This is a genomic window from Treponema lecithinolyticum ATCC 700332 (assembly GCA_000468055.1).
In the GTDB taxonomy this organism is placed as follows: Bacteria; Spirochaetota; Spirochaetia; order Treponematales; family Treponemataceae; genus Treponema_C; species Treponema_C lecithinolyticum.
Map to the genome: position 1 here is coordinate 114,037 of KI260554.1, position 115,343 is coordinate 229,379.

The 115,343-nt window shown below is 43.9% G+C and carries 96 protein-coding genes and 3 tRNA genes (2 of these 99 only partly in view); 50 read left to right on the top strand and 49 right to left on the bottom strand.

Annotated elements, in window-relative coordinates:
- Positions 1 to 1,008, bottom strand: the 5' portion of a protein-coding gene (dnaA, locus tag HMPREF9193_RS01185; RefSeq protein WP_021686211.1) for a chromosomal replication initiator protein DnaA. 453 nt of this gene lie to the left of the window's left edge; 1,008 of the gene's 1,461 nt are visible here — the first part of the coding sequence; the start codon lies at positions 1,006 to 1,008; its stop codon lies beyond the left edge, outside the window.
- An 89-nt stretch (positions 1,009 to 1,097) separates the two neighbouring features.
- Here dnaA and gyrB point away from each other — a divergent pair, with 89 nt between their 5' ends.
- Together gyrB and gyrA are read left to right on the top strand one after the other, a co-directional pair.
- Positions 1,098 to 3,014 carry a DNA topoisomerase (ATP-hydrolyzing) subunit B gene (gyrB, locus tag HMPREF9193_RS01190; RefSeq protein ID WP_021686212.1) on the top strand — a complete coding sequence of 639 codons (1,917 nt, stop codon included), beginning with the start codon at positions 1,098 to 1,100 and terminating at the stop codon, positions 3,012 to 3,014.
- A 69-nt stretch (positions 3,015 to 3,083) separates the two neighbouring features.
- On the top strand, positions 3,084 to 5,531 hold the full coding sequence (gyrA, locus tag HMPREF9193_RS01195) for a DNA topoisomerase (ATP-hydrolyzing) subunit A (protein ID WP_021686213.1): 2,448 nt from the start codon (positions 3,084 to 3,086) through the stop codon (positions 5,529 to 5,531).
- Positions 5,532 to 5,694: 163 nt separating this feature from the next.
- On the opposite strand, the gene HMPREF9193_RS11120 is transcribed toward gyrA, so the two are convergent.
- The 4 genes from HMPREF9193_RS11120 to HMPREF9193_RS01215 form a co-directional block, all read right to left on the bottom strand.
- On the bottom strand, positions 5,695 to 5,946 hold the full coding sequence (locus HMPREF9193_RS11120; protein WP_156882431.1) for a hypothetical protein: 252 nt from the start codon (positions 5,944 to 5,946) through the stop codon (positions 5,695 to 5,697).
- A gap of 297 nt (positions 5,947 to 6,243) precedes the next feature.
- The gene (locus HMPREF9193_RS01205) at positions 6,244 to 7,101 is read right to left on the bottom strand and encodes an epoxyqueuosine reductase QueH (protein WP_040847195.1); all 858 of its coding nucleotides are present in this window, start codon (positions 7,099 to 7,101) and stop codon (positions 6,244 to 6,246) included.
- A gap of 7 nt (positions 7,102 to 7,108) precedes the next feature.
- The gene (locus tag HMPREF9193_RS01210) at positions 7,109 to 7,525 is read right to left on the bottom strand and encodes a secondary thiamine-phosphate synthase enzyme YjbQ (protein ID WP_021686217.1); all 417 of its coding nucleotides are present in this window, start codon (positions 7,523 to 7,525) and stop codon (positions 7,109 to 7,111) included.
- 180 nt (positions 7,526 to 7,705) lie between these two features.
- Positions 7,706 to 8,557, bottom strand: coding sequence for a class II fructose-bisphosphate aldolase (locus HMPREF9193_RS01215; protein ID WP_040847197.1), 852 nt, complete (start codon positions 8,555 to 8,557; stop codon positions 7,706 to 7,708).
- A 154-nt stretch (positions 8,558 to 8,711) separates the two neighbouring features.
- Between HMPREF9193_RS01215 and HMPREF9193_RS01220 the strand changes: the two genes are divergently transcribed.
- From HMPREF9193_RS01220 to HMPREF9193_RS01250, 7 genes are all read left to right on the top strand, one after another.
- Positions 8,712 to 10,196, top strand: coding sequence for a rhamnulokinase (locus tag HMPREF9193_RS01220; protein WP_021686219.1), 1,485 nt, complete (start codon positions 8,712 to 8,714; stop codon positions 10,194 to 10,196).
- 44 nt (positions 10,197 to 10,240) lie between these two features.
- A complete protein-coding gene (locus HMPREF9193_RS01225; protein ID WP_040847280.1) occupies positions 10,241 to 10,861 on the top strand; it encodes a class II aldolase/adducin family protein in 621 nt (206 codons plus the stop codon).
- A gap of 59 nt (positions 10,862 to 10,920) precedes the next feature.
- Positions 10,921 to 12,228 (top strand): ABC transporter substrate-binding protein, encoded by a 1,308-nt coding sequence (locus HMPREF9193_RS01230; protein WP_021686221.1) that lies wholly within the window; start codon positions 10,921 to 10,923, stop codon positions 12,226 to 12,228.
- Positions 12,229 to 12,323: 95 nt separating this feature from the next.
- On the top strand, positions 12,324 to 13,226 hold the full coding sequence (locus HMPREF9193_RS01235; protein WP_051305961.1) for a carbohydrate ABC transporter permease: 903 nt from the start codon (positions 12,324 to 12,326) through the stop codon (positions 13,224 to 13,226).
- On the top strand, positions 13,223 to 14,053 hold the full coding sequence (locus HMPREF9193_RS01240; RefSeq protein WP_021686223.1) for a carbohydrate ABC transporter permease: 831 nt from the start codon (positions 13,223 to 13,225) through the stop codon (positions 14,051 to 14,053). Before HMPREF9193_RS01235 ends, HMPREF9193_RS01240 begins: the two co-directional genes overlap by 4 nt.
- Before the next feature lie 3 nt (positions 14,054 to 14,056).
- Positions 14,057 to 15,514: an FGGY-family carbohydrate kinase gene (locus HMPREF9193_RS01245; RefSeq protein ID WP_021686224.1), complete on the top strand. Its 1,458-nt coding sequence runs from the start codon at positions 14,057 to 14,059 to the stop codon at positions 15,512 to 15,514.
- 20 nt (positions 15,515 to 15,534) lie between these two features.
- The gene (locus tag HMPREF9193_RS01250; RefSeq protein WP_021686225.1) at positions 15,535 to 16,770 is read left to right on the top strand and encodes an ROK family protein; all 1,236 of its coding nucleotides are present in this window, start codon (positions 15,535 to 15,537) and stop codon (positions 16,768 to 16,770) included.
- Between the two features lie 33 nt (positions 16,771 to 16,803).
- On the opposite strand, the gene HMPREF9193_RS01255 is transcribed toward HMPREF9193_RS01250, so the two are convergent.
- Both HMPREF9193_RS01255 and HMPREF9193_RS01260 read right to left on the bottom strand, forming a co-directional pair.
- A complete protein-coding gene (locus HMPREF9193_RS01255) occupies positions 16,804 to 18,081 on the bottom strand; it encodes an O-acetylhomoserine aminocarboxypropyltransferase/cysteine synthase family protein (protein WP_021686226.1) in 1,278 nt (425 codons plus the stop codon).
- 51 nt (positions 18,082 to 18,132) lie between these two features.
- Positions 18,133 to 18,756, bottom strand: a complete 624-nt coding sequence (locus HMPREF9193_RS01260) for a histidine phosphatase family protein (RefSeq protein WP_021686227.1) — start codon at positions 18,754 to 18,756, stop codon at positions 18,133 to 18,135.
- A 70-nt stretch (positions 18,757 to 18,826) separates the two neighbouring features.
- Here HMPREF9193_RS01260 and HMPREF9193_RS01265 point away from each other — a divergent pair, with 70 nt between their 5' ends.
- Positions 18,827 to 20,476 carry a potassium/proton antiporter gene (locus HMPREF9193_RS01265; protein WP_021686228.1) on the top strand — a complete coding sequence of 550 codons (1,650 nt, stop codon included), beginning with the start codon at positions 18,827 to 18,829 and terminating at the stop codon, positions 20,474 to 20,476.
- A 3-nt stretch (positions 20,477 to 20,479) separates the two neighbouring features.
- Here the strand turns inward: HMPREF9193_RS01265 and HMPREF9193_RS01270 are convergent, their stop codons facing one another.
- Genes HMPREF9193_RS01270 through HMPREF9193_RS01290 form a run of 5 tightly spaced genes read right to left on the bottom strand, consistent with a single transcriptional unit; the run spans position 20,480 to position 24,782 of the window.
- Complete coding sequence (locus tag HMPREF9193_RS01270) at positions 20,480 to 21,352, bottom strand: YitT family protein (RefSeq protein WP_021686229.1); 873 nt, start codon at positions 21,350 to 21,352, stop codon at positions 20,480 to 20,482.
- A gap of 34 nt (positions 21,353 to 21,386) precedes the next feature.
- Positions 21,387 to 22,454: an alpha/beta fold hydrolase gene (locus HMPREF9193_RS01275; RefSeq protein WP_021686230.1), complete on the bottom strand. Its 1,068-nt coding sequence runs from the start codon at positions 22,452 to 22,454 to the stop codon at positions 21,387 to 21,389.
- A gap of 14 nt (positions 22,455 to 22,468) precedes the next feature.
- Complete coding sequence (locus tag HMPREF9193_RS01280; protein WP_021686231.1) at positions 22,469 to 23,338, bottom strand: TPM domain-containing protein; 870 nt, start codon at positions 23,336 to 23,338, stop codon at positions 22,469 to 22,471.
- On the bottom strand, positions 23,335 to 24,174 hold the full coding sequence (locus HMPREF9193_RS01285) for a TPM domain-containing protein (protein WP_021686232.1): 840 nt from the start codon (positions 24,172 to 24,174) through the stop codon (positions 23,335 to 23,337). The genes HMPREF9193_RS01280 and HMPREF9193_RS01285 overlap by 4 nt, the downstream gene beginning before the upstream one ends.
- Positions 24,174 to 24,782, bottom strand: a complete 609-nt coding sequence (locus tag HMPREF9193_RS01290; RefSeq protein WP_021686233.1) for a LemA family protein — start codon at positions 24,780 to 24,782, stop codon at positions 24,174 to 24,176. Before HMPREF9193_RS01290 ends, HMPREF9193_RS01285 begins: the two co-directional genes overlap by 1 nt.
- Before the next feature lie 84 nt (positions 24,783 to 24,866).
- Here HMPREF9193_RS01290 and HMPREF9193_RS01295 point away from each other — a divergent pair, with 84 nt between their 5' ends.
- Positions 24,867 to 26,189: a GDSL-type esterase/lipase family protein gene (locus HMPREF9193_RS01295; protein WP_021686234.1), complete on the top strand. Its 1,323-nt coding sequence runs from the start codon at positions 24,867 to 24,869 to the stop codon at positions 26,187 to 26,189.
- On the opposite strand, the gene HMPREF9193_RS01300 is transcribed toward HMPREF9193_RS01295, so the two are convergent.
- The gene (locus HMPREF9193_RS01300; protein ID WP_021686235.1) at positions 26,137 to 26,952 is read right to left on the bottom strand and encodes a hypothetical protein; all 816 of its coding nucleotides are present in this window, start codon (positions 26,950 to 26,952) and stop codon (positions 26,137 to 26,139) included. The two genes, HMPREF9193_RS01295 and HMPREF9193_RS01300, sit on opposite strands and share 53 nt — an antisense overlap.
- A gap of 186 nt (positions 26,953 to 27,138) precedes the next feature.
- Here HMPREF9193_RS01300 and HMPREF9193_RS01305 point away from each other — a divergent pair, with 186 nt between their 5' ends.
- Positions 27,139 to 28,344: an SUMF1/EgtB/PvdO family nonheme iron enzyme gene (locus HMPREF9193_RS01305; protein WP_021686236.1), complete on the top strand. Its 1,206-nt coding sequence runs from the start codon at positions 27,139 to 27,141 to the stop codon at positions 28,342 to 28,344.
- A gap of 130 nt (positions 28,345 to 28,474) precedes the next feature.
- Positions 28,475 to 30,247: a flavocytochrome c gene (locus HMPREF9193_RS01310; RefSeq protein WP_021686237.1), complete on the top strand. Its 1,773-nt coding sequence runs from the start codon at positions 28,475 to 28,477 to the stop codon at positions 30,245 to 30,247.
- Positions 30,248 to 30,359: 112 nt separating this feature from the next.
- On the opposite strand, the gene HMPREF9193_RS01315 is transcribed toward HMPREF9193_RS01310, so the two are convergent.
- The 5 genes from HMPREF9193_RS01315 to HMPREF9193_RS11240 form a co-directional block, all read right to left on the bottom strand.
- The gene (locus HMPREF9193_RS01315; RefSeq protein ID WP_021686238.1) at positions 30,360 to 31,220 is read right to left on the bottom strand and encodes a hypothetical protein; all 861 of its coding nucleotides are present in this window, start codon (positions 31,218 to 31,220) and stop codon (positions 30,360 to 30,362) included.
- 3 nt (positions 31,221 to 31,223) lie between these two features.
- Complete coding sequence (locus tag HMPREF9193_RS01320; RefSeq protein WP_040847200.1) at positions 31,224 to 31,658, bottom strand: Panacea domain-containing protein; 435 nt, start codon at positions 31,656 to 31,658, stop codon at positions 31,224 to 31,226.
- 130 nt (positions 31,659 to 31,788) lie between these two features.
- Positions 31,789 to 32,100: a winged helix-turn-helix domain-containing protein gene (locus tag HMPREF9193_RS01325; RefSeq protein WP_021686240.1), complete on the bottom strand. Its 312-nt coding sequence runs from the start codon at positions 32,098 to 32,100 to the stop codon at positions 31,789 to 31,791.
- On the bottom strand, positions 32,090 to 32,695 hold the full coding sequence (locus HMPREF9193_RS01330) for a hypothetical protein (protein WP_040847202.1): 606 nt from the start codon (positions 32,693 to 32,695) through the stop codon (positions 32,090 to 32,092). Before HMPREF9193_RS01330 ends, HMPREF9193_RS01325 begins: the two co-directional genes overlap by 11 nt.
- Before the next feature lie 32 nt (positions 32,696 to 32,727).
- Complete coding sequence (locus HMPREF9193_RS11240) at positions 32,728 to 33,234, bottom strand: hypothetical protein (RefSeq protein WP_040847286.1); 507 nt, start codon at positions 33,232 to 33,234, stop codon at positions 32,728 to 32,730.
- Between the two features lie 225 nt (positions 33,235 to 33,459).
- Here HMPREF9193_RS11240 and HMPREF9193_RS01340 point away from each other — a divergent pair, with 225 nt between their 5' ends.
- Complete coding sequence (locus HMPREF9193_RS01340) at positions 33,460 to 34,437, top strand: permease (protein WP_021686243.1); 978 nt, start codon at positions 33,460 to 33,462, stop codon at positions 34,435 to 34,437.
- Positions 34,434 to 35,282 (top strand): TIGR03943 family putative permease subunit, encoded by an 849-nt coding sequence (locus HMPREF9193_RS01345; protein WP_021686244.1) that lies wholly within the window; start codon positions 34,434 to 34,436, stop codon positions 35,280 to 35,282. The genes HMPREF9193_RS01340 and HMPREF9193_RS01345 overlap by 4 nt, the downstream gene beginning before the upstream one ends.
- An 11-nt stretch (positions 35,283 to 35,293) precedes the next feature.
- On the opposite strand, the gene HMPREF9193_RS01350 is transcribed toward HMPREF9193_RS01345, so the two are convergent.
- From HMPREF9193_RS01350 to prfA, 13 genes are all read right to left on the bottom strand, one after another.
- Complete coding sequence (locus tag HMPREF9193_RS01350; protein WP_021686245.1) at positions 35,294 to 35,980, bottom strand: D-lyxose/D-mannose family sugar isomerase; 687 nt, start codon at positions 35,978 to 35,980, stop codon at positions 35,294 to 35,296.
- Complete coding sequence (locus HMPREF9193_RS01355; protein ID WP_021686246.1) at positions 35,967 to 36,995, bottom strand: carbohydrate kinase family protein; 1,029 nt, start codon at positions 36,993 to 36,995, stop codon at positions 35,967 to 35,969. The genes HMPREF9193_RS01350 and HMPREF9193_RS01355 overlap by 14 nt, the downstream gene beginning before the upstream one ends.
- Positions 36,996 to 37,013: 18 nt before the next feature.
- A complete protein-coding gene (locus HMPREF9193_RS01360) occupies positions 37,014 to 37,910 on the bottom strand; it encodes a class II fructose-bisphosphate aldolase (RefSeq protein WP_021686247.1) in 897 nt (298 codons plus the stop codon).
- A 9-nt stretch (positions 37,911 to 37,919) separates the two neighbouring features.
- Entirely contained in the window at positions 37,920 to 38,906 is a 987-nt protein-coding gene (locus HMPREF9193_RS11130) for an ABC transporter permease (protein ID WP_021686248.1), read from the bottom strand.
- A 3-nt stretch (positions 38,907 to 38,909) separates the two neighbouring features.
- Entirely contained in the window at positions 38,910 to 40,397 is a 1,488-nt protein-coding gene (locus HMPREF9193_RS11135) for a sugar ABC transporter ATP-binding protein (RefSeq protein ID WP_021686249.1), read from the bottom strand.
- A gap of 86 nt (positions 40,398 to 40,483) precedes the next feature.
- Positions 40,484 to 41,434, bottom strand: a complete 951-nt coding sequence (locus tag HMPREF9193_RS01375) for a sugar ABC transporter substrate-binding protein (protein WP_021686250.1) — start codon at positions 41,432 to 41,434, stop codon at positions 40,484 to 40,486.
- Positions 41,435 to 41,523: 89 nt separating this feature from the next.
- Positions 41,524 to 42,849, bottom strand: a complete 1,326-nt coding sequence (locus HMPREF9193_RS01380) for an extracellular solute-binding protein (protein ID WP_051305962.1) — start codon at positions 42,847 to 42,849, stop codon at positions 41,524 to 41,526.
- A gap of 14 nt (positions 42,850 to 42,863) precedes the next feature.
- Positions 42,864 to 43,520 (bottom strand): response regulator transcription factor, encoded by a 657-nt coding sequence (locus HMPREF9193_RS01385; protein WP_021686252.1) that lies wholly within the window; start codon positions 43,518 to 43,520, stop codon positions 42,864 to 42,866.
- Positions 43,513 to 44,808 carry a sensor histidine kinase gene (locus HMPREF9193_RS01390; RefSeq protein ID WP_169720441.1) on the bottom strand — a complete coding sequence of 432 codons (1,296 nt, stop codon included), beginning with the start codon at positions 44,806 to 44,808 and terminating at the stop codon, positions 43,513 to 43,515. The genes HMPREF9193_RS01385 and HMPREF9193_RS01390 overlap by 8 nt, the downstream gene beginning before the upstream one ends.
- 2 nt (positions 44,809 to 44,810) lie before the next feature.
- Positions 44,811 to 45,785: a substrate-binding domain-containing protein gene (locus HMPREF9193_RS01395; protein ID WP_021686254.1), complete on the bottom strand. Its 975-nt coding sequence runs from the start codon at positions 45,783 to 45,785 to the stop codon at positions 44,811 to 44,813.
- Between the two features lies 1 nt (position 45,786).
- The gene (sdaAA, locus tag HMPREF9193_RS01400) at positions 45,787 to 46,686 is read right to left on the bottom strand and encodes an L-serine ammonia-lyase, iron-sulfur-dependent, subunit alpha (RefSeq protein WP_021686255.1); all 900 of its coding nucleotides are present in this window, start codon (positions 46,684 to 46,686) and stop codon (positions 45,787 to 45,789) included.
- Positions 46,687 to 46,693: 7 nt separating this feature from the next.
- A complete protein-coding gene (sdaAB, locus tag HMPREF9193_RS01405) occupies positions 46,694 to 47,356 on the bottom strand; it encodes an L-serine ammonia-lyase, iron-sulfur-dependent subunit beta (protein WP_021686256.1) in 663 nt (220 codons plus the stop codon).
- A 32-nt stretch (positions 47,357 to 47,388) separates the two neighbouring features.
- Positions 47,389 to 48,474: a peptide chain release factor 1 gene (gene prfA, locus HMPREF9193_RS01410; RefSeq protein WP_021686257.1), complete on the bottom strand. Its 1,086-nt coding sequence runs from the start codon at positions 48,472 to 48,474 to the stop codon at positions 47,389 to 47,391.
- Positions 48,475 to 48,607: 133 nt separating this feature from the next.
- On the opposite strand from prfA, the gene HMPREF9193_RS10640 reads away from it, so the two are divergent.
- Genes HMPREF9193_RS10640 through HMPREF9193_RS01425 form a run of 3 tightly spaced genes read left to right on the top strand, consistent with a single transcriptional unit; the run spans position 48,608 to position 52,106 of the window.
- Entirely contained in the window at positions 48,608 to 49,237 is a 630-nt protein-coding gene (locus HMPREF9193_RS10640) for a hypothetical protein (protein WP_051305963.1), read from the top strand.
- Positions 49,234 to 50,664: a Trk system potassium transporter TrkA gene (gene trkA, locus HMPREF9193_RS01420; protein WP_021686259.1), complete on the top strand. Its 1,431-nt coding sequence runs from the start codon at positions 49,234 to 49,236 to the stop codon at positions 50,662 to 50,664. Before HMPREF9193_RS10640 ends, trkA begins: the two co-directional genes overlap by 4 nt.
- Positions 50,661 to 52,106 (top strand): TrkH family potassium uptake protein, encoded by a 1,446-nt coding sequence (locus HMPREF9193_RS01425; protein WP_040847204.1) that lies wholly within the window; start codon positions 50,661 to 50,663, stop codon positions 52,104 to 52,106. The genes trkA and HMPREF9193_RS01425 overlap by 4 nt, the downstream gene beginning before the upstream one ends.
- Positions 52,107 to 52,180: 74 nt before the next feature.
- Here the strand turns inward: HMPREF9193_RS01425 and htpG are convergent, their stop codons facing one another.
- From htpG to HMPREF9193_RS01450, 5 genes are all read right to left on the bottom strand, one after another.
- Entirely contained in the window at positions 52,181 to 54,244 is a 2,064-nt protein-coding gene (htpG, locus tag HMPREF9193_RS01430; protein ID WP_021686261.1) for a molecular chaperone HtpG, read from the bottom strand.
- 113 nt (positions 54,245 to 54,357) lie between these two features.
- Positions 54,358 to 55,131, bottom strand: a complete 774-nt coding sequence (gene udp, locus HMPREF9193_RS01435) for a uridine phosphorylase (protein WP_021686262.1) — start codon at positions 55,129 to 55,131, stop codon at positions 54,358 to 54,360.
- Positions 55,132 to 55,142: 11 nt separating this feature from the next.
- Positions 55,143 to 55,748 carry a P13 family porin gene (locus HMPREF9193_RS01440; RefSeq protein WP_021686263.1) on the bottom strand — a complete coding sequence of 202 codons (606 nt, stop codon included), beginning with the start codon at positions 55,746 to 55,748 and terminating at the stop codon, positions 55,143 to 55,145.
- A 46-nt stretch (positions 55,749 to 55,794) separates the two neighbouring features.
- A complete protein-coding gene (locus tag HMPREF9193_RS01445) occupies positions 55,795 to 56,217 on the bottom strand; it encodes a hypothetical protein (protein ID WP_021686264.1) in 423 nt (140 codons plus the stop codon).
- 165 nt (positions 56,218 to 56,382) lie between these two features.
- Positions 56,383 to 56,697 (bottom strand): TRL domain-containing protein, encoded by a 315-nt coding sequence (locus HMPREF9193_RS01450; protein ID WP_040847205.1) that lies wholly within the window; start codon positions 56,695 to 56,697, stop codon positions 56,383 to 56,385.
- Positions 56,698 to 56,843: 146 nt separating this feature from the next.
- Between HMPREF9193_RS01450 and HMPREF9193_RS01455 the strand changes: the two genes are divergently transcribed.
- Positions 56,844 to 57,782, top strand: a complete 939-nt coding sequence (locus HMPREF9193_RS01455) for an NYN domain-containing protein (protein WP_021686267.1) — start codon at positions 56,844 to 56,846, stop codon at positions 57,780 to 57,782.
- A 54-nt stretch (positions 57,783 to 57,836) separates the two neighbouring features.
- On the opposite strand, the gene uvrC is transcribed toward HMPREF9193_RS01455, so the two are convergent.
- The gene (uvrC, locus tag HMPREF9193_RS01460) at positions 57,837 to 59,789 is read right to left on the bottom strand and encodes an excinuclease ABC subunit UvrC (protein WP_021686268.1); all 1,953 of its coding nucleotides are present in this window, start codon (positions 59,787 to 59,789) and stop codon (positions 57,837 to 57,839) included.
- Between the two features lie 26 nt (positions 59,790 to 59,815).
- On the opposite strand from uvrC, the gene HMPREF9193_RS01465 reads away from it, so the two are divergent.
- Both HMPREF9193_RS01465 and HMPREF9193_RS01470 read left to right on the top strand, forming a co-directional pair.
- Entirely contained in the window at positions 59,816 to 61,345 is a 1,530-nt protein-coding gene (locus tag HMPREF9193_RS01465; RefSeq protein ID WP_156882432.1) for a fibronectin type III domain-containing protein, read from the top strand.
- Positions 61,345 to 64,122 carry a tetratricopeptide repeat protein gene (locus HMPREF9193_RS01470; RefSeq protein ID WP_021686270.1) on the top strand — a complete coding sequence of 926 codons (2,778 nt, stop codon included), beginning with the start codon at positions 61,345 to 61,347 and terminating at the stop codon, positions 64,120 to 64,122. The genes HMPREF9193_RS01465 and HMPREF9193_RS01470 overlap by 1 nt, the downstream gene beginning before the upstream one ends.
- A gap of 119 nt (positions 64,123 to 64,241) precedes the next feature.
- Here HMPREF9193_RS01470 and murJ read toward each other — a convergent pair whose 3' ends face one another.
- Positions 64,242 to 65,864, bottom strand: coding sequence for a murein biosynthesis integral membrane protein MurJ (gene murJ, locus HMPREF9193_RS01475; protein WP_084604335.1), 1,623 nt, complete (start codon positions 65,862 to 65,864; stop codon positions 64,242 to 64,244).
- A 99-nt stretch (positions 65,865 to 65,963) separates the two neighbouring features.
- Between murJ and HMPREF9193_RS01480 the strand changes: the two genes are divergently transcribed.
- From HMPREF9193_RS01480 to HMPREF9193_RS01520, 9 genes are all read left to right on the top strand, one after another.
- Complete coding sequence (locus HMPREF9193_RS01480) at positions 65,964 to 70,379, top strand: 2-hydroxyacyl-CoA dehydratase (protein ID WP_021686272.1); 4,416 nt, start codon at positions 65,964 to 65,966, stop codon at positions 70,377 to 70,379.
- Positions 70,363 to 71,703, top strand: coding sequence for a DUF8515 domain-containing protein (locus tag HMPREF9193_RS01485; protein ID WP_021686273.1), 1,341 nt, complete (start codon positions 70,363 to 70,365; stop codon positions 71,701 to 71,703). Before HMPREF9193_RS01480 ends, HMPREF9193_RS01485 begins: the two co-directional genes overlap by 17 nt.
- Positions 71,696 to 74,554, top strand: a complete 2,859-nt coding sequence (locus HMPREF9193_RS01490) for a tetratricopeptide repeat protein (RefSeq protein WP_040847207.1) — start codon at positions 71,696 to 71,698, stop codon at positions 74,552 to 74,554. The genes HMPREF9193_RS01485 and HMPREF9193_RS01490 overlap by 8 nt, the downstream gene beginning before the upstream one ends.
- Positions 74,555 to 74,707: 153 nt before the next feature.
- A complete protein-coding gene (locus HMPREF9193_RS01495; RefSeq protein ID WP_156882433.1) occupies positions 74,708 to 76,330 on the top strand; it encodes a TonB-dependent receptor in 1,623 nt (540 codons plus the stop codon).
- 12 nt (positions 76,331 to 76,342) lie between these two features.
- Entirely contained in the window at positions 76,343 to 76,966 is a 624-nt protein-coding gene (locus tag HMPREF9193_RS01500) for a MotA/TolQ/ExbB proton channel family protein (protein WP_021686276.1), read from the top strand.
- Positions 76,956 to 77,381, top strand: a complete 426-nt coding sequence (locus tag HMPREF9193_RS01505; protein ID WP_021686277.1) for an ExbD/TolR family protein — start codon at positions 76,956 to 76,958, stop codon at positions 77,379 to 77,381. Before HMPREF9193_RS01500 ends, HMPREF9193_RS01505 begins: the two co-directional genes overlap by 11 nt.
- Positions 77,368 to 78,588 (top strand): hypothetical protein, encoded by a 1,221-nt coding sequence (locus HMPREF9193_RS01510; protein ID WP_021686278.1) that lies wholly within the window; start codon positions 77,368 to 77,370, stop codon positions 78,586 to 78,588. Before HMPREF9193_RS01505 ends, HMPREF9193_RS01510 begins: the two co-directional genes overlap by 14 nt.
- Positions 78,585 to 79,256: an HAD family hydrolase gene (locus HMPREF9193_RS01515; protein ID WP_021686279.1), complete on the top strand. Its 672-nt coding sequence runs from the start codon at positions 78,585 to 78,587 to the stop codon at positions 79,254 to 79,256. The genes HMPREF9193_RS01510 and HMPREF9193_RS01515 overlap by 4 nt, the downstream gene beginning before the upstream one ends.
- 20 nt (positions 79,257 to 79,276) lie before the next feature.
- Positions 79,277 to 83,200 carry a SpiroCoCo family coiled-coil protein gene (locus HMPREF9193_RS01520; RefSeq protein WP_021686280.1) on the top strand — a complete coding sequence of 1,308 codons (3,924 nt, stop codon included), beginning with the start codon at positions 79,277 to 79,279 and terminating at the stop codon, positions 83,198 to 83,200.
- A gap of 55 nt (positions 83,201 to 83,255) precedes the next feature.
- Here HMPREF9193_RS01520 and recG read toward each other — a convergent pair whose 3' ends face one another.
- Both recG and HMPREF9193_RS01530 read right to left on the bottom strand, forming a co-directional pair.
- A complete protein-coding gene (gene recG, locus HMPREF9193_RS01525; RefSeq protein ID WP_021686281.1) occupies positions 83,256 to 85,412 on the bottom strand; it encodes an ATP-dependent DNA helicase RecG in 2,157 nt (718 codons plus the stop codon).
- Between the two features lie 7 nt (positions 85,413 to 85,419).
- Positions 85,420 to 85,989: a YggT family protein gene (locus HMPREF9193_RS01530; protein ID WP_021686282.1), complete on the bottom strand. Its 570-nt coding sequence runs from the start codon at positions 85,987 to 85,989 to the stop codon at positions 85,420 to 85,422.
- Positions 85,990 to 86,134: 145 nt separating this feature from the next.
- On the opposite strand from HMPREF9193_RS01530, the gene HMPREF9193_RS01535 reads away from it, so the two are divergent.
- Both HMPREF9193_RS01535 and HMPREF9193_RS10985 read left to right on the top strand, forming a co-directional pair.
- Positions 86,135 to 86,208, top strand: a tRNA-Ile gene (locus HMPREF9193_RS01535).
- A 7-nt stretch (positions 86,209 to 86,215) separates the two neighbouring features.
- On the top strand, positions 86,216 to 86,782 hold the full coding sequence (locus tag HMPREF9193_RS10985; RefSeq protein WP_021686283.1) for a hypothetical protein: 567 nt from the start codon (positions 86,216 to 86,218) through the stop codon (positions 86,780 to 86,782).
- A 68-nt stretch (positions 86,783 to 86,850) separates the two neighbouring features.
- On the opposite strand, the gene HMPREF9193_RS01545 is transcribed toward HMPREF9193_RS10985, so the two are convergent.
- Together HMPREF9193_RS01545 and HMPREF9193_RS01550 are read right to left on the bottom strand one after the other, a co-directional pair.
- Positions 86,851 to 87,747: a carbohydrate ABC transporter permease gene (locus tag HMPREF9193_RS01545; protein WP_021686284.1), complete on the bottom strand. Its 897-nt coding sequence runs from the start codon at positions 87,745 to 87,747 to the stop codon at positions 86,851 to 86,853.
- Between the two features lie 12 nt (positions 87,748 to 87,759).
- On the bottom strand, positions 87,760 to 88,662 hold the full coding sequence (locus HMPREF9193_RS01550) for a carbohydrate ABC transporter permease (RefSeq protein WP_021686285.1): 903 nt from the start codon (positions 88,660 to 88,662) through the stop codon (positions 87,760 to 87,762).
- A 182-nt stretch (positions 88,663 to 88,844) separates the two neighbouring features.
- Here HMPREF9193_RS01550 and HMPREF9193_RS01555 point away from each other — a divergent pair.
- Positions 88,845 to 88,917 (top strand) — tRNA-Thr (locus HMPREF9193_RS01555).
- A 106-nt stretch (positions 88,918 to 89,023) separates the two neighbouring features.
- On the opposite strand, the gene HMPREF9193_RS01560 is transcribed toward HMPREF9193_RS01555, so the two are convergent.
- Positions 89,024 to 89,797 carry a class I SAM-dependent methyltransferase gene (locus HMPREF9193_RS01560; protein ID WP_169720443.1) on the bottom strand — a complete coding sequence of 258 codons (774 nt, stop codon included), beginning with the start codon at positions 89,795 to 89,797 and terminating at the stop codon, positions 89,024 to 89,026.
- Between the two features lie 135 nt (positions 89,798 to 89,932).
- Here HMPREF9193_RS01560 and rlmB point away from each other — a divergent pair, with 135 nt between their 5' ends.
- The 13 genes from rlmB to xylA all read left to right on the top strand — a co-directional run bounded on the left by rlmB (position 89,933) and on the right by xylA (position 103,833).
- The gene (gene rlmB, locus HMPREF9193_RS01565) at positions 89,933 to 90,766 is read left to right on the top strand and encodes a 23S rRNA (guanosine(2251)-2'-O)-methyltransferase RlmB (RefSeq protein ID WP_021686287.1); all 834 of its coding nucleotides are present in this window, start codon (positions 89,933 to 89,935) and stop codon (positions 90,764 to 90,766) included.
- Positions 90,767 to 90,776: 10 nt separating this feature from the next.
- Positions 90,777 to 91,640: a PAQR family membrane homeostasis protein TrhA gene (gene trhA / locus HMPREF9193_RS01570; protein WP_021686288.1), complete on the top strand. Its 864-nt coding sequence runs from the start codon at positions 90,777 to 90,779 to the stop codon at positions 91,638 to 91,640.
- A gap of 191 nt (positions 91,641 to 91,831) precedes the next feature.
- Positions 91,832 to 93,148, top strand: coding sequence for an ABC transporter substrate-binding protein (locus HMPREF9193_RS01575; protein WP_021686289.1), 1,317 nt, complete (start codon positions 91,832 to 91,834; stop codon positions 93,146 to 93,148).
- 22 nt (positions 93,149 to 93,170) lie between these two features.
- The gene (locus HMPREF9193_RS10990) at positions 93,171 to 94,058 is read left to right on the top strand and encodes a carbohydrate ABC transporter permease (RefSeq protein ID WP_040847212.1); all 888 of its coding nucleotides are present in this window, start codon (positions 93,171 to 93,173) and stop codon (positions 94,056 to 94,058) included.
- Positions 94,055 to 94,882 (top strand): carbohydrate ABC transporter permease, encoded by an 828-nt coding sequence (locus HMPREF9193_RS01585; protein WP_021686292.1) that lies wholly within the window; start codon positions 94,055 to 94,057, stop codon positions 94,880 to 94,882. The genes HMPREF9193_RS10990 and HMPREF9193_RS01585 overlap by 4 nt, the downstream gene beginning before the upstream one ends.
- Before the next feature lie 10 nt (positions 94,883 to 94,892).
- Positions 94,893 to 95,693, top strand: a complete 801-nt coding sequence (locus HMPREF9193_RS01590; RefSeq protein ID WP_021686293.1) for a PHP domain-containing protein — start codon at positions 94,893 to 94,895, stop codon at positions 95,691 to 95,693.
- A 14-nt stretch (positions 95,694 to 95,707) separates the two neighbouring features.
- Positions 95,708 to 97,051: an ABC transporter substrate-binding protein gene (locus HMPREF9193_RS01595; protein WP_021686294.1), complete on the top strand. Its 1,344-nt coding sequence runs from the start codon at positions 95,708 to 95,710 to the stop codon at positions 97,049 to 97,051.
- Between the two features lie 60 nt (positions 97,052 to 97,111).
- Entirely contained in the window at positions 97,112 to 98,101 is a 990-nt protein-coding gene (locus tag HMPREF9193_RS01600; protein WP_021686295.1) for a carbohydrate ABC transporter permease, read from the top strand.
- A gap of 2 nt (positions 98,102 to 98,103) precedes the next feature.
- Positions 98,104 to 98,946, top strand: coding sequence for a carbohydrate ABC transporter permease (locus tag HMPREF9193_RS01605; protein WP_021686296.1), 843 nt, complete (start codon positions 98,104 to 98,106; stop codon positions 98,944 to 98,946).
- Between the two features lie 21 nt (positions 98,947 to 98,967).
- A complete protein-coding gene (locus tag HMPREF9193_RS10655) occupies positions 98,968 to 99,675 on the top strand; it encodes a FadR/GntR family transcriptional regulator (protein WP_021686297.1) in 708 nt (235 codons plus the stop codon).
- Positions 99,676 to 99,678: 3 nt separating this feature from the next.
- Positions 99,679 to 100,914, top strand: coding sequence for an alpha-L-fucosidase (locus HMPREF9193_RS01615; RefSeq protein WP_021686298.1), 1,236 nt, complete (start codon positions 99,679 to 99,681; stop codon positions 100,912 to 100,914).
- A 28-nt stretch (positions 100,915 to 100,942) separates the two neighbouring features.
- Positions 100,943 to 102,466, top strand: a complete 1,524-nt coding sequence (gene xylB, locus HMPREF9193_RS01620) for a xylulokinase (protein WP_021686299.1) — start codon at positions 100,943 to 100,945, stop codon at positions 102,464 to 102,466.
- Positions 102,467 to 102,492: 26 nt separating this feature from the next.
- Positions 102,493 to 103,833 (top strand): xylose isomerase, encoded by a 1,341-nt coding sequence (gene xylA / locus HMPREF9193_RS01625; RefSeq protein ID WP_021686300.1) that lies wholly within the window; start codon positions 102,493 to 102,495, stop codon positions 103,831 to 103,833.
- Here the strand turns inward: xylA and HMPREF9193_RS01630 are convergent.
- The 3 genes from HMPREF9193_RS01630 to HMPREF9193_RS01640 form a co-directional block, all read right to left on the bottom strand.
- A complete protein-coding gene (locus HMPREF9193_RS01630; RefSeq protein ID WP_051305967.1) occupies positions 103,830 to 104,360 on the bottom strand; it encodes a hypothetical protein in 531 nt (176 codons plus the stop codon). The genes xylA and HMPREF9193_RS01630 overlap by 4 nt on opposite strands.
- 115 nt (positions 104,361 to 104,475) lie before the next feature.
- Positions 104,476 to 105,423, bottom strand: a complete 948-nt coding sequence (locus tag HMPREF9193_RS01635) for an alpha-hydroxy-acid oxidizing protein (protein ID WP_084604336.1) — start codon at positions 105,421 to 105,423, stop codon at positions 104,476 to 104,478.
- A 40-nt stretch (positions 105,424 to 105,463) separates the two neighbouring features.
- The gene (locus HMPREF9193_RS01640) at positions 105,464 to 106,549 is read right to left on the bottom strand and encodes a 6-phosphofructokinase (RefSeq protein ID WP_021686303.1); all 1,086 of its coding nucleotides are present in this window, start codon (positions 106,547 to 106,549) and stop codon (positions 105,464 to 105,466) included.
- A gap of 140 nt (positions 106,550 to 106,689) precedes the next feature.
- On the opposite strand from HMPREF9193_RS01640, the gene HMPREF9193_RS01645 reads away from it, so the two are divergent.
- Both HMPREF9193_RS01645 and HMPREF9193_RS01650 read left to right on the top strand, forming a co-directional pair.
- Positions 106,690 to 108,048, top strand: coding sequence for an ATP-dependent 6-phosphofructokinase (locus HMPREF9193_RS01645; protein ID WP_040847310.1), 1,359 nt, complete (start codon positions 106,690 to 106,692; stop codon positions 108,046 to 108,048).
- A 78-nt stretch (positions 108,049 to 108,126) separates the two neighbouring features.
- The gene (locus tag HMPREF9193_RS01650) at positions 108,127 to 108,528 is read left to right on the top strand and encodes a cytidine deaminase (protein WP_021686305.1); all 402 of its coding nucleotides are present in this window, start codon (positions 108,127 to 108,129) and stop codon (positions 108,526 to 108,528) included.
- Positions 108,529 to 108,582: 54 nt separating this feature from the next.
- On the opposite strand, the gene HMPREF9193_RS01655 is transcribed toward HMPREF9193_RS01650, so the two are convergent.
- Positions 108,583 to 108,654: transfer RNA gene (locus HMPREF9193_RS01655), tRNA-Cys, on the bottom strand.
- A gap of 73 nt (positions 108,655 to 108,727) precedes the next feature.
- Here HMPREF9193_RS01655 and HMPREF9193_RS01660 point away from each other — a divergent pair.
- Together HMPREF9193_RS01660 and HMPREF9193_RS01665 are read left to right on the top strand one after the other, a co-directional pair.
- Positions 108,728 to 110,458, top strand: coding sequence for a glycoside hydrolase family 3 protein (locus HMPREF9193_RS01660; RefSeq protein WP_051305976.1), 1,731 nt, complete (start codon positions 108,728 to 108,730; stop codon positions 110,456 to 110,458).
- A 12-nt stretch (positions 110,459 to 110,470) separates the two neighbouring features.
- Positions 110,471 to 111,508, top strand: coding sequence for a GNAT family N-acetyltransferase (locus HMPREF9193_RS01665; RefSeq protein WP_021686307.1), 1,038 nt, complete (start codon positions 110,471 to 110,473; stop codon positions 111,506 to 111,508).
- Between the two features lie 16 nt (positions 111,509 to 111,524).
- Here HMPREF9193_RS01665 and HMPREF9193_RS01670 read toward each other — a convergent pair whose 3' ends face one another.
- Positions 111,525 to 113,453, bottom strand: coding sequence for a flavocytochrome c (locus tag HMPREF9193_RS01670; protein WP_021686308.1), 1,929 nt, complete (start codon positions 113,451 to 113,453; stop codon positions 111,525 to 111,527).
- Positions 113,454 to 113,464: 11 nt separating this feature from the next.
- On the bottom strand, positions 113,465 to 115,343 hold the 3' portion of the coding sequence (locus HMPREF9193_RS01675; protein ID WP_021686309.1) for a flavocytochrome c. The gene runs 17 nt beyond the window's last position; only the last 1,879 of its 1,896 coding nucleotides appear in the window; its start codon lies off the right edge, out of view; its stop codon occupies positions 113,465 to 113,467.

A 115,343-nucleotide genomic window follows, 5' to 3' on the forward strand; every position in this document is an offset into this window, starting at 1 on the left:
TACTTCTTGCGGAATAAGCGAAGTGATTTTTGAACAAGATTGATCGTGTATGTAAGCTAACTTTTTTTCCAAAATAGCGCGGCGCATTTCGTATTTGGGCGGCTGTAAATCCACGTTTAAACCGCGTTCAAAACGGGAGCGCAACCGCTCGGTTAGATTTTTTAATTCCGATATGGGCCGGTCGCAAGTAAACACAATTTGTTTATAAGAATTGTACAACGCGTCAAACGTATAAAATAATTCTTCTTGAGTGCTTTCTTTATTTTGTAAAAAGTGAATGTCGTCTATAAGCAAAACGTCCGCCGAGCGATATTTGTTTTTAAACTTTTGCGGCGTTTTGTCGTTTAACGATTGAATAAATTCGTTGGTAAAATTTTCAGCCGTTATGTAAATAACTTTTAAACCGCCGCTTTGGTAAACAGCGTTTCCTATAGCTTGTATTAAATGTGTTTTTCCCAAACCGACGCCGCCGTGAATAAGTACCGGGTTATATGCTCTTCCCGGATTTTTTGAAACGGCAACTGCGGCATTGTATGCAAACGAATTGTTTTCGCCCATAACAAAAGTGTCAAAGGTATAATCTTCGCGTAAATCGGTATGCTTTTTTTTTGCCGTGCTTTGTCCACTTTGTTCTCCTTGCGTATTTTGTACGTTTGGCGAGGATGCCGCGTTTTGACTAAAGCGTCCGTTTTCGTTTACTTTGTTTTTGCTTTGTTCCGCAGCCGGTTTTTGCCGCGCTGCAGGTTTTATCGTAAATTCAATATTTATTGATTTTCCCGACAGTTCGTATAATTTGTTTTGTACAGCTGCGGCATATCCTCGCGAAATAAAATTATCCTGCACAAATTTTGACGGCACTGCCAATACAACAACGGAGTCTTTAGAACCTGTGTATTCAAGAGAAGAAAACCACAAGTCGAATTCTTGCGAGCGTTTTTTTGCTTCAAATTCGTTTTGTATTTGTGTAATGCATTCTTGCCAAAATGCCGAATAATCCCAAGTAGACATAGCGCTCTATTATAGCCTGCCTTTACTTTTTTCGGCAATACGACTATAATTAAAATAACAGTTTTTATATGTATTTTTAAGGGTTTTTCATGAGCGCAAGCTATTCAGCGACAAATATTCAAGTTTTAAAAGGTTTGGAAGCAGTCCGCAAACGCCCCGGTATGTATATAGGTTCTACCGGACCGGACGGCTTACATCATTTGGTATATGAAGTTGTAGATAACTCCATAGATGAAGCGATGGCAGGACAGTGCGACCGCATTGTCGTTGTTTTGGAACCGGAAGATGTTGTCCGCGTTGAAGATAACGGACGCGGTATACCCGTAGATATTCACCCGACTGAAGGCATAAGTGCTTTGGAATTGGTTTTAACACGCCTTCATGCAGGCGGTAAATTCGACAAAGGTTCTTATAAAGTTTCAGGCGGTTTGCACGGTGTCGGTGTTTCCTGCGTGAACGCTTTGTCTACGTGGCTTGAAGCGTATGTCGAAAAAGACGGCAAAAAATACTATCAAAAATTTGCAATGGGAAAATCGCTTGCACCGGTAAAAGAAGTCGGAACAACCGACCGGCACGGAACAACCGTCCGCTGGAAAGCAGACCCTACCATTTTTACCGAAACGACAACATACGCTTTTGAAGTGCTTGCCATGCGGCTTCGCGAATTGGCTTTTTTAAATAGCGGCGTAACGATTGTGTTCCGCGACGAGCGCTTAAGCGTTCCGAAAGAAATCGTATATCAATTCGACGGCGGTATACGTCATTTTGTTTCATATTTAAATGAAGGAAAAAGTATTATTCCTGCAGAACCCGTATACATCAGCGGCGTTAAAGACGATGTTTCCATAGAAACCGCCGTTCAATATAACGACGGATATAACGAAAATATTTTATCTTTTGTAAACGACATAAACACAAAAGAGGGCGGAAGCCATTTGGAAGGGTTTAAATCCGCCGTTACAAAAGTAATGAACGAGTTTTTAAAAAACAATGCAAAGCTTTTAAAAAAACTCGACAAAGAAGAAAAATTAACCGGAGAAGATGTACGCGCCGGTCTTACCGCAGTACTGTCGGTAAAAGTTCCCGAACCTCAGTTTGAAGGACAAACAAAAACAAAATTGGGAAACACCGAAGTACGCGGCATGGTCGACTCTTTGGTAAACGAACAGTTAACTTTATTTTTTGAACAAAATCCGAAAACCGTAGATCTTATTTTGGAAAAATGCGTCGGAGAAGCGGCAGCCCGTATTGCAGCGCGTAAAGCAAAAGAAGCGACGCGGCGCAAAAGTTCTTTGGATAGTTTCGGATTGCCGGGAAAACTTGCCGACTGCTCTTTAAAAGATCCTGCAAAATGCGAAGTGTACATAGTTGAGGGAGATTCTGCCGGCGGTTCTGCAAAAAAAGGTCGCGACAGCAAAACGCAAGCGATACTTCCTTTGTGGGGCAAAATGCTTAACGTTGAGCGAACAAGATTGGATAAAGTTGTAAACAACGAAAAATTGCAGCCGGTTATCGCTTCTTTGGGAACGGGTATCGGTACAGACTTTAATATAGAAAAAATACGTTACCATAAAATCATCATTATGGCGGATGCCGACGTCGACGGTTCTCACATCCGTACATTGCTTTTAACATTCTTTTTCCGCTATATGCCCGAACTTATCGAAAAAGGATTTGTATACCTTGCCATGCCGCCTTTGTATAAAATTATGTTTAATAAAAAAGAGTGGTATGTATACGACGATGCCGAACGCGACAAAGTGTTTGCAGAAATCGGACGCGATTCTGAAAAAATCAGCGTGCAGCGGTACAAAGGTTTGGGTGAAATGGACGGAACACAGTTATGGGAAACAACTATGGATCCTGCAAGAAGAAAGATGATGAAAGTAACGCTTCCCGACGCGGTAGAAGCAGACCGTATTTTCAGTACGTTAATGGGCGAAGAAGTTGAACCGCGCAGGAAGTTTATAGAAGAAAACGCCGTTTACGCAAATTTGGATGTGTAGCCGGCTTGCCGGCGCTCTTTGGTGTGCCGGTAAAAAGCGTTTAAATAAATGACAGTTTAAGGAATAAAAATGGAAGAGCAACAAACACCGGAAGGCGGCGTTTTAATCGCCGTACCTATAGAAACGGAAATGAAGCGCGCTTATATCGATTATTCGATGTCGGTTATTGTAAGCCGTGCTTTACCCGATGTTCGCGACGGTTTAAAGCCCGTTCACCGGCGTATTTTGTATTCCATGGAAGAGCGCAACTTACGTCATTCCGGACCGACGCGCAAGTGTGCAAAAATAGTCGGTGATGTACTGGGAAGTTACCACCCGCACGGAGACGCTTCCGTGTACGACGCGCTTGTGCGCTTGGGGCAAGACTTTTCGCTGCGCTATCCGGTTATACATCCGCAAGGAAACTTCGGTACGATCGGCGGCGATCCTGCCGCTGCTTACCGTTATACCGAAGCGAAAATGGCAAAGATTGCCGAAACGATGGTTGAGGACATAAAAAAAGAAACCGTCGATTTTATTCCGAACTTTGATGAGTCCACCGTTGAACCGACCGTTTTGCCGGCAAAATTTCCTTTTTTGCTTGCCAACGGTTCGAGCGGAATCGCCGTCGGTATGGCGACAAATATGCCGCCGCACAATTTGCGTGAAATTGCCGCCGCCGTCGCAGCTTATATAGACAATCCGGATATAACGATAGATGAATTGTCTCAATATATAACCGGACCCGATTTTCCTACCGGCGGCGTTATATACGGCCGTAAAGGTATAAAACAAGCGTTTAAAACCGGTAAGGGCAGGGTAATCGTACGCGGTCGCTTTAACATCGAAACCGATAAAAAAGGCCGCGAAAGCATTGTATTTACCGAAGTTCCCTATCAAGTAAACACTACCGTATTGTGCAGCCGTATCGGCGAACTCGCCCGCGAAAAAGCAATCGACGGCATTGCTGCGGTAAACGATGAAACGTCTGACCGTGCAGGATTGCGCATTGTTATCGAATTAAAACGCGGCGCCATTGCAAAAGTTATATTAAACCAGCTTTTTTCCAAAACGGCTTTGCAATCTTCGTTTAGCGTAAACAATCTTGCGCTGGTAAAAGGGCGACCTGAAGTTTTAACTTTAAAATCGCTTGTCGGCTATTTTGTAGAACACCGCAACGAAGTGGTAACGAGGCGCATTCGATTCGATTTACGCAAAGCCGAAGAGCGAGCTCACATTTTGCGTGCTCTTATCGTTGCCATAGACAATATCGATGAAGTTATAAAAATTATACGTTCATCGCGCGATACGCAAACGGCAAAAGATGCGCTTTCCAAGCGTTTCGGTTTTGACGAGGTTCAATCGCAAGCGATTGTCGACATGCAGCTTAAACGCTTAACAAGTCTTGAAATCGAAACATTAAAAACCGAATTAAAAGAACTGGAACTTTTTATAGAAAAATGCAAAGATCTTCTCGCGCATCCGGAAAAAATTCTTCAGTTGGTAAAAACCGAAACGCTTGAACTTGCCGAAAAATTTGGAGATGAGCGGCGCACCGACATCGTTTCCGACGAAGTGGAAGAAATCAATATAGAAGATCTTATAAAAGAAGAAGATATGGTAATATTGATTTCGCGACTCGGTTATATAAAGAGTGTTCCCGTTACCGCATACAAAAATCAGGGAAAAGGCGGTAAAGGCTCGAACAGTGCCAAGCTGGTTGAGGATGATTACATAAAACAGCTTTTTGTTGCGTCGACGCACGACTATATTGTTTTTATTTCTACAGAGGGAAAAGCGTATTGGATAAAAGTGCACGAAATTCCGGAAGCGGGCAGAAACTCGCGAGGTGTGCATATAAAAAGCCTTTTGGCTATCGGCGGCAACGAAGAAATTGCTACGGTGGTATCGCTTCGTGAGTTCAGCGAAGAAAAACATTTGTTTATGGCTACTGCAAACGGTGTAATTAAAAAAGTTAAAACCAGTGATTTTAAAAACGCCAAAACGCGCGGTATTATTGCAATAAGCCTCGATGCCGGCGATAAAATCGTTTCGGCAATTCTTACCGAAGGAAACGACGATTTGGCGCTTGCTTCCCGACGGGGGAAAGTGCTGCGCATAACCGAAACATCGGTGCGTCCGATGGGGCGATCTTCACGCGGTGTTTCCGGCTTAAAGCTTGCTGTCGGCGACGAATTGACCGCAGCTGTACGCGTAGACGAACGTGCGCGTATGCTTTTGCTTACCGAATCCGGTTACGGTAAACGCGTGCAGTTTGACCAGTTTTCCGTGCATTCGCGCGGAACGCAGGGGCAAATCGGCTACAACATAACTGACAAAACAGGCGAAGTTGTCGGAGTTATTGCCGTCGCCGACAGCGACGAAGTAATGTGTATAACCAGTCAGGGAAAAACGTTAAAACTTGCGGCGTCCGCAATAAGTCAGCAGGGACGCGCAAGCCAAGGCGTATGTATCCTTAAAATCGATTCACCCGACTTTGTTATCGGTGTAGACCGCGTAGAAAAAGAAGAAGAGTAGAGATAAAGAACAGGTGTTCAAAATAAAACACCTGTTTGTTTTTCTAAAACACGGTCTATCAGTTCGGCTTTAATCCTTGGGCGCATCCTGAAAAAGTTTTTTCTTTTCCTTTTGAAACAAAAAAGGTAAAAATGCGCTATTCCGCATTTTCTTATACAGGATTTTATACCGTTACAACCCACACGCTCCAAACCGTCGCTTGTTTAAATGTGAGGTTGTATTCGCTTCCGTCTATAAGCAATTTTAAGGAAAAAGTTTTTGCAAGCGGAAATTCAATCCATATAAACGACTCTTCGGAAATTATACGCCGGATATTGGTTACATGTACGGGTGGGGGGAATATAAAACCTGTTGCGAGCGGGTTTGAACGGAACGAACTTGTAAAAACCTCGGCGCGGACTTCTTTGTTTTGCATAATTCGGACACTGTTTTTGCTTCCGGTTTGTAAGAAAGTTGTATTGAAATATCCGCCGTTCGTATTTACTTTTTTTATATTGGGTGGAATGTTTTGTTTTTTGTGTAAAAAGCGTCGCCTGAAATCTTTTTTCGGGACATTTGTTGTTACGGTATGATTTGCGGAATCAAGGGTGTATATTTTTTGAACGGACAGCATACAGCAGGAAAAACAAAAGAAGCCGGTTATTACACAAAGGCAAATAAAAAGAAAACGATCTTTCATAGCTATCTCCTAAAATGTTTCACGTGAAACATTTTAACGGCTGTGTGCAGATTCGGCCAGCAGCGGACTTTGTTTTTGCTGTGCTGCGCGGTGAGCTTCACTGTTTTGTTTGGAATATATGCAGCCGCAATAATCTTGGCGGTATAAACCGTATTCGGCAGAAATTTCTAGAGAGCGTTTATAACCGTTTTGTTTTTTAAAATCGGCATACAGATAGCGCGGGGCTGTGCGGTTCTGTTCAAATGGCGTGTTGGGTGGATTAGAGGTGTTGAGCGAGGCTTCGGGTGGGGTAGGAACGCCGGGCGACAAAGCGAGGGTGGCGCTTAATTCCTGTTCAAGTGCGGCTCCGATTGCATTGATTTTTTCGCTGTCTTTGTGCGGGCTGATCGAAAGCGTTGTCGTAAAATAATCGAAACCGTTTTCAAGCGCGTATAAAGCCGCTTTTTGCATGCGCAGCCGGTAACAGGCAAAGCAGCGCTCACCGCGCTCGGGTTCGCTTGCCCGTTCAGGGAACTCTTCGATATTGACGGCTGCAAAAAAATCTTTGATGTTGTAATCGGCACGGATAAGTTCGACTGCCGTATCCGGTATATCCGTTTGAAAAAGTTCGTCCGCACTTTCCGTTTTTTGTTGTTTAGCGCGGCGCCGGTTTAGAAAAAGGGCAAGTTCTTCCAGCCGACGAATGTATTCCGTTTGAGGATGGATATTTGGGTTGTAATAAAAAATTGTAATGTCAAAATAGTCGGCGAGGCGTTCCAACACAGCCGAAGAGCAAGGACCGCAGCACGCGTGGAGTAAAAGGCGCGGTTTTTTGTGTACAAAGTCGGGTGAACGTGCGATGTGCTCCAGTTCTAAAGTAAAAAGCGTGTCAAAGTTTTGTTTTGTTGCCACGGGTTTTTTATTCTCCGATTATTTTTACCAACACCCGTTTTTTGCGCTTGCCGTCGAATTCGCCGTAAAAAATCTGTTCCCACGGACCTAAGTGAAGCTTTCCTTCGGTTACGGCGACGACCACTTCGCGCCCCATAATTTGACGCTTCATGTGGGCGTCCGCGTTTGTTTCACCGACATTGTGCCGATAAGACGAAACCGGTTCGTGCGGTGCAAGCTTTTCAAGCCATACGTCAAAGTCGTGATGAAGACCGCTTTCGTCATCGTTTATAAAAACGCTTGCGGTAATGTGCATGGCGTTTGCCAAAACCAATCCTTCACGTATGCCGGATTCGGCAAGTAACTGTTCAACCGTCGGTGTAATATTGATAAATTCGCGTTCCTTTGAGGTATTAAACCACAGTTCTTTTGTAAAGCTTTTCATGCGCACAGTATACTGTGCAAAGGCGTAAAACAGCAAGAGACCTATCCGTACTTATCACATACATACAAAAACACTGTAAGGATGGTATAGCGCTTAGCAAAAAATCATCCGCCACCGATTACGACAAAACCTGTTAAGTTGTCATTTTACAAAATTGCAAAATATTTTCTTTAGCAGAATTTAAACGCAGGCATATGTGCGTAGTAAATCGATTTTTTGCTTTGCCGTTGCTTTTACATACTCCCTTGCCTGTCCCATTACAACCCTGAGCGGTGCGCTTTTTCCGTGTTCTTGAAAAGCGTTTAAAATACCGTCGTTGTATGCTTGCATTAAATCGGTTCCGATGTTGATTTTTGCAACACCCAGTTTACATAATCGGATTATATCTTCGTCGGGGGTGTTTGAACCGCCGTGTACAACGATCGGAATATCAAGCGTTTTTACCAATTCTTCCGCCAACGAAAAGTTTATGCTCGGTTTTGACGAATATACACCGTGTGCAGTTCCTATGGATACAGCTAAAGCGTCTACGCCGGTTTTTTGAATAAAAATCTTTGCTTGAGCAGGATCTGTAAATCCGGAAGTTCGAACGGAATCCGGTTCGGAAGCGTCAAAGATTGTTCCTAATTCGGCTTCAACGGAAACGCCTCTTTCATGAGCATAATCGACAACTTCTTTTGTTGTTTGTATATTTTTTTCAAAACTGTCTTCAGACAAATCTATCATTACGCCGGTAAAACCCGCTTCAATACATTTTTTTGCTTGCATAAAAGATCTTCCGTGGTCCAAACTTACGCACACGGGAACAGACGCTTTTAAGGCAGCCGTTTTTGAATTGGCTATCATAAAATCGGCGCCGGCATATTCCAAGTCTGCATGATACAACTGCGCTATAAGCGGCGAATTTTTTTCATCGGCAGCACAAACAACCGCTTGTATTGTTTCCATATTCGAAACATTAAAAGCCGGAACCGCATATCCGTGTTTTCGGGCGTGTTCAAGCATAGCGTTAAATGAAACCAAATTTCCCATAAAAACCTCCATAAAAATCAAGTTTTCTATAAAAACTATACCACCACATAGGCAATAATTCAAGTTAATTTTTTCTTTTTCGATAAAATTTTTATTGACATATCCCTATAATGCTGTATACTGTGTACATAACGGACGTGTTTTAGAGGATTTTATGGAAAAACACCTTTGCTGCGTAGATATGGGCGCAACAAATATTAAAATCGGTCTATATTCCTTTAACGGAAAACAAATTTTACTTGATAATAGTGTCGTTTTCGATAATAAGCCTGTTTATGTACACCCTTGTTTATATTGGAATTTTTTTTCTTTGTATGATTCCGTAGTAACCGGATTACAGAAATTTTCGCACATACACATGAGCCTATGTTCGATAGGAATTGATTCTTGGGGAGCAAGTTTCGGCTTTTTAAACAAAAAAGGACAATTAGCCGAACCATTGTTTCATTACCGCGATTTACGGACAAAAGATATTTTATCCTATATGGAACATATTTACAGCAAAAAAAATGTTTTTTACAAAACGGGATGTCAGCCGGCACGGACATACAGTTTACCCCAGTTGGTTTCGATTGTAAAAGCAAAAGATGATATAATCCAATACGCTTCCGAAATTTTATTTTTGCCCGATTTGGTTTCGTATTTTTTATGTGGAGCAAAAACAACGGAATTAAGTTTTGCGGGAACAACGGCGTTGCTCGATATTAAAAACGGCAAGTGGAGTACGGATGTTTTAAATAAATTCAAAATACCGCAAAATTTGCTGACAAAAATTGTCCGTGCGGGAACCGTAAAAGGAACGTTATTGCCGGCACTTGCCGACTATTATAATTTGGATTGCAATGTTCCGGTTGTTTCCGTATGTTCCCATGATACCGCTTCCGCCGTTACTTCCATTGCGAACTTTGACGAACAAAGCATTTATATCAGTTTTGGAACAAATATAAATATGGGTGTTGAAACCGACACGCCGTGCGTATCCGACGAAGCGTTTGACTTCGGCTTAAAAAACACAGGCGGGTTTGCCGCTAAAAACTTGCTGTACAAAGATTTTTCTGCCGGATGGTTTATTACAAAACTTCAAAAAGATATTGAAAAAACAACCGGGGCATTTTCTTTTGATAAAATTAACAGCAGCGTGCAAAAACTGCATAATAAAAATTATATAGATGTAGAAGATCAAAATTTGAACAACGATACGGCAGATATAAAATCAAAAATAAACGCGTATTTGCAAAAAACAAATCAGCCGAACACGTTGAACGATAACGCCGAATATATGAGTTGTATTTATGAAAGTATAGTTTTAAAAATAAAACAAACGGTAAACGCTTTTCAGCAATTGTTCAACAATAAATTTACTAAACTGTATTTAATAAGCGGTGGTTCAAACAATTCGTTATTAGCGCAATTAATATGCAATGCTACCGGAATGCCCGTATATGCCGGAAACCCGAATGCTTCGTCGCTGGGAAATGCGCTGGTGCAGTTGTATGCTTTAAAAGAACTCGGTTCCCTTTCGGACATAAGACAATTGAGTTCGGCTTCTTGCAAAATGAAAGAGTTATATCCGAATGCTTCCGAAAAAGAAAAATGGGATGAAAAACTTAAACTGTGTATGCAAAAAAATATTTTATAGTTGCCGAAAATAAAAAGACTAAAAAAACAGAAGGAGATTTTTTTATGGATACTTTAGCAATCAAAGAAATACTTGAGGTTTGTAAACGCTTGGATAGCAGAGGTTTGGTAAACGCCTACGAGGGGAATGTGTCGATTAAACGGGACGGGTATATATATATTACGCCTTCCGGACAAAACAAAGCATTTTTAACGGAAGAAAAAATAGTTGTTCTTGAAGAAACTACTATGAAACAAGTAAGCGGCGTCGGAAAGCCTTCTTCCGAATTGATTTTACACACTGGCTCGTATCAAGCCCGCCCCGATATTTGTGCGGTAGTTCATGCACACCCGACAATGCTTACCGCCTTTGCCTTGTGCGGAAAAAGCGTCGAAACAAAAGCCTACCCTGAAATGATAGGAAATTTTAAAATAATTCCCTGTGCTCCGTACGGACGCCCCGGTTGTAGTGAAATTTTTGATAAAGCGCGCGAATATATTTTAAAACATGATATTGTGCTGCTCGGTAACCACGGGGTTGTTGCCGTGGGTAAAACGGTTATGGACGCAATGAATAAAGTGGAAGCTGCCGAAGCTATAGCAAAAGTTTTGTACTATGCCGAACGGATGGGAACTCCTGTAAAAAATTTGGAAGATTCGGAAGTGCAAATGTTTTTAGACAAATAGAGCTTTATTTTCCTCGGTACGGGGAATAACATATCGGGTTTTGCCATAAGGAGGCTGAAATGAAAAAAAGGTTAAAGTTGATTGCATTTGCTGTGATTTTTTTTGCTCTTATAACGGGCTGCAGTAAAAAAGGAAAAGCTGACAACGCTATGATGAGTAGAGGGGAAAACAATGTAAGTATTTGGACATGGACACCGATACCCCGGACTATCAATAAAATGATCAGCGCATTTGAAAATGATAATACGCTCATTAAAATCTCGTATACGAATTATAATTACAACCCCGAATATTTGGCGGCTTTGGCAGCCGGCGCCGGGTCAAATACCTTAGGCGATATTTTAGGCTTACAGCCCGGTTCTTTAACACAGCAGTATAAGGATTATTTGATAGACTTAAGCTCTTATGCAAAAGCCGAGTGGGGCGAAAACTGGATGGAAAAGTTTTATAAAATAGACGCCGACCAAATCAAACTCGGAAATGCCGCCGGTGATGACAGTGTATACATTTTACCCGTTGAGTCTCAAATTATAAATATTATTTACAACAAAAAGATTTTTGACGAATTGGGCTTGTCCGTTCCTACTACGTGGCAGCAGTTAAAAGATGTGTCAAAAAAACTTACGCAAGGCGGCTATGCGCCTCTGTATTTCGGCGGTGCTGACGGATGGCAGCATGTCAACTTATTTTTAATGCTGGCATATCAGTACGGCGATTTTGTAACAAAGGCACAAAACGGAAGCGCAAAATGGACAGATCCTGTTTTCGAAAAAACAATGGAAGCATTTAAAGATATGTTTGATTCGGGAATTATCCAAGTAGGTGCGTTGTCGAATAACGCGTACCCGGACGGAGTAAATTTATTTACTGCCGGAAAAGTCGGCATGATGGCGCTCGGTTCGTGGTGGTGGCAAGAATATACCGCTCCGGAGCCTGTGGATAACGTAAAAAACTGGGTGTACGACAGCTTTTATCTTCCGCCTTATACGGACGGCGGTAAAGCTTCACCGCCTATCGGGGGAATGGACTTCGGTTACGGAATCAGTAAATCGTGCAAAAACCCCGAAGCTGCATGGAAAGTGTTGTCTTCTTTTATCGGCGGAAAAGCAAACCAAGAAGCGATCAACGATTTAAACAATCTTCCCGCGTTTAAGGGCATAGAGCCCCAGGGTGCAATACCTGCAAACTTGAAAACTCAAATAAATGCCTATGCTTCAAAACTGGACGTAGCGGTAAACCAGCGCATTGCTTCTCCGGAAATCGAAATTGCTTTACAAAATGCATGTCAGGGTGTTGCTTCCGGTCAGCTGACTATAAAAAAAGCACTGTCCGATTTGCAAGCGGCGCAGGATAAAGTGCTGCAATAAAAAATAAAACTTTGAGGCTGTCTTAAAATATCCTACCGTGTTTTTTACGGCAGCCTCAATTTTCTCTTGCGCTTTTTATTACACGGAGAAAGACTGTGAAAAAACCAGACCTTATAAAAACAACAATATCGTGTTATTTGTTTATAGTTCCGGCAGCCGTTTTTTTTATTGTTTTTATTGCGTATCCGGTATGCTTTATTATATATGGAAGTTTTTTCAGCTGGTCTTCTTTAGCCAATATGAAATTTATCGGTATCGGAAACTATATCGATTTATTTAAAGACGGTATTTTTTTTACGGCAGCGCGCAATGCCTTATATTGGATTTTAATTACCGTTTTTATACAAATGGTATTGGGTTTTTCTTTAGCATATATAATTGAAGAAAAATTGTTTTGTAATAAACCGTTTTTTAGAACGCTTTTTTTTATACCGGTTGTTACGTCTGTTGTTGCAATCGCGATAGTGTTTAAAAATATGTTTTCCCCGTATCAAGGTCTTATAACAAATGCTTTGTATAAAATAGGTTTTAAAGGTCCTTTTAATTGGCTGGGAGATTATAAAACCGCTATTTTTGCCGTAATAGGGGTAAATATTTGGGAATGGACGGGCTGGTCAATGCTGTTGTATGTTGCCGGTCTTTCTCAAATTTCTACGGATATACGAGAGGCGGTGGAAATAGACGGTGTAAGCGAAATAAAAAAAATATTTGTAATATACGTGCCGCTTTTAGCATCCGTTCATAAAACGCTTATTATGCTCGGAATTATCGGTTCGCTGCAAACCTTTGCCCTTGTATATACGATGACAAGCGGCGGGCCGAATTCCGCTTCGGAAATGCCCGGCACATATATATTTAAAGCCGGCTTTCGCATGCAAAAAATGGGATATGCGTCTGCCGTTTCCGTTGTAGTTCTTTTAACGGCGTTGTTATTAACCATACGGCAAGTGGTGTCTTTCGGTTCCGGTAATGTAAAAAGCAAGAGGAGCGCGGTATGACTTTAAAGGTGATGAAAAAAAGACAAATCATTTGGACGACCGTGCTTTTAATTATAGGTTTTTTATGGATGTGTCCGCTTATTTTTATGATAAGTATGTCGTTGCGAAAACCGGAAAAAGCTTTTGAGCCGGTTCTTTTTTTGCTTCCCCTTGTTTTACAAAATTTTAAATTGGTTTTTCGACAAAATAATTTATTGCCGAACTTTATTTCAAGTTTTATTATAACAAGCTTTTCGGTTTTTTTGGTTACTTTAACGGCGGCAATGGCTGCTTTCGGTTTAACGCGCAAACAAGTAGCCGGTAAAACAATTATTTATAATACGCTTATGCTTACGTTAATGGTTCCCATAAGCGCGTTGGTTATTCCGCTTACCCAAATAAACAGCGCTTTAGGCTGGATAAACACGTATCAAGGATTGATATTTCCGTATACGGCGCTGGGCATTCCTTTCGGCTTAGTTATTATAAAAGCGTTTTTAGAAAACGTGCCGTCCGACTTGGAAGATGCTGCCATTGTAGACGGCTGCGGGGTGTGGCGTTTGTTTTTTTTAGTTATACTTCCGGTTATCCGCTCCGGTTTAATTGTTGTTATGATTTGGCAGTTTTTAACCTCTTGGAACGAGTTTTTTTTAGCTTTGGTTACGATGAGCGAAGCCGCTATGAAAACCCTCACTTTAATTCCAATGCAGTACCAAGGATTTTATTTTAGTCAGCCGGGCGCGCTGTTTGCAATTCTTGTCGTTATCTGTACCCCGATGATTTTATTTTATATTGCAGTACAAAAATATTTTGTCCGCGGAATGCTTTCCGGAGCCATAAAAGGGTAGGCTGTGTTTATAGGTATAGATTTGGGGACAACAACCGTAAAAGCGTCTTGTTTTGACGGAACGGGAAAGCTCGTGTGTGTAAAAAAACGACAAAATATAATTTATGTTCCGCAAGCCGGCTGGGCGGAATTGGACCCGTATTTGCTTTGGAAAAACGTGCGAGAACTTTTGTGTGAAATAACCTCATGTGTAAAAGAAAAAATTCTTGCCGTAAGTTTTTCAAGTCAGGGCGAAGGCGTTGTGCCCTTGGATTCGCACTTTGTTCCGGTCGGAAATATTATTTTGTCTTACGACCGGCGTGCAAAAGCCGAAACACAAAGTTTGCGCAACCGTATTGGAGATGAACAAGTCTATGAAATTACAGGGCAAATCGTATCGTCCGTGCATACCGCTCCCAAAATCGCGTGGATTTTAAATAATCAACAGCGGTATAAAACACCGCCCGTTTTTTTTACGTGCGTCAGCGATTATATTATTTCGTGTTTCGGCTTACCGCCGTCTTCCGATTATTCTCTTGCCGCCCGGACAATGATGTTTGACGTACAAAAACTGGCGTGGTCGGATGAGATTTTAAAAATAATAGGAATAACAAAAACCCAATTGCCGCAGGTTTTTAAAGCGGGAACGCTACTGGGAAAACCGGACAAAAAGATTTGCAAGCAAACAGGATTGCCGCAAGATGTGTGCATTGTTCAAGGCGGACACGATCAGCCGTGCAACAAATACGGTTGTGCCGTTTTAGGAGAAGGGGAAGCCGCTTATTCGTTGGGAACAACGGAAACGTTGATTTGCGAAACGTCTTCATTTATGCCCGAATTGAGGAAAATCGGTCTTCCGTCTTATCCGTATGTTGCAAACAATAAATTTATTACCTTACCCGGAAATTTTACAGGCGGGAATATCATACAATGGTTTTGTTCACGATTTGCGCAAAATAAGTCTTATCAATCCGTTGTCGCTGAAATGGCGCAAGAGCCGACCAAGTTGTTGGTTTTACCGCATTTTACTTCGACCGGATCCCCTTATAACGACGATTCAAGTGCAGGGGCGGTAATCGGCTTAAATATACACACAACAAAAGGCGAGTTTTTCCGTTCTTTGGTAGAAGGCGTTACGTATGAGATTTTGCTGAATATACGGCTGTTACGCAAAAAAAGAATAAAGATAACAAAACTGGTGGCTATGGGCGGCGTAAGTCAATTCGGCACGATTATGCAGTTAAAAAGCGATGTACTCGGTTTACCGATAGAAGTTTGTCCTGTGCAGGAAACCGCATGCCGGGGTGCTGCTATGCTTGCCGCCTCGGCTCTTGATGCAGGTTTTGTTGAATCTTTTTTTAATTGTATTAAAAAGGAAAAAAGATTGTCTTTTATTCCTAAAAAAGAGTATACTCTGTTATACGATAAAAACTTCAACGCTTATAAAAAACTGTATAAAGCCGTGAAGCATGTTATTTCTTGATATAATAAGGATATGCTATTATGTCCGACGATCAAAATACGGCAGATTCGATTGTAAAAAGCCGAAAAACATTTAAGCGCAATAAAATTCTCAGCATTATAAAAAACAGCGAAAACCTTTCCCGCTTCGATTTAAAAAAAATCACCAATTACAGCATGACCACAATTCTCGGTCTTATCGATGAATTAATAGAAGAAAAGTTTCTTTGCGAAAAAGAATCCGACGACACTCGCGTGGGAAGAAAACCTTTGTGGCTGAAAATAAATCCCGATGCCGGTTATTTTATCGGAATTGAATTCAATTCGTTTAAACTTGATTGCGTGTTGATGAATTTTGACGAGCAAATTGTTTTTAGCGATAAAGTCGAATTTCCTAAAAATATTTGTGCCGAACAAGTGCTCGAAAGTATTTTTACCGTTTTAAATAAAATAAAAACGCGTTTTGCACACAATAAAATATTTGCCATTGGTATAGGTGTTCCCGGTTATTATAATTCACACACGGGCGAAGTTGTTGAATACGTGTATATTCAAGACTGGAAACACATACCTTTAAAAAATTTGATAGAAGAGCGGTACAATATCAAATGTTATATAAAAAGTAATGTTTCCGTTATGGCAGTCGGTTATAAACGCAAGTACAGCGTGGCTCATCCGGACTTACAGGATTTTTTATTCGTTTCAATCCGTAACGGCATCCGGGTAATTCCTGTTATAAATAACGAAATTTTTTTAAGCAATGAAGGCTATGCCGGACAACTCGGTCATCTTAAAATACCCAACAGCAACCGCCTTTGTTCGTGTGGAAAACACGGGTGCCTTAATTCGGAAATATCCGATGTGGGAATAAAAGTAAAACTGATAGAAGCGGTTTCTTTGGGAAAAATGCGCCAACTTTTTAACCGTGTTGAAAACGACTACAACCGCTTAACGGTAGAAAATCTGGTTTTAGCCATACAAGAAGGCGACGGTGAATCGATTGAATTTATGAAATCGCTTGCCGAATGTTTGGGTTCTGCTCTGGGTGTTGTTGTGGATATTTTAGCACCCGCGTATATTGTGCTGTACGGAAGTCTTGCGCAAGCGGGCGATGTTTTTATAGAAACCGTATATAACGCTCTATGCGAAAATTCCATAGCGGAAAATTCCAAACAATTGAAAATTTTAGCGCCGCAGCTTGATGAAAATATGGGAGCGTACGGCGCCGCATGGCTTGCTTTTGAAAAAGAATTTCCTTACATAAAAGAGCAAGTATAAGCGTTTGTAAGTGTTTAAGCAGGCCGGTTTGTGTTACACTTTTTCAAGTGCGCAGTCGATGTCTTTAAGAATGTCGTCGATGTGTTCAAGACCGCACGAAAAACGTACCAAGCCGCCGTCTATTCCCGCCGCTTTAAGCTGTTCGTCGGTCAGCTGGCGGTGTGTTGCCGAAGCGGGGTGTAAAACGCTGGTGCGTATATCCGCAACGTGAACGACATTTGAAGCAAGTTTTAGCGCGTCCATAAAACGTACTGCTGCAGCTCTACCGCCTTTTACGGTTACGCTAATAACTCCGCTTGCACCCAGCGGAAGGTATTTTTGAGCTTGACTGTAGTATGCGTCTCCGGGAAGTCCGGGGTAGCGTACCGATTCGATTTTTTTGGATGATTTAAAAAACTGTGCGACGCGCAAAGCGTTTTCGCAATAGCGCGGCATACGCACCGGCAGCGTTTCCAAGCCCAAGTTAAGTAAAAATGCAGTGTGCGCTGCCGGAAAACAGCCGAAGTCCCTCATAAGCTGCATACGAGCTTTAATAATGTATGCCGCTGTGCCGAAATCTTTTGTATAAACGACGCCATGGTAGCTTGAATCGGGTTCAACAAAGTCTTTGAATTTTCCGCTCGTTTCGTAAGCGGCTTTCCAATCGAATTTACCCGAATCGATTATAACGCCGCCGACTTGAACGGCGTGTCCGTCCAAGTATTTGGTTGTGGAGTGCACAACAATGTCGGCGCCCCATTCGATAGGGCGGCACAAAAACGGAGTTGCAAAGGTATTGTCGATAATCAAAGGGACATTGTTTGTATGCGCGATGTTCGCAAGTTTTTCTATATCACATACGGCGAGCGCGGGGTTTGCGATAGTTTCACAAAAAACAGCTTTGGTATTCGGCTTAAAAGCTTTTTGTATGGTTTGCCCGTCGCTGTCGGCATTTATCCAAATACATTCGATTCCCAGTTTTTTTAATGTAACGCCGAATAAATTAACCGTTCCGCCGTACACGGCTGCGGTTGAAATAAAACTGTCGCCCGCGCTGCATACATTTAAAATCGAAAGAAGCGTTGCCGCTTGTCCGCTTGAAGTAAGCAGTGCGCCGATGCCGTTTTCCAAAGCTGCAAGTTTTTTTTCTACCGCATCGCATGTGGGGTTTGAAATGCGCGAATACATAAATTCGGTCGGCATATCGAACAATTGAGCAATGTGTTCGGTAGAATCAAAGCGAAAAGTTGTGCTTTGTACAATGGGTAAAACTTGCGGTTCTCCATTTTTGGGAGTGTAGCCCGAATGTAAGCATTGTGTTTCTATATGCATAGCGTTCTCCTTACGCTTTACCGATTTACTGCAAGCGGTGCCAGCGTTTGTTTATAAGTCGAATTCAAGAAGCTGGCAGTTTTTAATTTTTAAATTCATAAAATCTTCAATGCTCATACTTTTAAAATACGTTGACATTATGGCGCTGATTAAACCGTGGCACACAAATAAAACGTTTTTTTCCGGTTTTCCCGACGCACTGACCGTACTGTTTGCAGTGCTCTTCTGAACTGCCGTATCGGAAAGAGCGGCTCGGTCGGCGTGAATATATTTTTTTGCAATTTCTTCTATAAAAGAATAAGAGCGCGCGGCTGCCGAAGTTAAAGATTCTCCGCCCGGAAATTTCATAAACGGACTGTTGCGTATTTTTAAAAACTCGTCGCTTTTCCAATTTTTTCCTTCAAAGCTGCCGAAATTAACTTCTTGAATCCGCTTTTCCACAACGGCTTGTATATGTAAAGCTTGTTCAATATAGCTTGCCGTTTCCCGTGCGCGTTTAAGCGGAGACACATATATAGCGCCGATATTATTTTTATCTTTGTCGCGTTCAAGCTGTTGCGCAAGAAGCTGTGCTTGCTGTCTGCCGTTTTCGGTTAACAGCGCTTCGCTTATGCCGCACACTTTTTCTTGCACGTTCCAGTCCGTTTCGCCGTGCCGTGTTATAAACAGTTTCATTTTTTTAGTATATCAAAAAAACTATTTTTTTGATATACTGATATTTACGTACCGTATTGTAGGAGAGTGTATGGCACTTTTTTTGCTGACTGTTTCTGCTGTTATTTTTTTATGTGTGCTGCTTAACAAAGTTTCGGCAAAAATCGGAATGCCCATGCTGCTTGCTTTTATTTTATTGGGTATGGTGTTCGGTGCGGACGGGATTTTTAAAATCAATTTTAACGATTATCCGTTTGCCGAAAAACTGTGTACTGTAGCGCTGGTTTTTATTATGTTTTACGGCGGGTTCGGCACTAAGTGGAGCGCGGCAAAACCGGTAGCGTTTCAAGCTTTTTTGTTGTCCACCGCAGGCGTTGTGTTTACCGCGTCTTTTACCGCACTGTTTTGCCGCTTTGTGCTGCATATCAATTGGGGCGAAAGTTTTTTAATCGGCGCGGTAACGGGGTCCACCGATGCTGCGTCTGTGTTTTACATTTTACGTTCAAAAAAACTTAACTTAAAGTATAACACCGCTTCGCTTTTGGAAGCCGAAAGCGGCAGTAACGACCCTTTGTCCTATATGCTTACGATTATCGCTTTATCACTTTTGGAAGCTAAAAGCGGAGTACAAGGAAAAAGCGTTGTATCGCATTTATACTTGGTGCTGTCTCAGCTTGTTTTCGGTGCCGCTTTCGGCTTCGGGATAGGCAAGGGCGCCTCTTTTATTTTGCGCAAATTTAAATTTGCCGAAGCAGGTTTTGATTCCGCTTTTGTTATAGGTGCCGCTGTTTCTTCTTATGCGCTTCCATCGATTATCGGGGGTAACGGTTATCTTTCCGTGTATATTGCCGGCTTGCTTTTAGGAAACAGCACAATACCCAATAAAAAAGCTTTGGTGCATTTTTTTGACGGCATAACCGGTCTTATGCAAATGTTTGTTTTCTTTTTGCTCGGATTGCTCGCCTTTCCTTCCTCAATCGCCGGTGTGCTTTTGCCGGCTCTTGCCATAGCGGCTTTTTTAACTTTTGTGTCGCGCCCTTTGGCGGTTTTTTTGCTTTTAACGCCGTCCAAATATCCGGTTCGCCAACAGTTGCTTATTTCGTGGGCGGGCTTGCGCGGCGCGGCTTCCATCGTTTTTGCCGTTATGGCGGTAACGGCGGCGGCAGCGTTTCCTTCCGGCGGCTTGCAGCACGATTTGTTTCATATTGTATTTTTTATCGTTTTGTTTTCTATTTCGCTGCAAGGCAGTTTACTGCCCTTTGCTGCGCACAAACTGCAGATGATAGACGACAACACCAACGTTTTGTACACGTTTAACGATTATCCGGACGAAACGCCCGTGCGCTTTATTCAAGTAACGCAGCCGGAAGAACACCCGTGGAACGGGCAAGCGATAAAATCGCTTGTGCTGCCGCCGGAAACTTTGCTGGTACTTATTTTACGCGGAAAAGAGCGCATTGTGCCGCGCGGCGAAACACTTATCCGAAGCGGCGATGTGCTGGTTTTAGCTGCGCAAGTGTTTGCCGGTCATTTAAACGAAAGTGATGCGGACGGCGGAGCTTTAGTGGAAACGACAATCGGAAAAAACCATGAATGGGTAGGCAAAACCCTTGCGGAAATCGGAGCGGAACACGAAAAAACTTTTATCGTATTAATAAAACGCAACAGCCGCTTGATTATTCCCAAAGGAAGCACGCGCATTGCTGCAGGAGATATTCTTGCCGTAGAACAAAACGGCTAAGTTTTAATCGTTTGGACGCACATAAAAACGCCCCAAAATTTGCTTGGAGTGAACAACGTTTATAAAAGCGGCAGGGTCGGCTTTTTTTATTTTGGGAACAAGTTTTCGCACTTCGTCTCCGGAAACAACCGAATATACCAAATCTCTTTCGGTGTGGTTATAGCAGCCTTCGCCGTGAAAAACCGTTGCGCTGTGATGGGTGTTTATTCTGATAGCTTCAAAAACTTCTTGGGTTTGTGTAGTAATGACGAATAAGGTCATTTTTTGGTACCGGCGGTACAAGTAATTTAAAAGCTGTGTAGTTGTAAATTGAAATAAAATCGAATACAACGCTTTTTCCCAACCGAAAATATAACCGGCAACGCCGAGGACGACAATATTGCCGAGTAAAATATAGTTCCATGCGTCTTTTTTGTATTTTTCGGAAATAAAAATTGCTATAAAATCCGTTCCTCCGCTGGTCGCTCCTGCAAATAAACATAAACTTATGGCAAGCGCATTGATAAGCCCGCCGAATACTGCAGATAACAGTATATCATCGGTGATGGGGTAGTCCGGAAAAACGTCGGTTAATAAACTCGATAAAATAATCATTAAAACCGAATACAGCGTATACCGTTTGCCTATAAAGCGGAAACTAATTGCTGCCGGAACCGCATTTAAAGCGAAATTAATAAAACTGTAGGGTATTGTTTTTCCGAAAAAATGCAGCATAATTTGCTGAATAAGCAAGGTTAAACCGGTAAAACCTCCGGGCAGCAAATTACCTGCGTGTACAAACGTTTTTACGTTTGCGGCAAATAAAACCGCCGCTATGCAAATCAATAAAAGGCGTTTGACATTTTTTTTAATAGTGCATGTGTTTTGACCGACCATAAATCTCCCGTTATCTGTAAACTAAAAGCCGCGGTTAGCCGGAATGCGCAGCATAAAAGCGGAACAGTTCGGGGTACCAGCGGTTTAAGGTTTCGTTGGTACCGTTATACAGTTCGTGGTTTGCGTTTAAGCACAGTGCCAGTTGTGCGCTCGGAATTTGTTCGGCAAAAAAAGTTTGTCCTGCAAGTTCAACTGTATCGTCTTTTTCGGCTTGAAAAACGATGAGCGGTTCGGTAATTGAAGCAAGCGCGCTTTTTTTAAAAATCCGTTTTATCGCTTTTAAAGATTCATCCAGCCATGCAAAAGTCGCCCCCCATGTTTGAAGCCGTTTGTCTTCCTTTCGTTTGTTGTAGTGGTACATAAAACGGTTTTCGCTGCACGTTGCCTTTTTTCTTTCGGGAAAAGTATAGCTTGCCGGATATGCATGGTGTCCTAAAACATAGCATTTTGCACCGCCTGTATACCGTAGGGTTTTTATAAACAGTTTTCCCGCCCACAGCGGAATGCCGTTGAGCGACAAATCAAACATGGGCGAGCACAAGGCTGCCGCATTGAAAAAATGCGGATGCTGTTGTAAAAAAAGCGCGCCGACGGCACCGCCCATAGAGTGGGCAAGTAAAAAAAGCGGGAGCGGTTTTTGCGTTTGTGCCGGATTGTCCGTCTGTGTAAGCCGGGTAAGCGGTTTTGCAAGTACGTTTGCTGCATAAAACGCGTCTTGTACATAAGTTTGAAAGCTGCGGATATGTACTTTGTTCGTGTCGCCGATTTGACGGCTTGAAAAGCCGTGCCCGGAAAAATCAAACCGGCAGACGGCATAGTTTTGTTTTAAAAGATAATAGGTAAGTTCATCGAATTTGGCACAAAATTCGCAAAATCCGTGAAACAGTACGACGACGGCGCGGTAAGACGCGTTTCCATTTGTACGCGGTACAAATGTTTCACCGTACAGTTCACTGCCGTGTGTCGTTTTAAGCGTGTATGTTTTTTTTAATTTTTGCAAAAAAGGTACGACAATTTGTTCCATTTGTTTGCTGAATTCTTTTTCGTCCAGCGGAACAAAATCGGGATACGAATCGGCTTTGTCGAGTATATGCTTTTCCATAAATGTCCTTGATTTTACCAGCTTCCGGAAGCACCGCCGCCGCCGAAACCTCCGCCCCCTCCGGAAAATCCTCCAAAGCCGCTGCCCGAACTTCCGCCGCCTTTAAAATCGTCAAAACCGCCGGAAAACCTGCCTGAAGACGAGCGCAAAAAAGAGGATAAAAGAGAGGCTGCGGCAACATCCCGTACCATGCGCCGTGCGCCGTACGGATCGTGTGCAAACGAGCGCCGCCGTGCATGACCGTATATTAAACTGAGCATAAGCATAATTAAAAAGAATAAAATGCTTGCCGTTTTTCCGGCTTCTTCCGACTCATCCGTTTCGATGCCGGAGGCAAGGATGTCATCGTTTTCATCGATAGAAAAGCCTTCGCTTTTTGCAGCAAGATTCACCATTGTTTGAATGGCACCGATAATGCCTTTGCCGTATTCTCCGTTTCTAAAAGCGGGCGCAATTATATTCCGTATAATTAAACCGCATTGAGCGTCGGTTAATGTGCTTTCCAAACCGTAGCCGACTTCGATGCGCACTTTATGTTCTTTGAGTGCAACTACAACGATGGCTCCATTGTCTTTGCCTTGCTGTCCCAATTTCCATTTTTCAGCTGCTTTGATGGAAAAACTTTCTATGTCTTCGCCATCGAGACCGGTTACCGTTAAAATTGCGATTTGTATGCCGGTTTTTCGGTTAAGTTCGCCGAGGTAGCGGATTAAGTTTTCTTTTTCTTCTGTGTTTAAAAGGCGGGCATAATCGTTTACCGGAGTATCGAGGGCCGGAACGGACAGTGCAAAGCTCGGAAAGACAAAAAACAAAAATGCTGCCGTGTAAATAAGTGCACGTACCGGCAGGCATATAAAACGCACGTGTCCAAAAAAACGTTTCATTCACCTGCCTCCAAAACAACGAGGCTGTTGTTTAATTCATCGATGTTATTATCCGGTGCGGGAAAGTGCGATGCTAAAAGATCGCCGCAGTTTTCTATTGTTTGTATTAAAGCTTTTGCTGCCGCAGACGGTATATAAGTTTCCGGCGATGCGTACGTAAAATCCGGCTTTTGTGCTGCAAGCTTTGTTTGTTCCCCGCCGGACGGCAGTTGAACTCCGCCGTGCGCAGCATTTTTTTTGTTTTTGCGCTTGCCGAAGCCGGCTGCTAACTGCGAAGCAAGGTTGTTCCATTGTTGTTGAGCGACTTTTGCATGCACGCCGCGGTCGGCTATAATACAAGCTTCGCGTTCTAAAAGCGAAATAAAAATTAAAATACCCGAGTGATCTTTTGTTTCGTATACGCCGCTTTCTGCAAAAAAGCGCAAAGCCCGGCGGTACACGGCTTCTTTTCGATATCGGGCAGGGACAATCATACGGTCAACGGCGGGAATGTTTGCGCATAAAAAAAACAGTGCGGTGCAAACAAAAATAAGCAATGCCGAAAAAGCGCTTACAAAACGGACGGAAAGCGTTGTCCACAGCAAACGCTCAAAAGTTGCGGTAACCGTTTTGGAAAAAAATATAAAAATTGCAAAAACCGCCGCCGAAAAAATCAACGCGCACAATAACTCCCAAAAAGAATAGGTATGACTTGCCGGCGTAATTGCGACGACGATTTCTCCGCTTGTGTTTTGTTCGGCTTTAACGATTGCTTGAGCAACCGCTTGTTCGTCTTGTTCCGTAAACCCCGCTTTTTTTAGTATGCGCCGGCGGCGGTCGGCACTGTTTGGCGGCATTAAAACGAAACCGCCGGAGCGGAAGAGGCTTTTTCGTCAGCAGAAAAATATGCTTTTGCAGTAAAGCCGCCCATGTTTGCAACGATGTTTTGGGGAAACATTCTGATAGTTTTATTGTATTGTTGAACGCTTTCGTTAAAGCGTTTGCGTTCAACCGCTATGCGGTTTTCGGTACCTTCAAGCTGGTTTTGCAAAGCTAAAAACTGTTCATTTGCTTTTAATTCAGGGTAATTTTCGCTTATCGACAGCAAGCGCTGCAATGCTCCGCCCAATGAATTTTGCGCTTCTTGAAACCGTGCGATCGCTTTTTTGTCGGATAAAAGGTTTTCATCCATGTGCATAACGCCGCCGGCTTGCGCGCGCGCTTGAGAAACTTCTGTAAAAACCGTGCTTTCGTGTGCAGCGTAACCTTTCACCGTTGCGACCAAATTGGGAATAAGATCCAAGCGGCGCTGATATTGATTTTCAACTTGCGCCCATTGACTTTTTATCTGTTCATCCATAGATACTATGGAGTTGAACGTACCCGTGTAAAAACTGCATGTTCCCAAACCGATAAGTACTAAAATACCGATAACGGCAAGCGCAATTATTCCGCCTTTTTTCATCTTATCCCCCGAAAGTCACAGATAAGCTATCCTAGCTTTTTTTGTCCGTATTGTCAAACCGTGATAAGCGCGGTAGGATGGGTTATGCGCTATATACCGCTGAAAGTATTTGAAAACAAAAAAGCTGTTGAAAACGATACAAACGCAGTACATTCTTCCGGCGTCTCCCGCTTAAACGTGTGGGGAAGAACCGGCTGCCGCACAGACGGACAAAAGCGGCTGGATCCGTTGGTACTGTTTTGGACGGCAAGCGGCTTTGACTGTCTTTTTTGCGGTATGCAATTGTGGGCAGATGTGGAATGCGATTATAAACGCTACCGTCCGTATGTAAGCGTGTGGATAAACGGTGTTCAAGTTATCCGCTATGCCCCCGAAAAAGGGAGAAGCCGGTTGTGTTTGTTTAAAGCTGCACCCTGTGCTGCAAGCGGAAAAGAAAGCTGCGCCGTTAAAAGTTGCGGCACGCAGGGCGTGCACATTCGCTTTCTTAAAGATTCCCAAGCTATGGCAGGGGACTTTGTGCACCGCTTGTGCGTGCACGGTTTTTATATCGGCGATGACGACTTTTTTGAAGACGGTTTTGCCGGGGACAGCGAAAACTGTGCCGAATTTGTTGAAAAAGCATATCTTAAAAAACTTTTTTTGCCGTTGCCTAAAAAAAAGCTGATGTTTGAATTTGTCGGCGACAGTATAACAAGCGGAGAAGGGCTTGAACAACATGTTCATACAAAAACGTGGTCGCCGGAAAAACAAGGTTTACGCGGGCATTTTGCTTTGCTGCTTGCCCAGCGTTTTAACGCCGATATTTCCGTTTTGGCGCAAAGCGGGTGGGGGCTTACGACAGGCTGGAACAACGACCCTGCGTGTGTAATGCCGCCGGTTTATACAAAGGTGTGTGCGCTTGCAAAAGGTACAAAAAACAAAATCTCCGGAGCCGATGAGGAATGGGATTTTTCTAAACGCAGCGCGGATGCTGTTTTTATTAACTTGGGCACAAACGATGAGTTTGCATTGGATCAGCCTGCGTGGCAAGACCCTGTTTTGCTTCGCGAGTATAAATTAACGCGCGGTATTGATGAAGATCGCATACAAAAAACGTTGATTTCTTTTATACGCACAATCAGGCAGTGCAACAGGAGCGCGCTTGTTTTTGTGTGCTACGGTATGGTGCTTACGGGTTTTACCGATGTATTTGAAGCTGCCGTCTGCCGGTATTGCGGTGAAACGCAGGATAGAAATGTTTTTTTTGTACGCTTGCCTGCGGTGGACAAAGAAGACGCTTTATCCGGCGGACATCCGGGACCGATATGCCATAAACGCGCAGCCGATGTTTTAACCGAAGAATTAAACAAACACCTTAGTCAAGGAAATTTTTTCCCGATTGGTTTACCTCACGGACAAGGGGTGTAAGGTTTTCGTAAGGAAACAGCGCGTGAGCTTTGTCCAAGTCGGTTTTACACTCTTTTTCTTTTTTTTGTGCAAAAAATATTTGAGAACGGTATAAAAGAGCAAAAAAAAGTTCGGCATTGTTTTGTGCGCTTTCAATACCTTTTGACGCTTCTTCAAATGCCGCTTTATAGCCTCCGCCTGCAATGGGCGGTGCAAAAAAAAGCCACAAAGAATACGAAGTGTGTGCGGGCGAAAAATTTTTGTCTTGGTGCAATGCTGCTTCGTACAGTTTTTTTGCGTACATCGATTCGTTTAAAGCTTCTTTTTTTTGTAAAAATCGCAGCCGTCGAATTTTTATATCGGCAAAGGAAACTAAAAAAGCTTTGTCGAGCTGTTTCAATTTTTTATTTGCAACAAATTGAGTGCACGTGTCGTTGCGTTCGTTTAAAACCGCAAGGATTTTTTCGTCAAGGTCGGGTGTTGCATAAAAAAAGTTTGTCCGTTCGATTGCAAGTACGTTTTCTGCTGCAAGTAATTTTTCTTTGCTCATTTGAGCTTTTATTTTTTTTATGTTTTCATCGTATTTTGCAACCAGTTTGCCGCACGCGGCAAAAGTTTTTTGCGAATAAATACTTATTTTTATTTCAGATAAATCTTCAAAAATATTTTTTGCATAAGTGTTGTGCACCGCAAAGCAAAATAAAAATACGCTCGCCGAGTATATACAGGTTTTTACACAAAGTTTGTATTTTTTTTCACTTGCTGCAGCTTTTTGTAAGCTCATTGTTGTATAGCCTCCGCTTACAGTATCGGCATTTTTCCCCGTGGGAAGAATAGTGCCGTTTTCCAGGTAACCAAAGTTCTTTTGTTGGTAACCTTGGTTCTTTTTGCCGTATAAGCGCGGTAAAAATGGACAAAAGAGTAAAAATGTAGCATCATATTCTTATATGCATATAAGGAGATTTTCAAGATGAAAACAAGCAACAAGAACAAGGCATTTACCTTGACACACACCAGAGCCGCGGTACTCATCATAACCGCACTTATTGCAATAACACTTATATTTACCGGCTGTCCGAATAACGCGGGCGGCAGTCCCACACTGCCTGCTCCTACTCCAAAATACACCGTAACCTTCAACGTAGCCGACGGAAACGGCACGCTTAAAGCAACAGTAGACGGCAGCGAAATCAGCTCGGGCAACAATGTAGAGCGAGGCAAAAGCGTAACCTTTACGGCAAAGCCTGATGACGGCTGGCAAGTAGCCGGGTGGACGGGCGTAACTGCAACACCGCCTAATAGCACAACCGTAACACTTTCTAACGTAACCGGTGCTGCAAACGTAACGGTAAAGTTTAAGTTTGCCGACAAAACCTACACGGTAGACGGCGTAAGCTTTACGATGAGTATCATTGATACGGTAACGGACAAGACTGTAGGACACAGAAATAAGCAAAATAACAAACCGCACACGGTAAGCCTTTCCGCCTACCGGATCGGAGAGACCGAAGTAACACAGGAACTGTGGCAGGCAGTGAAGGGTACTAATCCGAGTCAGTTTCAGGGAGCCGGAGAGGAGCCTGCAAGCGGTGAAGTACAAAAAAAGCGCCCGGTAGAGAATGTAAGTTGGTATGACTGTATAGCGTTTTGCAATGAGCTTACCAAGAAAGTGAATAAAGGCTCTGACAACGAGTGCGTATACACGGTTGACGGTCATACCTACGGCACGACCGATGCAGCAGCAAAAAAAGTACCTGTTATGGACATGAGTAAAAAAGGCTTCCGATTACCCACCGAAGCCGAATGGGAATGGGCAGCTATGGGCGGCACTGAGGACAAATGGGCAGGAACGGATGAAGAAGACAAAGTTGGTGAGTATGCATGGTACGATGAAAACAGCGGAAATAAAACCCACGAAGTAAAGAAAAAGCTGCCGAACGGCTACGGGCTTTACGACATGAGCGGGAATGTATGGGAATGGTGCTGGGACTGGTATAGCTCCACTACACCTACCGGCGGGCAGGATCCAACCGGGGATGCTTCCGGTTCTGCCCGCGTCTTACGCAGCGGCAGCTTGATCGTCTACGCAGAGATCGTCGCTCGTGCCCATCGGAGATACAATGACCCGGACTATCGCAACGGCAGTCTTGGCTTGCGTTTGGCTTGCCGCCCCTAGAGCTCACACAATCGGTGTGAACCGTCCCTATCGTGTACGGTAGTACAAATGATGAAGCGCTACTTCTTAAAACGACACATCTTGTAGTTTCGCGGCAAAAAGTATAAGATAGCGCAATTATGGGGGGAAAATGAAACATTTTCAAAAACTTGCAATTGCGCTTTTAGTTGTATGCGCTGCCGCTTTTACCGCGTGTTCCGGTTCCGGAAAAAATGCTTTAAAAGACGGCGTGTATATGCAGTCTTCCGGCGGACACAACGGTCTTGTTACGTTAAAAACCGTCATAAAAGATGGTAAAATAACGGACATTGCAACCGTAGAAAGCTCTGAAACCAAAGGGCTCGGACAAGAGGGTATTAACCTTTTATGCCGCTCTATGACGGAAAACAACAGTATCCGCGTAGACAGTGTAACCGGAGCAACCGTATCTTCAAACTGTGTAAAACGGATTATGCAGGAAACCTTAAAGCAAGCAGGCGCTTCGGACAAAGCTATTCAAGCTATGCCTGAAGTTCGCGTGAGACCCCTTGCCGACAAAACATCGTACGATTACGATGTGGTAATCGTCGGTGCCGGGGGAGCCGGTTTAACCGCCGCCATTACGGCAAAACAAAACGGAGCTTCCGTTGTTATTTTGGAAAAAAACGGTTTTGCCGGCGGTAATACAATGGTATCCGGCGGCGGTTTAAACGTTGCAGGTTCCGATTTGCAGCAAAAAAAAGGCATTGCAGACAGCACTGAAAAATTTACCGAAGACACTTTAAAAGGCGGCGATAACAAAAACAACCCCGCTTTAGTCGGTATTATGGCGCGTTCTTCCGTAGCTGCGTACAATTGGCTGCGCGACGATATCGGCGTTCCTTTTATTCAAGAACGCGTGCAACAGTTCGGCGGACATTCGGTTCCCCGCGCGTGTATTCCCGTAGGAAACACCGGCTATACGATAACCGATGCACTGTTAAAAAAATGCGAACAGATGGGAATCGATATTTTTTATCAAACAAAAGCCGTAAAATTGGTAAAAGAAAACGATAGTGTTTCCGCAGTTGAAGCGGAAAACGGCGGTAAAACCGTTACCTTTAAAGCCAACAAAGGCGTCGTTTTAGCAACCGGCGGATTCGGAGCCAACGTTGCCATGCGCACAAAGTACAACAGCGCTTACGGTGAAGAATATAAAACAACGTGTATACAAGCCGCGCAGGGCGACGGTATTGTAATGGCATTGGATATCGGTGCAAAACTGGTCGACATGGACTACATTCAAGTGTATCCTACGTGCAATCCTTTGACCGGTATTATTTCGTATGTGGCGAATTCCCGCTTTGACGGAGCCGTTTTGGTAAACAAAGAAGGACATCGTTTTACGAACGAAGGCGGCAGACGCGACGTTATTTCTCAAGCAATTCTTGCCCAAACGGGTAAATGCGCTTATTTGGTATGGGGAAGCGAAATCGAAAGCGTCGGCAATATGACGCAAATACACAGCAAAGAATTTGAGCAAATGAAAGAGATGAAATTGATTGTACAAGCCGATTCTTTGGAAGATGCCGCAAAAGAAGCCGGTTTGGATGTGCAAGCGTTTCTTGCCGAAATTGCGGAATACAATTCGTTTGTAGACGGTAAAAAAGATCCCAAATACCAAAAAACGGGCGCGTTTAGAAAAATTGAAAACGGTCCCTTTTATATTCAAACGGTTACTCCGTCTACACATCACACGATGGGCGGTGTTGCAATCGACGAAAGTACACGCGTGCAAAGCGAAGCCGGCGGCACGATCGGAAATTTGTGCGCTGCAGGTGAAGTTGTCGGCGGCATTCACGGCACCAACCGTTTGGGCGGCAACGCCATTACCGACGTCGTTGTGTTCGGCCGCATTGCCGGAAAAACCGTTTCGCAAAATTAAAATATCCGTATACTACGTGATTGTTTAATAATATTTGCCGTTCGGCTGTACTGTCGTTTTATTGCCGGTACCGCCGAGCGGTTTTTTTATTGTAATTGAAGCGTATTAAAAGTCAAAAAGTAAATATGCCGTTTATACCGTAACTTTTTGCATAAATTATTATGATTGCTATTAAGATACATATCATAATTGTGTTACAGATTATTAACGGTTTTGACAATTTCCAATCTTGAGAAATAAATTTAGATATCATTCGTGCAAACAACGTAAATATATTGGTCATGCAAATAAGCCACAAATTACCGATAAAGATAACTTTAAAAATGGGAAGTGTTCTTATATTGACAAGTAAATTATCGAGTATGCTTATACTGCCGAAAATAACAAAAGAAAGAGCGGTAAAAATTGAAATTAAAGAAATAAGCTGTGTTGTTATGTTCTTTTCATAATAGTCCAACTTGGGTTTTATTTTAGTATCATATTCATCTTTATATTTTGTATCAAATAAATTATTGACTTCGGCTTTTATGTTTTCTTTTGTTGTGTTATATGCTGCTCTTTGGATGGTTGCGAGATTGCAATGATCAAGAAATTTTAATAAAAGTTTATAGTTCCTTTCGGATACGGGAACAAGAGTTTGTGAAAAGTCTTGTTCGGATATTTCTGTATCATCAGGAAGAGTTTCTTCTTTTTTTACTTTTGAAATACTGTCTGCTATATTTTGAGTGATTGAAGAAACTTCTTCATCGTTGGACTTTGAAAGAATAAAATTGGAAATGGTAGAATAAAAAAAACGATCATAATTTTTGATATATGTGTTAAATTCTAAAAGCCATTTTTTAAAATTAAAATTCGAAGATATAAGACTGTTACATAATTGTTCTTGTGCTTCTCTCAGTTGTTGAACATAACTGTCTTTGTTTTCTTTTTTTGGCTCGGCTTGGTCAAGAATTTCAGAATTTACATCTGCCATAACCTATTGCCTTCTAAAATATTGTTCCATTGAATCAAGCGTGATTACGGGTGAAAACGGATTTTCACGAGCTCTTTTCCAAGGTGTTTGATTATGAGTAATTTCTACAAGTTGGTATGTCGGGTAATGAGAACAAAAATCAAGCATATTTTTTATTCTAGAGGCGCTCTCTTCATCTATACTCACAGCTGTATCAGTGCTCGCAATATCAAAACTGCCGAAAAGCTTGTACTCATGATATACAGATGTAACAACGGGTCCAAAGTCCCATGCTTCTATCGGATCGGAAAAACAAGGTTTTCCCGTTTCTACTATAAATTTTGCCTGTATAAAATAGAGTAATTTTTGCAAGCGAAGATTACTTATTTCCCGTCCTTCTTCGTGCTCATGGTTTATGATGTATTTTGCGATATCCAATGCACGGTATGTATTTGTCATTTTACTAACCTCCTGTAAAATGCATCTACTTATCTGCATTGTAGGGTGCTGTGCTGCACCTTAAACAATGTATTCAATATAAGTAATATAGTATGTTTTTTTTATTATGACAATAGTGAGAACTGGAGTTTTATAAAAGGGAAGCGAGTTGCTGCGCATATTTTTTTACGGCGCTTCGTCCCAAAGCCGTTGCGCTGTAGAGAGTCAGCGGCTTGCGGTTTACAAAAAGTTTTTCCACTGTTAAATAGCCGGCGTTTTCGAGTTTTTTACAGTGGGCGGTTAAATTGCCGTCGGTCGCGTGCACTTTATCGCGCAGAGCGGTAAATTCAATTTTTTCGCAGCCGAGCAAAACGGACATAACCGCAAGCCGTAAACGGGAGGACAGCTGTTCGTCGAAAGCGCGGTGGTCGAACGAAGCGCCGCGCCGCTTATCATCGCTCATCGCCGGTTTTCTTTTTTCTCATAATAAGTAATCCTGTAAAGGCAGGAATTGCCAGCAATGCAAAGGTTGCGCCGGCGATAACAAACGGTGCGTTATACGGAGAGACGAGCAGGCAGCTGAGGGCACACGCCGCCCAGAGGGCGCTTTCAAGGTACATTAAAAGCTGAACTTTTTTTTGTACGAGAGTTCCGCTGACGGCGCTGCCTATGGCTATCAGAATTCCGATGTTAAAAAATATTACAGCGAATGCGATTTTTCCGACCATAAAGAATACAAAGTTCAGCATAATTGTAAAACCTATGCTGCCCCATAAAGCGGCAAAAATACGGTCGGATGCTCTTTGTATTTTTACCTGCCGATCCCGCCGAAAATACAGCGACAAAAAAAGCTGGCAAAGTCCTACGAGCGCAAGCCAAAAAAGCCAAACGAATTTTGCCAGCTCCAAATGAACAAAAAAGTACGTTGCGGCAGTTCCGGCAGGAATAGCGATGCCGTACAGCAAAAAAGGAACGAGCATTGTTTCAAAGCCGGCTTGCGCATCTTCTGCTAACGCGCCGATCAGCGCCAGTCGTTCTTTTATTTCTTCGCTGTTCATCATTTGCTCCGCTTATAAATAGTTTTATAATTTTAGCGTATGGGAATGGTGTAGCGCAAGCCTGCTTTTGCACAAAAACCTAAGTTTCCTCCGCCTATTTCCGTAAAAAGGCTTAAACCGACCGGGGTTTCATCCATAAAATATTCAAAGCCGAAAAAACCGTGTCCGCCGTACTTAGCTTTAGGTTCCCCGTCTTTCATCGGAAACAAAAACAAAGCGCCGCCGCCGCCATATAAGCGGATATTTGCCGTTTTCATAATGTGACCGCCCATAACGGAACAGTCAAGAACAAAAAAGCCGTTGCGGTTTTCCTTGTTCGGAAAAAAGTATTCCGTGTTTGCCCGAAACCCCAGAGAATTGGCAATCAGCCACGGCGAAGTAAGAGCAGCGGATATGCCGAATTTATTGTTCCTGCCGACCAGGGCATAATCAATACCGACGCCCGTTTTGGAACTTTTATTCCAAGCACAACCTTCTTTTGCAAACGAAAAAGTGCATACGGCACACAACAACAAAATACAGAAGATAATTTTTTTCATATCAAACTCCTTAAAAAGACTATAGCACATATGCTTTGTTTTGTAAAGTACTTTATAAAACAGGGTTTTGGCGACGGGGGACGTTTTTGAGGCAATAGCTTTGTAATTCATTCTTATTATTGTTGTTACTATAACTATTGAGCTTCTATTGACAGTAGCCGAAAGAAGCGTTAAATTTGCAAACGAGTTGCAAATTGTGCCGCCGCTAGGGTAGGAGTACATATAATGATATTGGCTTTTTTAGGAATCATCTTACAAGCTTTTCCGTTTTTAATAACCGGAGTTTTGCTTTCTTCCTTAATACAACTGTTTGTTTCCAAGCAATTTATAGAGCGGCATTTTCCGAAAAATATTCCGCTCGGTATTTTGTTTTCGCTGATGGGCGGATTTTGTCTTCCCGTATGCGACTGCGTTTCCATTCCGGTATTCCGCAGTTTGGTAAAAAAAGGAATACCGCTAACGTCAGCCGTTATATTTATGACTGCCGCTCCGGTAATTAATCCGGTTGTGATTCTTTCCACGTATTATGCTTTTAACGGAAATATGCGCATTGTTGCAGTCCGTATTTTGCTCGGTATTTTTTGTTCAGTGTGTATCGGGTTATCCTTTTTAATCCGCGAGCCGAAAGAAGTGCTTCTTGCAGGAGAGCATTTCGGCGGAGTAAACGGATGTTCGTGCGGTTGTGCACACAGCGATGAACACACACACGAAGCTTGCTGCTCCTGTGCAGCGGATGAAGAGCACACACCTGTCCCCGGTAAAACGAACACCGGCGGAAAGCCGCAAAACCGCTTTGTGCATTTTTTGGAACATGCGCGAGTTGAGTTTTTTAGCGTAGGGACTTATTTAATTGTAGGTGCTGCAATCTCTGCAGTTTTTCAAGTGGTCGGCGGTAAGCTGCCGTTCAGTACATCGTTTTCGGGCAAAGCGGTTTCGCTGTTTGTAATGATGGCATTTGCATTTTTATTTTCGTTGTGCTCGTCTTCCGACGCTGTGGTCGCCCGCACGTTTATGCCTCGTTTTTCAATCGGTGCGGTGTTAGGCTTTTTGGTATTCGGTCCGATGATGGACATAAAAAACATCCTTATGCTTTCAGGCGGCTTTACTAAAAAATTCAGTTTTCGCCTTTTGATTTCCTCTTTTATTGTGTGTTATGCAGTGCTTTTACTGTGTATGCTTTGCGGCTTGGAGGCGATACTATGAACAGTATAAACAAAAAAAATGTTGACATACAAACGCTTGCGGAAGCCGCCGTTTGTGCCTTATTCGGCTTGTTTCTTTTTAAACTGACTTTTACCGACGCTTTTTTATCTTACCTTACTCCGCGTATGAAACCGTGGCTTTTTTTTACGGCACTGGTTATGCTGCTGTGGGCATTTTCTGCGGTAAAATCCGCGTTCGCAGGACAGCACTCTCTTGCGCCGACAGCGTCCGCAGTTATACTTATTCCTTTTATTTTATTGCTTTTACCGCGCTCACAAATAGACATCAATTCGCTTTCTTATGCCCCCGGTATCGGACGCGCTTCGGTGCAGTCGTCGCCGGCTCAAAGCACTATAAAAAACAACCCGTTTATAACTGTGCCGGCGCAAACGCTGACGCAAAGCGATGAAACGGCAAGCCAAGCAGATTCGGAAGCGGCGCGTAAACGGGCGTCTTTTCTTGCAGGCTATGATGAAAAAAATAAAACCATTGCAATCGATAATGAAGAATTTTTACAATGGGTAGATCTTATTTATAAATATCCTTTTGAATTTGAAGATTACCGCATTACCGTTACGGGAATGATGTTTCACGATCCGCAGTTTATGGGCGAACAAGAATTTATACCTGCGCGCCTTTTGATGGTGTGCTGCGCGGCGGATTTAATTCCCTATGGTCTTGTGTGCCGGTATAACGGTGTTGACACCTTGGAAAAAGGCGAATGGCTCAGCGTAACCGGAAAAATCGTTGTGGGAGAATACCACGGTAATCCGGAAGCACAAGTTCAAGTGGAGTCGATAACAAAAGCGCAGCCTTTTGACGCATACGTGTATCCGCAGATGTAAAATAAGAAAAACTATGCTTGTCCGGCGCTCGGATATTCGTTACACAATAGCCGGTAGGGTTTTTCGTCTTCTTCGATTTTCGGGAAGCGTCCGATATTTTCGTAAAAACGGTTATCGGTGGTGTCGTCGTTGCATTGCGACACTTCGCCTATAAGGACGGTACCGGAACCTGCAACAACCGAAAAATCATGATATTGGTACGGCCACAGAGTGATGCTTTGTCCTGCTTGCAGCAAAATTTTTGTTCCGGGCTTTACGTAATAAGAGCGACCGTCGCTGTTAACGAGCACTTCCGTTTGCTCCAAAGAACCGTCCGGTGCACCGTTGTATACACCGATGCATAAAGTACCGCCGCCGCGGTTGATTATGTCTTCGCTTTTTTTCCAATGAAAATGTCTGGGCGCTGTTTGCCCATCTCGCAGCATAAGCAATTTTTCCGCATAGGTTTTTTTGTATTTCGGGTTATGTTGATTTCCATTGCGAAGCGTTATGAGGGCAAATCCGCATTTGTCAAAATCACCGAGACCGAAGTCGGTAATATCCCATCCGAGCATATTATCTCGTATTTCATCGTATTCATGATTTTTATGCAGCCATTCTTCGGGTGTCCAAAAACAAAAAGGCGGCAAAGAAAAATTAAATTTTTCGATAAGGGTTTCCATTTCTTTAATAACGCGATTGATTTCAGATCTCTTCACAGCGTTTTTTTTCCTTGTATAAATCGTACAGTGCACACACATCTTTATACGCTCGTAAGCCGTCTGTTCCGTTTAATTTTGAAAGGGAACACGAAGCGCATGCGGTGCCCAGCTTCATCGCTTCGGTTATGGGCTGTTCTGTATATGCTGCGTACAAAACACCCGCGCAATATGCATCGCCTGCTCCCGTTTTTCCCTTTATATAACCGGCAGGTAAATTAAGGCTGGAAAGAGTATAGGTTTTTGCCGTTTTACAATCTAAGCCGAAGCTGCATTCTGCAGAGTGAATAATTACCCATGTTGAAACGCCGTATTGCGCAAGAGTGTGCAAAGCTTTTTTTGCTCGGCTGTTTAAGTCGTTTAAGTTGGCTGTTGCCGTATTCAAAGGAATGCCGGTAACTTCTGTCGCTTCCAACTCGTTGATTACGCAAAAATCGGTGTACCGCAAAGCCGCACGTACTATAGGTTGTACGTGCGCTCCATGGCGTGAAACCATATCGATCGACGTTTTTAATCCGCGTTTTTGTGCCTGGCATAAAATTTTTGCCGCATGAGTACCGTATCCGGAATCCGCCTCATCAAGTTTTTGCATTAAAAGAAGATATTCAAGTTGAAAAATATCGGCGTTCAAAGCATTCCAATCGATATAGCGTTCGCCGTATACGTTGTTTGCGCCCGGAAAGTGAAAAAAAGTACGCTGTTTTGTATTGTGTGCATCCATCACTAAAGTTGTTGCGGTTTTTCCTTCTCTGGTTATATTTGCAGTATCGATGTTTGCGTACGGGGCAAAAGATGAAAGAATGTACTCACCGGCTTCGTCGTACCCTACAAAACCCGAAACTTTTACGGGCAAGCTGCCATCAAGCTTTGCCAAATCCAAAATAAGATTTCCGGTTCCGCCGACATCGGTGTGTACATCGGTAATTTCGGTTAAGTGCCCTTCTGCCGGATACAACGGCACAGCATAGTGCGTATCTACGATGAGAGAACCTGCTACTGCAATTCCTTTTTTCATGCGTACTTCCTTACGGGATTACGGGGTTTCGGAAAAAATCTCTATAACTTTTTTAACGTCTTGCTTCATGGCTTCAACGGCAATTGCCGAAATATCGTGAAAAAAAACAGGTGCTTGTTCTGTGTTGGCGGAAGCTGTATCCGTTTTGTTTATTTTTTCTTTAACCGCTTGAGCTGCGTATAAAGACATATACGTATAATAATTGATTTTAGATATACCGTTTTGTATAGCCGTTTGAAATTCGGCTTTTGTTAATCCGGATCCGCCGTGCATAACGAGGGGAACTTTTATTTCTTTGCGTATTTTTTTTACAAGTTCAAGGTCAAGCTTCGGTTTTGTGTTATAAATGCCGTGTGCCGTTCCGAACGCTATTGCAAGGGCGTCAACTTTTGTTTGTTTAACAAATTCCCGTGCTGCTTGAGGATCAGTGTAGGGATTTTCCGTTTGTGCTGTTTTGTGGGCGTTCCCGGAAGCCGTTGTGCTGCCGTCCGCTTGTAAAGTAAAAATCCGCCCCAGTTCGGCTTCTACCGATACGTTTGCCGCATGAGCTGCCCGTACGACATCTTGCGTTAAACGGATATTATCTTCGTACGGCAAGGTTGACGCGTCGATCATAACCGAAGTAAAACCGAGTCGTATACCCTGCATACACACTTCAAAACTTGAACCGTGGTCGAGGTGTACGGCGACCGGAACCTTTGTTTTACGGGCAAAATACAGCATAATTTCAGCGGCATCTGAAATTTCCAAAAACGGACTGTGTACGCTCGCATATTCCATAATAACCGCTTTTCCTGTTTCTTCGGCAGCTTTACACACTGCTTGAGCGGTTTGCCAGTTTGTAATGTTAAAAGCGCCGCATGCTATTTTTTTGCGCTGCGCCGATTTAAGAATTTCGGATAAACAAACTAACATAAAAAACCTCTATTTTTTGTTGCGTGTTCTTAAAAAATCCATAAACACGGCGAGTAAAATAACCAATCCTTTTACTACGTATTGCCAAAAGGAATTAACGTTCATTAAGTTTAAGCCGTTATTTAAAAATCCTATAATTAAAGCACCGATAATGGTTCCGCCGATTTTTCCCGCCCCGCCGGACATAGACGTACCGCCGACAACAACTGCCGCTATTGCGTCAAGTTCCGCTCCGTTTCCTGCCGTCGGCTGTCCCGAATACATACGGGAAGCTAAAACAACGCCTGCAATTCCTGCCATAAAACCTGAGTATGTGTATACCCAAAATTTTACCTTTGTAACGGATATTCCCGAAAAGACAGCAGCCTGAACGTTTCCGCCTACCGCATAGATATGCCGCCCGAAGCGGGTGCTGTTCATCAATATTCCTGTTAGAATTAAAACAACAGCCAATATAATTACAGGTGTGGGGAATACGCCGATATAACCGGCGCCGATAAATTGCCATTCTTTGGAAACGATGCGTACCGGAGAGCCGCCGGTATATACATAAGCAAAACCGCGTGCAATATCCATTGTAGCGAGTGTTACAATAAAGGGCGGGATAGTTGTTTTTGCTATAATGGCGCCGTTAAACATACCGAATACAACACCGACAACTAAGCCTATACAAACCGCCGCTTGTATGGGCAGTCCGTAACGGGCAACTCCGGCGGCAGCAATACAACCGGAAAGAGCTACTATCGAACCGACCGATAAATCGATTCCGCCTAAAATAATAACCATAGTCATACCGCATGCCAAGTATAGGTTGGTGGATATTTGGCGCAATACGTTAAACATATTTTGCGATTTTAAAAACGCTTTTGCCGTTGCAGGGTTTAAAGATAAAAACAAATACAGCACTATAAAAGCGATTATAATCCCCATGTTCTCTTTAAAATACCGTCCGATTCCGCGTCCGATATGTAATTTTTTTATCCAAGCGTTATTCATACCTTATTCCTCCGCCGCAAGCTTCATTATTTTTTCTTGGCTTACATCCGTGTGGTCGATACAGCCGGTTATTTTTCCCTGTGCCATAACATAAACACGGTCGCTCATATTGATGATTTCGGGAAGCTCTGATGAAATCATAATGATGGAAATTCCTTGTTTTACCAAATAGTTCATAATTGCATATATTTCGGCTTTTGCACCTACGTCTACACCGCGGGTCGGTTCATCCAAAATTAAAACGGCAGGCTTTGTTGCAAGCCATCTGCCGATCATAACTTTTTGCTGGTTTCCTCCGGAAAGCAAGCCGACGCTTTGTTCAAGAGAGGGTGTTTTTGTTTTCATCATACCTGTGTATTTTTGTGCAATTTCGGCCTCCCGTTTTTTATTAGAAAAAATACCTGTAATAAATTCATGCAAAACTTCTATGGATGTATTATATGCAACACTTTGGACGTGGTATAAACCTTCCAGTTTTCTGTCTTCGGGAACAAAAGCCATTCCTTCGTTTACGGCTTGAACCGCTGTTTTAAAGCGAACTTCTTTTCCGCGTAAAAAGATTTTTCCCGTATACTTTTTTTTCAAACCAAAAATACAGTGCATGGTTTCGCTTCTGCCGGCTCCGATAAGACCCGCCATTCCGACGATTTCGCCTTTGCGCACGGTAAAAGAAACGTCTTGTACCGTATTGCCGTCGGACAAGTGTTCAACACGTAAAATTTCTTCCGACGGGTTTTGAAATTCCCGTGTATAATACTGTTCGAGTGTCCGCCCGACCATCATGGAAATAAGCGCATCTTTTGTTATATTTTTAACCGTTTCAGTTCCTACATATTCGCCGTCGCGCAAAACCGTTACGCGGTCGCATATTTGCCACAGCTCGCTCATTTTATGAGAAATATAAATAATGCCGACGCCTTTTTGCGTTAACGTTTTTATGATGGTAAATAAAAAGTCTACTTCTTTATCGGAAATGGAAGATGTGGGTTCATCCATTACTAGAATTTTTGAATTAAATGAAATCGCTTTAACGATTTCCACCATTTGCCGTTGGGCGATAGTTAAATCGGCAATCAATGTTTCCGGTCCGAAATTCAAATGATAGTCTTTGAGCAATTGTTCGGTTTCGGCGTTCATTTTGGGTTTGTTTACAAAACCGTTTTTAAGCGGTTCTCTGCCTAAAAAAATATTTTCGGCAACAGTCATATACGGCACAAGAACCAATTCTTGATGGATAATTGCCACACCGTTTTTTTGTGCGTCAAAAACAGTATGTATGGCGGTTTTTTTTCCTTGAATGTAAATTTCGCCTTCGTCGGCTTGATAAATTCCGCCCAACACTTTAATCAATGTGGATTTTCCTGCTCCGTTTTCTCCGAGTAAAGCGTGTACTTCTCCTTTTTTTAATTCAAAATGTATGTTTTTTAACGCATATACTCCGGGGAAGCGTTTGTGAATGTTTTTCATTTCGAGCAATGTGTATTCGCTCATGGGTTGCTGTCCTTAAAATAAAAAAATGTGCGGCATAAACAGCCTGCACCGCCGGCTTGTCAGACGGTGCAGGCTAAAGCCGGTTTTTATTGCCAGCCTTGCGTTCCGTATTTTGCAACGTTGTCTTTTGTGATTAAAAAGGTCGAAACAGGATAGCGTGCATCGACTTTTTCTCCGTTTACGATTTTGTACATCAGTTCAACGGATTTTTTTGCAATTGCCATCGGAGACTGTGCGCCGCTTCCTTCTATTAAGGAATTACCGCTTGCCAATTCTTTTTTTATATCGGGCGAACCGTCTACGCCGTAAATTTTAGCATTTTTAATGCCGGCGGCATTTGCTGCCGCCAATGCGCCTAGCGCGGTAGGATCGTTACCGCCGAAAATGGCGACGACGTCAGGGTTTGCTTGTAAAAGGTCTTCGGCAATACCCATTGAAACTTGCAAATTGCCTTTTGCATCTTGCTGAGCAACAATGGTAAAATTATGACCTTTAATGGCATCGAGGAAACCGTTTGTCCGGTCTACAACGGAGTTCATTGTCGGAGAATCCAAAACAATAATTTTTCCGCCCTTGGGACATTTTTTTACAAGGTCTTCGCCGCATACTTTACCGGCGTTGTAGTTATCCGATCCGGTGTATGTTGCAACATAGCTCATTTCTGCAACTTCGGTATCGAAATTAACGATAGGAATTCCCGCCGCTTTTAACTGATCTAAAGCGGGAATAATGCCTTCAGCTTCTGCCGGGTTCAAAAAGATACCGTCGATATCTTGGGCAATAACGTCTTCCACTTGCTGTATTTGGCGGGTAACGTTGTTTGCCGGATCTACGGAAATCAATTGGTCTCCGCGTTTTTCAACTTCTTGACGGATTGTTTTTTCAATTAAAACAAAAAACGGGTTGGATTGGTCCATGCACGTAAAACCGAATTTATAGTGCTTGGCGCCGTCTTTCATTCCGGCTTCTTTTGAACCGTTGGCAAAAAGGCTTACGGCTGCTATTAACAAAATTAATGCGCTTGCGAATTTTTTCATATGCGCCTCCTTATACTATTCAGTATAAAGGCTTATATTAAAAGCACAAGTGCTATTTGTCATCAATTTACTATGACAAATGTCATTTTTTATTGTTTTTCCAATCGGGTTTGCACGGTTTGCTGCAGCGATTGCAAGTTAATGCCCGCATCTTTTTTTTCCGCAATAATACTCTTTATTTTTGTATCGGCAAAAACCATGTGTTCTTCGTAATTTTGGAATTTGGGAGGCACAATGCTGTAATTCATAATATACGACAAAAGAGAGCTGTTGTATTGCTTATCATCTGTGTCCATGTTTTCGGTTAAAAGGCGCATCGCTTCATCGGAAACGGCAATGCGCCGTAATGCGGATGCTCCGTTTGCATAGCGGTATAAGGCGGTTTGTATTTCGTTATCGTATACAAAGGTTTTTAAAAGTTCATAAGCGTATTGCGCATGCTTTGTGTATGCGCTGATCCCCATCAAAAGCGTGTCCATTTCGGAAACATTGCTTCCGGCAAAGCCTGCCGGCATAGTTAAATAGCGCCACTCGTAATCGAGGTTTTTTGTTATTTTATAAGGATAAGATGTGTACATACGATATTCCGCAAAAGATAAGGGCATAAAAGCAACTTTTCCTTCATCAAAATCCTGTTGGGTAAAAATTTGTTCTTCTGTCAGCGATGTAAGGTTTTGCATAAAACGTACCGACTCAACAACATTCGGATTTGAAAAAAAAGACTTTTTTCCCGCATCGTCGAACAAACGGGCGTTGTTTGAGTAAACGGCTTGCTGCCACGTGTAGCGGCACACGCCGGCGCTGTCTAAAGCAAAATCTCCGTTTTTGTCGGCGGTCATTTTTTTACACAAAAAATAAAAATCGTTCCATGTCCAGTTTTTGCCGGGCAGAGCACAGCCGTGTCGGTCGAGCAAGGTTTTATTTACTGCCATAAGCATAAAGTTTACTTCATAGGGCAGGGCGTACAAAGCATTCCTGTACATACCCGAATTCCACGCTCCGGTAAAATAATCGGTTTTTTTAAGAGAAGCATCCGCTTGTACCATATTGTCGAGGTTTTTTAAAAGATGCATGGCTGCCAATTTGTTAAATTGGCTGTTTAAAATCATAGCAACGTCGGGGATTTTTCCTAACAGCACTTGTTGAGAAAACCATTCTTCGTAATCGCATTTTCTAATACCTGAATAATAGTGGATGCGGATATGGGGGTGGGTTTTTTCAAATTTTGCAATAGCGGTGTCTATAATTCGGTAGTTGTCGCCTTGCGACATTTCCCAATTGCTGTCGACAAACATACCTAATTCCAGTGTAATTGTTTTGGTTTTTTGTAAATAAAAAACGGAACCCAGGGCGGCTCCTGCCGAAAAAACTATAAAAATAAGTGCATAGATTATGTGTTTACTGCGGATTTTCATTTGTTTTCCTTTAACTATGAACTTAAACTCATTTGTACCGCCCAAATTGCAAGCTGTGTTCTGTCGCGTAATTCCAACTTATCCAATATGGCGGTAATATAGTTTCTTACCGTGCCTTCCGAAAGACATAAAGCTGCCGCAATTTCTTTGTTTGAAGCGCCTTTTTCTATTTCGCGCACGATTTTCCATTCTGCAGCGGTTAGATTTTCCTCGTGTTTATTGTCAAATGCCATGCCGATACCTTGATTTGCCATTTCATAAAAAAATTTAAGTACTTTGGATGCTATATCCGGATTGATCATCGATTGTCCGTTATACACAGTTTTTATCGATTCGTATAAATCATCCAAAGCAATTCCTTTGAGCAAATAACCGCTGGCGCCGTATTTTAGCGCGTTGTATACGTACATGTCGTCATCAAATGTTGTTAAAATAATTATTTTTATATGAGGGTATTGTTGTTTTATTTTTTTTGTACATTGCACACCGTCGATTTTGGGCATCCGGATATCCATTAATATAACGTCCGGTTTTTCTTTTTCTATGGATTCCAAAACCTCCGCGCCGTTTGAAGCGGCTCCGGTAATGACAACGTCTTCTTTGTTTTCAAGCCACAGCTGCAAACTTTCTCTTATAAGCTGTTGGTCGTCAGCAATAAGTACTTTAATCATTTTGTTTTTCCCGTAGCGGTAAAAGAGCTTCTACCGTAAAGCCATTGTGAGAAATAAAACCGATGCTTCCGTGCAAAAGGGCGATTCGTTCTTTCATATGAGTAATGCCGAATCCGTCGATTAAGTTTTTGCAGCCGCATCCGTTATCCGATACAACTATTTCCAAGTTGTCGTTTTGGCTGGAGATAACGATAACAATTTTTGTTGCTTTACCGTGGCGGATTGCGTTGGTAACGCTTTCTTGGATTATTCTAAAAATAGCGTTTTCTTCGTCCTCGCCAAAACATAAGTGTACGTAACAAATAAATTGAATTTCAATGCCTGTTGCGCGTTTGGTTTTTTCAATCATGTTTTTAATGTTTTGGTCGAGCGGTGTTTGTGTGCCGGAGTCGGAGCGCAATGTGCTTACTGAACGGCGTATATCTGCAATACCGTCCTTTGCCACTCCGGAAATAACTTGTAATTGCGTTTTTGCCGCAGCGGGGGTTTTATCCATAATGGCAAGGCAAGTGTCGACTCCTACGGAAATACCGGTTAAAGAATGCCCTACCGAATCGTGTATTTCCATAGCAAGGCGGTTGCGCTCTTTTGTTTGTCCCATTTTTTCTTTTATGTCGGCGTACTCTTTTAGTTTTTCGTTGGCTTTTTTTAGTTCACCGTACAGTTTGTTTTTTTCGTCGATAATGTCTTTTTGTTCTTGAATAACTTTAATGCAAAAAACGGTAAAACTAATCATATTAAGGGCGGAAAGCGTATAAAAAATAAAAAGTAAAGTGCGGCTTATAGAATGAGGATAAAACAACATATAACTGCGCACCGAAAACAACGGATAAAACGAATTAACCAACTCGTAACTTGAAAGCATGTATATGAATATTCCGAAAATCATTGCAGGATAGCGCCATGATTTTTCTACGTTATCGATTATGTTTGCTAAAAGATACAGCATAAAACCGTTGTAATTACAGTTTGTGGTTTTTAAAAGCAGCATATTTAAAATAATATCTATAACAAAGGTTGTATAAAACACGCTTGTTTTTTGTACACTGATAAAACGGCGGATTAAAAAAGTTATAAAAAATCCCGTGCATACGATAAGGGTATGGGCAAAAGATGCTGCCGGGTTTAAGGGGATGCAATTGGCTCCGGCTAAAAATTCGCTTGCTTTACCGAACGCACAAACCGTATACGACGTCGATTTTATAACTGCCATAATAAAAAGGCACGCGCTTACGTTAAGGGCAAACATAAAATATTTTATTTTTTGAATGCTTGCACTTTGTTCCATACTTATTGCCATCCGTGTACGTCAAACCGGTTAAGGTTTTTGCGTGTAATCAATTCCACCGGAATACATATACGTTTTTCAATGGACTTTCCGTTTAAGTACGCGTATGCCGTTTGAGCCGCTGTTTTTCCCATTTTTAAGGGAAACTGTGCAACCGTCCCCTCTATATAGCCCTTTTGAATCATTTCTTTACCTGAAGGTGAGCCGTCTATACTGTATATAAGCGTTGTGCGCTCCGGTTGCGCTTTTTTCATAGCGGCAAAAGCACCCAGCATAGTAGGGTCGTTTCCTCCGATAAATACGTCAAAATCCGGATCCGTTTCTATAAAGTTTTGCATTTCTATCATAGACGGAATTAGTTTTGTGGTATTGGTAAGCATATATACGATTTTATAATCCAAATTCGAGGTTTTAATCGTATCTAAAAAACCTTGAGCACGCAAATCGGTTGAAGCTATAACTTTGTCGTACATAATAACGATTTTTGCTTTTTTACGCTTGGCAATAAGGTCTTTTGCTATTTGTATACCGGCGCCGTAATTATCGGATAAAATAACGCTGAGGGCAAGGTTTGCTTGGTATGCATCCGTGCCTACGATAATAAACGGAACTTTTTGTTTTGAACATGCAAGCAGTGCCGGGGTAACGGTTTTCCAGTCTGCAGGGTTTATAAAAATAAATTCACACCCCATAGACAGCATATCAAGAATTTGTTCGTTTTGTTTTTGTTGATTTTGTTCGGGGTCCCGCGTTATCAATATATCTCCGTTGGATACGACGATTTCTTCGATAGCGGAATTTAACACTTCAAAGTATTGATTGTCCATAGTCATATACGTTGCGCCGAATTTCCGCGGAATATGATTTTTGTTTTTTAAAGGCGGTTTTTGTATAAAAAAAATAAAAAAGACAAATAACAGCATTAAAACAAAACCAGATACGAAAACTGCTTTATTTTTTAGCCTATATAAACTCATCTTAAAACCCGTTATTTTGTAAAACCGTTTTTGCCAATTGTTTTGCGCTTTTGGTGAACGCAATACCACCCTTTGCCGTTTCTTTTAATTCCGGCGGAAGCATTTTGCCCGTGCGGTACATCGCTTCCAGCACTTCATCGGGAGGAATGGGGCTTTGCATTCCGGCAAGCGCCATGTCCGCGCTTACCAGTGCGTTTACTGCCTGGCTTGCGTTTCTTTGTGCGCACGGAATTTGCACCAAGCCCGCTACCGGATCGCATATTAAACCCATGGCGTTCATAAGTGCAAAACAAAAAGCGTGAAAGCTTTGTTCAACAAGACCGCCTGTAAATTCAACCGCCGCTGCGGCTGCCATTGCTGCCGCAGCACCGCACTCGGCTTGGCAGCCGCCTTCAGCTCCCGAAACGGTTGCGTTTTTTACGATAACCGCTCCTATTCCCGATGCGGTTAACAGCGCACGGAGTACTTTTAGCCGCTCACTTTGTTTCCGGTTTTCATCAACTTCCCGTTCGTTTAAAGCGATAAGCACGGCGGGGATAATACCGCTTGCTCCTGCCGTCGGCGCAGCGCAAATGCGGCCCATAGAAGCGTTTACTTCGCTGACCGATAAAGCAAGAGAAATTGCGCGGTTTATAAAATTGCCGCATAAACTGTTTTGTTTTTTCGTGTATGAATGGTGGCGGCTCGCATTGCCGCTTATAAGATTTCCTGCCGTAGCAAGCGGTCCGTTTAACGCTTTTTGTGCAGATTCTTCCATAACTTTAAACCGTTTGTCCAATTCGGCAAACACAGCGTCTTCGCTTGTGTTTTGAAGCGCGCATTCGTTGTCTAAAATAACGCGCCACAACGGTTTTTGTTGAGCCGAACAAAGGTGGGCTAATTGTTCAAAATTCTGATACATAGTTATCCTATACGCTTATAACGATTACCGCGAGAACGTTCGGCAGTTCGTTGAGTTTTTCTTTTAAGCGCGCATCGATGGGAGAATCCGTTTCGATAATACAGCACGCTTTACCGCCCCGTTCTGTTCGGCTTACTTTCATCACCGCTATGTTTATGCGGTTTTCGGCTAAAACGCCCGAAATTTCGCTGATAACACCGGGAACGTCTTTTTGGAACACGACAAGAGTGTTTGTTTCCGCACCGAATTCGGTAGCAAAACCGTCTATCGATTTAATGAGGATTCTGCCGCCGCCGATTGAAGAGCCGGTTATGTCTACGCTTGAGCCGTCTTTGTGTATAAACGTAAGCTTTGCCGAATTTTCATGCATGCCGTCCAACTCTGTTTTGTAAAATTCATATTCCAAGCCGAGTTTTAGGGCATAAGAAAAAGAATCGGCAATACGCTCATCGTCTTCGTAAAAACCCAAAACGCCTGCAACCAGCGCTTTGTCGGTACCGTGACCGAAACCGGTGTCGGCAAAGCTTCCGGAAAGACCGAATCGTACTTTTGTAAAAGGGGGGCGTGCAACGGCGGCGGCAATACGTGCAAGGCGCGCAGCTCCTGCTGTGTGTGAACTGGAAGGACCGGTCATAATCGGACCGGCAACTTGAAAGACGCTTATATCCATAACTCAATCGCAGTTAAAAGGCTGCGTATCCTTTAGCTTCGGTCGGCGTTTTGTTCTTCGTTGTGCAGTTTTTCTTCTTTTGCATAAATGCACAGCGCATCTATAAGTTCGTCGCAATAGCCTTGCATAATATGGTCAAGTTTGTACAGCGTTAAATTTATGCGGTGATCGGTAACGCGGTTTTGCGGAAAATTGTACGTACGGATACGTTCCGAACGCTCTCCCGTGCCGACCATGCTTTTGCGCGCCGCTGCGCGTTCCGCATTTTTCTTGGATTCTTCCAAATCGAAAAGACGTGCCCGCAAAACGCGCAGCGCTTTTGCTTTGTTTTTAATTTGGCTTTTTTCGTCTTGCTGAATAACAACCAAACCGGTGGGCAAGTGTGTTAAACGTACTGCAGAATCCGTCGTATTAACGCATTGACCGCCCGGACCGCCTGCTCTCATAACGTCTATGCGCAAATCTTCGGGTTTAATTTCGATTTCCGTTTCTTCCGCTTCGGGCAATACCGCAACCGTTACGGCGCTCGTATGCACGCGCCCTTGAGATTCGGTTTCGGGAACGCGCTGTACGCGGTGTACGCCGCCTTCATAACGCAAGCTTCCGTACACGTATTTTCCGCTTATGGAAAAAGATATTTCTTTAAAGCCGCCCACTTCCGTTTCGTTGGCGTTCATTATTTCGTATTTCCAGCCTTTTATATCGGCATAGCGCGTGTACATACGGAATAAATCGGCTGCAAATAAAGAAGCTTCGTCCCCGCCGGCTCCTCCGCGAATTTCCATAATAATATTTTTTTCTTCAAGCGGATCGGGCGGAATTAAAAGCATTTTTATTTTTTCTTCCATAGCGGGTTGTTTTTCTTCAAGCTCTTTTAACTCTTCTCGCGCAAACTCTTTCATGTCGCGATCCGTTTCTTCGGTAATCAAATGCTTGGCATCTTCTATGCCCTGCAGCAGTTTTTTATATTCTCCGAAGGCATTCATTACTTCGCTTAAATAGGCGTGTTCGCGCATAAGTTCTTTGTATTGCTTTGGGTTTTTTGCGAGTTCGGGATTTTGGACAAGATTGTTTAGTTCGTCAAAGCGTTCAGCCATGTGTTCCAAGCGTTTGATCATAAAAGAATTATATAAAAAAAAGAGCGCTCAAGCAAGCGTTTTGTAAGCTTGAAAGCTTGAACAGTGCACAAGCACGTACACGGCGGTAAACGTATGCTTTCTTTTTTTATTTTTTTGTGTTAAACTTGCGTCTATGGGAAACGAGTTTTCTTTTTCGCAACAAAAAAACCGCACCGCAGCCTTGATCGGTGCTTTGGGAGCTCTTACCGTATTGCTTACGGTAACCCGCTTGGGCTTTATTCCTTGGTTTGCAGGAACTGCAATCACTGTGTTGCACGTACCGGTTATTTTAGCCGTGTGTTTAAGCGGCTCGGGGATTTTTGCTTTGCATACGGCTTTGGGAGTCGGCTGTATATTCGGATTGTCTTCTTTGGTGTATGCCGCTGTTTCTCCACTCGGAGCGATAGACCCGTTTTTTGTAAATCCGCTGATTTCGGTTTTGCCGCGTTTATTGTTTGCAGCCACAGTATATTTTTTATCTAGATTTTTTTCGTTTGTGTTTACCCCCTTGCACCGCATAGGAGTCGTGCTTGCTACCGCATTAACGGCGTTTATCGGAACGGTGGCGCACGCTTTTTTTGTTTTAACCGCGCTCGTTTTTGCAAAAGCGATTCCGTGGTCCGTAGTGTGGGCTGTTATAGCGGCAAATACTTTTTTGGAAGCAGCTGCTGCGGTTATTTTAGTTCTTGCGGTAACCGGCGCCGTACACGGCATTGCAGAACACCGCACATCAAAATTGAATTCGAAAAACGGTAAACAATGAAAATTATTATTATCGGAGCGGGTTTTACCGGCACACAGCTTGCACGCCGCTTGATTTCAGAAAAAAACGATGTAACCCTCATCGAAAGCAACGAAGAAACGGTACGCCATGCGTTAAACCGGCTTGATTGTATGGTTGTGCAAGCCGAGGGCAATAACCTTGCCACTTTACAAGACGCCGGTATTGCAAAAGCCGATGCGTTGGTTGCAGTAACGGAATCCGACGAATTGAATATGATTACTTGTTCTTTGGTAGATTCCGTGTACCCGAATATTATAAAAATTGCCCGGGTGCGCAACGACGATTACTATGCCAATTCAGCGGGAAAAGACGATGATACCAAAAAAGACAGTACGCGGCCTTTGTACGGCATCGATTTTATGGTACACCCCGATATAGAAGCTGCCGAAGCCATTGTCGGTGCCGTAGAGCACGGAGCCGTTACCGATGTTGTGGATTTTGAAAACTGCGATTTTGAATTGGTGTCTTTGTACGTAGAGGAAGGCAGTTTTCTTGTAGGCAAGCGGGTTCAGGATTTAAAAAAACTGACGCAAAGCGCTTTTTTAATCGGATTTATAGAAGAAAACGGAGAGCCCTTTTTGCCTACCGGCTCTACCGTGCTTAACGCCGGCAACCGTATCGGTTTGGTAACACGCAAAAAAAACTTAGATGAATTTTTAACCTTGTGCGGTTCTAAAACCGCCGTTTTAAAAAAAGTTGCTTTAGTCGGTGCCGGAAGAATCGGAACGGTAATTGCCGACCGTTTAATTTCCAACTATAAAAAGCGCACCCCGTTCGGGTTGTTCGGCAGCAAACACAAAGCAAATCACGAATTCATTATAATAGAAGCGGATTCAAAACGTGCGCAAGAAGCGGCAGAGCGCTTTGCCGATGCAAACGTATACAATGCCGACGTTTCCGACGAAAGTTTTATAGAAGAGGAAGATTTAAACACCTTTGATTTAGTGATAGCCGCTACCAGCAATCACGAATTGAATATGATAACTTCGGCATATATGAAAACGCTGGGGGTCGGCAAAGCCGTGTGTTTGGTGCAAAGCAGCAATTATGCTTCCATTGCACGCAATATCGGCATAGACGTTGCCGTGCCGATAAAGGATGCGGTTGTAGACAGCATTTTAAGCCATTTGCGCGGCGAAAGCGTTACGGGAATCCATACGCTTGCAGAAGGCGAGCTTGAAATAATAGAAGCCGTGTTGCCGGCGGATTCTCCCGTTTTGGGACAAAAGTTAAGACAAATTGCTTCTCCCGGTTCTTTTGTCGTGCTTTTAATACAAGAGCAAGACAACGGGTGTTTTGATATTCCGTGCGGCGATACGCTGTTTAAAAACGGAGACCGCCTTGTTATGCTAACCTATTCAAAAGACGTTAAAGCAACGCTGGAAACATTCGGGGTGGGAAATTGATACTGCTTTCGCTGATTCGCGTTATCGGAATACTGTTAGCGGTTATAGCTTCAACAATGGTGATTCCGATTTGCGCCGCGTGGGTATACGGAGAGTTTGCCGTTATGCCGGCTTTTGTTATACCCGCCGTTGTATGCATTGTTTGCGAAATTTTTATTTTTTTTGTGTTTAAAAACCGCCCTTTAAAATTCAGTTTTAGGTCGGGCTTTGCCGTTGTTGCACTTTCCTGGCTTGCCGCAAGTTTGTTGGGCGCCGTTCCCTTTTTGCTTTCAAAAACAATACCGTCTTTTGCCGACGCTTTTTTTGAAAGCGTGTCCGGTTACACGACAACCGGCGCGACGATTTTGACGGATGTGGAACACTTGCCGCGCTGTATAAATTTATGGCGGATGCAAATGCACTGGCTGGGCGGTATGGGAATCGTCGCCTTGACCGTTGCACTGCTTCCCATGCTCGGAGTCGGCGGTTTTCAGTTGATAAAAGCGGAAACCACCGGACCGGAAAAAAGCAAAATAACACCCAAAATAACGATGACGGCTAAAATTCTGTGGTTTATTTATGCTGCTCTTACGGCGGTTCAAACCGCTTTGCTGATGATTGCCGGCATGGATTTTTTTGACGCTTTAGGACATACCTTTGCAACTTTAGGTACCGGCGGATTTAGTTCACGCAACGCGAGCGTCGGCTCTTATGCAAGCGCCCCTATTGAATGGATTTGTACTATTTTTATGCTGCTTGCCGGCGTTAACTTCAGTTTATATTATCACGCCTTAACCGGACGCGCCGGAGAATTGCTGCAAAATACCGAATTAAAAGTGTATTTGCTGATTTTAGCGTGCGCCACGGCTGTTGTAATTCCGTTTATTATGCCGCTGTACGGTTCTTTTTCGGCGGCTTTACGCTATGCGTCGTTTCAAGTGGTGTCGATTACAACTACAACGGGTTTTTGTACTGCCGATTATTCTTTGTGGCATCCTGCAGCGCAAATGATTTTATGCGCCCTTATGTTTGTCGGCGGCTGTTCGGGCTCTACCGGCGGCAGTATAAAAGTTATCCGCTGGGTAATTTTGGGCAAACAAATGGGGGTTGAAGTAAAACGTATGCTGCATCCGCACGGTGTGTTTAATATACAGCTTAATAAACGTGCGGGGCGCAAAGACGTTGTGTTTACCGTCGCCGCCTTTATGTTTTTGTATTTATTTCTTGTGTTTATCAGTGCTTTTATTGCCGCGCTGGATGGAGCCGATTTATTAACTTCGATCAGTGCAAGCCTTGCCATGGTCGGCAATATCGGCCCCGGTTTTTCACGGGTGGGACCTGTCGGCAATTACGGATTTTTTTCGCCCTTTGTAAAGTATTGGTTTTCTTTTGCTATGATTGCAGGACGCTTGGAATTGTACACTATGCTTGTATTTTTTATGCCGTCTTTTTGGAAAAAATAATACGGGGTTTGCACGATTTACAAACCCCGTACCGGCACGCGCAGACGCTTGCAGCTTTATAAGCACAGTGCGTATTAGCGCACTAAAAGACGGTTAAGCTTTTTAACAAAGTCCGCAGGATCTTTTATCTCCGCCCCGCTTACCAACAAAGCTTGGTCGAGCAATACCCCTGAAACATCGGCAATATAGTTTTCGTCTTCGCTGTCTTTAAGCGTTGCAATAATCGGATGGTCCGCGTTTACTTCCAAAATCGGTTTTATTTCTCCCATGCCGCTTTGTCCCATTGCTTTCATCATCCGCTCAAGCTGCAGCGAGGGGTCGTTTTCGTCTACGACGATACAGCACGGAGAGTCCGACAAGCGTTTTGACAGCACAACGTCTTTTACGCGTTCTGCAAGCGCTTTTTTGATTTTTTCGGCGATAGGTTTAAACTCTTTTTCTTTTTTTTCAGCTTCTTTTTTGTCAACTCCGAGCTCTTCATCGCTTCCGGCGCGGTTTACCGCTTTTAAATCAAAGTCTTTATATTTTCCCAGTGCAGGGAACACAATATCGTCGATTTCATCGGACATAATCAATACTTCAAAGTCTTTTGCTTTATACGCTTCCAAAAGGGGAGATTTGCGTAAATTTGCTTCGTCGCTTCCGGTAATATAGTATATGGCTTTTTGACCGGTTTTCATGCGCTGAACGTAGTCGGCAAAACTTGTCCAATTATTTTCACCAGTGCCTTCCGGCGCTGTACTTTTAAACCTGATAATTTCGCACAGTTCGTCGCGGTTTGCAAAATCGGAGTACAAACCTTCTTTAAGCGGCCGGTTAAATTGCGATACAAACAAATTCCATTTTTCGGCTGCACTTTTCGGTTTGTCCGCATTGCTTTTGTCGTCCGTACTGCCGCCGGCTTTTTCGTCCTTGCCGGATTTACCGCCTGGGCTATCGCCGCTTTTACCGTCAGCCGCGTGTGAAGCTTCTTTTTTTGCTTCTTCTCCCATTTTTTTGAATTCGCCAAGTAGTTTTTTTACCGAGGCCGTTTTTATTGCATTTAAAATGCGGTTTTGCTGTAAAATTTCGCGGCTGACGTTCAGCGGTAAATCTTCCGAATCTATAATACCGCGCACAAAACGTAAATATGCCGGCAAAAGCTCCCGCTCGTCATCCGTAATAAACACACGTTTTACGTACAGTTTAACGCCGCTTTTGTAGTCGGCTTGATACATGTCGAACGGCGCGTGTTCGGGAACGTAAAACAAAGTTGTGTACTCTTGCGTGCCTTCGGCGTGGGTGTGCACGTACATCAGCGGGTTTGCAGAGTCGTGCGACAGCGTTTTGTAAAAATTGTCGTAGTCTTCTTCTTTAAGCTCGTTTTTCGGTTTTTTCCACAATGCGCTTGCACTGTTGATTTGATCGACTTTATTTTCGCTTCCGGTTTCTTTTCCTTTATCGTCGTATTTTTTTTGTACGTAGTGCAAGTAAATGGGAAAAGCAATATGGTCGGAATAACGTTTTATTAACTCTTCCACTTTCCAGCGGCTTGCGTATTCGGCGCTGTCGTCGTTTAACTTCATAAGCACAACGGTTCCGTGCACGTTTTCGTTGTCAAAACCGAATTCTTTTGCTTCTGTCGTATCCGGTTTTAATTCTTCCAAGTCGTAGGATTCGGTACCCGCGCTTGACCAGCGGTATGCGCTGTGCGCTGCACCCGAAGCGGTTTTTCCGGCTTTGCGTGTAAAAACGTCGATGTGTGAAGATGTCATAAAAGCGGAATAAAAACCGACACCGAATTGCCCGATAAGGGCGGAATTTTTTTGAGCGTCTTTTTCGAGTTTTTCTAAAAACACCTTTGTTCCCGAACGGGCGATAGTGCCTAAGTTTGCGTTCAAATCGTCTTCGTCCATTCCGATGCCGCTGTCTTGAACGGTAAGCGTTTTTTTTGTTTCGTCAAAATAAATATCTATGCGCGGGTCGAATTGTACTGCTTTGTATGCATCTTGCGACAAGGTAAGATATTTAAGCTTGTCCAATGCATCCGATGCGTTTGATACGATTTCGCGTAAAAAAATGTCTTTGTTTGAATACAGCGAATGAATGATTAACTTAAGAAGTTGATTTACTTCGGTTTGAAATTGATGGGTTGCCATTACAGCACTCCTTGTGATGGATTTGGTTTAAATGTACTAAAAAGTTTTGCGCTCCGGCAAATTTGTTTTTGTACGGAAGTGTTTTTTGTGTTCGGAGAAAGTAAGCCTAAAACTTACTTATCCTGTGCGATTAAGTTGCGCACAGCTTGAATTGCAACCCTCACGGCGGCGTCCGTATCGTGTACGATGGGGTTTTCGAGTCCGGCTTTGTTCCGCTCTTGATTGCCTACAACTAAAAAAGTTGAACCGCAGCGTACTTTTAAATAAGCGGCAACGATAAACAAAGCCGCCGATTCCATTTCCGATGCTTTACAGCCCATACGGAGCCACGCTTGCCATTTTTGTTCCAATTCATAGCTGACGGCTTTTGTTTCCGGTTCATGCTGTCCGTAAAAAGAATCTTTACATTGAACAATACCGCAGTGGTAGTTCATATTCAGTTTTTGTGCGGCGCCGATAAGGGCGTTTGTTACATCTAAATCGGCAACAGCGGGAAACTCTATAGGTGCATATTCTTTACTGGTGCCCTCCGCACGGATAGCTCCCGTTGCAATAACAATGTCGCCGCCTTTTACGTTTATGTCCATGCCGCCGCACGTACCTATGCGGATAAAAGTGTCCGCTCCGCAGCGCACCAATTCTTCCATCGCGATGGCAGCGGATGGTCCGCCGATACCGGTTGAGGTAACACTTACTTTAACACCGTCAAGCTCTCCGGTAAACGTAATGTATTCGCGGTTATCGGCGATAAGGCGGGCGTTGTCCAAATAGCGTGTAATTTTTTCGCAGCGTTTGGGATCGCCCGGGGTAATAACATAGCGTCCGACATCTCCGGGGCGGATGTTTAAATGATATTGTAAGTTTTTTTCACCGGCATAATTTTGCATAACGGGAAAATTTAATAGCGCACCGACACGGCTAAGCCGAATTGTCCGTTAGGAACCGCGAGCGGAACAATCGACATTTGCGCGTCGTTCAGTAATAACGCTTGTTCAAGACGTCTGTTGTATTTGGAAGCGTAGGTTATAGGACGGACGATGCCGAATATCCATGAACCGAGCGAAATAGCGCCACCTGCTACAAGTAAAGGTATGGCATACTCTTCCGGTTTTTTTGAGATAAGTAATGAAAGACATCCACCAACCGCACAGCCGGTTCCGATAAGTCCCGTTCCTAAATGTATTACTCCGCCCGCTATATCTTTTTGAGCAAAAGATCCTATACCTAAATTCGGCGGAATACCAACAAGAAACGAAAAAACATTTATTGCAACAGGTCCCAAAGTCTCTTTTTTTTCTTTGTTGTAAAGAGAAAGACGTTCTTGATAGGGAAGTTCAATAGCGATTTTTTGGATTTTTTCTTGATGTTTCTTTACATCTTTTAATAAAATTTTAGCACGTGCCGACAGGTCGGCTTTTGTTTCCGCATCGAGCGGCATATCTTGTGCAAAAGCCGCCGCACATAATAAGCACACACTTACAGCCGCTAAAAAAAGTTTTTTCATTTGTTTTTCTCTCCTTAAACTGAATCCTTTTAGTGTATAAAAATGTTTATTTTGAAAAAGCTTCGTTCAATCTTTCAATCATATCCGGTGTAACTGTAAATCGTTTTACAGTACCGTCGTCAAGGCTAATTTCCAAAAAAGCTTGGGATAAGTGAAGCGCTTCCAAAACATCTTGAATACGGTCTTTTTCGAGAATTGTAGATACCCGTATGAGATGTTCTTTTGCATCCCGTCTGAGTAAGGAAATATTTTTTAATTGTACAAATGTTTTGTCTGTAAACACAAACCGCGCTTCTGAAATAAAAGCTTCGGTTTTACCGTGAAGGGTAAAATTAACGTATGCATCGGTAACATAAGAGCGGTTTTGTTTTTGATAGGTAAAGTCTATCATAACAAAAGATTTATCTTTTGCTTCTGTTGAAATTAATTTTCCCGGGCGAATATAGTATTGCAAATTACCCGAAGACATAAAAGTTGTTATAACTTTTTCTTTACCGGTTGTGCCCGGTAAGGTTATACAACTTAAAAAACAAAAACAGAATAAACTTGATAATATAAAATATTTTATTTTCATAAATAATTATTTACCACAAAAAAAACAGTACCGCCGAAGCGATACTGTTTTTTTTAAACCTTAGTCACCGGAAACCACAGTGGTTACAGTGCAGAAAGGAATAGCGGGGCTGGCAGGCCAATCGATGCGGATATCAACCGTACCGATTTTGGAGATGCCGCCGTTTTTAGCAGCCATCTGTACGCCACCTTCACCTTTCAAGGGGAAGCCCGCTACAGCGCCCATATAATAGGATCCGATGAAAGACTGAGAAGCTTCTCCGACTTTCGAACCTACCATACCGGTAGCACCGGCATCAAAGGGGTATGTCGTTGAGCATGCAGCAAGCAGCATAACAGCAAGTGCGCATACCAACACAAATGCGATTTTCTTCATAAGAAAACCTCCTAATAAAATATACATACATTATACCTTATTTTATACAAAAAATCAAGCCGTATAAATAAATTTTTGTTGACAGCTTTGAAAATCTTTATTTTTGTGCTATAGTAAAACACAATTATTGCGGAGGCAACAATAGTATGAATACGGCAATTTTATGGGATATAGAAAACGTTACGCCGCCGCGCGGAACAAACTATATTCAGCTTATTATAGATACGATTTCCGAAGACGGAAAAATATCCTATGCAATGGCGTTCGGCGATTGGAACCGAAATCACATTAAAAATATAGCGGCGGAACTTGCGGCAAACAGTTTTGAACTCATCCATGTTCCCGCTTCGCGCAAAGACAGCTCCGATATGTCTATGGTCGCACACGGAGTTGAATTGATTTTTCAATATCCGCATATTGAAAAATTCGTTTTGATTACCGGCGATGCGGATTTTCGTCCGCTTTTGCTCAGTTTGCGTAAATACGGTAAACAAACCCTCGTTATTTGTGACGTTACCAACAACGCTTCCGAAGATCTTTTAAAAATGGCGGATGATTTCAAAGACTACCGTGATATTATCGATGCGGCAGATTCTGCCGACGGTTCAAACGATGAAGAAAACGGAGCGGAACGCAGCGAACGGTTGACAAAAGAGCAAGCATTTGAACTTTTGGAAAACACGGTAGACATTATGCAAAAAGAGCATAAAATTCCTCACTTGGGTGCGATTAAAATCCGCATGAAACTTTTAAATTCGGGGTTTAACGAAAAAAAACTCGGCTACCGTACGTGGAAAGCTTTTATCGGCGATGCGGTAAAAGTGCGTTCCGTCCGCTATGCCGATGAAGACGGTACTGTTTTGGAATTGGCAGACCGTGCACAAAAAGGCTTACCGGAAGTGTTTAAACGTTTACTCGCTATTGTAGACGGGGATAAACCGATGGCGTTTAACGAAGCGGCAAAAAAAATCAATTACCGCGATTACGGATACGGGCGGTTTAAAAAACTGGCGCTTGATGCGGAAAAGCGCGGGTTGGTAAAATTGGAAAACCGCGGTTTATCGTGGTATTTGAGCAGGGTATAACAGGGGGCGGCGGCGGAGTAAGCCGACTTTTGCGAAATTTGCGGAACGTGTTTGTTATTTTTGCGGTTTTTCCGGTCGGTAAGGCGGTGCTTTTTCGGCGGCGCTCAGCTCCGTGTTTTGTTTCAATGCCAATGCTGCAAGGTGAGCGGTATACGCGTTTGTAATATCCGGCGGTGCGTGAGTGTGTGCGGCAGCTGTTTGCGCCGCAATGCGTGCACCTTTTTTTATGTCTTCAGCTTGCAGTGCGCTGACGGTTAAAACATCGGCTATTTGTCCGGCGGAAGCATTTGCCAGTTTTTCGATATTGGTCCATTTTTCCATAATAAGCGCGGCGCGTTTGGGACCGACATGCGGCAAGCGGGTAAAAACGCTTACCGTGTTTTCTTTTGTGCGCAACGCTTGGTTGCGGCTGGTAGCAAACCGGTGAGTTTCGTCCCGAACGCGCTGCAAAAGCCGCAGGGCGTCGCTACGTTTGGGTAAACGGATGGGTTCCGAAACTCCGGGTAGGTACAGTTCTTCGTCCCGTTTTGCAAGACCGACCAAAGGGATGGGCAATCCCAGTGCGTCCAAAACGCCTTTTACGGCGTTTACTTGTCCTATACCGCCGTCTATCATAATAAGGTCGGGCATTTCTGCTTGTTCATTTAAAAGCCGTGTGTAACGCCGGCTTGCCGCTTCGCGAAGAGATGCAAAGTCGTCTATGCGTCCTTCAAGGCTTTTAAGCCGGAAAATGCGGTAGTTTTTCTTATCCGGATTGCCGTTGTAAAAACTGATAAGGCTTGCAACGGTAAATTTTCCTGCCAAATGAGCGATATCGAAACCTTCTATGCGTAAAGGTAGCTGTTCCAAATGCAGCACTTTTTTTAATTCTTCCAAAGCAGGCGTATCACCGCGTTCGCGCATGCGGCGCACAATGTCTTCTTTTGCATTGTGTTCTGCCATGCGCAATGCCGCTTCGTGGCGGGCATAGGCATCCGTTTCTTGAGCTGTTGTTATATTACTGTGAATATTGAAGCTTTCAAACAGCCATTTTTCAATTAATTCCAAGCCGTCTTTGTTTTGCACGAATATGCGCGGCGGAATCATCGTTTTTTCCGTGTAATAAGCGGTAATGAATTCACATATCAATTCTCCGCCCTCTTTAAGGCTTCTCGTGCGATATACGTCTTTCATAACCAATTTACCCGAGCGCATTTTTAACACTGCAAAGCTGACAAGGCTTCCTTCTGTATAAAAACCTATGTAATCTCTACTTTCGGGGTTAAAATCGCTGACTGCGTTTTGCAGTCTAAGCGTTTTTAAAGCCGCCGCACAATCACGGTATCGGCCGGCTTTTTCGAACTTTAATTCTTGCGCCGCACGTTTCATCTTGTTTTCGAGATTTTCGACAGCTTTTTCGGGATTTTCTTCAAGAAACCGCTTTATTTCATCGATAATTGAACTATAGGTTTGTTTGTCGATTTTTCCGCAGCATGGAGCGGCACAGCGGCCTATATGATAATACATACAAGGATTGCGTCTGTGGGGCATCTTTTTGCATTGACGCAGCGGGTATATGCTGCCAAGCGTATCTATAAACGTACTGAGTGCTCCTGCGTTGGGAAAGGGGCCGTAATACACAGAGCCGTCTTGTATGATTTTGCGTGTTTTAATAAGGCGCGGAAAAGCTTCGTTGGTAATACGGGCGACCGGATAGGATTTATCGTCCTTTAAATCGATATTGTAGCGAGGTCGGTATTGCTTTATAAGCGTATTTTCCAAAATAAGGGCTTCATATTCATTGGCGGTAGTAATATACTCTATGGAATAAGCTTTTGATACGAGAATGCGAGTTTTTATGTCTTTTTGTCCGGAAAAATAGGAGGCTAACCTGTTTTTCAGATTTTTAGCTTTGCCGACGTATAAAACGGTTTGTTCGCCGTCTTTCCACAAGTATACACCGCTTGAACGTGGAGCGCCGAGAGCTGTATTATGTAATATCCGGTACCGACTGTTTTCCGTTTTCATTGTATGCTGCCGCTTGGGGTTTTATTATGATTAAAAATAATCATTTTTTTGCAGTTTGTACAGTTTTATCTTTGTTTTCGTATGCGTTTTTTTGCGAAGCCGAACAGCTTTCCGGCGCTTTGCCGAATTCGCTGCGCAGTTCCGTAAAGGAAATCGTTGTCGGCGGTGACAAAGGCTGGTCTTCCGTTCAAACGGCGCGCAACACCGCAAAAAAAGCCGGACGGTTCGGTAAAGAAGCCGTTACCGTTGCGTCTGCGGCAATTACGCTGTCTGCCGATATCGATTTATTGCTTAATTTTGAAAACGCTTCTTTTAACGATGCTGCGGGAAATTACAGTGTTGTTTCTTCCGTTCTTACCGCCGTACCTGATACCATTATGGGTAAATATGCCGCTTCCGGCAAGGGCTCAGGCGGCGGGCTGCGTTTAAAAGGTTCAAAAAAAGCTTTGTTCGGAAGACCGGGAGCTGCGGGTTCTTTTACTTTATCTTTTTGGCTTAATCCGGCGCTTGCCGAAAACGGCGAAACCGTATTTTTGTGGCGTTCATCGCAAAATGTAAACGGCAATCCGCTGTACCAAATGATAGGCGCTGCTTTTTTTAATAATAAGCTTGAATGGACTTTTACCAATGTGTTTACCGATGCCGACAAAAAAAAAGATGTGGTGCTTTCGGGAAATCATTTGGTAATTCCGAATAAATGGGCGCTGCATTCAATTGCGTTCGACGAGGAAACAGGGTTGTTGGAATACCGGGTAGACGGCAAAATCGAAGCGCTTACTTATATTACATCCGACGGCACGTCTTCCGGTACTGTGTATGCCGGCGTGCTTGGTGTTCCTGCCGAATTGGAAATATGCCCCTTTTTTAGCGGGAAAATCGATGAAGTTTGTATCCGCCGTAAAACGGTACAATTCGATTATCATCAAAGCCTGTATGCCGCAGGCGGCGGTTATTTTGAAACCGAACCGTTCGGACCCTTTTCTGCAGGAACGGCGTTTACGGGAATTACGGCGGTTGTCGATACGCCGGAGCAAACCGATGTGCAGTTTTTTATCCGCGCAGGAGATAATTACCACGAATGGACATCCGTGTACCCGCCGTGGGTTCCGGTAAAAAGCGGAAAGCTTATAGAAAACGTTTCGGGTATATGGATGCAAACCGCCGGCGCTTTGTATACCGACGGTGCAGCGATGAAAGCTCCTTCGGTAACGGAATTAAAAATTGCGTACATCGAAAAAGAAGCGCCGCCGGCACCGGTCCGTTTGTTTGCAAAAGCGGGCGACGGCTATGTCGATCTTTTATGGCTTGCTTCTTCGGGAGACACACCGTCCGGTTATATGGTATACTACGGCAGCACTTCAGGTGAATATATCGGTCAAAGCGCAGCGCAGGGCTCTTCTCCCGTCGATGCCGGAAAAAAAACGGGCTTTCGTCTTTCCGGTTTGGAAAACGGTAAAATATACTATTTTGCCGTAAGCGCTTACGACAGTACGGACAAGCGGCTTGAAAGCGTTTTATCGGAAGAAGCGTATGCGAGGCCGTTAAAGGGATTGTAATGAGTGAAGCTGCAAATAAAATATCTTTTACTCTTCAGCGGGCAAACGCCGCTGCCGTAGCACGCGATTATGTTTCGGCAATCCGTTTATATACCAAAGCTTTAAAGTCTGACGAAAACAATACGGACATTTTAATAAAACTCGGCTCTGCTTATGTAAGCGCCGGGGACGATGAAAATGCGTTGGGCGTTTTTACTTCCGTGCTTGAAAAAGAACCGGATAATTTTGATGCGCTTAACTATTTAAGCGGTATATACCGGCGTTTGGGCAGATTCGAAGAGTCCATAAAAATGATGGAGCAAGTGCGCGACAGGGATTCAAAAGCGGGCGCCGTCGATTACAATATGGGCTATACGTATCGCTTAATGAAACAATACGACAAAGCTGCCGAATGTTTTATGAATGTTATCGATTCCAATCCGAACGATGTGCTTGCATATAATCACTTAGGCTGTATAGAAGATTTACGTGGCAATCACGATAAAGCTATTGCAGCATTTTCGCGCGGTTTGCAAGTAGACCCCAATCACCCCGTTTTGCACTACAACGTTGCATTAAGTTTGGCTTCTCAGGGTAAAGATGAAGAAGCCGAAAAACATTTTCAAGCGGCGCTTCGCTCAAAGCCGACGTGGTCGGAAGCTGCCGGAAAGTATGCCGATTTGCTTTTGCACATGAAAGAAACTGAAAAAGCAAAAGATATTTTATTACAGGATATAAAATTAAACCCTGCAAATGAAAGCGCATACAATAAATTGGGGCGTTTGTATTTAAAGCAGGATGATTTTGAAAACGCAGAACTAACCTATTCAAAAGTGCTGAAGCTGAACGCCGAAAACACGGAAGCATTGAACGGTTTAAGTAAAGCATATGAAAAACAAAAAAAATATACACAAGCTTCCGATATTTTGGAAAAGCTTGAAATTCTGGAAAGCGGCGATGAGCGGGTTGCCGTGCGCTATGCAAAAGTGCTTATCGCGCTGGATCGCTTGTACGACGCTGCCCTTCGTTTAAAACGGGTGTACGATAAAAACTCCAACGACATCGCTATGCTTAATGTGCTCAGCCAGTATTTTATTCGTAACGGCGAAATAAAAAAAGCGTATACGTGCTGTAAACACATCCGCAAACTTGATCCCAAAGCAAACGGTTTTTTAAAGGATAATGCCGAACAGTTTGTCGGTTCGGGAATGTTTGAAGACGCCGAACGGTTTTTAAAAGAATATGTGCATGCAAAACCGGACGATGCCGAAGCGTGGAATTCTTTGGGCAGCTGTTATGAATCGTTAAAAAAATATAAAAAGGCACTTGCAGCATGGAAACACAGTTTGGATTTAAATGCAAACAACACCGCCCTTATTAAACGGATAGGTGTGCTCAGCCGGCACTTGAGTGAAGACAAAGAAGCTATGTCCGTTATTACCGATGTGCTTAATAAAAATAACGGCGCAGAATTAAATTTGGATGCCGTGCGGGATTCCATAAGTGCGCGGGAAAACGCATTTGCCGCTATTGAAGAAGCCGATATGCCGTCGTCGTTCCAAAACGCGGGACAAAACCTTGCCGGTGCTGCAAGCGGTGCAAAAGAAAATGCCGGTTCAGCTGAAATTGATGAAGAGCTTGAACCGATTGACTTTCCCGATATAACGGAACAAACCGAGTGCTACAACGATTTTACCTTTGATGATTTTAAAGTTCAAAGCGAGCAGAGTATCGACGACGAATACGATCCTTTGGAATTGATTGAAAACAAAGAAGAGCTTACACAGGAAAAACCGGACGACGAATATTTTGATCTTTCGCAATTACTTCCGGCAGACAGTCCTTTGGACTTTGAAAAAGCGGACGAAAACAGTGCAGCCTTTGATGAGTTTGACGGAAAAAATTCAAAAAGCTATGAACCGCTGGAAGAACAAGAGTTTATGGATATAGACGGCAGCGGTTTTGAAGCGGAAAGCGAAGAGGTTGAAGATCCCGTTACAAAAAGTGAGCCGCAGGCAGCGTTTATCCCGACGGAACAAAACAAAGCCAAAGCAAGCGAAAGCGAAGTTGTACCGCAAACTGAAGATAACCCCGCTCCGGCGGAAAACCCGGCGGTGCAAGAAGAGTTTGAAATTGAACCGGCTATTGAACAAAACGGCGAAGCCGAATTGCTGCAGCAAGCTGCAGACGGGTTGCAAGACGCCGCCGAAGGTATGGAAAAAGCTGCCGAAAAGCAAAACGAAAACCTTCAGGGACTTCGTGCGCTTGCTGAAAAATACGGAGATAAAAAAGAAAATGAGTTGTCCGATGAAGCGGACGCTGAAGAAACCGGCAACAACACAGACAGCGAAGACGACATCATCGCTCAAGCCGACGATGAAAACCTAACCAGCGATGAAGTTTTAATGGAAAAAGTGAGAACCGTTTTAAAAGAAGTGTTCGACAAACCGCCGGTTGCCGAATTTAACAGTACGTGCGAAATGTTCGGTTCGCTGCGCAATTTATGTTCGTTTTTGCCCGAACAAAAAAAAGATGAGTTTTTTTCAAGTTTAAACAGGGTAAAATTGGAATATGTAATCGATCGGCTTTTATGCAAGCCAGGTCTTTTAACAGCTGCACAAGCGCTGCACACCAGCGGTTTGGCGGAACCCGTTCCCGCCGCACAAACGTTGCACGGCAGTATGCTTTTAAAGCACACCCTTTCGTATATGAATTCTCTTATGAAAAATCTGCCCGACAAGGGGCATGCGGCGGCGCTAAGCTTTGAAGTTAAGCGTATAGACGAAAAGCTCAAATAGTACTGCGGCGCACGACAGATATACAACCGGTAAGTGCTTTGCCCGCACAGGCTGCGAGCTGTAGACACATAGCCTTTTATGTGACCTGTAACACTGCAGTAGATATCCTCGCGCGCTCTTTAGTCTTTATAAGACGACGCAACCTTTGGGCGCCGCCCTTTTATAAAATCAAACAGAATTTTATCTTTAGTTAAAAGCAATAAAAGCGTTTGTGCGGCGGCAAAAAGTACAAACAATATAGCGAGCGGTATGCCTTGCGCAATAAAGCGGTGCATGTGCGAAAAAACGGAAAAAACATGTTTTTTTAACAGTACAAGCGGCACCAGCGCGGCAAAAGAAAAAACGGAAAGTTTAACCGCATATAAAACGGCAGTACGTACTATATAGCCGGATCGGATTTTGTCGGTTTTAGTTAAAAATAAAAACAAAAAAGCGGTGTTTGCCGCACTTGCGAGCGTCAGCGCAAGCGCAATACCCGCTCCTTTTAAAGGATGTATAAACAAAGCGGCAAGTGCAATGTTTACGGCAAAGCCGGCTATACCCGCCGCCGTCGGAGATTTGGTGTCGCTTTGTGCATAAAAAGCTGGCGCAATAATGCGGTTTAAAGCGATAAAAAACAAGCCGACTGCGTGAAAACGGAATGCCGAAAGCGTCAACGCAACCGAAGCGTCGGAAAAGCGCTTTGATTTGTATATGAGGATAATAATATTTTCGCCGAATATAAAAGAAAAAAAAGAAACAGGTACGGTAATAAAGGCAATAACGGCGACGGCGCGCATCAGCATTTTTTCAAAAGCGCTCCAATCACGGCGTTTTGCAAAACCGGATAAATCGGGTAAAATAACAGTGCCGACCGAAACGGCAAAAATGCCTAAAATCAACTCCTGTAAGCGAAGCGAGTATTGTAAGCTGGATACAATTCCTTCTCCGGCACGAGCGGCAAGCGCAGTGGAAACCACATCGTTAAGCTGATAAGCCGCCATACCTACGACGGTGGGTGCTATCAGTTTTAATACGCGCCGCGTTTCCGGATCCGTAAAGGCTCGTTTTACGCCGGTAAAAACGGGAAAAAATCCCTGTTTAATAACAAAGGGCAGTTGAAACAGTGCTTGCAGTATGCCGCCTGCCGTTACTCCGTAAGCCATAGCGCGCGCGGGATTTGCCGTGTAAGGCGAAATAAAATACGCAGCTCCGATAACGCACAGGTTAAACAAAATGGGTGTAAAGCCCGACGGTGTAAACACATTGACGCTGTTTAATATACCTTGAAAAAATGCCGCAACGGAAATTACCAATAAATACGGAAACATTATGCGTGTTAAAAAAATCATTTCAGGCAAAACAGATGAAGCATCACCGCGTACAAAAAGCGGCACTATAAGCGGAGCAAGGGCAATGCCTGCGGCAACGGTTACGCTTGCAGTAAAACCGACAAGCGTAAAAACCGCGTTTAAAAAATCTCGGATGTTTTTTTCATGCTCGACGGCATCGGTACTGCTGCCGGTATCGCCGGATTTTTCAAGCATAGCTTTAAATGTGGGAATAAAAGCAACCGATATGCTGTTTTCCGCAAACAAACGGCGGAACAAATTGGGAATCATAAACGCAACGCCGAATGCATCGGCTAAAGCGCTGGTTCCTAAAAAAGCAGCTTTTGTCATTTCCCGCACCAAACCCAGTATGCGCGAAGCAAGCGTTAAAAGGGAAAGCTTTATGCCGGCGGAGACTAAAGAGTGCTTCATAAACTTTAGCATACCGCTATTGCCTCTTTGTGGCAATGCCTGTAAAATAGTAAAACTGTGGAAAATACGGTATTCAAACCGGTAAGCGAACCGGTGCGCATGGGTATAGATGTCGGCTCTACAACGGTAAAGGTTGTGGTTTTAAAAGCGGATGATTCGGTTGTATTCAGTCAATACGAACGTCACCGCGCCGACATACGCTCTACGATTATTTCAGTTGTCGGCAACGCCCTCGACAGCATTGAACAAAACTTTCCTCAAGCACAAGCACAAACCGTCAGCGTAAAAGTAACCGGTTCCGGGGGGCTTGCCGTTGCGCACTGGCTGTCCATTCCTTTTATACAAGAAGTGGTTGCGTCAACTACTGCCGTAAAAAAACGCATACCGCAAACGGATGTGGTTATAGAATTGGGCGGAGAAGACGCAAAAATTACGTACATGACCGGCGGTATGGAGCAGCGCATGAACGGAACATGTGCGGGAGGCACGGGCGCTTTTATAGATCAAATGGCAGCCCTTTTGGAAACCGACGCGCCCGGATTAAACAAACTTGCTTCCGGTGCCGATACCATATACCCGATTGCCGCGCGCTGCGGCGTATTTGCAAAAACGGACGTACAGCCGCTTATTAACGAAGGCGCACGGCGCGAAGACATTGCGGCAAGTATTTTTCAAGCTGTCGTCAGCCAAACGATTTCCGGTCTTGCGTGCGGTAAACCTATCCGCGGCAATGTCGCTTTTTTAGGCGGTCCGCTTCACTTTTTGGATCAATTGCGCCGCCGCTTTGAATTGACGCTTAAATTGGAAAAAGAAGCGTCAATCGTCCCCGAAGATTCGCAGCTTTTTGTTGCCGAAGGAGCGGCCCTTGCTGCAGAACGTTCGCTTAATTGCGTGCAAAACAGCGAAAAAGTACACTTTCCCGCCGTGCGCGAACTTAGGGATTCACTTAAAACACTTGTCGGCGCGGAAATGAAAGAAGTGCAGCGTCTTGAACCGCTGTTTAAAAACGAAGCGGAGTTGGAAGAATTTCACAAACGTCATGCGGCACAAATGGCGCAAACCGGCGATTTGCAGCAAACAAACGGTCCGGTGTTTTTAGGTTTGGATTCGGGATCCACCACTACAAAAGCGGTGCTTATCGACGCCGACGGTAAAATACTGTGGCGTTTTTATGACGTAAACGCGGGAAACCCGGTAGACCTTGCCGTGCGGGTTTTAAAAGATTTGTACAAACTGCTTCCTTTGAACGTGTATATAGCCCGTTCGGTGTCTACCGGTTACGGCGAAGCGCTTTTTCAAGCCGCGCTCAGCGTAGATTCCGGAGAAGTTGAAACGATTGCGCACTACCGCGCAGCGGATTTTTTTGTACCCGGCGTCGAATTCCTTTTGGACATCGGCGGGCAGGATATGAAATGTTTGCGCATGAAAGACGGGGCAATTACATCCATTCAATTAAACGAAGCTTGTTCTTCCGGCTGCGGAAGCTTTTTGGATAATTTTGCCCGTTCGCTGGGCATGGATGTGCGCACGTTCAGCACAAAAGCGCTGCTTGCCGAAAACCCCGTGGATTTGGGCAGCCGCTGTACGGTGTTTATGAACAGCCGCGTAAAGCAAGCGCAAAAAGAAGGAGCTACAGTCGCCGATATTTCTGCAGGGCTTTCGTATTCGGTTATAAAAAATGCGCTGTTCAAAGTTATAAAATTACGCAAAGCAAGCGATATCGGCACTAAGGTTGTAGTGCAGGGCGGAACGTTTAACAACGACGCCGTACTGCGCGCGTTTGAAAAAATCTCGGGTGTAAACGTATTCCGCCCCGACGTCGCAGGTCTTATGGGTGCCTACGGGGCTGCTCTTATCGCTTTGGATCAATGGAAAGATTTAACCGCTGTTCCTGCGGGAGCTTCCACCGAACAAGCTGAAACTTTGGCAAAGCGCGTTGCCGCCGGAGAAATCCGCTCAGGCATTGCAAGCCTTTCTCAGCTTGAAAAATTCCACGTAGATTTGGAATTGCGCCGCTGCGGCAAATGTTCAAACAATTGTCTTTTAACGATAAACACGTTTACAACCGGCGGAAACGGTCGCGTTTTTATTACCGGTAACCGCTGTGAGCGCGGCGCCGAACTTGAAGGCGTGCATACGGTTGTAGATGCATCCAACGCCCGCAACACTGATACGGGAAACACCGACCGCACCCCGCTTCCCAATGTATTTGCATGGAAATACAAGCGCCTTTTTTCGTACGTACCGCTTAAACCGGAACAAGCAAAACGCGGCGATGTAGGGCTTTTGCGTGTATTGAATATGTACGAAAACTACCCGCTGTGGTTTACTTTTTTTACCCGTTTGGGATTCCGCGTGCGCCTTTCGCCGCGCTCAACGCGTTCGGTATACGAACAGGGGCTGGAAACAATCCCTTCCGAATCGGTATGTTATCCGGGTAAAATAAGCCACGGACATATAGCTTCTCTTTTAAAAGCGGGTGTGCGTTTTATTTTTTATCCTTGCGCTCCTTACGAACAGCAAGAAGATCCGCTTGCGGGCAATCACTATAATTGCCCCATCGTTACCAGCTATCCTGAAGTATTGCGCAACAATGTAGACGAACTGCGAAACGACCCGGCTCTTATTTTTATGAATCCTTTTTTGCCTATCTACGACAAACAGCGCTTGGTTGAGCGTTTGTATGAAGAGCTTCAAGTGCATTTTTCGGACCTTGGTTTTGAAGAAGTAAAAGACGCCGTTGAACACGCGTGGCAAGAACAGGAAAACTTCCGGGAAGAAGTGCGCCGCTACGGAGAGTCTGCCGTAGAAGAATTGATTCGGCGCGGAGCAAACGGTATCGTACTTGCCGGACGTCCGTACCATTTGGATCCGGAGATAAATCACGGTATTCCCGAATTGATTGCAGGTTTGGGGTTGGGCGTTTTAACGGAAGACTGTCTTGCCCACTTGGGTACTATAGAGCGTCCGCTGCGTATTATAGACCAGTGGACGTACCACAACCGTTTGTATCGTGCAGCTTCTTTTTGCGCCGGTATGCCTAATTTGGAATTGGTACAGTTAACCAGTTTTGGCTGCGGTTTGGATGCGGTAACCGCCGATCAAGTTGAAGAAATTCTAAAAGCAAAAAGCCGAATGTTTACGCTTATAAAAATCGACGAAGGTTCCAATTTGGGTGCGGTGCGCATTCGCATACGCAGCCTTATTGCAGCCGTAAAAGAACGTTCGCGCAGGCACGTAGCTCCGGTAATCCGTCCGTCCTCATGGCAGCGGCGCGTTTTTACCGAAAAAATGAAAATTACGCATACGATTTTAGCGCCCCAAATGTCGCCCATTCACTTTAGGCTGGTACAAGCGGCGTTCCGTTATTCGGGCTTTAATTTTGTAGTACTGCCCGAAGTCGACGCTGCTGCTGTAGATGTGGGGCTGCAGTACGTAAACAATGACGCATGCTATCCGTCCATTTTGGTTGCAGGACAAATGATAGCAGCTCTGCAATCGGGCATATACGATTTAAATCACGTCAGTTTGCTTATAACACAAACGGGAGGCGGTTGCCGGGCTACCAATTATATCGGCTTTATCCGCCGCGCTTTGGCGGATGCCGGGTGGTCGCACATACCCGTTATTTCTTTAAGCGCACAAGGTTTTGAACAAAACCCCGGTTTTAAAATTACCGCGCCGCTGCTTATCAGGGCAATGCGTTCGGTTATGCTCGGCGATTTATTAATGCGCGTACTGTACCGCACACGCCCGTATGAAGCCGTTCCCGGTTCCGCCGACGCGCTTTACGAAAAATGGAACAGCGCTGCACAAAAAGCTTTAAAATCGCTTTCGCCGTTTACATACAACCGGCTTATAAAAGGCATTGTAGCCGATTTTGACAACTTGGCGCTTTTGCCGGCAAAAAAACCGCGCGTCGGCGTTGTCGGAGAAATTTTGGTAAAATTCCACCCGACTGCAAACAACGATATTTTCGGCACCATAGAACGCGAGGGCGCCGAATGTGTGGTTCCCGATTTGGCGGATTTTTTGTTTTATACTTTTTCTACCGGAATATTCCGCCACCGCCAGCTTGCTTTTCCTAAAAAAACCGAGCGCAATGCACGTTTTTTAGTGTGGGCATTGGAATTGTTCCGTCGCACAATAAAGCGCGAATTGAAAAAAAGCAAACGCTTTGAAGCGCCCTCGTCGATATATGAATTGATGAAAGGCGTTAACGACATCGTGCAGTTGGGAAACATTACCGGCGAAGGCTGGTTTTTAACGGCAGAAATGGTGGAATTGATAGAAGAAGGGGTGCCCAGCATTGCGTGCGTGCAGCCCTTTGCCTGTCTTCCCAATCACGTAACCGGAAAAGGAATGATTAAAGAATTGCGCAACCGGTATCCGGATGCAAATATTTCCGCCATAGATTATGATCCGGGTTCAAGCGAAGTCAATCAATTGAATCGCTTAAAATTGCTTTTGGCAAACGCCCCTGTAGGAAGGCACCCCGATGAAAAAAAAGTGTAGTTTGATTTTAAAAACTTGTGTGTTTTGTGCCGCCGTTTTTGTGTGCTCCGGCATGTCAACTTTTTTAGCCGCGTATGAAATTCCCGATTCGGCATATTGCCGCGCCCAATTAGTCGATACGTGGCTTTTGCAAAAAGTTGAACTTTTGGAAAACCAAGAAGCGCTTCCGGTGCAAAACCGCACGGACGATTATTTTTTGGTACGAAAAGAAAAAGAAAACGGCGAACTGCAAATAATATTTGCTCCCTTGGTAAAACAGCCGATTGTACTTGAGGACGCGCAAGAAAAACGCGAAGAGTTAATTGAAACATGGCCTAAAGACGCTCCCGGTGCGTGGATTTTATTCCGCGATGAAAAAACGGGAAAGCCGCTGCGCGTGCGCTACTATATTGTTCCCGACAGCCGCGTTTTTGTGGAATTTACTCCGGATACCGAAAAATCCTATGCATATTTTTATATTTTCGGTGCGGCGGCAGCATACCGCGTGCCCGTTCCCGTAAATTTTGAATGGTTTTATACGGCGTCTTTAAAGGATGTAAAACGTTTAACCGAATATACGCTTCCGTGGAATTATACTAAAGTGTTTGAACGCTCGTATGAAGATAACATGCAGATGATCGGTGTGCTGCGCGAGCTGCTTCCTGCCGTAAACGAAGCGTCTTTTTTTACCGGACAAACGGCGGATGTCGATTTTATAAAATGGATAGCCGACGGTTTGGTAAAGCCGCTTACGGGAAGTACGATTGAGGACGAAACGCTAAAAAGAAGTACCGCTTTACCGCTTGCCGAAGCGCAAACGGCGGATGAGTACAACGCATTTGATTATATACGCAATGCTGCCGCCGCGGCGATTTCCGCACGTACCGGGATTTTGTATTATTACAACACATCGGGTGCCGACGTAAAAACCGAAGCGTTTTCTTTGTACCGCGACAATTCCGGCGCTTTAAAAAAAACCGGCTTTGTTGCCGATTCGGGCTACCCGGTTGAACTTTTAAAATCTTTGCTTTACGTACTTGCCGTAACGGAACCGGGGCGGTTTTTTTTGGGAGCGGTACGCCGCTCCGTCCCGTCAACGGCGGCTGCGGGACAAAGCGCCGAAAAACAAGTTTTTACCGGAACTGCAGCTTTTTTCCCGTGGTTTGACGCTTCCGGCACTTTTCAAACGGCAGTGTTTGAAAACGGGCAAGAATATACGCTTGACGATTATGTACAAAAAAATGCGCGCTGTTTTGTGTTTTTAGTGCGGATAAAAGCGTCAAAGCGGTTTTATCCGGAACGGCCTTCCGTAAAAGAAAAAGCGGCGAGTAACGTTTTTGAATAAACGTTGTTTTACAGCTATGAGAACAGTGTATCGTGCGCGCGGTGCCCTGTGTGCGGCGGTGTTTTTTTGTAGCCTTTTGTCTGTACAAGCTGCCGAAGCGCAAAGCGAAGGAGCTTTGTTTGCGGAGATTGTCGGCCGTTTTACTTCCGGGTCTTACGAATACGTATTGTCTGCGGCTGATACTTTTTTAAAAAAGTTTCCTTATTCAAATCGCATACCTTCCGTTATGTTGTACAAAGCGGAAAGTTTATATTATCGCGCGCAAACAAAACAAGCAGTTGAACTTTTTACATCGTTAAACGACTCTTTTTTTGAAAAAAAAGGGTCTTCTTTAAATTCCGTTCCTTCCGCTGTGCCCCCTGCTGCCGTGCATACGGCGGAAAAAACCGATAAAAAAGCAGTATCAAAATCAAAAGAACGTGCACTTTCCGGGCAAGTGCCGGATACGGTGCCGGAGGAATTTGCCGGTAAAAAAGCACGCTATTGGTTGGGACGTATATATTCCGAGCAGGAAAAACACGTACAAGCGCTTGTGTATTTGTATGATTTAGTAAAAAATCCTTTCGGCGACAAAGAATTGGACAAAGACGTGCTTGTGTGCTGTGCACGCTCGCTTGCCGCAGTTGGGCGTACAAAGGATTTAAATGCCGTATTAAATTATTATATACGAAACTATGCGCAAAGCGACACCCCCGATGAAATTATTCCCTTTATGAGCGGGTTATGGATGAATTTGGGCGTTTCTTCCTTTAAAAACGGAAAGTTTAAAGAAGCAAAAGAATATTTTAGAAGAGCTGACATGCAAAACGTTGCGGATGGCAGCAGCGGAAATACTCAAAACGGGCACAGTGTGCAACGGGAGCTTTCCGGTTTGTATCAAGCTTTAATGCTGTATAAAGAAAGGGAAAATGAAAAAGCGCTTGTTTTACTGCACGAGCGTTTTCCTCAAGATGGTGAAAATCTTTTTTATTACAACGCGCTGTGCGCCGTTTTATACGGAGAAAACGAGCGCTGGGAAGACTGTGAACGGTGTGCACGGCAAGCGTGGGAACAGCGGAACAAAAAACCATTCGAATTTGCGGATAAAGCGGGTTTTTGGTATGCGGTGTGTTTATTTAAAAAAGGCTCGTATGCCGAAGCTGCCGATGTGCTGCAAGCGCTTGAAAACGATAAGGGGTTTCAAACAAGTGCGCTTAGCGGCCGGTTGTCCGATTCGGAGGGCAAAGAACTTGTGCTTGCTCAAAGTTTATATTTGAGCGGTAAAAAAGAGCAAGCGCTGAATATTTTTACCTCACGTTTTCCGCAATCGAACGAAAGTGCAAAAGCGCTTTTAAAATCAGGAAAACCTGTGCCGGCGGCAAAAAATAAAAGCGCACACGCTGCAAACGATCCGTATCTTGAAGGTTTGTGCGCTTATGCAAAAGAAGATTGGAAAACCGCTGCGGATAAATTGCTTTCGGCGGCACAAAGTGTAGCGGTTCAGGATGTAAAGGCGGCAAAAAGCAACAATGCGGCACAAGCGGACAAAAAAAATGCCGTTCAATACGGCAGTGAAACAAAAAGCTGGGCGCTGTATTACGGGGCAAACGCATTGTACCGCAGCGGAAAATACGCCGAAAGCTATGCGGCTGCGGAACAGTTTTTAGCATCCGATACGCTTAAGCGCTATACGTGGGACGCTTATATGCTGTGTGCGCTCAGCGCCCTGCAGCAGGGAAAAACTTCAGCGGCAAGCGATAAAGCTCTTGCCGCCGTACGCAGCGCCCGCACCGAAAAACAAAAACAAGAATCGGCGCTTTTTGCCGCCGGCTTGTATATGGAACAAAAAAACTTCAGCCGTGCGGCGGACGTTTTAAAACAAAGCGCTTTGCAAAATACGGAAGACAGCATTCCAGCCCGCTTTTTACTTGCTTCGGCGTATGCGCGCTCCGGAAATATAGAGCATGCCGAACGTGAATACGAGCGCATAATGCTGCTGTTCCCCAAAACAACGCAAAGCAGGCAAGCTGCAGTAAAGCGCGGAGAAATCCGTTTTGAAGCTGGACAATATGCAAAAGCGGAACAATATTTTCAAGATTTCCGTTTTAATTATCCTGCGGGTATATACAGCGATACCGCGCTGTTTTTTGAAGCGCAGTGCCGCGAAAAACAAAATGACGATTTCGGCGCGCTGTTTTTATACCGCGATTTAACGCTTCGTTTTGAAAACAGTACGTATTGTTTTGCTTCGCTTAAAGCGCTTTTGTCTTTGTACCGCAAACAAAGGGATTATGCGCAAGCTTTGGAAACTGCGCGGCGCATTCAAAAACGCTATCCGGCGGAATTTGCCGCTGCCGATTTACAAAACGCTGCGCGCGAATTGGAAAGTCTTAATGCCGGCGCGGATGAAAAAACGGCACACAGCGAAACCGCGTGGCAAGAAGCAGGTAAAAACAAAACACCTAAAGGAAGAAAAATTGGTTTTCAATTAGCGCAAGAGTATGCCTCTGCCGAATCAACGCGCACAAAAGCGCTCAAATTGTTAACCGAAATAGCCGAAGAATTACGCATAAGCGGTAGTAAAGAAGCGTTTTTTCATGCGCAAGTTCTTGAAAAAATGGGACGCATATACCGCGAAATAAACGAGTGCGCAAAAGCGGCTCCGTGTTTTTTAAAAGCTGCCGAACGTTTTTCCGCCGCGCCGGAAAAAGAAAGCGCCGAACAAACGGTAAAAATGCTGTATTTTGCAGTTGAAGCTTTTGATTGTGCAAAAATGAGCGCCGACGCGCTTGCGGTGTATAAACGTATGCAAAAAGATCATGCCGGTTCCGTGTGGACGGCGCGGGCAAAAAGTATAACGGATAAGCGGTAATTAAAGAGGTAAAAAATGGATGTGTATAATTGTTCTGCTGTGCGGATAATAAACAAACACGGTAAAAAAAACGCAACACGTAGCGTACGAAAGGCACCGTTTGATTTCGGTATGCTTTTGTCCGTGTTTAGGATATCCGTACCGGCAGCTGTTATGGTTTTTCTTTTTTTGTGCGCGCCGCACACCATTTTTGCCGCTCCTTCGCGGCAGAATAGTCAAACGGCAAAAGAGACGCAAAGCACCGAAGAAGACATACAAATACCCGACGTCAGTACAACTATAGAAGGCGGTACCTCTTCCCTGGACTCGCAAGCCGTTCCCGATTTTACTCTTATATTGCCGCAAGCCGACCCCGATTATTTGCTTTCGGTTAAACTGCCCGAAACGGCAGATTCAACGGCGGGCGCTGCAAGTTCCGCATCTTTTAAAACATCGAATCTGGGGCTTGAAGGTGTTATCGGCGCGGGATTTCCCGGCTTTTTTGTAGGAAAGTTTTCCTTGTTTCAAAATACGGGCAAACATCCGTTTGGCATACGTTTTTCGCATACGGCGCAAAACGGACTCGGTTCTTATTCGGCTTCCGATGGGTATAATAAAACCGATACGGCTTTATCCGCCGACGGACGCTTTTTATTTTCAGGCGAGCGCGAGCTTGCTTTTGCATTCGGCTACGATACAAGCACTGACGGTTTGCAAAAACAAAGTCCGCTGTTTTACAATACATCACGGCAAAGCGTAGACGGTTCCGTTTTTTTTACCGCCGCGCTGCCTTCCGATTGGGAAGCGTCCGTCGGCGCACAAACTGTACACGCCAAACGCTTTCCCGGCTACATAGCTTCCGTTCCTGCCGGAGCCGATGTGAGCGCGCATTCCGTATTCGGAGATTTTCAAACGGGTTTTCATTGGAAACCCCATTTTTTAACGCTCGGTTTTGACGGTTCGTACCGCTGGCTGTTTGTGCAAGCCGATCAAACGGACGATAAAAAAATTATAAACCGGGGTTCTTTTTATACGGATATTTCCGGTACGGTTAAAGAAAAATGGACGCTGGGAGCTTCAGCCGGCTTTGTGTTTGCAGACAATATAAAGCTTCCGATTTTAGTTCCGTTTTCTTTGAACCTAATGTATAAAAAACCGGAATTGACGATAAAAACTTCCGGAGGTATGCGCACAGTACAAAGCGATTTTGCCGCTTTGTATAAAAGGTACCCCTTTGTGCATTTCGGAGCGGATGCCGCCGAACAAGCCGATTGGTTTGCCGAAGTTGAAGCGGCTTTTCCCTTTGCGCAAACTTTTGCTTTTAACGGCGGTATAAGCTTTTCAAAAACGGCTTTTTCGCACGGGGCGCTTTTGCCCGACTACGGCAGCAAACACATCCTTTCCGGTTTGTACACATCGCATACAAAAGATCTGCTGCGTTTGGACACAAATACCGAAATTTCCAGCCAGTTCGGAATTTGGGGAATTGCCGCGTCGTGGAAAGGCTCTTGGCTCGATGTTATACCCGGCGAAGACATTCATGCGATCGGGGTAAGCGGTACGATTTCTCCTGAAAAAGGGAAGTGGGGGGCACAAGCCGGTATAACCGAATGTTTTGGAATCGACTACACGCCCGTATTATCGGCATCCGCCTATTACCGCTTTGTTCCCGAATTTAGGATAGAACTTGAACTAAAAGATATGATAAAATTGTTTTCCGGCGGAGTTCGGCGCAAAGCCGGAGATTTTATAACGGACAGCGGTACCGTTGCTTTATTTGCAAAATTATTCCTGTAAGGAGTTTGGTGTATGTTTAAAATTATAAAAAGCGGCGGATGGATAATGCTTCCCATTTTTTTATGCGCGTTTGCCGCAACGTTTATCATTATTGAGCGCATATTGTACTTTGCCGATTTAAAAAAAAGAGACGGCATTTTGTTTCAAATGGTACGTTCGTTTATCAGAAACCGCGATTTTGTATCGGCGGAAAATATGTGTGCTAAAAACGGAACGCCTGCATCCGCCGTATTGCATAAGTTGATTCACTGCCGCTCTTATTCGGTTGCCGATTTAAAAGAAGCTGTTTTAACGGAAACAACGCGTCAAATTCCTCATTTGGAACGCTTTTTAAGTCCTTTAGCGGTAATTGCCAATGTTTCCACTTTGCTCGGACTTTTGGGAACGGTAACGGGAAATATCCGCGCTTTCGGTATTTTAGGGGCTGCCGGCACTATGGGAAACCCTGCGCTTTTAGCCGGTGCCATTGCGGAAGCTTTGGTAACTACTGCTGCAGGCTTAACCGTTTCCATACCCGCAATTATTTTTCATAATTATTTTACGCATAAAGCGAACCGCTGTATTGCCGCTATAGAAACGGAAGTGTCCGATTTGCTTATGATGGTGCAAGGACGGGACATACGCAATGAAACTTAAACGACTTCCCGTAAATAAAGCTAAAGCCGACTTAATCCCCATGATAGACGTTGTTTTTCAATTGATTTTGTTTTTTTTGGTGTCTACAACGTTTATTCAACTTCCGGGAATAAAATTAAATTTACCCTTGTCTTCCACATCGGAAGCGGTTAAAACGGCGGGCATAACGCTTACCGTACAAAAAAACGGGGCTATGTGGCTCGACGATACTGCCGTAAACGCGGCGCAATTGTCGGCAAAACTGGCGGATATTGCCGAAAGCGAAAAAAAAGCGGGCAGGTCCGTTTCGGATTTTCCGGTGCGTTTTGAAGCCGACAGTTTAGTAACCAACGGGACTATCGTGCGCATATTCGATATTTTGCGTCAAAACGGATTTTTATCCGTTAATTTACGGACTATCGATGACAAAAGATAGAAAAGCGCTTTCGCTTTCGGCAGTGTTATGGATGTTTCTTTTTGCGGCGGCTTTTATTATTCCGCTGCCTTCGTATAAAACCGAGCAAACGTTCGGAACACTGTCGATTAAATTGGAGCCGCTGCCGCAAACGGTTCAAAAAAACGCCGTGCGCCCGCTTCAACAAGACGCACCGGAACATACACAAAGCGAACAAAATGCTCCCGTGCCCAAACCGGCTAAAACCGCTCAAACGGCAAAATCTGCAGCCGCTTCCGCACAAAAAGCAAGCGCTCCTGCAAAAGCGGCTTCCCGCAAAGCACCGGCACAAAAAACCGAAACGGCATCTTCTTCGCCCAAAGGAGCGTCAGCATCTTCGTCAAAAGCTGCAAGTCCGGCTGCCTCTTCTTCGGCTGCCGCGTCTTCTGCTGCGCAAGCAAAAAAAGCCGACACAAAAGCTGCCATGCGGCGCGAAAACGTACCCCTTCAAAAAAGTATGGAACAGTTAATGGCGGAACAAGCACGTACGGCAAAAGAAAAAACGTCTCCGGTTTGGGACGATAGCGTTTTTTCATCGGGTAAAACGGTACGCTCGTCATCTGCGGCGTCCAGCGGGCAAAGCACGGCATCGTCGGCTTTTGATTCTGCAAATACAAAAAGTTCCAACGCGTTAAGCGGGAGTGCCGGAACGGCTGCTTCCCGTGAAAAAACAAGCGCCGCCGTTTCGCAAAGTTCGCAAGAAAATGCACAAACAAAAAGTAAAGTATCCGGCGAAACAGGCGATTTGTTGGCAAAAATCGGCACACAAAAAGCCGCTTTTTCATCTTCGTCGTCTGCAGGTGAAAATAGCCGCGCTTCTTCCGCTTCGAACGCTGATGCAAGCTCTTCGGCTCAAAAGTCTTCGTTTTCCGCATCGATTGCAGGCAGCGGCGAAATCAACGTAAAAACGCAAGACGGTAAACCCCGCAAGCTTTTAGACCCTGCCAAACCCGTTTTAACCATATCGAAACAGAATGAAAAATTGATAGACAGTTCGCGCAAATTAAATGTGGAATTTACCGTTTTGCCCGACGGAAACGTATTGCCGTCGAGTATTCGGTTTTCGCCGGCAGCGCTTTTGCCGCCGCAAATTCAAACGGAATTGAGCGCTCAATTGGTGCGCTGGCGCTTTGAACCCGGTTCCGGCAATGGACAAGCATCGTTTATTTATAGTATAAATAAACGATGATATGTGACATAGAAGCGGTCGCTTTCGATATCGACGGTACGCTGTATTCGGACTGGCGTTTGTTTATGCGTATCGCGCCGTACTTTTTAAAAAATTTTTCATTTTTTCTTGTGTTTAAAAAAGTACGGTATATTTTGCATCGGACGGCGCCGCTTCCGGATTTTTTTGAATATCAAGCACGGCTTTTAGCTTCCTATATGAATGTTTCGGTTGAGCAAGCGCATAAATTGATTCGCGAAAAGATTTATGACGGGCTGTCTCCGTTTTTTAAAAGCATTAAGCCGTTTAAGCATATAAAAGAAACTTTGTCTTCTTTTAAACAGGCGGGATTAAAACTTGCCGTGTTATCCGATTTTCCTCCGGAGCAAAAAGGCGATTTGTGGGGATGTTTGCCCTTGTTCGACTGTGTGCTCGGTTCGGAAAAATGCGGAGCGCTTAAACCTTCGGCTTATCCGTTCGGAATGCTGCAGCAGTGTTTGAACATAAAAGCGGAACGTATTTTGTATGTGGGTAACAATATCCGCAGCGATATCCGCGGGGCAAAGAGCGCCGGTATGAAAACCGCCTATCTTATGCCTTTATGGCGCCGGATTTTGCATAAAAAACCTGCAGAAGCCGATATTTCTTTTAAAAACTATCGCCAATTATGTAAAATTGTGCTACAGTAGTAGGTATAGGGTGGGGAACGATGATTGCACATATTCTTACAGTTGCAGTTTGTCTTGCCGTTGTGCTGGTATTCCGGCAGCTGGACAAAAACAATCGGTCGCTTGAAAAAGTCAAAAAGTTTACGGACAAAATTATTGCGGATTTGGGCGAGTATTTAAAAAACCGGGAAACGCAAGTTAAAAACGCCGGTGTTGAACTTGACGTAAAGCAAAGCCAAGCGGTTGCCGCAGTTAAAAGACTTGAACAAAACATTGCCGTTTTTGAAAACCGCAGTGCGGAATTTACAAAACAAACGGCCGTTATAAGCGAATTGCAAAAGCGCATTGCATCTTACGAACAAGTTATAAAAGAATTGTTCGAAATGACCGGAAAAGTTGAAGAAAATCTGGAAAAAATATACAAGCATTCGGCTTATGTAGATAAAGCTTCCAAACTATTGGATGAACACCAAAATCGTTTGACAGCAATAGAAAAACGCATACCCGATTTAATTTTAGATTTTGAAAAACAAAACAACGCGTATATGAGCCGGCTCGGAGCGGAATACACGGCGGCTCTTGAGAGGCGCAGCGCGGATTTACAAATGCTTGCCGATTCGGCTGTCGATAAAAATCAAGAATTGCTTGATGAAATAAAAAGCGTGTACGAACAGTCTTTGTCTTTAGCTGCGGAAAAAGCGGATTCGCTTGAAGGTGAAATTTTTGAAAAGTTAAAAGAAAACGTCGCTCACCGAAGCGAAGAATTTGAACAATTGCTTGAGCGCAGTACCCAAGACTTAACCGATTACATTGACCGCGAAAAAGAAATAATACGTTCGTCTTTGTCTAACAAAATAAAAGACGAACAGCATTCATACGATGAAATGTACGAACAGTTTAAAAACACTGCCGAAACGGCATTGAACGAAGTGCTTGAAGCTCAAAACGAAAGAATAAACGCGTTTTCCGAAAAAGCTTTTTCAGAATTGTCAGAAAGCCGCGAACGTTTGTTTGAAGCGATACAAGAACAATACGCAAAAGTTTCGCAAGAACTCGATGAGCGTCAAAACGAAATAAACGGCGCTATGGTAAAACAAGAAGACAAAATGAATGCGGCGCTGCAGGATTTTTCCGAGCGCATGTTTGCGGATTTAACCGAACGGCAGGAAAAATTAAATGAAAACGTCGGCGCGCAATCGGAAAAAGTTTTAAATACGCTTTCCGAATTTTCCAAACATAGAGAAGAGGTGCGCATACTTGCCGAGCGGGTAGCTGCGGAATTGCGCGATAACCGCGAAAAACTTTTTAGTGCGGTAGAAGAGCAGCGCGTACAAACGGTGCGGGAACTTGAAAACCGCCAAAACGAAATTAACGCCGTTGTGGAAAAAACGGAACGTTTGATAGCGTCGGCTTCGGAAGGTCAAAACGAAAGAATAAATCAAGCGCTTCAAGAGCAGGAAAGGCGGCTCGATGAAACGATTGCCTGTCAAGAAGAAAAAATAAAATCGGTACTTGAACATCAAGATGAAGCTGTGTTTGCAGCGTTGGACGAGCGGCGGGCAAAAGTTATTGAAGAACTGGAACGGTTATCCGAACACAGCGCAGCGGAAATCGGAAGGCAAAAACAAGAACTGGCTCAGTTTAATGCAAACTTCCAGCGTGCCGAACAAATGCTGCAACGTTTGGATGAATTTGAACACACCGTCTCCGATGTGCACCGGCATATAAGCGAAAGCACCGAAGCGGTTTCCGCACAAGCGCATGCAAAAATCGACGGCTTTTTAACCGGCTTGGACAAATACATCAGCGAAACACAAAAAGATATAAACTATCGGCTTAAAAAACTGGAAAGCGTGGGAAGTGATGTCGACGCTTTGGAAAACAATTTCCGCCGTTTAATGCAGGAAACCGAACAGCGGCTTGCTTGCGAATTTGAAGCATTCAAAGAAAATAGGGGTAGCGCGCAAAAAGATTTTGAAAGCAGTGTTAACGGCGCTTATGCGGAAATGAAAAGCGTTATCGATAATTTGGAACGGGAATTAACCGAATTAAAAACAAAAGCATACGACAACGTTTCCGAAAAGTTAAAAGTTTTTGAAGATGATTTTTTTGCCGACCTTAACAAGCGCAGCGATAATTTAACATCTTCTTTGGATGAATGGAAAAACGGCTTTGACAGCCGCTTAAGCGGTATTTCAAATCAATTTGAAGATGCTCGGCTCAGCTTGGAAAGCCGCTACGGCGAACAAATTAAAGAACAGATTTTGTCCGTGCAGGAAAAATACCGCGAACAATGCACACGCTGCGAGGAAAACATAGAAAAATCCGATAAAGAATTTGCCGCGCGCATGGACAGCATGGAAAAGATGTTGCATGCGTTTATCGATTCGCAAAAAAATGACATAGAAGAAGCAAAAAAAGCTGTCGAAGACTATGTAAAATCGGAATTGGAACAACAGGGGCAAAGCGCACTGGAGCAATTAAAACGCTACGAGCGGGATATCGGCGCACAATTAGATCAGTTGGGACGCTCTGTTGCCGTAACACAAGAAGAAACAAACGGATCGTTGGAAAGCATTTTAGGCGATATTTCTTCGTGGCGCGAGCGTTTAAACGTTCAGTTTGAAGAAAATCGTTCGCTGTATACCGAAAAATTAAACGCTTTGCAGCAAACGTCCGACGAACAAATCAATCAAGTTAAGCAAATGTTTGCCTCCGATATTGCTTCTTTTGCCGATATGGCAAAAGACGAAAGAGAAAAAATTGCTGCAGAATTAAGCGAATTACGCGAACAAAGTAAAAAAAGCGTTTCCGATTACGAACAGCGCACCGAACAAATGCTTGAAGAATTTAAAAAAGCCTATGAAACTATGCTTACCGATACGCAGCGTAAAATCCGCGAAGAAAATACCGATGCCGAACAAAAGCTGCGTTCGCTTAAAGCTATGGTACAAGAAGTCCGCGGCAAAATAGAAGAAACGCAAGAACAAATGACTTTAAAAGTGCAAACGGAAGCAAACCGCTTGCAAATGGATATGAACGATATCGACAAGCATCTTAAACAGTTTGTTGCGCAAACGCAGCTTTTTGACAAAGCTGAAGAAATGAAAAATCATTTGGAAAATCAAATCGGCGAACTTCGTGCGCATTCGGCGCGTTTTGATAATTTTAAACAAACGGCGGACGCTTTGGAAGCGCAGTTTGCAAAGATACGCGAAACCGACAAAGAAATTACACAAAAACTGCAGCAAACGGCTGCTGAAAAAAGCAAAATGGACGCGCTGGAACATACATTTCAGCGACTTATGGGGCTTTCTTCCTCTATGGATCAAAAGATTGCGGAGTTGCAAAACACCAGCGACGATTTGCAAATTTTACAAGGCGAAGTGCGCCGGTTTCAAGAAACGCTCGGCGATATTTCCGTCCGCTACGACCGCTTGGAAAAGAAAAATACTGTGCTTGAGCAAACCATCGAAGGCGTCGACCGAACTTTTGCCGGTTTGAGGGAATTGGAACAGCGCTTAAACGATTGCTCCGAACAAACTGCCGATTTGCCCGCTTCGGTTTCTATGCTGAGAACGGATATGGATTCGCTTGCACAAGCTTCCGAACAAATAGATACGGTTTTAAATAAGTTAAACGATTTGGACGACGTTTTGGCACAAACTTCCGAACGCATAGAAGAGGTGGAAAAAGCGCGCGATTGGATAAGCCGTACCGAAGTGCGCTTAAACGAAATGACTAAAGAAGCGCAAGAACAAGTTAATTTATTCGGCGCGCTTATGGACGAAGGGCGGGGTAAAAAACAAAAAAGTTCTGCAGGTGCGCCTCCTATTGCCGTACGCGAAAATGTTATAAAGCTGGCGCACCAAGGTTGGACAACCGAAAAAATTTCTGCCGTTATGAATTTGACAATAGGTGAAGTGGAGCTTATTTTAGATTTTTACGGCAAAGAAAGCCGCTAAACTGCTAAATTGCCGGCGGCGCTGACAGTGTTAAAAACGCTGTAAAGCCGGCACACTAAAAATGTTCAACTTCTTTTTGCACTTCTTCGTGCGCTAAAGCGAGCAGTTCTTTGTCGCGCACGGGGTCGGCAAGACCGAGCGTTAAATAACCGGATTGCTGAATGCCGCCGACTTCTCCGGGGCCGCGCAAGCGTAAATCTTCTTCGGCGATAAAAAAACCGTCGGTGCTTTCGTGCAGTACTTTTAAGCGCGCTTTGCCTTCTTGTGTTAAACGTGTGCCGTAAATTAAAAAACAAAAAGACTGCGCGCTCCCCCGTCCGACTCGCCCGCGCAATTGGTGCAGTGCTGCCAAGCCGAAGCGCTCGGCTTGTTCAATAACCATGCAAGTTGCATTTGCAACGTCAACGCCTACTTCTACAACGCTGGTTGCAGCCAGCACTTGAATGTCGCCGCTTTGAAAACGGTGCAGTGTGCGCTCTTGTTCGCTCTCTTCTATTTTTGAGTGGATGAGCGCGCACGAAAACTCGGGATATATTTGCTGCGACAGGCAGCGGTACATATTTTCTGCCGATTTAAGCTCTTCGTTTTGCATTTTATCGCCGCTTTCATCATCGCCTGCTATACGCGGATAGATAAAATATGCTTGGTGTCCTTTTTTTAATTCTTCGCGCACAGCTTCATACACGCGTTGTTCGTTTCCTTTTTTGGTTAAATACGTGCGTATGCTTTTTCTACCCTGCGGCATTGTTTTTATAACGGAAACATCCAAATCGCCGTACAGCGTGTGTGCGAGAGTTTGCGGAATAGGAGTTGCGCTCATCATCAATACTGCCGGCTCTTGCGGTTGTACAAGCGAGGTGCGCCCCTTGTCTATAATGGTTGCACGCTGCACGACTCCGAAACGGTGCTGTTCGTCTATAATCACCAGTTTTAAATTGCGGTACAATACGTTTTTGGAAAAAAGCGCGTGCGTTCCCAGTACTATGTCGATTTCGCCGTCTTTAAGCGCTTGTAAAAGCGGCGTGCGGTTTTTATTTTTTACGTTTCCGGTTAAAAAAGCCGTGCGCACACCCTGTCCGTTTGCCCCGACAAGGGGTTCCAAAAGACGGCTTGCGTTTTCCGCATGCTGGCGCGAAAGCAATTCCGTCGGAGCAAGAAAAGCGCATTGCGCACCCCAATCGATAACGCGCAGCGCAGCAAAAAAAGCCGTTAGGGTTTTCCCCGAGCCTACGTCGCCTTGCAAAAGCCGCGCCATATGGAACGGCGTTTTAAGCGTATCCGTATTGCTTTGGTGTGTGCCGCTGTTTTTTTGCGACGACACAAAACCTGCGTCGATATCGGCGTTCATTTGCGCTATAACCGTACGCTGGTCTTGCGTTAAAGCAAAGGGTAAGCGTGCTGCCAATTGTTTTTGGCGCGGCGAAAGTGAAGCAAAAAACTCTTTTTCCGTTGCGTATGTGCTTTCCGGTATCAGGGCATTTGTTTTTCGCCGTGCTGCGCGCTTAAGTACGGCTTTTTGAAAAAGATACAGTTCTTCAAATATAATCGAGCGCTTTGCCGATAAAGCTTCTGCCATATCGGCGGGCATGTGAATCGCTTTTATCGCTTGTGCTTTTTCCAAAAAGCCGTGTTTTGCCAGTATTTCCGAAGAAACTTCGCTTTCTATGCCTTTTGTATATTCTTTAAGCGCGCGGCTAACGGCTTTGCGCACTTGTGTTTGCGTTAAACCATCGGTAAGCGGATACACCGAATACACGGCGCTGTCCGGTAATGGCGTATGCTGCCATTCGTCAAGAGAGCCTTCTTTTGATAAAACGGACGCTTCAAAAGCGGACGATTGTATTTCTCCGTAGCGGTATGAAAATTTTCCGCTAACGCTTATAACAGCGCCTACAGGCAAGGTTTTTTGTAAAAACGGGCGGTTAAAGCACACCAAAACGCCGCGTTCGCTGCCGTCGCCGATAATTATTTTAAGCGTTTTCATACGCCCGAAACCGAACCATTCGTGTGAGATAACCGAAGCGGCAGTGTGAACTTTACCTTGTGCAAACTGTGATAAAAAACGCCTTTGTGTGCGGTCTTCCCAAGTTCTCGGGTAATAGGTAAGTAAATCGGACACGGTAAAAACGTTTACGGCAGCGAACGCGGCTGCAAGTGTTTGCCCGACGCCGGAAATGTGCGTTATCGGAATTCCTATGTCCTGAAGTTTCATATCGGCGTTATAAAAAACGGCTCACGGCATATCCTAAAAGCGCATACAGAGCTATTGAACACACCAGCGTGATAAGCAGCGCCGTTTTAGGCTGCACAAAGCGTTTGCCTAAAAAAAAGCGGCTTACTTTATATACAACAGGATTTAAAACCTGATCAATAGTATACCATACGGGGCTATTTGTCCGATGTAAAAGCTCTGCGGTCAAACGCACTGCCAAAAGCACATTAAAAAACATTAAAAGCGAAGAAATTACCGAAAACAGCATGCGTAACACGATAAAAACAACGGCAATTAGCGAAAAATGACGGGTGTGAGCCGTATATTTAAGCAACGAAGAAAGCATAACCAGTACACCAATTGCAACGACGGGGGAAAAATCCAGCCTTGTACTGCGTAAAAATCTTAGGCGGCGGAATAAATTCAGCCACGGATCGCATATTTGACTTAATAAAGTGCCGAATGGGCTTGTATTTAGTGCAGGAATCCAGGTAAGAAATACCCGCACGGTGCATAAAAGCGCATAAAGAGAAAACGCTCCGCCAAGTACGGACAGTAAATAAAAGATGATACGCATAAAATAAATATAACAAAAAAAAATCGAACAAGCAAGTTAAGGAAAGACATGCGGCGTTTTTAAACGTTTTAAACGTGTGCTTGACCGGTGTTTCGTTTTTGTGTTATACTCCATTTCACTGACGGTGTGCGCTGGTGCACCGTGCGGGCCCATAGCTCAGTTGGTTAGAGCTGCGGACTCATAATCCGTCGGTCCCTGGTTCAAGTCCAGGTGGGCCCATACTGTTATGAATTGTTTTAAAAAGTATACATCCTTTATTGCCGTAACGATTTTGTGTGCACTTTCTTTGCTGCATGCCGGAAACGGCGAAATTATCAAAGAAGATGCACGTAAATTGCTTAAAGATATCGGTGATGCGGCAGCGGATGCCGCCGTGTCGGTACAAAAAGCGGCGGAAGATTTAACAAAAGAAATTGCAGAATCTCTTGAAACTCCGCAAACGTCCGTAGCGCCGGAAAATCAGCCTTTTATCGGTACGTGGCGCACACATATACTAAAAGAGATTTACGATATCGTAATCGAAAGCAACGGTCTTATGCGTATTGAATATGATGGAAAACCGAATGACCTTGTTTTTATAGGTACGTGGACGGCAGAAAATAAAAAAATCCTCTTTAAAGTCAGTCAAAAAAAGACACAAAAACTGTTTAGTGAAACATCTACCTCTTTAAATGAAACGTGGGTAATCCGCTGGCGCTTGGAAAACGGAGCTCTGTACGTCACGTGTTCCGATTTTCCTGCAAATACCAGCGGCGTTTCTGCGGCAAACAATACACCGTATATTAAACAGTAGGCAGTTTGTAAGCAATCCGGCAAAGCAGGCAAAAATTGCCGAAAGCTGCCGTTTTTTTCCGTAGGGAGTTATTCTTTTCCTGCAGAATACATAGCGTTTCCGCCCAAAAAGTATTTGGACAAAGTTAAAAACAACAATACCATCGGCAAACTGGCAAGGAGTGCGACTGCCATCATTGCGCCTTCGTCGGCAAATTTTTCTTCGGCAAAACTTGCTATGTAAGTCGGAATGGTTTTTAGTTTTTGATCTTGAGCAACCATTAGCGGCCACATAAGATTATCCCATTGCTGGCGGAATGTCAGTATGGCAAGGGTTGCCAAAGCCGGTCCCGAATTTACCAAAACAATGCGCGAAAAAATACGCGGTTCGGAACAGCCGTCTATACGTGCGGCAGCAATTACATCGTCGGGAAAGGTTAAAAGGTACTGGCGCATCATAAAAACGCCGAAAGCGTTCATCATAAACGGAATAATTAACCCGCCGTATGAGTTTTGCAAATGCAAATTCAATACAACCATGTACAAAGGCACCATGATTGTTTCAAACGGAATCATCATTGTCATCATAATGAACATAAAAACCGTATTTCTGCCTTTAAAGCGGAACTTTGCCAGTGCGTAGCCGGTTATACAGGATAAAAGCAGGGTTGTAGCCGTTACCGCCGTCGATATAATGAGCGAGTTTAACACATTGCGTACAAAAATAAAGTTTTCGTCGTTGCCGGCGAGTGCGCGGTAAAAGTTAAACCAATGTATTTTTTTAGGAATCCAGCGGTACGGAATGGTGGTAATATCGCTTGCCGGCATAAAAGATGCCGTAAACATAAATAAAAGCGGTATAAGAACGCTTATTGCAGCGCCCAGTAAAAAAAGCGTCATTAAAACATTTTTGCCTTTTTCCGGAACGGTAGATAACAAAACTATAAATGCAAGCGCAAGTACGCTTAAAATCAATAAAAACTGCACGGGTTTCTCCCTTTAATATGATACGTCGTCGGAGCGCGAAAGGCGCAGCTGCACAATGGTTAAAATCAGCATAAACAAAAACAACAATACGCTCATAACGCTTGCTCTGCCTACGTTATAGTTATGCATTGCCGTATTGTAAATGTTGAGTGTAATAACGTTAACGGGACTGAGCGGAGAGCCGGATTGCGTAAATAAATACTGCGTGGAAAAGGTTTTTAAACATTGCAGCATTGCCATAATCGAAACAAGTGCGGTCGTCGGTTTTAAAAGTGGTAATGTAATACGGAAAAAAGTTTGACCGCGGTTTGCTCCGTCTATAACGGCGGCTTCGTATATTCCGCGCGGAATTTTTCCCAACCCGGTTAAAAACAAAACGGTAAAGTAGCCGATATATTTCCAAAAATAAACGGTCATAGTTGAAATTTGGAGCATAACGCCGTCGCTCAGCCATTTAAAATCGACGCCGGAACTCATCATTATAGTGTTTGCGATTTGGTTTGCAATTCCGCGCGGTTCGAATATGAGCTTCCAAATCAACGCGGCAACGACGGATGATAAAACTGCAGGCGAATAGTATATCAATTGCAGTGCTCGCGAAGCGGTCGGGCGGAACGTTAAAAAAGCTGCAAGAATTAAACTGACGATTACCAGCGGAATAAAGGTTCCTAGAGTAAAAACAACCGTAGCGCGCACCGAATTCCAAAAATCGGCGGATGCAAAGATTTTTATATAGTTTGCAATACCGACAAAAACAGGCGGTTTAAGCGATATCATGTTTTTGTTGCAAAAGCTTAAATAAAATGCATTGATAATCGGATAAAACGAAAAAAGCGTAAAAAATAAAAGCGCCGGTATTACAAACAGCCAGCCCCATACGGCAATTTTCTTTTCAAGGCTTTTTTTTTGAGCCATAGTACGTCCTTTTTTTGAAACACCGTTTTTCCGGTACCGCGAAAAACGGCAGGTAAGATATCGTATTAGGATACTGCGATACTTTTGTGCTGTCAATACTTTTGTCTTAGCTCTTCTTAGTCTGGCGGCTGTACGGTTGACCGAACGGGCAATTTTTACTATACTGCTTTTACTTTTAATATGCCAACTTAGCTCACTTGGCAGAGCAGCTCATTCGTAATGAGCAGGTACAGGGTTCGATTCCCTGAGTTGGCTGTAAGATAAAGGCGGCTGTGTTAAAAGGTCCCCGTTTTAAGCGCCGTTCGGTCCCTGAATCTATTTGCACTGCTGTGCGCAGGACTGCTGCAGACAAAATCGTCGTTCAGCGCAACATCCATAACAACGCTTGTTCCGGCGGGCAGCTTTCCGTATTCCAATCTTTAAAGTATTCTATAGACGTAAACCCCGCTTCTTTTGCATATTGTGCAATTTCTTCGCTTTGGGGTATGTATACGGGAACGTCGGTGCGTACCGGAATGCGTCGGCTGTCGTCGCGTTCAAGCTCTTGGGTTAAAAGCGTTGTGCCGTTTTCATCGTTCGTTTTTAAACTTGAAATCAATTTTATTCTTACGCTTTGCCGGCTTTCTTTTATATTGGGCAAGTGTATGATCATACAGCCGTTGGGAGCAAGCGTGGCTTTGCAATCGTAAAAGAATTTGCGCAGTAAAACAGGGTCGTGAATAAAATATAAAGCACCTTCAAGGCAGGTAATACAATTATAAAAGCTTTTTCCCAAAAAGCGCCCGATTTCCGAAGTGGTCATTTGAAAAAAGCGCACTGCGGTGTTGGGCATCCGCCGTCTTCTTGTGGCAGTGTCGATAAATTCATGTGCGGCGTCTATACCGGTTACATCGTGTCCTTGACGGGCTAAAGTGTGTTCAAATAAGCCGCTTGCACAGCCGGTGCGCAGAATTTTTGCAGGCATTGCATACTGTTTTAATAAATTTGAAAAAAAAACTTTTTGTTCTTCAGAGACGGGATATAATTCGTCGTAATACTCGATAATGTTTTGTAAATGTTCCATGTTTCTTCCGCTGTTAACTTTTATATACTTTCCGAATACTTCGGCTTTTAATAGATGTACAAATACTATCATACTTTTATTTTTTTCGCTACACCGCACCTGCGTGATTGTGAAAAATAAATTTTTAGCCGCTAAGTACCGTTTGTTTCGCATTGACTGTTGTGTGTGTCGTTGACCGGCACTTCTTATAACCATATAATAAGGCGGATGAAAGTTATAACAGGGTTTCACGCTATAGAAGAGCGGCTGCGCAGTATACAATCCTTAAAAAAGGGCTTGGCGAATGCCGAAAAAGACAATTTGCAAAACATTGAATTACATTACGCTAAAACGGGACCGCGCGTAAAAAAAATAAGCGCACTTGCCGGCAGCTTACACATTCCCTGTATTCACTGTACGGAAAAAGATTTAGACGCTTTGGTTAAGGATTTAAGCGTTCCGGCGCAAGACCATCGCGGAGCGGTGCTGCTTGTTAAACAAGATACAAAAAGTGCGGCGCATATCGTTGATTTTGACATTTTTATTGCGCAGCTGCACGAGCGATGGGTAAAAGAAAAAAAAAGTGCTCTTGTGGTTGTGCTCGATTCTCTTACCGATCCGCATAATGTAGGCGCCGTATTGCGCAGTTGTGATCAGCTCGGAGCGGATTTGGTAGTGCTGCCGGAAAACAGGGCCGTAAGCGAAAGCGAAATAATAGAACGCTCGAGTGCCGGCGCTTCGGCATGGGTTGCAACTTCGTTGGTAACCAATTTGGTGCGTGCGGTTGAAAAACTGCAAAAGTGCGGTTTTTGGGTATACGCCGCCGATGCGCACGGTACAAGCGTTCACAAAACGGATTTAACCGGCTGCACGGCATTTGTTTTGGGAAGCGAAGGAAGCGGGGTAAGCCGTCTTTTGGCGAAAACCTGTGACGGCGTGCTGTCGGTGCCGTGCTGCGGCAAACTGGACAGCTTAAATGTATCGGTCGCCGCAGGAATTTTGCTGTATGAAAGGCGGCGTCAGTGTTTGGAAAAAGCCCGTTCGGGAAGTGCCGATACTTAAAGGATGATTTATGCAAGATATACAAACCAATAAACAAAGCAATGAAGAAATTCGTGAAAAAGCCGCTCGGAAAATTTACGATATTAAACAAAAAGCAAAGCAGGACATAGAAGAAGTTAAGTACAATATGCATCTGGAATTGCTGGTCGGCAATCCTCGGGCGATAGATCGAGCGTGCAAAAGAGAAAACAGGCGGCGCTACCGCGAAGCAAAGCGTGAAGAATACCGCAACCGCACAAAGCGCTATTCGCTCGGCGAAGAAATATTCAATTCGATTACGCACGGCATAGGAGCAGGTCTTGCGATAGCGGCGTTGGTTTTACTTATCGTAAAAGCGGCTTTATATGCGCCGCACAGTTTAAAGGCATATTACGTAACGAGTTGGACACTTTTCGGTTCTTCTTTGGTTATTTTGTATCTTATGTCTACGCTGTATCACGCGCTTACCCCTGCACGGGCAAAAAGCGTTTTTTCCGTATTCGACCATGCATCGATTTACGTGCTCATAGCCGGAACGTATACGCCTTTTTGTCTTGCGTCGCTAAACGGAGTGCTCGGCTGGACATTGTTCGGCATTATTTGGGCGCTTGCAATAACGGGCGTTACGCTGTATTCCGTGTTTGCCAGCAAATTGCGTGCCGCATCGGTCATCACGTATATTCTTATGGGCTGGCTTGTCGTGTTTGCCTTTAAGCCGATGTACCGCGTGCTTCCGCCCGTAAGCATCGTTTTTTTAATAAGCGGCGGCATTGCATACACTGCCGGCACGATGTTTTATGCGATGAAAAACCGGAAATGGATGCATTCGATTTGGCATTTGTTCGTTATGGCAGGAAGTGTTTTACACTTTTTTTCGGTGTACTTTTCGATTTAATATACATGTACAACCCATATCAATAAAAGCCGTAATCAATATTCTTGCAACATTATGTATAAAACCTCTTTATAAAATTCCTTTTTAGAACCATTTTCCCCCAAAAAAAACATTGACAGCTGATAAAAATCGATTTATTCTTTATATATGGTTCTATAAAAGAACCATATATAAACGAAAAGGAGAATTGTATGAAAAAGACGTTTTTATTGAAAGTTTGTCTTGCTTTAGTTTTTGGTATGGTTTTTGCTGCTGGAGGGAAAGAGTCAGGCAAGACGGAACTTACGCTTTGGCATAGTTTTAGCGGCAACGCAGCCAAAGCTTTACAAATGATCGTAGACCAATTTAATACATCTCAAGATCGTATCTATGTAGATGCACAATACCAAGGGTCGTATGAAGAATCCCTTAACAAATTAAAAGCGTCCATGCGCACAAAATCCGGACCGGACATGGTACAAATTTATGAAGCCGGCACGCGTTTTATGGTAGACAGCGGATTTGTGCTGCCCATGCAGAGTATTATCAACAAATATAAAATTGATGTATCAAATCTGGAAGAAAACATCCTCGCATATTATACGATAAATAATCAGCTGTATTCGATACCCATGAATACATCCGTTCCCATCTGTTACTATAACAAAACAATCCTATCCCAATTAGGATATAAAGACGGCCCGAAATCGTGGGATGACATCATCACAATTTCGCAAACGGTACAACAAAAAAACATGTCGAAATGGGGAATTGCACTCTCAACGAATATGTGGTGGTTTGAATTAATGTTACTTCAACAAGGTGTAAATTTAGTGGACCAAAATAACGGGCGAAGCGGAGCTGCAACCCGTACTGTGTTTGCAAAAAATAATTTATCTTATCAAATTGCAGAAAAGTGGCTGTATTTGTATAAAAACAACTACGCTTCGAACACCGGATTTTCATCTTCGGATTGTCGTACCGTATTCTTTTCCGGAATGGCTCCGATTATCTTGGATTCTTCCAGTTCATTGCGGGATTATATCGATGTAACAAGTAATAAGTTTGAACTTGCCGTATGTGCTTTGCCTACATTGAATAAAGGAGCTGCAAACGGGGGAGTGACGCTGGGAGGCGCTTCTTTATACGTAATCGATAATAATAAATATACGGATAAAAAACTGGACTCCATTGCCGAATTTATTAAATACTTGATTTCCGTCGATGCACAATCAATATTATGTTTAAATACCGGTTATTATTCGGTAACAAAGTCCGTGTATGACTTGGATTCCGTTAAAAAGAACCTGCAAAAATATCCTCAATATGTGACAGTGCGAGATATAATGAGAGAATCCAAAAACATGGGAAAAGGAGCAATTTACGGTGTTTTTACGGAAGGGCGTTCGACATACAAAAACTATTTTGAAGAAATGCTGTTGGGAGAAATCAGCGCAAAAGAATGCATCGATAAATCTGCTCACGATATTGATATTTTGATAGCCGAATATAACATAGCAAACAAATAGGCAAAAGCAAAGGAAAAGCTGTATGGAGCGTAATAAAAAGCGTTATCGAGGGCAAATATTGCAAAGACTGGAGCCTTATACGTATCTTTTGCCTGTGTCGGTAATCTTCGGTATATTTATATATTACCCATTAGTACGAACAATCAGAATGAGTGTTTCTGTTGTAAATTCTATGGGAAGGGTTGTGTCGTTCTGCGGATTAAAGAATTTCGTAAATTTATTTTCTGCCGGCGCATTTTGGAACAGTCTTTTTTTAACAATAAGATTTGCGGTGATGATTGTCCCTGCACAAATAATTACCGGCGTATTTTTAGGCTTACTGGCAACAGATTCCAAAAGAAAAACTAATATAACACGCACCATATTTGCTTTTCCAATGGCAGTTTCATCTGCCTGCGCATCGATTATTTGGTTATTGCTCTTCAATCCTACCACAGGGCTGGTCAACTGGGTTCTGGGAAAAAGCATAGACTGGCTCGCTAACGGAAACTTAGCATTGCTTATGGTGACAGTTGCGACCTGGTGGCTGACAATGGGAATGAATTTCATTTATGCGTATTCAGGTCTTCAAGCTATCCCATCCAGTCTATATGAATATTCATGCATTGAAGGTGCAAATTACTTTCAGACGCTATGGTATATCACATTACCCAGCATGTCCCCTACGTTGTTTTTTTTGTTAATAGTTAATACGATCGGAGCCTTCCAAACATTTACCCAGGTAAAATTGATGACTCTGGGAGGCCCCGCAAATAAAACCTCCGTCTTATCGTATTCTATCTACAAAGAAGCATTTTTAAACAACCGTTGGGGATATGCTTCGGCACAATCCATCGTTTTCCTGCTTATTTTATTAGTAATTTCCATTATTCAATTTCGTACGGAGAAAAAAGGAGTGTTTTACCAATGAAATCTGTTTTTCGATTGGAACGGTTGGTTGTGCTTGCACTAAAGACTTTTATGATACTTATTATTTTATGCCCTATTTTTTATGCAATGAGTGTAAGTTTCATGACCACACCGGAAATTTTTAAAAGACCTCCGACACTAATTCCCTCCAGTTTTTTATTAACAAGCTATCGGCAAGCGCTTAAAACAGCGCCTTTGTTTCGATATTTATTTAACAGCTTTGTTATGGCTTCTTCGGTAATGATCGGACAAATTACTCTGGCGAGTATGGCCGCGTTTTCTTTCTCGCATTTTAAATTTAAAACCAAACAAATCATTTTTATGGCATTTCTGACAACCATGATGATCCCGGCGGAGTCATTAGTTATCAGCAATTATTTAACAATCGGCGACATGAGATTATATGACACATATCTGGCTATGATACTGCCTAATCTTGCTTCGGCAATGTCAATCTTCTTTATGCGACAAGCGTTTATGCAAATACCTACGGCATTGTATGAAGCGGCCAGAATTGAAGGATGCAGCAACTTCAGATATTTATTTACAATGCTGCTGCCCATGTCGAAGGGGTCCATTGGAGCAATTTGTATTTACACATTTATAAAAGCATGGAACGCTTACCTATGGCCCCTTTTGGTAACAAACAAAACCAGTATGAGAACAGTACAAATAGGTGTAGGGATGCTTTACGATAGAGAAGCCGCATCGTATAATATGATTATGGCAGGTATCGTTATTGTACTTATTCCTTCAATAGTGGTTTTTATTGTTGGACAAAGACAAATCCTTTCTGGTACACTGTCGGGAGCTGTAAAGGGCTAGGGAGATATAAATGCCTTATATTTATGAAACGCACATGCATACATCTCAGGCAAGTGCATGCGGAAAATCACCGGGAAAAGATTATATTCAAAAATATATAGACGCCGGATTTTCCGGGATTATAATTACCGATCATTTTTTTCGCGGAAATTGCGGAATCAGTAAAAACTTGCCTTGGGAACAACGCGTTCACTTATTTTGCCAAGGTTATGAAGATGCAAAAGAAGCCGGTTATAAACTAAACTTTCCCGTTTTTTTTGGGTGGGAAGAATATTATGACGGCGACGAGTTTCTGATTTACGGAATAGATGAAAAATGGATGGCGGAGCACCCGGAAATGGAAAAATGGACCCGCCTAGAACAATACCGACAAGTTCACCTTGCAGGGGGGTGTGTAGTTCAAGCTCATCCTTTCCGAGAACGAGATTATATTAAGACCATCCATCTATCTACTCGTTGTGTAGATGCGGTTGAAGGTGTGAATTCTGCCAATAGTCCGGAATGCAATGGACTTGCTGTAAGATATGCACAAATGCTGGGACTTCCGATTACAGGCGGCTCGGACAATCACTGTGCAGACACCATGCAATTTAAAAAACTTTCAGGTGTTGTATTTGAAAAGCCTCTGCGTGATATTCACGATTATGTCAATGCCATATTAAATCGTAAACCATTTAAAGTACATGCGCAACCGGAGAATATGGTTTGGCATGAAGATACAAAAATTCACACACCGGTACAAATTCACGGTGAAAACGACCGTATAATACAGGGAAATATCACACGCTTTTTACAGTGCGGTGAATTTTAATAAGGAGGTTTTTTATGAAAAAGGTATGGGTAACACTGCTTTGTTTTACTTTGATTTACAGTATGAGTTTTGCTGCAGGCGGCAAAGACGGAGCGGACAAAGCTTCCGTGCAATTGCGTTTCCTTGACGTTAATCCCGGTCCGGCGCGGCAAGAATATTATACAAAAGCTTTTGCACAGTTTAAAGACGAAACCGGCATTTCGGTTGTGTACGAAAGCGTTCCGTGGGACGATGCGGCAAACAAATTGACCGTATTGGGCGCTTCAAAAGACTTGCCCGATATACTTACCACGTGGGCAGGCTGGCTCGGCCAATTTACCGAAGCCGGCTGGCTTGAACCTTTGGCGCCGTACATCGGCAATACTTCCGGCGAATATGCCGACACGGTAACAAAACTGGTGTGGAAAGCGGAAAAAGAGCTGTACCGCGATATTTACACCGTCCCCGACGGCATGATGGTAAAGGGCGTTTTTGTACGGAAAGACTGGGCAAAAGAAGCCGGTTTGAATTTGGACCCGAAAAAAGGCTGGACGTACAACGATTTTTTTGAAACCGTAAAAAAACTAAACAATCCGGCAAAAAAGCGCTACGGCACTTCTTACCGCGGAGCGCGCGGTGCATTCGACCCTTTGTTTGTATACCTTGAAAGCTTTACCGGAGGGCGCGCTTATGCCGATGACGGAGAAGCGTTGTTCGACAGCCCTGAATGCATAGAAGCTTATAAAAAATGGTGTTCGTCTTATTTGGACGGCTGCGCGCCGAAAGATGCAATAAACTGGGGCTTTGTAGAAATGGTGGATAACTTTTGCGGCGGTTTAACGGGAACGCTTATTAACGATTCGGAAGTAGCTCCTTCGTGTATTGCTTCTTTAAAACCGGATCAATGGATGGTTATGCCTATGCCTAAAAGCGACAAAGACGGAAAAATCTACAACACGGTAAACTCTCCGTATGCGTACTCCATTGCTTCAAATTCAAAACACAAAAAAGACGCATGGCGCCTAATCGAATTTCTTACCCGTCCGGACAACAACATCAATTACTGCAAACTGACCGGTCTTATTCCCATCAAAAAAGCCGTCGGTAACGATCCGTACTACGGCCCGAACGGACCCTATGCGGCCTTTGTTCAACAGTTAAACGACAAAGATATGGTTGTTCCCTGTGCTTTCGGACCGTTTTCGTTAACCGATTTACACCAAGGCGCTATGCACGAAGAAATCCAAAAATATTTGTTGGGTAAACAAAGTGCCGAAACATCTTTAAAAAATGTCAGCAACGAGCTTGAACGCAGAATGAAAGCGTATTTAAAAGAAAATTCCGGCGCAAAAGTGGAAAAACCCAAAGGGCTAAACTGACTAAAATCGCATGAGGGAGGGATTTTTGTCCCTCCCTCGCAGCGCAAGATGGAATAAAGTATGGTTATCTTGATAAGCTTTTTAGCTTTTTTTACACTGCTTTGTATCGGCGGAATACTTGTAATCAATAATTCCGTCGGTGCCTCCGGCAAAAAAATATTTTGCATAGGAACGGCAAAAAAACTGGAACCCTTTGCTTTTCTTATGCCCACTTTTATTCTTTTATTGATTATGTTCGGCTATCCTTTAATACGAACGCTGATAATGGCGTTTCAAAATTATAAGCTTACACAGCCGAATAAAATATATTTTAATACATTTGCCAATTTTAAAAATTTGTTTTCGGATTCCGACATTGGTCTTATAATCAAAAATTCATTTATTTATGTTATCTGTTCGGTAACCGGACAATTTTTACTCGGCATGGGCTTGGCGTTTGCATTAAAAAAACCGTTTAAGGGCAGGGGTTTATACCAGTCGATTGTTTTTTTGCCTTGGGCGTTTTCGGCATTTGTTATCGGTTTAATGTACCGCTGGTCGTTTAACGGAGAATACGGCGTGGTAAACGATTTGTTACTTAAAATCGGCATAATTCCCGAAAGGATAGCATGGCTGGGAACGCCGGGGTTGTCGCTACTCGTCGTTACGCTTGCGATGATTTGGATGGGTGTTCCTTTTTTTGCAATTATGATATTGGCATCGCTACAGTCCATTCCCTATGATATTTATGAAGCTTCCTATTTGGACGGATGTTCGGCTGCAAGACGTTTTTTCCAAATTATTTTGCCGTATATAAAGCCGACTATAATAATCACAATTTTATTGCGGACCATTTGGATTTTCAATTCGTTCGATATGATTGTAATTATTACCAACGGAGGACCGGCAAACTATTCACAAACATTACCCTCGTACATGTACACAAAAGCGTTTGCGGCTTACGATTTCGGTTTGGCGTCCGCGCTTGGCGTTATCCTTATGGTAATTTTAGTCGTTTATGTAACGTTCTTTTTGAAGGCAACAAAATATAACAGCGCCGGAGATTTTTAAGTATGAATTATCAAGTAACAAAAACAGCCTTAAAAAGCGGAAGATTTATCGTTTTATGCTTGTATTTAATTTTTGTACTTTTTCCTATTTATTGGATGGTTGTAACGTCGCTCAAAGGCAATGCGGAAATAATCAATACGCAAGAGCTTACCTACTTCCCTCAAAAATTTACTTCGGAAAATTATAATCAACTGTTTTCGATGTACGATTACGGCAATATGCTGAAAAACAGTGTAACGGTGTCGCTGTCTTCGGCTTTTTGCATAACAATGCTTTCGATTTTCGGCGGCTACGCCCTTGCCCGTTATCAATTTAAAACAAAAACACTGTTTTTATTGTTTTTTCTCGTAACCCAAATGATTCCGGGCATTTTGGTAATTATTCCGCTGTACGTTATTTTTTCAAAAATAAATTTAGTCAACACGCGTTTAAGTCTTTTTCTTTTTTACCTTGTTTCAAATCTGCCTTTTTGCGCAATTACGATGCGAAGTTTTTTTGAACGTATTCCGTATACGCTGGAAGAAGCGGCTACCGTAGACGGTTGTACAAAATTGCAAACACTGCGAAAAATCGTTTTGCCGGTTATGTTCCCCGGTATTGTCGCTGTGTTTGTATTTGCTTTTATAGGCGCATGGAACGAATTGATTGCAGGAACCATTTTTATAAATACGCCCAATTACTGGACAATTCCCATCGGGTTAAAATCATTAATAGGGAAATATGATGTTAAGTGGGGCGTGTTAATGGCAGGCGGCGTTTTAGCCTTATTACCTACAGCGATTATGTTTGCCGCTATGCAAAAATTCGTTGTTGAAGGTTTAACCGCCGGTGCGGTAAAAGAGTAGAGAAAAAATAAGAGGAAACGTGTGCGCCACTCATCCGTCAAAATACAGCCTATTGAAAAAAACTTGTTACCCGATAAAGTTGAAGACGAAATTTTAACTTATATTGTAAAAAATCATTTAAAAGCCGGAGATAAAATTCCGTCTGAACGGGAACTTTCTTTAAAGCTTAAAGTAGGACGAAATTCCATACGCAACGCATTTTTATCTTTGGAAAATAAAAACATAATTGCCCGTCATATCGGAAAAGGCTCGTTTTTAAAAACAACACATTTTGAAAACGGCAAAGCAAACATTGATGTTCGGCTCTTTGAAGTTAATTTTACCGATATACTTGAAATCAAAACCGATTTGGAAAAGTTGGCGATAAAAAAAGCTATCGATAACGGTACCGACGAAATGTTTAATGAGCTCATACAAAAAGCAAAAAACATGACGGTTTTGGCAAAAAAGGGCGACTATTCTATAGAAACGGATAGAGAGTTTCATTCAAAATTATACGATTGTGCGGGTTCAAAAACATTAAAGCAGCTGTTATTAAATCTTATAGACGCTTTAGATTATTATCAATGTATATATGCAAATCCGCATGCGCAGTGGATACTGACCGTTCCGTATCACCTTGATATCGCATACGCTTGCAAAGAAAGAAACCTTGCACTTGCGCTTGCCGCGCATACATATATTTATAATTATGATTTAAAAGTACTCGGCTCAAAGGTAAAAGGGTAAGTTATGATACAAAAATGGTGGCAGGATGCCAAGTTCGGTATGTTTATTCACTGGGGGCTGTATGCCGTTCCGGCAGGCGAATACAAAGGCAAAAAAACGGACAATATTGCAGAATGGATTATGCACGATTTGCACATTCCCGTTTCCGAATACGAAAAATTCGCCGCTTCTTTTACCGCAGAAAATTTCGATGCGGATAAAATCGTGCGCCTTGCAAAAGATTGCGGCATGAAGTATGTGGTGTTTACGAGCAAACACCACGACGGTTTCGCTATGTACGATTCTCAGGTTGACGATTACAATATAGTCCGCCGCACGCATTTAAAAAAAGATGCCGTGCGCGAACTGAAAACGGCGTGCGACAAATACGGTCTTGCGTTCGGCCTCTATTATTCGCAAGCACAGGATTGGCACGATCCGGACGCATGCGAAGACGGCGAAAATGGCGAAGGAAAAGATTTCGAACGCTACTTTAAAAATAAATGCCTTGTGCAAATAAAAGAGCTTTTAACAAATTATGCGCCGATAAAACTGTTGTGGTTCGATACACCCATGTATATGACCGAATCGCAATCGAAAGAACTGCGCGACTTTGTCCGCAATATTCAACCGGATTGCATGATCAGCGGCAGAATAGGCAACGGCTTGGGCGATTACGTAACGACCGGCGATAATTTTATTCCGCTGCTTCCGCACGATTACTTTTTTGAAGTGCCTGCAACCGTCAATTCGACATGGGGCTATAATAAATTCGACACAAAATGGGCGGATCCAAAGGTTCTTATCAAACGGTTGGTTAAAATCGTTGCGCGAGGCGGAAATTATTTGCTGAACATCGGCCCCCGTGCAGACGGTTCGGTTCCGCAAGAGTGTATAAGCGTTTTAAAAGAAGTCGGTAAATTTCTTGCAGACAACGGCGACAGTATTTACGGCACCGTTAAAATTCCGCCGTATCCGTACGATATCGATTGGGGCTATTTTACTTTCAAGCCGGGAAAACTCTTTATTCACGTATTCGACGATTCACAAAAGATTTATTTGCTGAACATTCACAACAAACCGCTTAAAGCGTATATGCTCAAAGATAAAACGCCTTTAAAAATTATTGAACGCTGTACATGCGAAGGCGACAGCAGTTGGCTTATAAAATTGAGCGAGCACGACGGCAAAGACATAGACCGCGTTATTTGTGTTGAAGTGGAAGGCGATAAGCTGGAATTTGAACCCATAAAAACGTGATATCAATTTTTAATAGGGAAAATCAATTATGGGTATTGCAAAAAGAAAAAAAACGCCGCATACTTTAACTATGAAACTGACTGCCGGTATTGATTTAGGTACGCAAAGTTTAAAAGTTGTTTTATACGATTATGAAAACAAAAAAATAGCTGCACAAACTTCGTGCGCTTTGGATTTAATATGCGCCGAAGATGGAACGCGCGAACAAAAAACACAATGGTACGATCAAGCGCTCAAAAAATGTTTTAACGATATACCGAGTTCTTTACGCTCGGCAATATGCGCGCTCGGGGTATCCGGTCAACAGCACGGGTTTGTTGCACTCGATAAAAACGGCAAGTCCTTATACAACGTAAAACTGTGGAATGATACGTCAACCGCCGAAGAGTGCCGCCTTATTACCGAAAGCTGCGGTTCGCAAGATAAAGTTATCGCTTTGTGCGGTAATTTAATGCTTCCCGGTTTTACCGCTCCTAAAATCTTATGGCTTAAACGGCACAAAAGCGAAGCATGGAAAAAACTGCAGTATATTATGCTTCCGCACGATTATATCAATTATGTGCTGACCGGAAACTACGTTATGGAGTACGGGGATGCATCCGGAACGGCGCTGCTTGATCCGGTGCAAAGAAAATGGTCTAAAAAGATGTGTTCCGTTATAGATGAAAATCTGTTAGCGCTTTTGCCGCCGCTTATTGAAGCGGACAGCTGTGCAGGGCACGTGTCGCACAAAGCTGCAGCCGAGTTCGGTCTTCCGGAAGGTATTCCCGTTGCTTCAGGCGGCGGCGATAATATGATGGGCGCAGTCGGTACCGGATGCGTAAACGACGGCTTTTTAACGATGAGCCTCGGAACTTCCGGAACGCTGTACGGGTATTCGGATAAAAGTATTGCCGATCCTAAAAACGGCATATCCGGTTTTTGTTCGTCTACCGGAGGTTGGCTTCCGCTTTTGTGCACAATGAATTGTACCGTTGCAACCGAACGCATCCGCTCTTTGTTCGCTTTGGAAGTAAAAGAATTCGATAAGCTTGCTTCGCAAGCTCCGGCAGGCAGTGCCGGCGTTATCGTGCTGCCGTTTTTTAACGGCGAGCGGACTCCCAATTTACCCAACGGAAAAGCAAGTATAAGCGGGTTAACGGCGGCAAACGCGCAAAGGGAAAATATATGCCGCGCTGCAATGGAAAGCGCCGTTTTTGCAATGAAAGGCGGATTAAATGCGTTTAAAGCCATGGGTTTTAAACCCAAAGAAATCCGTCTTATCGGCGGCGGAGCCAAAAGCCCGCTGTGGCGCAGGATTGCAGCCGATGTTTTAAACGTACCGATAAAAATACCGGTGCAAACCGAAGCGGCTGCGCTCGGAGCTGCAATACAAGCGCTGTGGTGCCTTAAAGGCGGCACGCAAGCACAGCTTAAAAAACTGTGCGCCGATCATGTGATGTTACACGAAGCGGAAGCGGTCGTTCCCGATAAAAAAAATGTTCAAGCCTACGAGCGCTCGTATGCGGCATATTGTGAGCTTTTGCAAACGGTAGTGCCGCTGTATGTATAGATAACATAAGAAAATAAGGAGTTTTTATGTCTTTTTTTAAGGGATCCAAAGAATACTTTCCCGGCATAGGAAAAATTGAATTTGAAGGTGCAAAATCCAAAAATCCTTTGGCTTTTAAATATTACGATGAAAACAAAGTGATTTTAGGAAAAACCATGAAAGAGCACTTGCGTTTTGCTATCGCGTACTGGCATTCTTTTTGCGCGTCAGGAGAAGATCCGTTCGGCGCGGGAACTGTCAAATTCCCATGGAACTGCTGTTCAGATCCGATGACAAACGCTGAAAACAAAGCGGACGCGGCTTTTGAATTTATTACCAAAATCGGCGCTCCGTACTATTGCTGGCACGATAGAGACATCAGTCCGGAGGGAAACACTCCTATTGAAAGCGAAAATAATTTAATTAAAATTACCGACGGTTTAAAAGAGCGGCAAAAAGAAACCGGCGTAAAGTTGTTGTGGGGAACGGCAAACGTATTCAGCAATCCGCGCTATATGAACGGGGCTGCTACGAACCCTCAGTTTGAAATCGTTGCAGAAGCTGCGGCTCAAGTTAAATGCGCAATAGATGCCACCATTAAATTGGGCGGTCAAGGTTATACCTTTTGGGGCGGCCGCGAAGGTTATATGTCGCTTTTAAATACTGACATGAAAGCCGAAAAAGAACATTTGGCACGCTTTTTAATCGCTGCGCGCGATTACGCACGGAAACAAGGATTTACCGGCTGTTTTTACATAGAACCCAAACCTATGGAACCCACTAAACATCAATACGATTTTGATGCCGAAACCGTGATGGGATTTTTACAAGCTTACGGCTTGGAAAAAGATTTTAAACTGAACATAGAAGCAAATCACGCAGAGCTTGCAGGACACGATTTTTACCACGAATTAAGCGTGTGTGTCGATCGGGGAATGCTCGGTTCCATAGACGCAAACCGGGGCGACAGCCGCAACGGCTGGGATACCGATCAATTCCCGAACAGTGTGTACGAAACAACTTTGGCTATGAGTGCCGTGCTGCGTATGGGCGGCTTTAAAACGGGCGGCTTAAACTTTGATGCAAAAAGACGGCGCAATTCAACTGCCCCGCAAGATTTGTTTATAGCCCATATCGGCGGCATGGATATGTTTGCTCTTGGTCTTGAAAAAGCGGCAGCACTCATACAGGACGGACGCTTTGCTTCTTTGCTTAAAGAACGTTACGCTTCGTTTGAAAAAGGCGACGGTTTGGAATTTGCTCAAGGCCGCATGGATTTTGAAAAACTGGCGTCTCTTGCAAAACCCTACGATCAATTAAGCGTACAGTCCGGACGTCAGGAATTATACGAAAATATTTTGAACGAAGTGATTTTTTCCGGTTTTTAATAATTCGCTAAAAAGCACATGCCGAGCAGGATGTACAGCCTGCCGGCGCTTTCGTGCTTCGGCGTTTTTGCGGGAACATTTTGTAAAAATTGCCAAAACACACCGAAATCAGGGTCTATGCGCATGGCATATTCGGCAAAATCTTCTTTTTTTGATTGCTGACCGAATAAAAGATATACTGTGTCGTGCAAAAGGCGCATAAAGTTTTCGTATACATGCGCATATTCGGCTTTTTCCAATGCGGCACATACGCCGTTCAGCTGAAACAGTATTTGTTCTTTTAAAGTTTCGTCGGATTTTTCAACCCATGTTTTTTGTACCAATAAAGTTAAATTATTGTAAAAGCTGGTAATAAGTTTTTTTTCGGCTTGATTGCGTTGTTCGGATGCGGTACCTGAAAGCAGCGAAAACAAAGCGGTGCAGGAAAATACATCCGCTATAACGGCGGCCGCCTTTTTTATATCATTTTCGCCGTGACGTGAAAGCTGTTCCATTGCGCGTGCGGTTTCAGCGTTAAGTATGTGCAAACAATCCCCCCATATGTTAAGACTGCCTTTTTATGCCGGTTTTGTCAAGGGTATAGGGGTATAGCCGATTGTAGCTATTGTATGCAGCCGATTATATGCTGTTGAAAAAAACAGACTAAACGGTAAGAAAGGCGGCGCTGTCAGCGCTTAAAGGGAGCGTTTGAGAGCCTTCGTGCGGCGAATACAGATTTTTGACGGCGCTTTCCACTCCCTTTGCCCCTGCGCTGCACAAAGCAGTTATAAAGGGTCTTCCGACCATAACTTGTGCAACTCCCCATGCGCCAGCGGCTTGTATGTCGCGCAATTTGCGTATGCCCCCGTCAACCCACAGTTCTTTACATTGATTTTTCAGCACTACACCGTATTCGGCTAAAAATTCCGCCGTGCTTCCTATGCGGTTTTCGACCCTGCCGCCGTGGTTTGAGATAACAACGATATCGGGCTTTACTTGTTTTACCAAATCGACGTCTTGCGCCGTAAAGATACCTTTTAGTGCAAAGGGAATGTGAACTCTGCGTTTTAGTTCAATAAGTTTTGCCGCCGTCTTTTTTTCCAACTGAACAAGGCGTCGCATAGTAAGAATGTTGTATGAATCGATGTCGATGCCTATTATTTCGGCAACCGAATAGCTCCATTCAAGCCGTTCGAATATGCGCTCATTGGGGTAGGGTTTAATAAACACTGCAGCTTGCGCCATCGGGTTGGTCAGCTGCCGTTTTTGCACGGCGCGGATTCCCGATTGTAATTTAATATCGGGATAGCCGTCGCCGATCGAAAGTTTAACGCCGGCTTTGTCGGCGGCTTCTATCATATCAAAATAAAAACTTTGTTCGGTTGTGTATCCGATGTTTTCGACGGCTCCGGTTATGGGAGCGAGGCGCACCGACGGCAGCGGTGCATCGGATAAGGCAAAGGGGCCGTTTGTATTTAAATTGTCCCACGCGGCGCAGTTTAGCTGAAAATTGATGTTGTTGGAAAATCCGCCCATGCCGGGAAGTTCTCCGGTGCAGCCGAAGCCGTCACATTGAGCGCAAAAACGGCATTTGAACGAATGTGTGCACATAATGTTATTATCGGAAAAAACCGTTTTTCTGTAAAGGTTTTTATTCGCCGAAGCATGTACCGGCGTCTTTTCCGCACAAAAGCACGCTGTCGTTTAACGGTACATTTTTTATTTTGCCGGCAACTTTTTTTAGTGCAACGGATGAGGTTTTGCCGTTTACCAAGCATACCATTTTACCGAATTCGCCGCGCGCCATCATGTGAGCGGCTTCAACGCCGAATTGAGTTGCTAAAATTCTGTCGTAAGGCGAAGGTGTGCCGCCGCGCTGTAAGTAGCCAAGCACGGTTACGCGTGATTCCAAACCCGTTGCCTGTTCCAATTCTCCTGCTATGCGGTAGGCAATGGAATAGGGCATAGCACGGCGCGCTTGTTTAAAAGCTTTTTTATCCAACGCCGCCTCATTTTCGGATAAGGCCCCCTCTGCAACAACAACGATGGAAAAAGCTTTGCCTTGTTCTTTTCGTTTTTGCAAATGTTCGGCAACCGCTTCTATGTGATACGGAATTTCGGGAATAAGGATAACGTCTCCGCCTCCGGCAACTCCTGCATACAGAGCGAGCCAACCGGCTTTGTGTCCCATCACTTCGATAATCATAATGCGGTTATGGCTGTGTGCGGTAGTGTGCAAGCGGTCTATAGCTTCCGTTGCAACCGTAACGGCAGTGTGAAAACCGAACGTAACATCGGTATGCGCAAGGTCGTTGTCTATGGTTTTGGGAAGTCCTATAACGTTTAAGCCCTCTTCGTATAAAAGAGAGCCGGTTGTATTTGTTCCGTTGCCGCCCAAAACGACTAACGCGTCAAGTCCCAGTTTTGCGTAATTGCGTTTTATGCTTTCCACCGCAGTAAAGCCGGAAACGGGATCTTGTACGGGATTTTTAAAAGGTTTTTCGCGTGAAGTGCCTAAAATGGTACCGCCTTTGGTTAAAATTCCGGAAAAATCGTCCGGCTGCAGTTCTCTAAAATTACCGTTTATGAGTCCGCGGTAACCGTCTTGAATGCCGATAACTTTCATCCCGTAGTTTTCGATGGCGGTTTTAGCAACCCCTCTGATGGCAGCGTTTAATCCGGGAGCATCCCCTCCCGACGTTAAAATGCCAAATGTTTTTACTGCGCTTGGTTTCACGTTTTTATTATAACACAAGAGCTTTGCGTGTAAAGGGGGCTGCTGCAAAGTGTTGCCGCAGGGGTACGGCAGGTTGTATGCGTACTGTTGCTTTTTTTTTCGATACGCACTACCATAGCAAAACAGGAGTTTTGCAGAATATGGAAGGTTTATTTGATTTTTCTATCGATAGGTTGGGACAATGTAAAATCCCCTCTCCCATTACGCTTTCAAAAGTGCACGGCGACTTTATTGCAAATTATGTGCAGGACGATGAATTTGTCCGTTACAATGTGGACATTTACGACGATGTATTGAAAAAACAAGCCGAAGCTTATAACAATAATTTAATTCAAAAAGCAGGGCCGCGCGAATATATTTATTTTAATCCGAACCACGTAAACGCCGGGATTCTTACGTGCGGAGGATTGTGTCCGGGGCTGAATGACGTTATCCGTGCGGTAGTGCGTTGTTTGTGGAACCGCTACGGCGTTAAACGTATACGGGGTGTGCGCTTCGGCTTTCAGGGTTTTTTTTCCGACGGCGATTACGGAACTGTTGATTTAAACCCGGATATTGTAGACGATATTCACAAATCGGGCGGTTCTTTTTTAGGAACCAGCCGCGGCGGCGGTAACCGCGTAGGCGAAATCGTTGATGCGGTTGAAGCGCTGAATATGAATATGCTTTTTATTATCGGCGGCGACGGCACTCAGCGCGGCTCTTTGGAAATTGCAAACGAAATAGAAAAACGCGGTTTAAAAGTTGCCGTGGTAGGCGTGCCCAAAACGGTCGATAACGATTTTATTTTTATTCAAAAATCTTTCGGTTTTGATACGGCGGTAGAGCAAGCAACACAAACCGTTGCCGCCGCTCACATGGAAGCGCATTCGCAAATAAACGGCATAGGTCTTATAAAACTTATGGGACGCGAAGCCGGCTTTATTGCAGCATCCACTGCGCTTGCAAGCCACGAAGCAAACTTTTGTCTTATTCCCGAAGTTCCCTTTGACTTGGAAGGTGAGGGAGGTTTTTTGGATGCCCTTGAGCAGCGCATACACAAGCGCCGCCACGCGGTTGTCATTGTAGCCGAAGGTGCCGGTCAAGAGCTCCTTAAAACAAGCGGAGAGCACGATGCGTCGGGAAATAAAAAACTGGGCGATATCGGCGTATTTTTAAAGGATAAAATAACATCGTATTTTGCGGCAAAAAAAATCCCTATAAACTTAAAATACATTGACCCCAGTTATCAAATCCGCTCTTCGAGAACAACTGCAACCGATTCGATTTATTGCGAGCGTTTGGGAAACAACGCCGTGCATGCAGCTATGGCAGGAAATACTAAATTGGTTATCGGCTTGGTACACAATAAATACGTTCATTTACCGATTCGCTTGGTAACCAGCCGCAGAAACACGGTAAACCCCGAAGGTTCTTTGTGGCGCGACGTTATCGATGCAACCGGACAGCCGGTGCTTATGCTTAAAAATAAAGAAGTGTTGTTGGGAAGCGCAAACTAAAAAGAGAGCATAACGGAACACTAAAAACGGGCACGATGCTGCAGTTCCCGAAAATCGTTTGTTTGCCGGAGGTTGGTAATGTTAACTGAAACCGAACTTATTGGGCAAGCGCGCATTGCGCGCGAAAGAGCCTATGTGCCGTATTCCCGTTTTAAAGTCGGCGCCGCATTGGAAACAAAAGACGGAAAGATTTATCTTGGCTGCAATATAGAAAACGCTTCGTACGGTTTAACGAACTGCGCCGAACGGACCGCTTTTTTTGCAGCTTTAGCAGACGGCTATGCGCCCGGTGATTTTACACGGCTTGCGGTTATCGGAGATACGGACGACGTTATTTCTCCCTGCGGTGCATGCCGGCAAGTAATTGCCGAGTTGGGCGGAAAAAGCTTAACTGTTTTATTGGCAAATCTAAAAGGTAAAATTGAAAAAACGAACAGCGTGCATTTATTGCCCTTTGCATTTAGCGCCGACGATATGTAAATATGTAAACAAAAAAAAGAGGTTGAAAACTGCACGTTTCCAACCTCTTTAATAAGGCGCCAATCAGAATCGAACTGATGCATGGCGGTTTTGCAGACCGCTCCCTTACCGCTTGGGTATGGCGCCGATAGCAAATAGTATATCGATTGTACTTTTTTTTGTCTAGTCTTAAACAGTGCTTTTTTGTATAATGGCAAAGATGGAAAGCGGCATATTTGTTCGACGTATAGGAACCCTTGTTTTATTATTTTACACAGTTGTGCTGCAAGCGCTTTCGCCGATACCTGCGGACGAAAAAATTACCTTTTGGAGCGATTACCCCAACGATATTTTAGCTTCCGAAATTTGCCGGCGCATGACGGATGAAGAATTGTTTGCCCAAATTTTAATGTTCGGCTGGGCAGGACAAGAGCCTTCGCCCCTTTTAATTCAATGGGTAACCGAGCGTGAATTGGGAAGCGTTAAAGTGTTCGGCTGGAATACCGACGATATTGTGCTGGTTGCAAAGTCCGTTACACTGCTTCAAAAAAAAGCTCAAAAGGGACGCTTTAGCATACCCTTGTATGTTGCAACAGACCAAGAAGGCGGTTTAATACGCCATGTTAAAGGAAAAACAAGCGATACGCCCGGCAATTTAGCGATAGGAGCTTCGGGTTACCCCTCGGATGCATGGTACAGCGGTTATTATATTGCAAAAGAATTGCGCGCATTGGGCATAAATATGAATTTTGCACCGACAGTTGATTTGTACACAAATCTTGATTCCAGCGTTATCGGAAGCCGCTCTTTCGGTTATGATCCGAACTTCAGCGGCGTTATGGGCGCTTCGTTTGCAGCAGGCTCTATGGCGGCAGGTGTTATTCCCACGGCAAAACATTTTCCCGGGCACGGAGATACGGAAGCCGATTCGCACGGAAAACTGCCGATAATCGATGCGGATTGGGATACGCTTTTGCAGCGCGAATTGATACCATTTGAATATTTAATACGGGAAAAAATACCTGCGGTTATGTCGGGTCATTTGAGTTTTCCGCGCATTATTTCCAAAGGACAGCCGGCATCTCTTTCCCGGTTTTTTTTAACCGATATTTTACGGAACAAACTGGGCTACGAAGGTTTAATTATAACCGACGATATGATGATGAACGGAGCGACCTCTTATACCGGCGCTGTTTCATCGGCGGTAGCATTGGCGGCTGAGGCGGGAAACGATATTATTATTTCTTCCACTACAGCGCAGTGGGATGAACCTTTGTGGCATAACAATATAAAGCGTATGAAAACCGACAGCGATTTTAAAGAAATTGTGCGCAATGCCGCCGAACGGGTAGTGCTGTCTAAATTAAAATATTTTAAAGGAGAAAATCCCGTTCCCCTTTTGCCGGACATCGGCGCAATTGAGCTTTGTGTTCCCGATCCTGAAGCGGAATCTTTTTTTACTTCGCAAGCCGCCCGCGCCGTAACGCTGTACAAAGCCGGAGATTTTCCGTTTACAAGCGAACAAGCGCTGTTGCAAAAGATTTTACTTGCAGGACAATTTCAAGAATTTTTTGATGAAGGTGCACAGCGTTATAAAAATGCACGCTTTTTCTTTTTCGGTTATAATCTTGACAGTGCAAATATACGACAAAAGGGCGCGCAGCTTGCACAATATGCAAAAAATTACGATACGGTTATCGTGTGTGTGGCAAACGAAGCGTCCCGCCGCGTTGCAAAATACCTTGCGCAAAGCGGCAAACGCGTTATTGTCGTTTCTGCGCTTGAACCGGTGCACGTATTTGACTTTGATTGGGCGGATAGCATTGTGCTTGCCTACAGTTATTCGCGCTATTCGTTCCGTGCCGCGTTTGCCGCGCTTGCAGGCGATTACACGCCGCAAGGCTTGCTTCCCTTAAATGTACGCTTGCCGAAAGGCGGCGCGTTACGGTAAAGTGCAAACGTGATGAAAGCGTTTTGCCGGCGCCTGCCTGCTGTTACATTGTTGCAGGCGGCACAAAAAGATTTTGCCGATATCCGACGTTTTTTAATATTACACGAAAAATACTGTACGGCACTAGCTGCGTTTTTTGTCCGTTCGATACCCGAAAACGGCAATACTTTTGTGCTTAAGAGCCGCATGCCTTTTGAAAAACAAACATACCCGAGCCGCCGCACCAAAACCGAAGTTAAAACTAAACCTGAAAAAACAAGGTCCCTTGACGGTGTGCTGTATATTTCGCCGGGCGGAATGTTGTACCACTGTGTGCGCTGTGCCGGCGATAAAAAAATAAAAAAAGAAGCTATGTGTGAACTGCAAAAGCTGTTTACACGTTATAAAATCTCTGGAATGACCGGAGAAAGCGCCGGCTCTCTTTTTTTGGAACGGTGTTTAAAAAGGGTTTTAAAAGCAAAACCGCGACAAATCCGGAACTGTATTCTTATGGCATTCGACGAAGATAAAACGAGCTTAAAAAAAACAGTCGGTGCAGCGCCGTTTGCCCAGTTTTTGTTCAAAAGGTTTCGGCAATTAAAAAAAATAAAATCTTCCGGCGCTGAACCGTCTTTACCGAAAGGCTGTACCGTACAGCGCTGCAGCGTAAAGGATACGGCTGCGTTGTACGCACTGGAGTGCGCGTACTGCAGCGAAGAAGTGCTGCCGCCGTGGATAGCCTTGGATGAGCACAAAACACGTTTGCTTTTAGCCAATAAATTGCGCACAAAACTTGTTTTTGCCGTAAAAAACGAAAACGGTAGGTTTGTTTCTATGGCGGCAGCACAAGCGGCCGGTTTTTATTATGCGCAAGTGGGCGGCGTGTATACGCTTCCCGATGCGCGTAAGCAAGGATGCGCTTCTTTTTTGCTGCATACGCTGTGCCGCGAACTAAAAAGTTGCAGTATAAACCCGGTGCTTTTTGTTCGCCGAGCTAATAAAAAAGCCGCAGTTTTATATAAAAACTGCGGCTTTCGCGCATACGGTTTATACCGTATAGTATACTGTTAAAAACGCCGTCTGCGTTTTATTCTTTAGCGGCGTTTGTTCCTGCGATTCTTCCGAATACGGTTATATCGGCTATGGCATTGCCGCCGAGCCGGTTTGCACCGTGAATGCCGCCGGTAACTTCACCTGCCGCATACAATCCCGGTATCGCATTGTTGTCTTTGTCTAAAACGCGTGCTTGTGTGTCGATTTTTAAGCCGCCCATAGTGTGGTGCACTGTGGGTACCCGCTTTGCAGCATAAAACGGTGCAACACCGAGTTTTTTTCCGTATGTTTTTAAGCCTAAGCGGTCGTTTTCTCCGTCTACAATGCGGTTGTATTCGTCAATCGATTGCTGCAATTTGTCTGCCGGCACTTTCATCAAAGCCGCCAGTTCTGCAACATTGGAAGCTTTTAAAGTTTTTCCCAGCGTTACAAAATTAGCGATAGAAGAATCTCTTTCCGGATAGCGGTTTGCATCTGCGACAATCCACATAGTACCGTCGGGTTGTGCATAAATGGCATTAACCAGTACGTCGCGCCGCGCGTCTTCGGCAACAAAGCGTTCTCCGTTGTTGTTTACAAAAATTCTGTTTAATCCCGAAGTGTGCGGTTGACCCATCATCATTCCCGTTCCGACTTCGCCGTTGGGGTGCAGTTGAATAAAGCCCATATCGATTAACTGTGCTCCGGCTTTTTCACCCATAATGATACCTTCGCCTTGAGCCGCACGGCTTTGATTTGAACAGCCGATTTTTTTGCCTAAATCCGCCCACTGCGAGTTGTATTTTTGGCGCATATCGACGTTTGCTCCGAATCCGCCTGTTGCAATAATAACCGCTTTGCCGGCTTTATACATAACGCTGTAACCGTTCATTTTTGCTTTTACGCCGGTAACTTTACCGTCATTTTTTACCAATTCCAGCGCTTGCGTATTTAAATGAAGGTCTATACCGTCGTTGTTTTGTATGTATTTTACTGCCGGGTAAATAACGGTGCTGCCGTTCGGAAATTCTTTTGTTCCGTAATGGCTGCGCTGCCACAATGCGCCGGTTGCCATTCCCAGCGTATCTCTAAACGAAGCTCCGTTGGAAGCTGTCCATTCAACCGCTTCGGGAGCTTTTTGGGCTAAAATGTCGATTAATGCGGGATTTCCTTTGTAGTCGCCGCCGTTGTACGTTTGCAGCGCGTGGAATTCGGGGCTGTCAAACAGCCATGAATATCCTTTTTGCCGGTGTTCGCCGAATTGTGCACGGACAGCTTTTTGCAGCGATGCTTCATATTCGTCGAAAGGTTCTTTTTTTAGTAAGTTTTCAACGGTTTGCATATTTGCCGCGCTCATTTGCTTTGTTTTTGCACGGACCGGGTCTGCCGCATTAAAAGCACCTGCCGAAAAAATAGTGCTTCCGCCGGGAAAGCCCAGTTTTTCCAAAACGATTACTTTTGCGCCGTTTTGATGAGCCGAAAGAGCAGCGCTTAATCCCGCTCCTCCCGCACCGATTACAATTACGTCGGCTTCGTATTCCGATGCCGACGGTTTTTCCGACTTAACCGCTTTTTTCCAACTGTCGGGTTTTCCGCCGGCATCTTTTATGCACTGTTCAACTGCGCGGATAACCGCTCTTCCGGCAAAAGTTGCACCGGAAACCGTGTCGACCGCTACGGATTGGTTTTTTACAATCCGTTCGGGAACGACATTTAAAACGCTTTGTACACCGACCGATTCAAAATGAGAAACGATATCTACATTTTTAATAGCGCCTTTGGAAAATTCAACCGTAACTTCTATCGGTCCGTTGTGTCCGTTTGCCGAAGATGTATAGGTACCGTCTTGTACTTTGTGTGCGTTGCAAGATAAAAACAGCATAGCACAGCCGAGCATAAATGTTTTGTATAGTATGCGCGCAGCGGACAGCGGCACTTTGCCGTTGTGTTGCATAAATGCTGCCGTTTTTTTGAGTTTAATCATCGTTTATACCCTTAATTTTTAGCGGCGTTTGTTCCTGCGATTCTTCCGAATACGTGGATGTCGACCAAAGCGTTTCCGCCCAAGCGGTTTTTACCGTGGATACCGCCGGTAACTTCGCCTGCTGCGTACAGTCCGGGAATAACGTTGCCGTTTTTATCCAAAACTTGCGTATCCAAATTGATTTCTATACCGCCCATAGTATGGTGTACGGTCGGCATTCTCGGCGAAGCGTAAAACGGAGCTTTGTCCATTTTTTGACCGAATAAACTGCGTCCGAATTCGTTGTCTTTTCCCGCTTCAACTGCTTTATTAAACGCATCGTTTGTTTGTTTTAAAACCGCAGGGTCTATGCCGATTTGTTTTGCCAAATCTTCAATAGTATCCGCACGGAAAATCTTTTTATCCGCTACCAGTTTTTCAACATCGTCGCCCCACAAGTTTTTACCGTCTTTAAAAGTAACATGGCTGTCGGCGATAACATAGCTAAAAGAGCCGGGCTGCTCAAGCAATGCTTTAGTCATAACATCGCGCCGTCCGTCTTCCGCCATAAAGCGTTTGCCGCTTTTGTTTACTTGGTAGTAGTATTCAACGCCGATACCGCCGATCCATCCATTTAAACCGCCTGTTTCGGGGTTGCCCAGCGGTAAGCACTGAATGTATTCCATGCCGATAAGGTTTGCGTTTACTTTTTCCGCCATAGTAATGCCGTCACCGGTATTTGCGGGGTTATTGGTAGTACCCAAATTTTCGTTTAAAAGCGAATTATATTTTTTGCGCATTTCTTTGCTTGCTGCAAATCCGCCGGAAGCGAGCACAACAGCTTTTTTTGCGTTCAATATCACTTGTGTTCCGTTGCTTTGTACGGCTTTTACGCCGGTAATGCGGCCATCTTTTTTGATGAGGCTTTCGCCTTTGCAGTTTAATATAATTTCAACACCCATTTTTTCGGCAAGTTTTTTATTGGTGTTGATATAATCGGAACCCGCCGCGTTTTGCGGAACGTGTGCGCGGGGCCACAAACCGCCGGGTACAGTTACGATAGTGTCGCGCCATACAAGACCGTTGCTTTCCAGCCATTCGGCTGCGTTCAGCGATTCGCTGCACATTTTTTCGATAAATTCTATTTTACCCGCATAATCGCCGCCGTCATAGGTTTGCAGTATGTGTAAAGCGAGGCAGTCGAATAAATGATTGGGTTTTTGCGCTTTGTATGCATCCAATTCTTTTTGTAATTGATCTTGATACTTTTTGTGTAAATCGTTTTTGGGACTTACTTTTAAAAGGCGTTCCAAACTTTTCATTGCCGCTTCGGAAGCCGGCTGAACGTTTGCTTGACGTTCGGGGTCTACCGCATTGTACGGACCGCCGGCACGGATGGTGTTACCGCCTAAAAGAGCGGTTTTTTCTATTAAAATAACTTTTGCATTGTTTTGACAAGCCGCTATTGCCGCAGACAATCCCGCGCCGCCGCCGCCGACAACAATTACATCGGCGGTTTTTTGAACTGTTTTGCCGGCTTTTGCCTGCATTTTTGACATTTTAAGCGTATCGACATCTCCGCCTGCTTGTTCGACTGCGGAAGACACCGCCGATAAAATGGCTTTTGACGTTACGCTTGCTCCGCTGACGGTGTCGACAGCCAAGCTTTGCATTTTAATGATTTGTTCGGGAATTTGTTTAATTGCCGCATCCGATATACCGACCGTTTCCTGATGTTTATCGATTGTTATTTTTTTTATCGATGAATTATCGAATGTTACGGAAACGGTTACCTCCCCGTTCATTCCCTGTGCCGTCGCCGTGTATGTTCCGGCAGTGTACGACATTTTTTTTGCGTTTGAACCGCAGCCGATGAGTATAAGGGCTGCCGCTAAAATCGCAAAACCTGCT

Bases quoted from the DNA above. Each gene is read 5' to 3' on its own strand.
- gyrB (WP_021686212.1), top strand. From the start codon at position 1,098: ATGAGCGCAAGCTATTCAGCGACAAATATTCAAGTTTTAAAAGGTTTG.
- gyrA (WP_021686213.1), top strand. From the start codon at position 3,084: ATGGAAGAGCAACAAACACCGGAAGGCGGCGTTTTAATCGCCGTACCT.
- HMPREF9193_RS11120 (WP_156882431.1), bottom strand. From the start codon at position 5,946: ATGCAAAACAAAGAAGTCCGCGCCGAGGTTTTTACAAGTTCGTTCCGT.
- HMPREF9193_RS01210 (WP_021686217.1), bottom strand. From the start codon at position 7,525: ATGAAAAGCTTTACAAAAGAACTGTGGTTTAATACCTCAAAGGAACGC.
- HMPREF9193_RS01215 (WP_040847197.1), bottom strand. From the start codon at position 8,557: ATGGGAAATTTGGTTTCATTTAACGCTATGCTTGAACACGCCCGAAAA.
- HMPREF9193_RS01220 (WP_021686219.1), top strand. From the start codon at position 8,712: ATGGAAAAACACCTTTGCTGCGTAGATATGGGCGCAACAAATATTAAA.
- HMPREF9193_RS01225 (WP_040847280.1), top strand. From the start codon at position 10,241: ATGGATACTTTAGCAATCAAAGAAATACTTGAGGTTTGTAAACGCTTG.
- HMPREF9193_RS01230 (WP_021686221.1), top strand. From the start codon at position 10,921: ATGAAAAAAAGGTTAAAGTTGATTGCATTTGCTGTGATTTTTTTTGCT.
- HMPREF9193_RS01240 (WP_021686223.1), top strand. From the start codon at position 13,223: ATGACTTTAAAGGTGATGAAAAAAAGACAAATCATTTGGACGACCGTG.
- HMPREF9193_RS01250 (WP_021686225.1), top strand. From the start codon at position 15,535: ATGTCCGACGATCAAAATACGGCAGATTCGATTGTAAAAAGCCGAAAA.
- HMPREF9193_RS01255 (WP_021686226.1), bottom strand. From the start codon at position 18,081: ATGCATATAGAAACACAATGCTTACATTCGGGCTACACTCCCAAAAAT.
- HMPREF9193_RS01260 (WP_021686227.1), bottom strand. From the start codon at position 18,756: ATGAAACTGTTTATAACACGGCACGGCGAAACGGACTGGAACGTGCAA.
- HMPREF9193_RS01265 (WP_021686228.1), top strand. From the start codon at position 18,827: ATGGCACTTTTTTTGCTGACTGTTTCTGCTGTTATTTTTTTATGTGTG.
- HMPREF9193_RS01270 (WP_021686229.1), bottom strand. From the start codon at position 21,352: ATGGTCGGTCAAAACACATGCACTATTAAAAAAAATGTCAAACGCCTT.
- HMPREF9193_RS01275 (WP_021686230.1), bottom strand. From the start codon at position 22,454: ATGGAAAAGCATATACTCGACAAAGCCGATTCGTATCCCGATTTTGTT.
- HMPREF9193_RS01280 (WP_021686231.1), bottom strand. From the start codon at position 23,338: ATGAAACGTTTTTTTGGACACGTGCGTTTTATATGCCTGCCGGTACGT.
- HMPREF9193_RS01285 (WP_021686232.1), bottom strand. From the start codon at position 24,174: ATGCCGCCAAACAGTGCCGACCGCCGCCGGCGCATACTAAAAAAAGCG.
- HMPREF9193_RS01290 (WP_021686233.1), bottom strand. From the start codon at position 24,782: ATGAAAAAAGGCGGAATAATTGCGCTTGCCGTTATCGGTATTTTAGTA.
- HMPREF9193_RS01295 (WP_021686234.1), top strand. From the start codon at position 24,867: ATGCGCTATATACCGCTGAAAGTATTTGAAAACAAAAAAGCTGTTGAA.
- HMPREF9193_RS01300 (WP_021686235.1), bottom strand. From the start codon at position 26,952: ATGAGCTTACAAAAAGCTGCAGCAAGTGAAAAAAAATACAAACTTTGT.
- HMPREF9193_RS01305 (WP_021686236.1), top strand. From the start codon at position 27,139: ATGAAAACAAGCAACAAGAACAAGGCATTTACCTTGACACACACCAGA.
- HMPREF9193_RS01310 (WP_021686237.1), top strand. From the start codon at position 28,475: ATGAAACATTTTCAAAAACTTGCAATTGCGCTTTTAGTTGTATGCGCT.
- HMPREF9193_RS01315 (WP_021686238.1), bottom strand. From the start codon at position 31,220: ATGGCAGATGTAAATTCTGAAATTCTTGACCAAGCCGAGCCAAAAAAA.
- HMPREF9193_RS01320 (WP_040847200.1), bottom strand. From the start codon at position 31,658: ATGACAAATACATACCGTGCATTGGATATCGCAAAATACATCATAAAC.
- HMPREF9193_RS01325 (WP_021686240.1), bottom strand. From the start codon at position 32,100: ATGAGCGATGATAAGCGGCGCGGCGCTTCGTTCGACCACCGCGCTTTC.
- HMPREF9193_RS01330 (WP_040847202.1), bottom strand. From the start codon at position 32,695: ATGAACAGCGAAGAAATAAAAGAACGACTGGCGCTGATCGGCGCGTTA.
- HMPREF9193_RS11240 (WP_040847286.1), bottom strand. From the start codon at position 33,234: ATGAAAAAAATTATCTTCTGTATTTTGTTGTTGTGTGCCGTATGCACT.
- HMPREF9193_RS01340 (WP_021686243.1), top strand. From the start codon at position 33,460: ATGATATTGGCTTTTTTAGGAATCATCTTACAAGCTTTTCCGTTTTTA.
- HMPREF9193_RS01345 (WP_021686244.1), top strand. From the start codon at position 34,434: ATGAACAGTATAAACAAAAAAAATGTTGACATACAAACGCTTGCGGAA.
- HMPREF9193_RS01355 (WP_021686246.1), bottom strand. From the start codon at position 36,995: ATGAAAAAAGGAATTGCAGTAGCAGGTTCTCTCATCGTAGATACGCAC.
- HMPREF9193_RS01360 (WP_021686247.1), bottom strand. From the start codon at position 37,910: ATGTTAGTTTGTTTATCCGAAATTCTTAAATCGGCGCAGCGCAAAAAA.
- HMPREF9193_RS11130 (WP_021686248.1), bottom strand. From the start codon at position 38,906: ATGAATAACGCTTGGATAAAAAAATTACATATCGGACGCGGAATCGGA.
- HMPREF9193_RS11135 (WP_021686249.1), bottom strand. From the start codon at position 40,397: ATGAGCGAATACACATTGCTCGAAATGAAAAACATTCACAAACGCTTC.
- HMPREF9193_RS01375 (WP_021686250.1), bottom strand. From the start codon at position 41,434: ATGAAAAAATTCGCAAGCGCATTAATTTTGTTAATAGCAGCCGTAAGC.
- HMPREF9193_RS01380 (WP_051305962.1), bottom strand. From the start codon at position 42,849: ATGAAAATCCGCAGTAAACACATAATCTATGCACTTATTTTTATAGTT.
- HMPREF9193_RS01385 (WP_021686252.1), bottom strand. From the start codon at position 43,520: ATGATTAAAGTACTTATTGCTGACGACCAACAGCTTATAAGAGAAAGT.
- HMPREF9193_RS01390 (WP_169720441.1), bottom strand. From the start codon at position 44,808: ATGGAACAAAGTGCAAGCATTCAAAAAATAAAATATTTTATGTTTGCC.
- HMPREF9193_RS01395 (WP_021686254.1), bottom strand. From the start codon at position 45,785: ATGAGTTTATATAGGCTAAAAAATAAAGCAGTTTTCGTATCTGGTTTT.
- sdaAA (WP_021686255.1), bottom strand. From the start codon at position 46,686: ATGTATCAGAATTTTGAACAATTAGCCCACCTTTGTTCGGCTCAACAA.
- sdaAB (WP_021686256.1), bottom strand. From the start codon at position 47,356: ATGGATATAAGCGTCTTTCAAGTTGCCGGTCCGATTATGACCGGTCCT.
- prfA (WP_021686257.1), bottom strand. From the start codon at position 48,474: ATGATCAAACGCTTGGAACACATGGCTGAACGCTTTGACGAACTAAAC.
- HMPREF9193_RS10640 (WP_051305963.1), top strand. From the start codon at position 48,608: ATGGGAAACGAGTTTTCTTTTTCGCAACAAAAAAACCGCACCGCAGCC.
- trkA (WP_021686259.1), top strand. From the start codon at position 49,234: ATGAAAATTATTATTATCGGAGCGGGTTTTACCGGCACACAGCTTGCA.
- htpG (WP_021686261.1), bottom strand. From the start codon at position 54,244: ATGGCAACCCATCAATTTCAAACCGAAGTAAATCAACTTCTTAAGTTA.
- udp (WP_021686262.1), bottom strand. From the start codon at position 55,131: ATGCAAAATTATGCCGGTGAAAAAAACTTACAATATCATTTAAACATC.
- HMPREF9193_RS01440 (WP_021686263.1), bottom strand. From the start codon at position 55,748: ATGAAAAAACTTTTTTTAGCGGCTGTAAGTGTGTGCTTATTATGTGCG.
- HMPREF9193_RS01445 (WP_021686264.1), bottom strand. From the start codon at position 56,217: ATGTCTTCGGGTAATTTGCAATACTATATTCGCCCGGGAAAATTAATT.
- HMPREF9193_RS01450 (WP_040847205.1), bottom strand. From the start codon at position 56,697: ATGAAGAAAATCGCATTTGTGTTGGTATGCGCACTTGCTGTTATGCTG.
- HMPREF9193_RS01455 (WP_021686267.1), top strand. From the start codon at position 56,844: ATGAATACGGCAATTTTATGGGATATAGAAAACGTTACGCCGCCGCGC.
- uvrC (WP_021686268.1), bottom strand. From the start codon at position 59,789: ATGAAAACGGAAAACAGTCGGTACCGGATATTACATAATACAGCTCTC.
- HMPREF9193_RS01465 (WP_156882432.1), top strand. From the start codon at position 59,816: ATGATTAAAAATAATCATTTTTTTGCAGTTTGTACAGTTTTATCTTTG.
- HMPREF9193_RS01470 (WP_021686270.1), top strand. From the start codon at position 61,345: ATGAGTGAAGCTGCAAATAAAATATCTTTTACTCTTCAGCGGGCAAAC.
- murJ (WP_084604335.1), bottom strand. From the start codon at position 65,864: ATGAAGCACTCTTTAGTCTCCGCCGGCATAAAGCTTTCCCTTTTAACG.
- HMPREF9193_RS01480 (WP_021686272.1), top strand. From the start codon at position 65,964: ATGGGTATAGATGTCGGCTCTACAACGGTAAAGGTTGTGGTTTTAAAA.
- HMPREF9193_RS01485 (WP_021686273.1), top strand. From the start codon at position 70,363: ATGAAAAAAAAGTGTAGTTTGATTTTAAAAACTTGTGTGTTTTGTGCC.
- HMPREF9193_RS01495 (WP_156882433.1), top strand. From the start codon at position 74,708: ATGGTTTTTCTTTTTTTGTGCGCGCCGCACACCATTTTTGCCGCTCCT.
- HMPREF9193_RS01500 (WP_021686276.1), top strand. From the start codon at position 76,343: ATGTTTAAAATTATAAAAAGCGGCGGATGGATAATGCTTCCCATTTTT.
- HMPREF9193_RS01505 (WP_021686277.1), top strand. From the start codon at position 76,956: ATGAAACTTAAACGACTTCCCGTAAATAAAGCTAAAGCCGACTTAATC.
- HMPREF9193_RS01510 (WP_021686278.1), top strand. From the start codon at position 77,368: ATGACAAAAGATAGAAAAGCGCTTTCGCTTTCGGCAGTGTTATGGATG.
- HMPREF9193_RS01515 (WP_021686279.1), top strand. From the start codon at position 78,585: ATGATATGTGACATAGAAGCGGTCGCTTTCGATATCGACGGTACGCTG.
- HMPREF9193_RS01520 (WP_021686280.1), top strand. From the start codon at position 79,277: ATGATTGCACATATTCTTACAGTTGCAGTTTGTCTTGCCGTTGTGCTG.
- recG (WP_021686281.1), bottom strand. From the start codon at position 85,412: ATGAAACTTCAGGACATAGGAATTCCGATAACGCACATTTCCGGCGTC.
- HMPREF9193_RS01530 (WP_021686282.1), bottom strand. From the start codon at position 85,989: ATGCGTATCATCTTTTATTTACTGTCCGTACTTGGCGGAGCGTTTTCT.
- HMPREF9193_RS10985 (WP_021686283.1), top strand. From the start codon at position 86,216: ATGAATTGTTTTAAAAAGTATACATCCTTTATTGCCGTAACGATTTTG.
- HMPREF9193_RS01550 (WP_021686285.1), bottom strand. From the start codon at position 88,662: ATGGCTCAAAAAAAAAGCCTTGAAAAGAAAATTGCCGTATGGGGCTGG.
- HMPREF9193_RS01560 (WP_169720443.1), bottom strand. From the start codon at position 89,797: ATGATAGTATTTGTACATCTATTAAAAGCCGAAGTATTCGGAAAGTAT.
- rlmB (WP_021686287.1), top strand. From the start codon at position 89,933: ATGAAAGTTATAACAGGGTTTCACGCTATAGAAGAGCGGCTGCGCAGT.
- trhA (WP_021686288.1), top strand. From the start codon at position 90,777: ATGCAAGATATACAAACCAATAAACAAAGCAATGAAGAAATTCGTGAA.
- HMPREF9193_RS01575 (WP_021686289.1), top strand. From the start codon at position 91,832: ATGAAAAAGACGTTTTTATTGAAAGTTTGTCTTGCTTTAGTTTTTGGT.
- HMPREF9193_RS10990 (WP_040847212.1), top strand. From the start codon at position 93,171: ATGGAGCGTAATAAAAAGCGTTATCGAGGGCAAATATTGCAAAGACTG.
- HMPREF9193_RS01585 (WP_021686292.1), top strand. From the start codon at position 94,055: ATGAAATCTGTTTTTCGATTGGAACGGTTGGTTGTGCTTGCACTAAAG.
- HMPREF9193_RS01590 (WP_021686293.1), top strand. From the start codon at position 94,893: ATGCCTTATATTTATGAAACGCACATGCATACATCTCAGGCAAGTGCA.
- HMPREF9193_RS01595 (WP_021686294.1), top strand. From the start codon at position 95,708: ATGAAAAAGGTATGGGTAACACTGCTTTGTTTTACTTTGATTTACAGT.
- HMPREF9193_RS01600 (WP_021686295.1), top strand. From the start codon at position 97,112: ATGGTTATCTTGATAAGCTTTTTAGCTTTTTTTACACTGCTTTGTATC.
- HMPREF9193_RS01605 (WP_021686296.1), top strand. From the start codon at position 98,104: ATGAATTATCAAGTAACAAAAACAGCCTTAAAAAGCGGAAGATTTATC.
- HMPREF9193_RS01615 (WP_021686298.1), top strand. From the start codon at position 99,679: ATGATACAAAAATGGTGGCAGGATGCCAAGTTCGGTATGTTTATTCAC.
- xylB (WP_021686299.1), top strand. From the start codon at position 100,943: ATGGGTATTGCAAAAAGAAAAAAAACGCCGCATACTTTAACTATGAAA.
- xylA (WP_021686300.1), top strand. From the start codon at position 102,493: ATGTCTTTTTTTAAGGGATCCAAAGAATACTTTCCCGGCATAGGAAAA.
- HMPREF9193_RS01635 (WP_084604336.1), bottom strand. From the start codon at position 105,423: ATGTGCACACATTCGTTCAAATGCCGTTTTTGCGCTCAATGTGACGGC.
- HMPREF9193_RS01645 (WP_040847310.1), top strand. From the start codon at position 106,690: ATGGAAGGTTTATTTGATTTTTCTATCGATAGGTTGGGACAATGTAAA.
- HMPREF9193_RS01650 (WP_021686305.1), top strand. From the start codon at position 108,127: ATGTTAACTGAAACCGAACTTATTGGGCAAGCGCGCATTGCGCGCGAA.
- HMPREF9193_RS01660 (WP_051305976.1), top strand. From the start codon at position 108,728: ATGGAAAGCGGCATATTTGTTCGACGTATAGGAACCCTTGTTTTATTA.
- HMPREF9193_RS01665 (WP_021686307.1), top strand. From the start codon at position 110,471: ATGAAAGCGTTTTGCCGGCGCCTGCCTGCTGTTACATTGTTGCAGGCG.
- HMPREF9193_RS01670 (WP_021686308.1), bottom strand. From the start codon at position 113,453: ATGATTAAACTCAAAAAAACGGCAGCATTTATGCAACACAACGGCAAA.